Origin of the sequence: Synechococcus sp. MU1625 (genome assembly GCF_020514205.1) — a bacterium.
Classification (GTDB): domain Bacteria; phylum Cyanobacteriota; class Cyanobacteriia; order PCC-6307; family Cyanobiaceae; genus Parasynechococcus.
This window is the reverse complement of record NZ_VTLA01000001.1, coordinates 1-111,396: the sequence shown is the minus strand read 5'-3', so window position 1 is coordinate 111,396 and position 111,396 is coordinate 1. Positions and strand designations below refer to the sequence as shown.

129 protein-coding genes, 3 tRNA genes and 1 other RNA gene are annotated in these 111,396 nt (G+C 55.3%); 76 read left to right on the top strand and 57 right to left on the bottom strand.

Features of this window, described 5'->3' with window-relative positions; translation table 11 throughout:
* The first annotated feature begins 66 nt into the window (after positions 1–66).
* A tRNA-His gene (locus FZX13_RS00665) sits at positions 67–139 on the top strand.
* 5 nt (positions 140–144) lie between these two features.
* Here FZX13_RS00665 and FZX13_RS00660 read toward each other — a convergent pair.
* A complete protein-coding gene (locus tag FZX13_RS00660) occupies positions 145–1,227 on the bottom strand; it encodes a DUF1611 domain-containing protein (protein ID WP_226406397.1) in 1,083 nt (360 codons plus the stop codon).
* 40 nt (positions 1,228–1,267) lie between these two features.
* A complete protein-coding gene (locus tag FZX13_RS00655) occupies positions 1,268–2,353 on the bottom strand; it encodes a dipeptide epimerase (RefSeq protein ID WP_226408179.1) in 1,086 nt (361 codons plus the stop codon).
* A 74-nt stretch (positions 2,354–2,427) separates the two neighbouring features.
* Between FZX13_RS00655 and miaB the strand changes: the two genes are divergently transcribed.
* The 5 genes from miaB to ftsZ all read left to right on the top strand — a co-directional run bounded on the left by miaB (position 2,428) and on the right by ftsZ (position 7,420).
* Positions 2,428–3,822 (top strand): tRNA (N6-isopentenyl adenosine(37)-C2)-methylthiotransferase MiaB, encoded by a 1,395-nt coding sequence (gene miaB / locus FZX13_RS00650; RefSeq protein WP_226406395.1) that lies wholly within the window; start codon positions 2,428–2,430, stop codon positions 3,820–3,822.
* Between the two features lie 51 nt (positions 3,823–3,873).
* Complete coding sequence (locus FZX13_RS00645; protein ID WP_226406393.1) at positions 3,874–4,926, top strand: D-alanine--D-alanine ligase family protein; 1,053 nt, start codon at positions 3,874–3,876, stop codon at positions 4,924–4,926.
* Between the two features lie 23 nt (positions 4,927–4,949).
* Positions 4,950–5,360, top strand: a complete 411-nt coding sequence (locus FZX13_RS00640; RefSeq protein ID WP_226397868.1) for a hypothetical protein — start codon at positions 4,950–4,952, stop codon at positions 5,358–5,360.
* A gap of 50 nt (positions 5,361–5,410) precedes the next feature.
* Positions 5,411–6,193: a cell division protein FtsQ/DivIB gene (locus tag FZX13_RS00635; RefSeq protein WP_226406391.1), complete on the top strand. Its 783-nt coding sequence runs from the start codon at positions 5,411–5,413 to the stop codon at positions 6,191–6,193.
* Positions 6,194–6,310: 117 nt separating this feature from the next.
* Positions 6,311–7,420: a cell division protein FtsZ gene (gene ftsZ / locus FZX13_RS00630; protein WP_115023773.1), complete on the top strand. Its 1,110-nt coding sequence runs from the start codon at positions 6,311–6,313 to the stop codon at positions 7,418–7,420.
* A gap of 42 nt (positions 7,421–7,462) precedes the next feature.
* Here ftsZ and ffs read toward each other — a convergent pair.
* An RNA gene (ffs, locus tag FZX13_RS00625) (signal recognition particle sRNA small type) lies at positions 7,463–7,559 on the bottom strand.
* A gap of 43 nt (positions 7,560–7,602) precedes the next feature.
* Here ffs and panB point away from each other — a divergent pair.
* Together panB and FZX13_RS00615 are read left to right on the top strand one after the other, a co-directional pair.
* Positions 7,603–8,412, top strand: coding sequence for a 3-methyl-2-oxobutanoate hydroxymethyltransferase (gene panB / locus FZX13_RS00620; protein WP_226406389.1), 810 nt, complete (start codon positions 7,603–7,605; stop codon positions 8,410–8,412).
* 775 nt (positions 8,413–9,187) lie between these two features.
* Entirely contained in the window at positions 9,188–9,346 is a 159-nt protein-coding gene (locus FZX13_RS00615) for a hypothetical protein (protein WP_170951066.1), read from the top strand.
* A 469-nt stretch (positions 9,347–9,815) separates the two neighbouring features.
* Here FZX13_RS00615 and hemW read toward each other — a convergent pair whose 3' ends face one another.
* Entirely contained in the window at positions 9,816–11,027 is a 1,212-nt protein-coding gene (gene hemW / locus FZX13_RS00610; protein WP_226406387.1) for a radical SAM family heme chaperone HemW, read from the bottom strand.
* A gap of 39 nt (positions 11,028–11,066) precedes the next feature.
* Here hemW and FZX13_RS00605 point away from each other — a divergent pair, with 39 nt between their 5' ends.
* The 5 genes from FZX13_RS00605 (at position 11,067) to cbiB (ending at position 15,811) form a co-directional block, all read left to right on the top strand.
* Complete coding sequence (locus FZX13_RS00605) at positions 11,067–12,224, top strand: PIN/TRAM domain-containing protein (RefSeq protein WP_115023779.1); 1,158 nt, start codon at positions 11,067–11,069, stop codon at positions 12,222–12,224.
* Positions 12,225–12,248: 24 nt separating this feature from the next.
* Positions 12,249–12,917 (top strand): ATP-dependent Clp protease proteolytic subunit, encoded by a 669-nt coding sequence (locus FZX13_RS00600; RefSeq protein WP_115024307.1) that lies wholly within the window; start codon positions 12,249–12,251, stop codon positions 12,915–12,917.
* A 94-nt stretch (positions 12,918–13,011) separates the two neighbouring features.
* Entirely contained in the window at positions 13,012–13,614 is a 603-nt protein-coding gene (locus FZX13_RS00595; protein ID WP_115023781.1) for an ATP-dependent Clp protease proteolytic subunit, read from the top strand.
* Between the two features lie 62 nt (positions 13,615–13,676).
* On the top strand, positions 13,677–14,672 hold the full coding sequence (gene ilvC, locus FZX13_RS00590) for a ketol-acid reductoisomerase (protein ID WP_115023782.1): 996 nt from the start codon (positions 13,677–13,679) through the stop codon (positions 14,670–14,672).
* Between the two features lie 119 nt (positions 14,673–14,791).
* A complete protein-coding gene (cbiB, locus tag FZX13_RS00585) occupies positions 14,792–15,811 on the top strand; it encodes an adenosylcobinamide-phosphate synthase CbiB (RefSeq protein WP_226406385.1) in 1,020 nt (339 codons plus the stop codon).
* Between the two features lie 21 nt (positions 15,812–15,832).
* Here the strand turns inward: cbiB and FZX13_RS00580 are convergent, their stop codons facing one another.
* Positions 15,833–16,591: a sugar transferase gene (locus tag FZX13_RS00580; RefSeq protein ID WP_226406383.1), complete on the bottom strand. Its 759-nt coding sequence runs from the start codon at positions 16,589–16,591 to the stop codon at positions 15,833–15,835.
* A gap of 31 nt (positions 16,592–16,622) precedes the next feature.
* Positions 16,623–17,852, bottom strand: a complete 1,230-nt coding sequence (locus tag FZX13_RS00575) for a glycosyltransferase (protein ID WP_226406381.1) — start codon at positions 17,850–17,852, stop codon at positions 16,623–16,625.
* 83 nt (positions 17,853–17,935) lie between these two features.
* On the opposite strand from FZX13_RS00575, the gene FZX13_RS00570 reads away from it, so the two are divergent.
* On the top strand, positions 17,936–18,193 hold the full coding sequence (locus FZX13_RS00570) for a hypothetical protein (protein ID WP_226406380.1): 258 nt from the start codon (positions 17,936–17,938) through the stop codon (positions 18,191–18,193).
* A gap of 135 nt (positions 18,194–18,328) precedes the next feature.
* Positions 18,329–18,919: a CpaF/VirB11 family protein gene (locus tag FZX13_RS00565; protein WP_226406378.1), complete on the top strand. Its 591-nt coding sequence runs from the start codon at positions 18,329–18,331 to the stop codon at positions 18,917–18,919.
* A 66-nt stretch (positions 18,920–18,985) separates the two neighbouring features.
* On the opposite strand, the gene FZX13_RS00560 is transcribed toward FZX13_RS00565, so the two are convergent.
* The 3 genes from FZX13_RS00560 to glyQ all read right to left on the bottom strand — a co-directional run bounded on the left by FZX13_RS00560 (position 18,986) and on the right by glyQ (position 21,887).
* Positions 18,986–19,072: transfer RNA gene (locus FZX13_RS00560), tRNA-Ser, on the bottom strand.
* Between the two features lie 25 nt (positions 19,073–19,097).
* Positions 19,098–20,990, bottom strand: coding sequence for a ComEC/Rec2 family competence protein (locus tag FZX13_RS00555; RefSeq protein WP_255617949.1), 1,893 nt, complete (start codon positions 20,988–20,990; stop codon positions 19,098–19,100).
* Positions 20,991–20,996: 6 nt separating this feature from the next.
* Positions 20,997–21,887, bottom strand: a complete 891-nt coding sequence (gene glyQ, locus FZX13_RS00550; protein WP_226406377.1) for a glycine--tRNA ligase subunit alpha — start codon at positions 21,885–21,887, stop codon at positions 20,997–20,999.
* A 566-nt stretch (positions 21,888–22,453) separates the two neighbouring features.
* Between glyQ and FZX13_RS00545 the strand changes: the two genes are divergently transcribed.
* A complete protein-coding gene (locus tag FZX13_RS00545; protein ID WP_226406374.1) occupies positions 22,454–22,663 on the top strand; it encodes a hypothetical protein in 210 nt (69 codons plus the stop codon).
* Positions 22,664–22,807: 144 nt separating this feature from the next.
* On the opposite strand, the gene FZX13_RS00540 is transcribed toward FZX13_RS00545, so the two are convergent.
* Positions 22,808–23,143, bottom strand: a complete 336-nt coding sequence (locus FZX13_RS00540) for a DUF4177 domain-containing protein (protein WP_226406373.1) — start codon at positions 23,141–23,143, stop codon at positions 22,808–22,810.
* A 401-nt stretch (positions 23,144–23,544) separates the two neighbouring features.
* On the opposite strand from FZX13_RS00540, the gene FZX13_RS00535 reads away from it, so the two are divergent.
* Positions 23,545–24,204, top strand: a complete 660-nt coding sequence (locus FZX13_RS00535) for a hypothetical protein (RefSeq protein WP_226406371.1) — start codon at positions 23,545–23,547, stop codon at positions 24,202–24,204.
* A gap of 275 nt (positions 24,205–24,479) precedes the next feature.
* Here FZX13_RS00535 and FZX13_RS00530 read toward each other — a convergent pair whose 3' ends face one another.
* From FZX13_RS00530 to hisF, 3 genes are all read right to left on the bottom strand, one after another.
* A complete protein-coding gene (locus FZX13_RS00530; RefSeq protein ID WP_226406370.1) occupies positions 24,480–24,830 on the bottom strand; it encodes a hypothetical protein in 351 nt (116 codons plus the stop codon).
* A 79-nt stretch (positions 24,831–24,909) separates the two neighbouring features.
* Complete coding sequence (gene ubiE, locus FZX13_RS00525) at positions 24,910–25,611, bottom strand: bifunctional demethylmenaquinone methyltransferase/2-methoxy-6-polyprenyl-1,4-benzoquinol methylase UbiE (protein WP_226406367.1); 702 nt, start codon at positions 25,609–25,611, stop codon at positions 24,910–24,912.
* On the bottom strand, positions 25,608–26,378 hold the full coding sequence (gene hisF / locus FZX13_RS00520) for an imidazole glycerol phosphate synthase subunit HisF (RefSeq protein WP_226406365.1): 771 nt from the start codon (positions 26,376–26,378) through the stop codon (positions 25,608–25,610). Before hisF ends, ubiE begins: the two co-directional genes overlap by 4 nt.
* Before the next feature lie 56 nt (positions 26,379–26,434).
* On the opposite strand from hisF, the gene FZX13_RS00515 reads away from it, so the two are divergent.
* From FZX13_RS00515 to FZX13_RS00505, 3 genes are read left to right on the top strand one after another with little or no spacing between them, the layout of a single operon-like run.
* A complete protein-coding gene (locus FZX13_RS00515; RefSeq protein WP_115023814.1) occupies positions 26,435–26,650 on the top strand; it encodes a DUF2862 domain-containing protein in 216 nt (71 codons plus the stop codon).
* An 11-nt stretch (positions 26,651–26,661) separates the two neighbouring features.
* Entirely contained in the window at positions 26,662–27,615 is a 954-nt protein-coding gene (gene chlG / locus FZX13_RS00510) for a chlorophyll synthase ChlG (protein WP_226406363.1), read from the top strand.
* Complete coding sequence (locus FZX13_RS00505; protein WP_226406362.1) at positions 27,612–29,660, top strand: PBP1A family penicillin-binding protein; 2,049 nt, start codon at positions 27,612–27,614, stop codon at positions 29,658–29,660. Before chlG ends, FZX13_RS00505 begins: the two co-directional genes overlap by 4 nt.
* Positions 29,661–29,669: 9 nt before the next feature.
* Here FZX13_RS00505 and FZX13_RS00500 read toward each other — a convergent pair whose 3' ends face one another.
* From FZX13_RS00500 to FZX13_RS00490, 3 genes are read right to left on the bottom strand one after another with little or no spacing between them, the layout of a single operon-like run.
* Positions 29,670–31,007: a 16S rRNA (cytosine(967)-C(5))-methyltransferase gene (locus FZX13_RS00500; protein ID WP_226408175.1), complete on the bottom strand. Its 1,338-nt coding sequence runs from the start codon at positions 31,005–31,007 to the stop codon at positions 29,670–29,672.
* Between the two features lie 3 nt (positions 31,008–31,010).
* Positions 31,011–31,352, bottom strand: coding sequence for an MGMT family protein (locus FZX13_RS00495; RefSeq protein WP_226406360.1), 342 nt, complete (start codon positions 31,350–31,352; stop codon positions 31,011–31,013).
* 27 nt (positions 31,353–31,379) lie between these two features.
* On the bottom strand, positions 31,380–31,523 hold the full coding sequence (locus FZX13_RS00490) for a hypothetical protein (protein WP_226406358.1): 144 nt from the start codon (positions 31,521–31,523) through the stop codon (positions 31,380–31,382).
* 27 nt (positions 31,524–31,550) lie between these two features.
* Between FZX13_RS00490 and trmH the strand changes: the two genes are divergently transcribed.
* Both trmH and FZX13_RS00480 read left to right on the top strand, forming a co-directional pair.
* Complete coding sequence (gene trmH / locus FZX13_RS00485) at positions 31,551–32,240, top strand: tRNA (guanosine(18)-2'-O)-methyltransferase TrmH (RefSeq protein WP_226406356.1); 690 nt, start codon at positions 31,551–31,553, stop codon at positions 32,238–32,240.
* Positions 32,241–32,303: 63 nt separating this feature from the next.
* A complete protein-coding gene (locus FZX13_RS00480) occupies positions 32,304–32,477 on the top strand; it encodes a hypothetical protein (protein ID WP_166016831.1) in 174 nt (57 codons plus the stop codon).
* 2 nt (positions 32,478–32,479) lie between these two features.
* Here the strand turns inward: FZX13_RS00480 and FZX13_RS00475 are convergent, their stop codons facing one another.
* On the bottom strand, positions 32,480–32,695 hold the full coding sequence (locus FZX13_RS00475; RefSeq protein WP_226406355.1) for a hypothetical protein: 216 nt from the start codon (positions 32,693–32,695) through the stop codon (positions 32,480–32,482).
* A gap of 19 nt (positions 32,696–32,714) precedes the next feature.
* Entirely contained in the window at positions 32,715–33,587 is an 873-nt protein-coding gene (locus FZX13_RS00470; protein ID WP_226406353.1) for an ABC transporter permease, read from the bottom strand.
* 29 nt (positions 33,588–33,616) lie between these two features.
* Here FZX13_RS00470 and FZX13_RS00465 point away from each other — a divergent pair, with 29 nt between their 5' ends.
* Both FZX13_RS00465 and FZX13_RS00460 read left to right on the top strand, forming a co-directional pair.
* The gene (locus FZX13_RS00465; RefSeq protein ID WP_226406351.1) at positions 33,617–35,023 is read left to right on the top strand and encodes a HAMP domain-containing sensor histidine kinase; all 1,407 of its coding nucleotides are present in this window, start codon (positions 33,617–33,619) and stop codon (positions 35,021–35,023) included.
* A complete protein-coding gene (locus tag FZX13_RS00460) occupies positions 35,020–35,373 on the top strand; it encodes a hypothetical protein (RefSeq protein ID WP_226406350.1) in 354 nt (117 codons plus the stop codon). The genes FZX13_RS00465 and FZX13_RS00460 overlap by 4 nt, the downstream gene beginning before the upstream one ends.
* Here FZX13_RS00460 and FZX13_RS00455 read toward each other — a convergent pair.
* Genes FZX13_RS00455 through FZX13_RS00440 form a run of 4 tightly spaced genes read right to left on the bottom strand, consistent with a single transcriptional unit; the run spans position 35,370 to position 37,156 of the window.
* Positions 35,370–35,915 carry a prepilin-type N-terminal cleavage/methylation domain-containing protein gene (locus FZX13_RS00455; protein ID WP_226406348.1) on the bottom strand — a complete coding sequence of 182 codons (546 nt, stop codon included), beginning with the start codon at positions 35,913–35,915 and terminating at the stop codon, positions 35,370–35,372. The two genes, FZX13_RS00460 and FZX13_RS00455, sit on opposite strands and share 4 nt — an antisense overlap.
* Positions 35,908–36,360, bottom strand: a complete 453-nt coding sequence (locus FZX13_RS00450) for a hypothetical protein (RefSeq protein WP_226406346.1) — start codon at positions 36,358–36,360, stop codon at positions 35,908–35,910. The genes FZX13_RS00455 and FZX13_RS00450 overlap by 8 nt, the downstream gene beginning before the upstream one ends.
* An 11-nt stretch (positions 36,361–36,371) precedes the next feature.
* Entirely contained in the window at positions 36,372–36,779 is a 408-nt protein-coding gene (locus tag FZX13_RS00445; RefSeq protein WP_226406344.1) for a hypothetical protein, read from the bottom strand.
* Positions 36,776–37,156, bottom strand: a complete 381-nt coding sequence (locus tag FZX13_RS00440; RefSeq protein WP_226406342.1) for a hypothetical protein — start codon at positions 37,154–37,156, stop codon at positions 36,776–36,778. Before FZX13_RS00440 ends, FZX13_RS00445 begins: the two co-directional genes overlap by 4 nt.
* 361 nt (positions 37,157–37,517) lie before the next feature.
* Between FZX13_RS00440 and FZX13_RS00435 the strand changes: the two genes are divergently transcribed.
* The 6 genes from FZX13_RS00435 (at position 37,518) to FZX13_RS00410 (ending at position 43,714) form a co-directional block, all read left to right on the top strand.
* Entirely contained in the window at positions 37,518–37,979 is a 462-nt protein-coding gene (locus FZX13_RS00435; RefSeq protein WP_226406340.1) for a type IV pilin protein, read from the top strand.
* 313 nt (positions 37,980–38,292) lie between these two features.
* Complete coding sequence (locus FZX13_RS00430; RefSeq protein WP_226406338.1) at positions 38,293–38,832, top strand: type II secretion system protein; 540 nt, start codon at positions 38,293–38,295, stop codon at positions 38,830–38,832.
* Between the two features lie 3 nt (positions 38,833–38,835).
* Positions 38,836–40,620 carry a hypothetical protein gene (locus FZX13_RS00425; RefSeq protein WP_226406336.1) on the top strand — a complete coding sequence of 595 codons (1,785 nt, stop codon included), beginning with the start codon at positions 38,836–38,838 and terminating at the stop codon, positions 40,618–40,620.
* A 246-nt stretch (positions 40,621–40,866) separates the two neighbouring features.
* Positions 40,867–41,307: a hypothetical protein gene (locus FZX13_RS00420; protein ID WP_226406334.1), complete on the top strand. Its 441-nt coding sequence runs from the start codon at positions 40,867–40,869 to the stop codon at positions 41,305–41,307.
* Positions 41,289–41,990, top strand: coding sequence for a type II secretion system protein (locus tag FZX13_RS00415; protein ID WP_370630765.1), 702 nt, complete (start codon positions 41,289–41,291; stop codon positions 41,988–41,990). The genes FZX13_RS00420 and FZX13_RS00415 overlap by 19 nt, the downstream gene beginning before the upstream one ends.
* A gap of 104 nt (positions 41,991–42,094) precedes the next feature.
* Positions 42,095–43,714: a VWA domain-containing protein gene (locus tag FZX13_RS00410; protein WP_226406330.1), complete on the top strand. Its 1,620-nt coding sequence runs from the start codon at positions 42,095–42,097 to the stop codon at positions 43,712–43,714.
* A gap of 70 nt (positions 43,715–43,784) precedes the next feature.
* On the opposite strand, the gene lepA is transcribed toward FZX13_RS00410, so the two are convergent.
* Entirely contained in the window at positions 43,785–45,605 is a 1,821-nt protein-coding gene (lepA, locus tag FZX13_RS00405; RefSeq protein ID WP_226406328.1) for a translation elongation factor 4, read from the bottom strand.
* Positions 45,606–45,913: 308 nt separating this feature from the next.
* On the opposite strand from lepA, the gene FZX13_RS00400 reads away from it, so the two are divergent.
* From FZX13_RS00400 to FZX13_RS00370, 7 genes are all read left to right on the top strand, one after another.
* A complete protein-coding gene (locus tag FZX13_RS00400) occupies positions 45,914–46,384 on the top strand; it encodes a prepilin-type N-terminal cleavage/methylation domain-containing protein (protein WP_226406327.1) in 471 nt (156 codons plus the stop codon).
* A 23-nt stretch (positions 46,385–46,407) separates the two neighbouring features.
* Positions 46,408–46,929, top strand: a complete 522-nt coding sequence (locus FZX13_RS00395) for a type IV pilin protein (protein WP_226406326.1) — start codon at positions 46,408–46,410, stop codon at positions 46,927–46,929.
* A 74-nt stretch (positions 46,930–47,003) separates the two neighbouring features.
* A complete protein-coding gene (locus FZX13_RS00390) occupies positions 47,004–48,653 on the top strand; it encodes a hypothetical protein (protein WP_226406324.1) in 1,650 nt (549 codons plus the stop codon).
* Positions 48,653–49,177 (top strand): type II secretion system protein J, encoded by a 525-nt coding sequence (locus tag FZX13_RS00385; RefSeq protein WP_226406322.1) that lies wholly within the window; start codon positions 48,653–48,655, stop codon positions 49,175–49,177. Before FZX13_RS00390 ends, FZX13_RS00385 begins: the two co-directional genes overlap by 1 nt.
* Positions 49,122–49,793 carry a Tfp pilus assembly protein FimT/FimU gene (locus FZX13_RS00380; RefSeq protein ID WP_226406320.1) on the top strand — a complete coding sequence of 224 codons (672 nt, stop codon included), beginning with the start codon at positions 49,122–49,124 and terminating at the stop codon, positions 49,791–49,793. Before FZX13_RS00385 ends, FZX13_RS00380 begins: the two co-directional genes overlap by 56 nt.
* A gap of 56 nt (positions 49,794–49,849) precedes the next feature.
* Positions 49,850–51,421 (top strand): hypothetical protein, encoded by a 1,572-nt coding sequence (locus FZX13_RS00375; RefSeq protein WP_226406318.1) that lies wholly within the window; start codon positions 49,850–49,852, stop codon positions 51,419–51,421.
* Between the two features lie 7 nt (positions 51,422–51,428).
* The gene (locus FZX13_RS00370) at positions 51,429–51,755 is read left to right on the top strand and encodes a multidrug efflux SMR transporter (RefSeq protein ID WP_226406316.1); all 327 of its coding nucleotides are present in this window, start codon (positions 51,429–51,431) and stop codon (positions 51,753–51,755) included.
* A 601-nt stretch (positions 51,756–52,356) separates the two neighbouring features.
* Here the strand turns inward: FZX13_RS00370 and FZX13_RS00365 are convergent.
* On the bottom strand, positions 52,357–52,518 hold the full coding sequence (locus FZX13_RS00365; RefSeq protein WP_226406314.1) for a hypothetical protein: 162 nt from the start codon (positions 52,516–52,518) through the stop codon (positions 52,357–52,359).
* 161 nt (positions 52,519–52,679) lie between these two features.
* Between FZX13_RS00365 and FZX13_RS00360 the strand changes: the two genes are divergently transcribed.
* The 6 genes from FZX13_RS00360 to FZX13_RS00335 all read left to right on the top strand — a co-directional run bounded on the left by FZX13_RS00360 (position 52,680) and on the right by FZX13_RS00335 (position 58,881).
* Positions 52,680–52,904 carry a multidrug efflux SMR transporter gene (locus FZX13_RS00360; protein WP_370630783.1) on the top strand — a complete coding sequence of 75 codons (225 nt, stop codon included), beginning with the start codon at positions 52,680–52,682 and terminating at the stop codon, positions 52,902–52,904.
* A 363-nt stretch (positions 52,905–53,267) separates the two neighbouring features.
* Entirely contained in the window at positions 53,268–54,005 is a 738-nt protein-coding gene (locus FZX13_RS00355) for an aspartyl/asparaginyl beta-hydroxylase domain-containing protein (protein ID WP_226406312.1), read from the top strand.
* A 93-nt stretch (positions 54,006–54,098) separates the two neighbouring features.
* On the top strand, positions 54,099–55,115 hold the full coding sequence (locus FZX13_RS00350) for an alpha-hydroxy acid oxidase (RefSeq protein ID WP_226406310.1): 1,017 nt from the start codon (positions 54,099–54,101) through the stop codon (positions 55,113–55,115).
* 4 nt (positions 55,116–55,119) lie between these two features.
* The gene (locus FZX13_RS00345; protein WP_226406309.1) at positions 55,120–56,547 is read left to right on the top strand and encodes an L-tyrosine/L-tryptophan isonitrile synthase family protein; all 1,428 of its coding nucleotides are present in this window, start codon (positions 55,120–55,122) and stop codon (positions 56,545–56,547) included.
* Positions 56,540–57,883, top strand: a complete 1,344-nt coding sequence (locus FZX13_RS00340; protein ID WP_226406308.1) for a hypothetical protein — start codon at positions 56,540–56,542, stop codon at positions 57,881–57,883. Before FZX13_RS00345 ends, FZX13_RS00340 begins: the two co-directional genes overlap by 8 nt.
* On the top strand, positions 57,880–58,881 hold the full coding sequence (locus tag FZX13_RS00335) for a fatty acid desaturase (protein WP_226406307.1): 1,002 nt from the start codon (positions 57,880–57,882) through the stop codon (positions 58,879–58,881). Before FZX13_RS00340 ends, FZX13_RS00335 begins: the two co-directional genes overlap by 4 nt.
* Here the strand turns inward: FZX13_RS00335 and FZX13_RS00330 are convergent.
* A complete protein-coding gene (locus FZX13_RS00330) occupies positions 58,878–60,203 on the bottom strand; it encodes an FAD-dependent oxidoreductase (protein ID WP_226406306.1) in 1,326 nt (441 codons plus the stop codon). The genes FZX13_RS00335 and FZX13_RS00330 overlap by 4 nt on opposite strands.
* 20 nt (positions 60,204–60,223) lie before the next feature.
* Here FZX13_RS00330 and FZX13_RS00325 point away from each other — a divergent pair, with 20 nt between their 5' ends.
* Together FZX13_RS00325 and FZX13_RS00320 are read left to right on the top strand one after the other, a co-directional pair.
* A complete protein-coding gene (locus tag FZX13_RS00325) occupies positions 60,224–61,627 on the top strand; it encodes an O-acetylhomoserine aminocarboxypropyltransferase/cysteine synthase family protein (protein ID WP_226406305.1) in 1,404 nt (467 codons plus the stop codon).
* Positions 61,627–62,307, top strand: a complete 681-nt coding sequence (locus tag FZX13_RS00320) for a hypothetical protein (protein ID WP_226406304.1) — start codon at positions 61,627–61,629, stop codon at positions 62,305–62,307. The genes FZX13_RS00325 and FZX13_RS00320 overlap by 1 nt, the downstream gene beginning before the upstream one ends.
* A gap of 635 nt (positions 62,308–62,942) precedes the next feature.
* Here FZX13_RS00320 and FZX13_RS00315 read toward each other — a convergent pair.
* Positions 62,943–63,188 carry a hypothetical protein gene (locus FZX13_RS00315; protein ID WP_226406303.1) on the bottom strand — a complete coding sequence of 82 codons (246 nt, stop codon included), beginning with the start codon at positions 63,186–63,188 and terminating at the stop codon, positions 62,943–62,945.
* A 1,707-nt stretch (positions 63,189–64,895) separates the two neighbouring features.
* Complete coding sequence (locus tag FZX13_RS00310) at positions 64,896–65,060, bottom strand: hypothetical protein (RefSeq protein ID WP_226406295.1); 165 nt, start codon at positions 65,058–65,060, stop codon at positions 64,896–64,898.
* An 893-nt stretch (positions 65,061–65,953) separates the two neighbouring features.
* On the opposite strand from FZX13_RS00310, the gene FZX13_RS00305 reads away from it, so the two are divergent.
* From FZX13_RS00305 to FZX13_RS00285, 5 genes are all read left to right on the top strand, one after another.
* Positions 65,954–66,223, top strand: coding sequence for a hypothetical protein (locus FZX13_RS00305; RefSeq protein WP_226406293.1), 270 nt, complete (start codon positions 65,954–65,956; stop codon positions 66,221–66,223).
* A 131-nt stretch (positions 66,224–66,354) separates the two neighbouring features.
* Positions 66,355–66,612, top strand: coding sequence for a hypothetical protein (locus FZX13_RS00300; protein WP_226408342.1), 258 nt, complete (start codon positions 66,355–66,357; stop codon positions 66,610–66,612).
* 65 nt (positions 66,613–66,677) lie between these two features.
* Positions 66,678–66,902: a hypothetical protein gene (locus tag FZX13_RS00295; RefSeq protein ID WP_115025260.1), complete on the top strand. Its 225-nt coding sequence runs from the start codon at positions 66,678–66,680 to the stop codon at positions 66,900–66,902.
* 425 nt (positions 66,903–67,327) lie between these two features.
* Positions 67,328–67,483 (top strand): hypothetical protein, encoded by a 156-nt coding sequence (locus tag FZX13_RS00290; RefSeq protein ID WP_226406287.1) that lies wholly within the window; start codon positions 67,328–67,330, stop codon positions 67,481–67,483.
* Between the two features lie 838 nt (positions 67,484–68,321).
* Positions 68,322–68,498, top strand: coding sequence for a hypothetical protein (locus FZX13_RS00285; protein ID WP_226406286.1), 177 nt, complete (start codon positions 68,322–68,324; stop codon positions 68,496–68,498).
* A gap of 611 nt (positions 68,499–69,109) precedes the next feature.
* Here the strand turns inward: FZX13_RS00285 and FZX13_RS00280 are convergent.
* From FZX13_RS00280 to pdeM, 5 genes are read right to left on the bottom strand one after another with little or no spacing between them, the layout of a single operon-like run.
* Positions 69,110–69,352 (bottom strand): hypothetical protein, encoded by a 243-nt coding sequence (locus FZX13_RS00280; RefSeq protein WP_226406285.1) that lies wholly within the window; start codon positions 69,350–69,352, stop codon positions 69,110–69,112.
* A gap of 57 nt (positions 69,353–69,409) precedes the next feature.
* Positions 69,410–69,607, bottom strand: a complete 198-nt coding sequence (locus FZX13_RS00275; protein ID WP_226406284.1) for a hypothetical protein — start codon at positions 69,605–69,607, stop codon at positions 69,410–69,412.
* A 28-nt stretch (positions 69,608–69,635) separates the two neighbouring features.
* On the bottom strand, positions 69,636–70,205 hold the full coding sequence (locus FZX13_RS00270; RefSeq protein WP_226406283.1) for a 4'-phosphopantetheinyl transferase superfamily protein: 570 nt from the start codon (positions 70,203–70,205) through the stop codon (positions 69,636–69,638).
* A 3-nt stretch (positions 70,206–70,208) separates the two neighbouring features.
* Positions 70,209–71,657 (bottom strand): hypothetical protein, encoded by a 1,449-nt coding sequence (locus tag FZX13_RS00265; protein ID WP_370630764.1) that lies wholly within the window; start codon positions 71,655–71,657, stop codon positions 70,209–70,211.
* Positions 71,654–72,328, bottom strand: a complete 675-nt coding sequence (gene pdeM / locus FZX13_RS00260) for a ligase-associated DNA damage response endonuclease PdeM (protein ID WP_226406282.1) — start codon at positions 72,326–72,328, stop codon at positions 71,654–71,656. The genes FZX13_RS00265 and pdeM overlap by 4 nt, the downstream gene beginning before the upstream one ends.
* 356 nt (positions 72,329–72,684) lie before the next feature.
* Between pdeM and FZX13_RS00255 the strand changes: the two genes are divergently transcribed.
* A complete protein-coding gene (locus FZX13_RS00255; RefSeq protein ID WP_226406276.1) occupies positions 72,685–73,758 on the top strand; it encodes a transporter substrate-binding domain-containing protein in 1,074 nt (357 codons plus the stop codon).
* Between the two features lie 8 nt (positions 73,759–73,766).
* Here FZX13_RS00255 and FZX13_RS00250 read toward each other — a convergent pair whose 3' ends face one another.
* Positions 73,767–74,003: a CopG family transcriptional regulator gene (locus FZX13_RS00250; protein WP_186570334.1), complete on the bottom strand. Its 237-nt coding sequence runs from the start codon at positions 74,001–74,003 to the stop codon at positions 73,767–73,769.
* An 84-nt stretch (positions 74,004–74,087) separates the two neighbouring features.
* Here FZX13_RS00250 and FZX13_RS00245 point away from each other — a divergent pair, with 84 nt between their 5' ends.
* Both FZX13_RS00245 and FZX13_RS00240 read left to right on the top strand, forming a co-directional pair.
* A complete protein-coding gene (locus FZX13_RS00245; protein WP_226406274.1) occupies positions 74,088–74,690 on the top strand; it encodes a PCC domain-containing protein in 603 nt (200 codons plus the stop codon).
* The gene (locus tag FZX13_RS00240) at positions 74,668–74,922 is read left to right on the top strand and encodes a DUF6737 family protein (protein ID WP_226406273.1); all 255 of its coding nucleotides are present in this window, start codon (positions 74,668–74,670) and stop codon (positions 74,920–74,922) included. Before FZX13_RS00245 ends, FZX13_RS00240 begins: the two co-directional genes overlap by 23 nt.
* A 204-nt stretch (positions 74,923–75,126) precedes the next feature.
* Here the strand turns inward: FZX13_RS00240 and FZX13_RS00235 are convergent, their stop codons facing one another.
* On the bottom strand, positions 75,127–75,327 hold the full coding sequence (locus FZX13_RS00235) for a hypothetical protein (RefSeq protein ID WP_115025271.1): 201 nt from the start codon (positions 75,325–75,327) through the stop codon (positions 75,127–75,129).
* Positions 75,328–75,370: 43 nt separating this feature from the next.
* Positions 75,371–76,906: an NAD(P)/FAD-dependent oxidoreductase gene (locus FZX13_RS00230; protein WP_226406272.1), complete on the bottom strand. Its 1,536-nt coding sequence runs from the start codon at positions 76,904–76,906 to the stop codon at positions 75,371–75,373.
* Between the two features lie 44 nt (positions 76,907–76,950).
* Here FZX13_RS00230 and FZX13_RS00225 point away from each other — a divergent pair, with 44 nt between their 5' ends.
* Positions 76,951–77,490 (top strand): rhomboid family intramembrane serine protease, encoded by a 540-nt coding sequence (locus FZX13_RS00225; RefSeq protein WP_226406271.1) that lies wholly within the window; start codon positions 76,951–76,953, stop codon positions 77,488–77,490.
* A gap of 2 nt (positions 77,491–77,492) precedes the next feature.
* Here the strand turns inward: FZX13_RS00225 and FZX13_RS00220 are convergent, their stop codons facing one another.
* Entirely contained in the window at positions 77,493–78,224 is a 732-nt protein-coding gene (locus tag FZX13_RS00220) for an AhpC/TSA family protein (RefSeq protein WP_226406270.1), read from the bottom strand.
* Here FZX13_RS00220 and FZX13_RS00215 point away from each other — a divergent pair.
* Complete coding sequence (locus FZX13_RS00215) at positions 78,214–78,405, top strand: hypothetical protein (RefSeq protein ID WP_226406269.1); 192 nt, start codon at positions 78,214–78,216, stop codon at positions 78,403–78,405. The two genes, FZX13_RS00220 and FZX13_RS00215, sit on opposite strands and share 11 nt — an antisense overlap.
* Positions 78,406–78,959: 554 nt before the next feature.
* Here the strand turns inward: FZX13_RS00215 and FZX13_RS00210 are convergent.
* Complete coding sequence (locus FZX13_RS00210; RefSeq protein ID WP_226406268.1) at positions 78,960–79,439, bottom strand: hypothetical protein; 480 nt, start codon at positions 79,437–79,439, stop codon at positions 78,960–78,962.
* 256 nt (positions 79,440–79,695) lie between these two features.
* A complete protein-coding gene (locus tag FZX13_RS00205) occupies positions 79,696–79,992 on the bottom strand; it encodes a hypothetical protein (RefSeq protein ID WP_226406267.1) in 297 nt (98 codons plus the stop codon).
* A gap of 369 nt (positions 79,993–80,361) precedes the next feature.
* On the opposite strand from FZX13_RS00205, the gene FZX13_RS00200 reads away from it, so the two are divergent.
* From FZX13_RS00200 to FZX13_RS00185, 4 genes are all read left to right on the top strand, one after another.
* Positions 80,362–80,949 (top strand): phycobilisome rod-core linker polypeptide, encoded by a 588-nt coding sequence (locus FZX13_RS00200; RefSeq protein WP_370630763.1) that lies wholly within the window; start codon positions 80,362–80,364, stop codon positions 80,947–80,949.
* 24 nt (positions 80,950–80,973) lie between these two features.
* Positions 80,974–81,276 carry a ferredoxin gene (locus tag FZX13_RS00195; RefSeq protein WP_226408171.1) on the top strand — a complete coding sequence of 101 codons (303 nt, stop codon included), beginning with the start codon at positions 80,974–80,976 and terminating at the stop codon, positions 81,274–81,276.
* Positions 81,277–81,752: 476 nt separating this feature from the next.
* Positions 81,753–82,124, top strand: coding sequence for a hypothetical protein (locus tag FZX13_RS00190; protein ID WP_115025277.1), 372 nt, complete (start codon positions 81,753–81,755; stop codon positions 82,122–82,124).
* Positions 82,125–82,339: 215 nt separating this feature from the next.
* Complete coding sequence (locus FZX13_RS00185; RefSeq protein WP_226406260.1) at positions 82,340–82,507, top strand: DUF4278 domain-containing protein; 168 nt, start codon at positions 82,340–82,342, stop codon at positions 82,505–82,507.
* A gap of 114 nt (positions 82,508–82,621) precedes the next feature.
* On the opposite strand, the gene FZX13_RS00180 is transcribed toward FZX13_RS00185, so the two are convergent.
* The gene (locus FZX13_RS00180) at positions 82,622–82,915 is read right to left on the bottom strand and encodes a hypothetical protein (RefSeq protein ID WP_226406259.1); all 294 of its coding nucleotides are present in this window, start codon (positions 82,913–82,915) and stop codon (positions 82,622–82,624) included.
* A gap of 19 nt (positions 82,916–82,934) precedes the next feature.
* Here FZX13_RS00180 and FZX13_RS00175 point away from each other — a divergent pair, with 19 nt between their 5' ends.
* From FZX13_RS00175 to FZX13_RS00165, 3 genes are read left to right on the top strand one after another with little or no spacing between them, the layout of a single operon-like run.
* Entirely contained in the window at positions 82,935–83,132 is a 198-nt protein-coding gene (locus tag FZX13_RS00175) for a hypothetical protein (protein ID WP_226406258.1), read from the top strand.
* A gap of 8 nt (positions 83,133–83,140) precedes the next feature.
* Positions 83,141–83,410 carry a hypothetical protein gene (locus tag FZX13_RS00170; RefSeq protein ID WP_226406257.1) on the top strand — a complete coding sequence of 90 codons (270 nt, stop codon included), beginning with the start codon at positions 83,141–83,143 and terminating at the stop codon, positions 83,408–83,410.
* Positions 83,411–83,450: 40 nt separating this feature from the next.
* Positions 83,451–83,660 (top strand): TFIIB-type zinc finger domain-containing protein, encoded by a 210-nt coding sequence (locus tag FZX13_RS00165; RefSeq protein ID WP_226406256.1) that lies wholly within the window; start codon positions 83,451–83,453, stop codon positions 83,658–83,660.
* Here FZX13_RS00165 and pepN read toward each other — a convergent pair.
* From pepN to FZX13_RS00150, 3 genes are all read right to left on the bottom strand, one after another.
* Positions 83,650–86,253 (bottom strand): aminopeptidase N, encoded by a 2,604-nt coding sequence (gene pepN, locus FZX13_RS00160; RefSeq protein WP_226406255.1) that lies wholly within the window; start codon positions 86,251–86,253, stop codon positions 83,650–83,652. The genes FZX13_RS00165 and pepN overlap by 11 nt on opposite strands.
* A gap of 189 nt (positions 86,254–86,442) precedes the next feature.
* Positions 86,443–86,853, bottom strand: a complete 411-nt coding sequence (locus FZX13_RS00155) for a cAMP phosphodiesterase (protein ID WP_226406254.1) — start codon at positions 86,851–86,853, stop codon at positions 86,443–86,445.
* Between the two features lie 105 nt (positions 86,854–86,958).
* A complete protein-coding gene (locus FZX13_RS00150) occupies positions 86,959–87,546 on the bottom strand; it encodes a hypothetical protein (protein WP_226406253.1) in 588 nt (195 codons plus the stop codon).
* Positions 87,547–87,653: 107 nt separating this feature from the next.
* Between FZX13_RS00150 and FZX13_RS00145 the strand changes: the two genes are divergently transcribed.
* Both FZX13_RS00145 and FZX13_RS00140 read left to right on the top strand, forming a co-directional pair.
* Positions 87,654–88,805 carry a histidine kinase gene (locus tag FZX13_RS00145; protein ID WP_115025285.1) on the top strand — a complete coding sequence of 384 codons (1,152 nt, stop codon included), beginning with the start codon at positions 87,654–87,656 and terminating at the stop codon, positions 88,803–88,805.
* A gap of 47 nt (positions 88,806–88,852) precedes the next feature.
* A tRNA-Glu gene (locus FZX13_RS00140) sits at positions 88,853–88,925 on the top strand.
* A 45-nt stretch (positions 88,926–88,970) separates the two neighbouring features.
* On the opposite strand, the gene FZX13_RS00135 is transcribed toward FZX13_RS00140, so the two are convergent.
* Positions 88,971–89,492, bottom strand: coding sequence for an SRPBCC family protein (locus tag FZX13_RS00135; RefSeq protein ID WP_226406252.1), 522 nt, complete (start codon positions 89,490–89,492; stop codon positions 88,971–88,973).
* 161 nt (positions 89,493–89,653) lie between these two features.
* Between FZX13_RS00135 and FZX13_RS00130 the strand changes: the two genes are divergently transcribed.
* The 7 genes from FZX13_RS00130 (at position 89,654) to FZX13_RS00100 (ending at position 96,871) form a co-directional block, all read left to right on the top strand.
* A complete protein-coding gene (locus FZX13_RS00130) occupies positions 89,654–90,844 on the top strand; it encodes an FAD-binding oxidoreductase (RefSeq protein ID WP_226406251.1) in 1,191 nt (396 codons plus the stop codon).
* 154 nt (positions 90,845–90,998) lie between these two features.
* The gene (gene zwf / locus FZX13_RS00125) at positions 90,999–92,522 is read left to right on the top strand and encodes a glucose-6-phosphate dehydrogenase (protein WP_226406249.1); all 1,524 of its coding nucleotides are present in this window, start codon (positions 90,999–91,001) and stop codon (positions 92,520–92,522) included.
* Positions 92,523–92,577: 55 nt separating this feature from the next.
* Positions 92,578–93,864, top strand: coding sequence for a glucose-6-phosphate dehydrogenase assembly protein OpcA (locus FZX13_RS00120; RefSeq protein WP_226406247.1), 1,287 nt, complete (start codon positions 92,578–92,580; stop codon positions 93,862–93,864).
* 14 nt (positions 93,865–93,878) lie between these two features.
* Complete coding sequence (locus FZX13_RS00115) at positions 93,879–95,306, top strand: cobyrinate a,c-diamide synthase (RefSeq protein ID WP_226406245.1); 1,428 nt, start codon at positions 93,879–93,881, stop codon at positions 95,304–95,306.
* Positions 95,234–95,554, top strand: a complete 321-nt coding sequence (locus FZX13_RS00110; RefSeq protein WP_370630782.1) for an acylphosphatase — start codon at positions 95,234–95,236, stop codon at positions 95,552–95,554. Before FZX13_RS00115 ends, FZX13_RS00110 begins: the two co-directional genes overlap by 73 nt.
* An 85-nt stretch (positions 95,555–95,639) precedes the next feature.
* A complete protein-coding gene (locus FZX13_RS00105; RefSeq protein ID WP_226406242.1) occupies positions 95,640–96,014 on the top strand; it encodes a hypothetical protein in 375 nt (124 codons plus the stop codon).
* Between the two features lie 170 nt (positions 96,015–96,184).
* Complete coding sequence (locus FZX13_RS00100; RefSeq protein WP_226406240.1) at positions 96,185–96,871, top strand: GAP family protein; 687 nt, start codon at positions 96,185–96,187, stop codon at positions 96,869–96,871.
* A gap of 1 nt (position 96,872) precedes the next feature.
* Here FZX13_RS00100 and FZX13_RS00095 read toward each other — a convergent pair whose 3' ends face one another.
* From FZX13_RS00095 to folD, 5 genes are read right to left on the bottom strand one after another with little or no spacing between them, the layout of a single operon-like run.
* Positions 96,873–98,324 (bottom strand): AAA family ATPase, encoded by a 1,452-nt coding sequence (locus tag FZX13_RS00095; RefSeq protein ID WP_226406238.1) that lies wholly within the window; start codon positions 98,322–98,324, stop codon positions 96,873–96,875.
* Positions 98,321–98,833 (bottom strand): divergent PAP2 family protein, encoded by a 513-nt coding sequence (locus tag FZX13_RS00090; RefSeq protein WP_226406236.1) that lies wholly within the window; start codon positions 98,831–98,833, stop codon positions 98,321–98,323. The genes FZX13_RS00095 and FZX13_RS00090 overlap by 4 nt, the downstream gene beginning before the upstream one ends.
* Positions 98,830–99,720: a geranylgeranyl diphosphate synthase CrtE gene (crtE, locus tag FZX13_RS00085; protein WP_226406234.1), complete on the bottom strand. Its 891-nt coding sequence runs from the start codon at positions 99,718–99,720 to the stop codon at positions 98,830–98,832. The genes FZX13_RS00090 and crtE overlap by 4 nt, the downstream gene beginning before the upstream one ends.
* Before the next feature lie 27 nt (positions 99,721–99,747).
* The gene (locus FZX13_RS00080) at positions 99,748–100,437 is read right to left on the bottom strand and encodes a TIGR02466 family protein (RefSeq protein ID WP_115025297.1); all 690 of its coding nucleotides are present in this window, start codon (positions 100,435–100,437) and stop codon (positions 99,748–99,750) included.
* A gap of 8 nt (positions 100,438–100,445) precedes the next feature.
* Positions 100,446–101,327 (bottom strand): bifunctional methylenetetrahydrofolate dehydrogenase/methenyltetrahydrofolate cyclohydrolase FolD, encoded by an 882-nt coding sequence (folD, locus tag FZX13_RS00075; protein WP_226406233.1) that lies wholly within the window; start codon positions 101,325–101,327, stop codon positions 100,446–100,448.
* A gap of 70 nt (positions 101,328–101,397) precedes the next feature.
* On the opposite strand from folD, the gene FZX13_RS00070 reads away from it, so the two are divergent.
* On the top strand, positions 101,398–103,488 hold the full coding sequence (locus FZX13_RS00070) for an HDIG domain-containing metalloprotein (RefSeq protein ID WP_226406231.1): 2,091 nt from the start codon (positions 101,398–101,400) through the stop codon (positions 103,486–103,488).
* A gap of 12 nt (positions 103,489–103,500) precedes the next feature.
* On the opposite strand, the gene FZX13_RS00065 is transcribed toward FZX13_RS00070, so the two are convergent.
* The 5 genes from FZX13_RS00065 to FZX13_RS00045 form a co-directional block, all read right to left on the bottom strand.
* The gene (locus FZX13_RS00065) at positions 103,501–103,761 is read right to left on the bottom strand and encodes a SemiSWEET family sugar transporter (protein ID WP_370630761.1); all 261 of its coding nucleotides are present in this window, start codon (positions 103,759–103,761) and stop codon (positions 103,501–103,503) included.
* A complete protein-coding gene (locus tag FZX13_RS00060; RefSeq protein ID WP_226406224.1) occupies positions 103,745–104,350 on the bottom strand; it encodes an RluA family pseudouridine synthase in 606 nt (201 codons plus the stop codon). The genes FZX13_RS00065 and FZX13_RS00060 overlap by 17 nt, the downstream gene beginning before the upstream one ends.
* Before the next feature lie 8 nt (positions 104,351–104,358).
* Positions 104,359–104,847 carry a hypothetical protein gene (locus FZX13_RS00055; protein ID WP_226406223.1) on the bottom strand — a complete coding sequence of 163 codons (489 nt, stop codon included), beginning with the start codon at positions 104,845–104,847 and terminating at the stop codon, positions 104,359–104,361.
* Between the two features lie 82 nt (positions 104,848–104,929).
* Positions 104,930–105,232, bottom strand: a complete 303-nt coding sequence (locus tag FZX13_RS00050) for an MTH1187 family thiamine-binding protein (protein WP_226406222.1) — start codon at positions 105,230–105,232, stop codon at positions 104,930–104,932.
* Positions 105,232–105,480: a hypothetical protein gene (locus FZX13_RS00045; RefSeq protein WP_115025302.1), complete on the bottom strand. Its 249-nt coding sequence runs from the start codon at positions 105,478–105,480 to the stop codon at positions 105,232–105,234. Before FZX13_RS00045 ends, FZX13_RS00050 begins: the two co-directional genes overlap by 1 nt.
* A 90-nt stretch (positions 105,481–105,570) precedes the next feature.
* Between FZX13_RS00045 and FZX13_RS00040 the strand changes: the two genes are divergently transcribed.
* Together FZX13_RS00040 and FZX13_RS00035 are read left to right on the top strand one after the other, a co-directional pair.
* Complete coding sequence (locus FZX13_RS00040; protein WP_226406221.1) at positions 105,571–106,023, top strand: hypothetical protein; 453 nt, start codon at positions 105,571–105,573, stop codon at positions 106,021–106,023.
* 66 nt (positions 106,024–106,089) lie between these two features.
* Positions 106,090–106,299, top strand: a complete 210-nt coding sequence (locus tag FZX13_RS00035; protein ID WP_115025304.1) for a hypothetical protein — start codon at positions 106,090–106,092, stop codon at positions 106,297–106,299.
* 18 nt (positions 106,300–106,317) lie between these two features.
* Here FZX13_RS00035 and FZX13_RS00030 read toward each other — a convergent pair whose 3' ends face one another.
* A complete protein-coding gene (locus FZX13_RS00030; RefSeq protein ID WP_115025305.1) occupies positions 106,318–106,563 on the bottom strand; it encodes a Nif11-like leader peptide family natural product precursor in 246 nt (81 codons plus the stop codon).
* Positions 106,564–106,624: 61 nt separating this feature from the next.
* Between FZX13_RS00030 and FZX13_RS00025 the strand changes: the two genes are divergently transcribed.
* Complete coding sequence (locus FZX13_RS00025; RefSeq protein WP_226398850.1) at positions 106,625–106,918, top strand: hypothetical protein; 294 nt, start codon at positions 106,625–106,627, stop codon at positions 106,916–106,918.
* Here the strand turns inward: FZX13_RS00025 and FZX13_RS00020 are convergent.
* Positions 106,856–107,680: a carbohydrate ABC transporter permease gene (locus FZX13_RS00020; RefSeq protein WP_115025307.1), complete on the bottom strand. Its 825-nt coding sequence runs from the start codon at positions 107,678–107,680 to the stop codon at positions 106,856–106,858. The genes FZX13_RS00025 and FZX13_RS00020 overlap by 63 nt on opposite strands.
* Positions 107,681–107,690: 10 nt before the next feature.
* A complete protein-coding gene (locus FZX13_RS00015) occupies positions 107,691–109,313 on the bottom strand; it encodes a 2-isopropylmalate synthase (RefSeq protein WP_226406216.1) in 1,623 nt (540 codons plus the stop codon).
* Positions 109,314–109,422: 109 nt separating this feature from the next.
* Between FZX13_RS00015 and FZX13_RS00010 the strand changes: the two genes are divergently transcribed.
* A complete protein-coding gene (locus FZX13_RS00010) occupies positions 109,423–111,039 on the top strand; it encodes a 1,4-alpha-glucan branching protein domain-containing protein (protein WP_226406214.1) in 1,617 nt (538 codons plus the stop codon).
* A gap of 33 nt (positions 111,040–111,072) precedes the next feature.
* Here the strand turns inward: FZX13_RS00010 and FZX13_RS00005 are convergent.
* A partial coding sequence (locus tag FZX13_RS00005; RefSeq protein ID WP_226406212.1) for a hypothetical protein occupies positions 111,073–111,396 on the bottom strand: 324 nt, incomplete at its 5' end.

The following is a 111,396-nucleotide window of genomic DNA, read 5'->3' as shown; positions in this document are numbered from 1 at the left end:
TTGCGGACGCGATGAAGGGGACACCAGGCTGGCTGCGGCTCGTGTTGGTAGATTCTCACGGACGCGGCGGGCGTCGCCAAGTGGTTAAGGCAGCGGCTTGTGGCGCCGCTATTCGGGGGTTCGAATCCCCTCGCTCGCCCTTTTTCAACGATCGACCAAGGCTCTCAGCAGAGGTTCGGCACCCCAGCGAATGGGATCGGTGCAGGGCAAACCCAGAACTTGACTCACCCGATCAATCTCGACCGTTGCCTGATGCTCATCAAGGCGTGCCGTGTTGAGGGCGACGGCAGCCACCTTGGCTGAAGCGCCTGAATCATCAGGCCGTGCCCAACTGGCTAAGGCCTCTGTGGTGCTCACCAAGGTTGCGAGGTCGGGAAGAGGAATCTGAGGCAACCGATCGATGCTCTGCTGGCCGGCCCGATGCACCAACAAGAGGGCGGTTGGCTGAGTTCCCCGCAACAGGGGCAGGGTCGCGGTTGATGCGGGGTGACACAGCGAGCCCTGCCCCTCCACAAGCACGAGGCCCTGCTCTGGCAGAGCATCCGCCGCCCGAAGCACCGCCGCCTCCACCGCTCCCGCCGCGTAATCCACCCGAACAGCATCAAGGGCAACCCCTTCGCCACTGATCAGAATTCCCGCCTGCCCCGTCCCAACAAATCGCGCGGGAATCCCTGATCGCTGGGCCGCTTCCAGCAGAGCCAGGCATGCGCTCATCTTGCCCACCGCCATGTCGGTTCCTACTGCCAAAAGGCGTCGACAGGACAGCGCTGCAGCCCGTGCTTGGCCGATACCGAGAGCCTCCGGCTCCCGTCGGAGATCCCAGATCCAGCGGTTGGGCCAGCAGGCTTCTGCCAATGCCGGATCATTGGCCAGATAGGTATGAAGTCCACTGGCGAGGTGGAGTCCTGCGCGCAACGCCGCCAGGGCATCGTGGCGAACAGGATCCGGCAGCCGCCCACCAGAGGGAGCCAAGCCAACCACAGCTGCCTCCGGCTGATACGGAAGCGCCGCGGCCAAATCCGCCACCACCGGCACGTCTCGCTCGATGCCGGTGATCTGCTGCAGGGGCTGGCCGGCATGGTCTGGATCAATCACCGCGACGATCGGGCCGGCACGGTGGCGCAGCATGGCCAGCCCGGTCTTGCCGGTGAGACTGGCCAAACCGCCGTGCTGGAGCAGCACCAAGCGCATCTCTCGAAATCCTGGCGGCGCCTGAATCCCGCTCATAAAGCTGCTGTGCTTTCACGCACACCGATAGCAGTGCAGCTCAAGGCCTGACTGCCGCGGGGCGAATCCCCAATCCAGACATCGATGAAGGGTGCAAGCGATCGTCCTGCAGATCCAGACCAGCGAATGGATCGTCAACCAAGTTGAGATGGCTGTCGAGATCGGGCCAACGAATCAGGGGCAGCAACTGGGCCGCAGCACCGTTGAGCAGTGAGCTGTCGGAATAACAGCCCACCATCAGGTCCAACCCCTTCCGCTGCGCCACCTGGGCCATCAGCAGGGCCTGACTAAGCCCCCCGGTCTTCAGAAGCTTGAGATTCACGCCATCCACCACCGGTGCCAGGCGCAGCAGATCCTCCAGATCCCAGCAGCTTTCATCCGCCACAAGAGGCATTGGGCAGTGCGGATGCAGTGCCGCGAAGCCCGCCGTATCGCACGCCGGATCCAGATCGGGAGCCAGGGGTTGTTCCAGCAGAACCACCTGGTGTGTTGCCAGGGGCTCCAGCATCCGCTTGGCCTGATCCACGGTCCAACCGCCGTTGGCATCCACCTGCAGTTCCATCGCCAGCCCCTGCCGCTGGGACCGCTGCGTGATGGCCTGGGCGACCGCCTCGAGCAGGCTCCGGTCGTGGTCCAACCCATCGGGACTGCCCAACTTGAGCTTCACCCGCGTCGCCGGCAGCTGGGTCCACCAGCGGTCCAGACGCTCCAGCACAGCAGTCACAGAGGCCAGTCCCAGGGTGACGCTTGTCGCAACACCCTCGGCCGCATCCAATCCCCAGAGCCGCCACAACGGGTGGCCGAGCCGTTGCCCATACCAGTCCCACAAGGCCAGGTCGATGGCACAACGGGCCGGCGGACTCAAGGCCGCCAGCAGGGGCTCGAACTGTTGCGGACGGTCGGGATCCAAAGCATCCAATTGCGGCAGCAACGCAAGCAGCTCCTCTTCCACCGCCTCGAGCGCAAAGGCCCGATGACCGGTTTCGAATCCACCCGTCTCGCCGCGACCGATCAGACCATCCCGGTCAAGCCTGAGCTCCAAGCGCACTACAGATGCTGTGGTGCCCCGGCTGATCGTGAGGGGCACAGCCTTGGTGAGCGAAAACCGCCTGAGGGCCCAGCCCATCAACACCCGAGCACCAATCCCCAAACTGACACAACACCGCTGTGGCTCACACTGAGAAGGCTTGAGCTCGAGTCTTGGTCGCCTCCGCCCCCCTCGCCACTAACGCCACCGCCCAGCCCCAGCGGGGCAGCTACTGGATCACCACCTTTGGCTGCCAAATGAACAAGGCGGATTCCGAACGGATGGCGGGAATCCTGGAGGCCATGGGCTACCGGGAGGCGTCGGCCGAACTGGATGCCGATCTGGTGCTCTACAACACCTGCACCATCCGGGACAACGCCGAGCAGAAGGTGTACAGCTACCTCGGCAGACAGGCCCAGAGAAAACGCAGCAACCCCAATCTCACCCTGGTAGTGGCGGGCTGTGTTGCCCAGCAGGAGGGCGAATCACTGCTGCGGCGGGTGCCGGAGCTGGATCTGGTGATGGGACCGCAGCACGCGAATCGCCTCGAGACCCTGCTGCTTCAGGTGGACAGCGGCCAGCAGGTGGTCGCCACCGAAGACCATCACATCCTTGAAGACATCACCACCGCGCGACGGGACAGCAGCATCTGCGGCTGGGTGAACGTGATCTACGGCTGCAACGAACGTTGCACCTACTGCGTGGTGCCTTCGGTACGAGGCAAAGAACAATCGCGACTGCCCCAGGCGATCAAGCTGGAAATGGAGGGGCTCGCTGCCCAGGGCTACAAGGAGATCACGCTGCTGGGGCAAAACATCGATGCCTACGGCCGGGATCTGCCGGGCATCACCCCAGAAGGTCGCCGCCAGCACACCCTCACCGATCTGCTCCATCACGTCCACGACGTGGAGGGCCTTGAACGGATCCGCTTTGCCACCAGCCATCCGCGCTATTTCACCGAGCGGCTGATCGATGCCTGTGCCGACCTGACCAAGCTCTGTGAGCACTTTCATATTCCCTTCCAGAGCGGTGACAACGATGTTCTGCAGGCCATGGCCCGGGGCTACACCGTGGAGCGCTACCGGCGGATCATCGACCGCATCCGCGAACGCATGCCCGACGCCTCCCTCAGCGCTGATGTGATCGTCGCCTTCCCCGGCGAAACCGATGCGCAATACCGCCGTACCCTCGATCTGATCGAGGAGATCGGGTTCGACCAGGTGAACACGGCGGCCTATTCACCACGGCCCAACACCCCCGCCGCCAACTGGGACAACCAGCTGCCGGAGGAGGTGAAGGTGGAACGCCTGCGCGAGATCAATGCCCTGGTGGAACGCTGCGCCCGCCAGGCCAATGCCCGCTACGAGGGCCGAACCGAAGAAGTGCTGGCGGAAGGCATCAACCCCAAGGACCCATCGCAACTCATGGGGCGAACCCGCACCAATCGCCTGACCTTCTTCAGTGCCACCGGACCGGATGGTCACGTCTATGGAGCCGGCGATCTTGTGCAAGTACGCATTGATGCCGTTCGCTCCTTTTCACTCAGCGGTAGCCCCCTGCCCCGCTGAGCTCAACGCTGATACCTTTGGCGCTCCCACTGCTCAGGGGTCGCAGCAGCCATGCCGTCCAGTCCCATCACGGTCGGGCTCGTCTTTGGAGGCCGCTCTGGAGAACACGACGTGTCAATCCGATCTGCGGCGACCGTCGTTCGCGGCCTGCGCAGCGGACGGAACACAGATCGCTATGTCGTCCAGGCGATTTATATCGACCGTGATGGGCGCTGGTGGGGAACGGATCCCGCCGAGACGACCCTGGCCTCCGAAACCGCTCCGGAGCTCACACCGCCGCTGCCTCCCTCAGGATTCCAAGGATTCCCTGAGGGTTGCGATGCGGTCGACATCTGGTATCCGGTCCTGCATGGTCCCAATGGAGAGGACGGCACCATTCAGGGGTTGTTCCAGCTGACCGGCAAACCCTTCGTGGGTGCCGGAGTTCTTGGCTCAGCAGTGAGCATGGACAAACAAGCGATGAAGTCCGCTTTCGCCGGCGCCGGGCTGTCTCAAGTGCCCTACGTGTCGCTGCTGGCTTCCGAACTCGAGGAGCCCAACAGCCGATCCGCTCTCCTGGACCGGATTGAAACAGAACTGAATTACCCCTGCTTCGTGAAGCCGGCCAATCTTGGTTCCTCTGTGGGCATCAGCAAGGTCCGTTCGCGCCAGGAACTAGAGGCTGGCCTCGACCAGGCAGCAGCGCTCGACCCAAGGCTGGTGGTGGAGCAGGGCGTCAACGCCAGGGAAGTGGAATGCGCCGTGCTGGGGGGGCGCACGCTCGAGGCGTCGGTGGTCGGCGAGGTTCGTTTTGATGCGGACTGGTACGACTACGACACGAAATACACCGCTGGGCGCAGCACCACATTGATCCCAGCTCCCCTGCCCGATCAAGTGAGTGACCGCATCCGTGCTCAGGCCTTGCAGGCTTGCGCTGCCGTTGGCGTCAACGGGATGGGTCGGGTGGATTTCTTCTACGACGACAGCACCGATCAGCTCTGGATCAACGAAATCAACACCCTGCCCGGCTTCACGGCACAAAGCATGTTCCCCATGCTCTGGGCGGCCAGTGGCGTAACACTCGACCAGTTGGTTCACCAACTGATCCAAACAGCAGGAGAATGAACGCAGCGTCCTTCGCCTGACCCATGAGCCACGGACTGCTCTGGTTTCCTCTACTGCTGGCCTTTGTGCTGCTGGCCTCGCTTGGATGGCTGGAACGGCGGCGCCAAAACCTGTTTCGTGCCTGGGCCGAAGGCTCGGAACTGGCCAAGCTCGACGGATGCGGTGGTGCCCGACTGAAAGACGGGGAACTGCACTGGAGCAGCTTTGAGGCCGGCAAGTTTCAGGATCAGGGCTCGTTTGATGTCTGCCGGCTCGAGCTTGTGGAACTGATGTCACTTGCCTCCGGTGATGCCCCCCTGACGGATGAATCCCAGGGGCGCTGTCGACTGCGACTCATCGGCAAAGACCTGCAGATGGATGTTCCCTTCTCCGACGCCGACCGCGCTCGCAGCTGGGGTGAGCAATTAATGGCCCGGGCCCGGTGCGACCTTTGAGCCGGGTCATCAGCAAACACAAAGCATCTGAACGGCCCATCTCAGCCCAGATGGCCCGTCGCAGGGAATTGCGCCGTCAACGGCGCCTGACCCTGTTGGTTCAGTTTTGGCGCCTCGTGGCCATGCTTGTTCTCAGCGGAGGATTCGCTTGGATCCTGCTGCGCCATGGCTGGACCCTGCCTGGCCCTGAGGCGGTGATCCTGGAGGGTGGCGCTGCCCTTGAGACGGACCAAGTCGTCGAGGCGGCCAATCTGCGCTTTCCCCAACCCCTACTGGAGGTCAGTCCCAGGACGCTTGAACAACAGCTGATGCGTTCCCTGCCGGTGCGCAGCGCTCAGGTGGAGCGCCAGATGCTGCCCGCTAGCCTCATCGTCAACCTGAAGCCACAGATCCCAATCGCCCAGGCTGTGCGTCAGGGTCCCGCTGGGCGGGAACGAGGCTTGTTAGATGCCAAAGGGCAGTGGATGAGCCTGAATGACGCATCACCGCAGCCGCTCACAAAAATCTTGGTGCGCGGTTGGAACGAACAGCAACGCGGCTATGTCGCTGAGCTGTTGCAACAACGGGATCGCTTCGAGGGGATGCTGAAAACCATCGTGGTGCACCCCGACGGAGACATCAGCCTTGTCACAACGAGCCTGGGCAGGATTGATCTCGGAGGCGAACCAGCCCTGCTCAACACCCAGATCGAGACGATCATCCACCTCAACAACACGTTGCCGGAGCATCTACGCCAAGCCCGGAAAAGCAGTCTTGATCTCAGCGATCCCGACCGTCCGGAACTGCAATTAGCGAATCCACCCGTCCCCCAGAACGCCAATTCGCAACCCTGAGACCAGAGCGTTGAAAATCTGGAGACCACAACCTCAGCGCCTGGTTTGTGATCTGTTGAAGCCAGGACAGGGCTTCAGGGACATAATGCAACGCAACCAACTGGTTCAGCCTCGACGATGGAGATGGTGAGCGGCTCAGGGTCCTACACGGCAGCTGGAATCCAGCCCAGCCAATCCGCCCGCATCGAGGTCATTGGCGTTGGTGGGGGCGGCAGCAATGCTGTCAACCGCATGATCCTTAGCGATCTTGAGGGTGTTGGCTATCGCGTTCTGAACACGGATGCCCAGGCTCTGATCCAATCCCAGGCCCAGCAACGGCTACAGCTCGGGCAAACTCTGACCCGGGGACTCGGCGCCGGGGGCAACCCCACCATCGGTCAGAAAGCAGCCGAAGAATCCCGCACTGATCTGCACGACGCACTGCAGGGAGCTGACCTGGTGTTCATCGCCGCAGGTATGGGCGGTGGAACCGGAACTGGAGCCGCACCTGTGGTGGCTGAGGTTGCCCGGGAAGTCGGGGCTCTCACCGTTGGCATCGTGACCAAGCCATTCAGTTTCGAGGGCCGCCGTCGCATGCGTCAGGCCGACGAAGGAATCACTCGATTGGCAGAGCATGTGGACACCCTGATCGTGATTCCCAATGACCGGCTGCGGGAGGCCATCGGCGGAGCACCTCTTCAAGAGGCATTCCGCAGTGCAGATGATGTCCTACGGATGGGCGTCAAAGGCATCAGTGACATCATCACGTGCCCCGGCCTGGTGAATGTTGACTTCGCGGACGTTCGCTCCGTGATGACCGAGGCAGGTACAGCACTGTTGGGCATCGGCATCGGTTCTGGCCGGTCCAGAGCCGTGGAGGCAGCCCAGGCTGCGATCGCAAGTCCACTGCTGGAAACAGAGCGCATCGATGGGGCCAAAGGCTGTGTGATCAACATCAGCGGCGGCAAGGACATGACCCTGGAGGACATGACCACCGCTTCAGAAGTCATCTACGACGTCGTTGATCCGGAGGCGAACATCATCGTGGGCGCCGTGGTGGATGAAGCGCTCGAAGGAGAGATTCACGTCACGGTGATCGCCACAGGATTCGATAACAAGCAGCCCTACCGCAGTGAGCGCAGCCGCTCCATGCCAGCCATGGCGACTCAAGCGGAACCTGAAGAGAACGGCGCCAGAATCCCTGAATTCCTGCGTCGCCGTCAGCAGCAGAACAACAGCTCCGATTGAAAGTCCCTAGGAATCTGACTCTCAATCGAGCGGTCTGAAAGTGGTGACCCGGAATCCACGCCTGCCCTGAGCATCCCGTGTGGCTGCTCCCTTCCGGTTCTGACCAGATTTGGGCGTCGGAGCCGCATGGGTCCGAGTCGGCAGAATGCTAGCAATGAGCCCCCGAGGGGTTCTCAAGCTGCATGCGTCCTTCTGATCTGACCCGCTTCAAGCAGAAGGGCCACCCCATCGCCGTGCTCACTGCATGGGACAGCCTCTCTGCGTCTCTCGCAGAAGCAGCCGGTGCCGATGTGGTGCTGATTGGCGATTCACTGGCCATGGTGGCGCTGGGCCATGCCACAACACTCCCTGTGAGCCTGGATCAGATGCTCCATCACACGCAGGCGGTGGCGCGGGGATTGACAGCCATGCCGGCCGATCAACCCCTGCTGGTCTGCGACCTCCCCTTTCTCAGCTACCAGTGCGGCGAAGACCGTGCCGTAGCGGCTGCAGGCCGACTGCTGAAGGAGTCCAGTGCTGCCGCAGTGAAGCTGGAGGGAGCGGAGCCTGAGGTCGTGACCGTGATCGACCGACTGGTGCGGATGGGCATTCCCGTGATGGGGCACCTTGGCCTCACCCCACAGGCCGTGCATCGTCTGGGCTATCGCCGTCAGGCCACGGATGCCATCAGCCAAGAGCGCCTGCTGGATCAGGCGCGCACTCTGGAACAGAAGGGTTGCTTCTCTCTGGTGCTGGAACATGTCCCGTCGGAGCTGGCGAGCAAGGTGCAACAAGCCCTGAGCATTCCCGTGATCGGCATAGGAGCTGGTGAGAGCTGCGATGGCCAGGTGCGCGTCACGGCAGACCTGCTGGGCCTAACAACAAAACAACCTCCGTTCAGTCCGGCCCTTGTGGATGGGCGCCAACTGTTCATTGAGGCGTTGAAGGGGTGGGTCAACCAGACCCGGAACCAAACTCCACCCATCACAGGAAAGACCCATGACAATCAATAATTCCAATCAGAGCCTAAAAAGCCGCGCGCCACAAGGGCTTCGACTGATGCGAAACCTGGAGATGAGTGGCTGAGTGATTAGAAGAATCGATGCGGTTGCAAGTGAGTTGCAAACGAGACATTCGTTCAGCTTCGGTACCGCCAGCCGGCTGTGGTGGTGCCGCACCGATGGTGAAGTACAGGACCGACGCCGTTGTGGACTAATAAATGCCAGCAAGAACGTCAGGTGTTGTGAGCCCGGGAAGTATCAGTCAGTGGGCTGACACTTCAGATGATCTCTTTACGGCCAGCCTTGATTTTCTCCCTGGCTGTAAGCAGGCCATAGACGAGCAACCCGAGAAGAGCGATGTTCATGCCAATGAAAAACATCATGTCCATGATCTTGTGGCAACTTGTTCCTTGATAGGCAGGAGATGCAAGCCGGCCTATCCGTCAGAAAACTCATTTCAACCCCTGGATCGCCATTGAAGGTTGAGGCATCCACCAGTCCCCCTGCTCAACATGAGCGCCGCCAACGATCAAGAAGTGCCCGCGGCGGACGCGGAGGAAGAGGGCTGCAAGCTTGACGACGAGGTTGCTGGGATCCACGAACACCGAACCCCTTGGTACGCCCATACAAACAGCCACGACTCATGGGGCCGGTGGCAACGGTCATCCGTACCTCCGTTGCCTGCTCTCGATTTTTAAAATCCAAGGGTCTGACAGCTGAGCTGCAACCAGACAGTTGAACTATCTCTGGTTCTGAGGGGTTCCGGAGATTTTTTATTTGCTTCCCCATGGATCAAGCTGAAATCAACAATTGGATCTCCATCGCTGAGAGCATGGAAGCCAAGGGCGATACGGAGAGCTGGTTTTACCTTCGCGCTCGCGCAATTGCTGACGGCAAGGCGGATCCCATGCCTAATATTTCAGAGTTGATGGGTGATCCTGCTTGATCTGCCTGACCAGATGATGCACTGCAACGCCAGGCAAAAGATGTGCACTAGTCGAAATTTTCTCTAGTGGAACCAACTCTTGTTGATCCCTACCTGATTACCGATCAGTGATAGGAGACTTTTATCGAGACCTGATTCGGCTGATTTAAGCGTTTGGGGAGACGCGGGCGAGGGAACCCGCGAACATTCCGCCTCCCAAGCGCTTGCAGTGGTGCTGGCGCCCAGCTCATCTTCACAGCCAACTTGAGGAGATTTGGCTAGTGATTAATGCCTAATTTGGTGCATTTGATACCCAGCGAGGGTTCGCCTGTCAGCGAAGATTGTTTCGAAGGCAGTGGTGCCTTCAATACGTCGTTTGGGGGTGGGCTGAGGGGCCTACCTCTTTTTTTTGGCATGCTCCGCGAAGTTGTCATTCAGACGTGTCTCGCCCAAGTCGCTGATACCAGTCGCAACAGCAGCCTCTTGTTCATCAGCTCAATGGATATGACTGACTTTTGGCCTTAGCAGTCCTCTCCGAAACCTCTTCCCACCACAGAATCACCTCAATCAGCACCTGATTGCTGACAGCCATTCCTTCGGGGTCGGTGAGGCACCAACGACCTGCCCGCTGCTGCAGCCATCCACGCTCAACGAACGGCTGCCAGCGACGGACCAGTGCATCGGCATCAAAGCCATGCAGCGTCACCCCTTCCCGGCGCCGCAGCCCCACCAACAATTGGTCATCCAGTGGAAGACCAACCTCGGCGACGTTTTCCTCAGGACGGCTGTCGAGCCATGCCGCGTAGGCAGCCCGTGTGCGTGGTCGCGCCAAGCGCTCCCCCCAGGGCGCTGATGTCGCTCCCATTCCAAATCCCCACCAACCGGCACCGCTCCAATACACCCGGTTGTGACGTGAGGCATGGCCAGGCCGGGCATGGTTGGAAATCTCGTAACGGCTGAGGCCTGCAGCAGCCAGCCGATGCGTGGTTAGGTCCATCAGCGCAACGGCGAGGTCGTCATCCGGAAGTTTCAGCGCGCCAAGTGTGCGTTGACGATCAAACACGGTGCCCGGTTCCACCGAAAGGTCGTAGATCGAGAGATGGGGGGCCTGACTGGCAATGGCCTGATCCAACTGCTCCTCCCACGCGGCCACGGTCTGACCTGGCAGGTTCTGAATGAGGTCGAGACTCCAGGACTGGAGGACTCCGTCGCGCCGGGCCTGCACCAGCCAGTCGATCGACGCCTGAAGGTCGTGCTGCCGATGCCGCCGCCCCAGCTGTTCGAGCACCGAGTCGTCAAAGCTCTGCCCTCCCAAGCTGATGCGATTCACCCCAAGGGAGAGAACCGCAGACAGCTGCGCGCAGTCAAAGGTGGCCGGATCCATTTCCAGGGTGATTTCCGCACCGGGCTGAAGCCCGAACTTTTCCGCCAAGGCGTCGAGCAGTGCAGCGATCTGATCCGGACACAAGAGCGATGGCGTCCCGCCACCGATGTAGACCGTGGACAGGGGCGGACCGACTGGGGCAGCAGCGATTTCGCGATGCAGAAGGCTCAGGTACTCGCGGATGGAGCGACTGCCAGGCCCCTGGTCGGCACGGGCTTGATCCCCCAAGGGAACAACCGCGAAATCACAGTAGTAACAGCGCCGGTGGCAGAAGGGAATGTGGAGATAAGCGCTGCGGGGAGGGATGGGATAGGGCATGCTTCTGGCATCCGGATTGAGCTGCCACGACCTGAACCCATGGTGGATCCGCTCATCCTTCTTCTGTTCGTGGTCTCCGGTGCAGCCGCCGGATGGATGGGAGTTCATCTGCTTCCAGACGGACTGGTCACCGAAACCACTGATGCCGAACGGCTCCGGCTGATTCTCAGCGGGTCGGGAGGCGGCATCGGAGTCATTGCCGGCTTGGTGTTTCAAAGGCTCCGGGTGCGCTTGATGCAGCAAGTGCGCACCATGCCCACCGATCTTTTGGTGAGCCGGGCTGTCGGCCTGATCCTCGGGCTGCTGGTCGCCAATCTGCTGCTGTTGCCCGTTCTGCTGCTTCCGTTCTCCGGGGGAATTGCCCTGCTCAAACCGCTGCTGGCAGTGGTGAGCAATGTCTTTTTCGGGATTCTGGGAAGCAACCTGGCGGAGGTGCATGGCCGCACGCTGCTGCGCCTGTTCAATCCCGCCAGCACGGAAGCCCTGCTGGTGGCCGATGGGGTGCTCACCCCAGCCACGGCCAAGATCCTCGATACCAGCGTGATCATCGATGGTCGGATCCGCGGAATGCTTGCGTGCGGCTTGCTGGAAGGACAAGTGATCGTCGCTGAATCAGTCATCGATGAAATGCAGCAGCTGTCGGATTCCACCAATGTTGAGAAACGGGCCAAGGGCCGGCGCGGATTGAAGCTGCTGAAAGATCTACGGGAGACCTACGGGCGACGGCTTGTGATCAACAGCACCCGTTACGACGGGAAGGGAACAGACGACCGTCTGCTGCAGCTGGCCTCTGACACGGGCGGAACCCTGGTAACCGCAGACTTCAACCTGGCGCAGGTCGCCCAGGTGAAAGAACTGAAGGTGATGAATCTGAGTGAGCTGGTGATCGCGTTGCGGCCTGAGGTGCAACCCGGCGATGAACTCAAACTCAAGATCGTGCGTGAGGGCAAGGAGGAGAGCCAGGGCGTCGGCTATCTCGACGACGGAACGATGGTGGTGGTCAACGATGCAAAATCGCTGATCGGCCAACGCAAGCCTGTGGTGGTGACTGGTGCCCTGCAAACGCCAACGGGTCGGATGGTGTTCGCCCGTCTGGACTCCAAAGATGCAACAACCGACACCAAGACTTCAACCAAATCGAAAAGTCAGGGAAAACCGGCCAAAACCAGCCACCGCAAGCCCGCTGACCCCGGCTAGGCTCGCCTCACCGCGATGGTGGAGATGACAACTTCGGCCCCGTACTACGGCGACAGCGCCGTGATGCGCACACCACCTCCCGACCTTCCGTCCCTCCTACTCAAGGAGCGGATCGTTTACTTGGGCTTGCCCTTGTTCTCTGACGACGATGCCAAGCGTCAGATGGGAATCGATGTCACTGAGCTGATCATTGCTCAGCTGCTCTTTCTGGAATTCGACAACCCAGAAAAGCCGATTTACTTCTATATCAACTCCACGGGAACCAGCTGGTACTCAGGAGAAGCGATCGGCTTCGAGACCGAAGCCTTCGCCATCTGCGACACCCTCCGCTACGTCAAACCCCCGGTGCACACCATCTGCATCGGTCAAGCCATGGGTACGGCAGCGGTGATCCTTTCAGCAGGAACAAAAGGCCAACGGGCTGCTCTGCCCCACTCCTCCATCGTTCTGCACCAGCCCCGCAGCGGTGCCCGCGGCCAAGCCACGGACATCCAGATCCGGGCCAAGGAAGTGCTGCACAACAAGCAGGCCATGCTTGAAATCCTTTCCACCAACACCGGAAGATCCGTGGAGGAGCTGAGTAAGGACTCCGACCGGATGAGCTACCTGACACCCCAACAAGCCGTCGAGTACGGACTCATCGACCGCGTGCTCAGTAGCCGCAAAGAACTGCCCGGCAATACCTCCGTCTGACTAGCTCCGTCTGACTAGCTCCGTCTGACTAGCTCCGTCTGACTAGCGGCATCTGATCCGCCCCACTTGCACCCACTTTTCAGCGTCCTGAACCATGCCGATCGGTACTCCCAGCGTTCCTTACCGCCTCCCAGGCAGCCAGATGGAGCGCTGGGTCGACATCTACACCCGTCTTGGAGTGGAGCGGATCCTCTTCCTTGGCTCTGAAGTCAATGACGGCATCGCCAACAGCCTCGTGGCCCAGATGCTCTATCTCGACTCAGAAGACAGCAGCAAGCCGATTTACCTGTACATCAACTCCCCCGGCGGCTCCGTCACAGCTGGACTCGCGATCTACGACACCATTCAGTACGTCAAGAGCGAAGTCGTCACCATCTGCGTCGGCCTCGCCGCATCCATGGGTGCCTTCCTCCTGGCGGCCGGAACGAAAGGCAAACGTGTCGCTTTGCCCCACAGCAGGATCATGATTCACCAGCCCCTTGGCGGCACCAGCCGGCGCCAGGCCAGTGACATCGAAATCGAGGCACGAGAGATCCTGCGGATGAAGGAGATGCTCAACCAATCCTTGGCTGACATGAGTGGGCAGAGCTTCGAAAAGATTGAGAAGGACACTGACAGGGACTACTTCCTCAGCGCCGAGGAAGCCAAGGAATACGGGCTCATCGACCGCGTGATCTCACACCCCAACGAAGCCTGATCGGAACGGGGCAGGCCACTGCGTAAGCTCGTCCACTGCACTGTTGCGCAAGCCCGCCCCGGATGGCCCAGCTTTTCTACGACTCCGACGCCGATCTCGGTCTGCTGAATGGCAAGACCGTGGCCATCATTGGTTATGGCTCCCAGGGTCATGCCCACGCCCTGAACTTGAAGGACTCAGGGGTCGATGTGGTTGTGGGCCTCTATGACGGCAGCCGGTCGGCCGAGAAAGCCAAAGCCGATGGACTTGAGGTTCTGAGCGTGGCCGATGCCTCTGCCAAGGCCGACTGGATCATGGTCTTGCTGCCTGACGAGTTCCAGAAGGACGTCTACGAGAAAGAAATCGCACCCCACCTCAATGCAGGCAAGGTGCTCAGCTTCGCTCACGGCTTCAACATCCGCTTCGAGCTGATCAAACCCCCTGCCGATGTGGACGTGGTGATGATCGCCCCGAAGGGCCCAGGCCACACCGTGCGCTGGGAATATCAGAACGGTCAGGGTGTTCCTGCCCTGTTCGCGATCGAACAAGACGCGTCCGGTAACGCACGGGGCCTGGCCATGGCCTACGCCAAAGGCATCGGCGGCACCCGTGCCGGCATCCTGGAAACCAACTTCAAGGAAGAGACCGAAACAGATTTGTTCGGTGAGCAGGCTGTGCTCTGCGGCGGTCTGTCCGAACTGGTCAAGGCAGGCTTCGAAACCCTCGTGGAAGCTGGATACCAGCCCGAACTGGCTTACTTCGAGTGCATGCACGAGGTGAAGCTGATCGTGGATCTGATGGTGAAGGGAGGACTGACCTCCATGCGCGATTCGATCTCCAACACCGCGGAATACGGCGACTACGTCAGCGGCCCCCGGCTGATCACCGCCGACACCAAAGCCGAGATGAAACGCGTTCTGGCTGACATCCAGGACGGCACCTTCGCCAAGAACTTCGTAGCCGAGTGCGAAGCCGGCAAGCCCGAAATGAAAAAGGTGCGCGACCGTGATGCACAGCATCCGATTGAGAAGGTGGGCAAGGGACTCCGCTCGATGTTCAGCTGGTTAAAGGACGCCTGATTCAGCGCGAACACTGATCGCCCGGTGGGATCTCACTCCAGCACTCACCACACCCCCCGCTCTGCTGCCTTTTCGGTAGTGAGCGGGGCTTTTTGTTGGCTCCTGAGCGGTCCCCGCCAATGAACTCAGGAGCGATGGGAAGCCTGCTGATCCTCGGGGCAGCCCTCTTGGATCAGCTGATCGGTGACCCGAGCCGGATGCTCCATCCCGTGGTGGTGATGGGCTGGTGGATCCGGCAGCTGCGGTGCAGGGTCGAGCAATGGGCTGGGGAGCATCCCATCAAGCTGCGCTTTGGGGGTGGACTGATCACCTTGATCCTGGTGCCTGGCAGCGCCCTTGCGGGCTGGTGCGTGGAGCGCCTGCTCTGGCTTCCCTCCCCATGGCAGTGGCTTGGCATCGCAGTTGTGACCCTGAGCCTTGCCAGCGCCCTGGCGGCCCGCAGCCTGACGGACAGCGTGCTGGCGGTACTGAACGCCCTTCCGCCATCGGCAGATGGCAACCTCGAACCGGCACGCCAGAAGCTGGGCTGGATCGTTGGACGAGACGTGCAGAACTTGGATCAAGCTGGGCTGCTCCGAGCTGCAGCCGAAACAGCCTCAGAAAACGCTGTAGATGGCGTGTTCGCACCGTTGTTCTGGATGGGCATCGGTGCGTTGCTCTGGATGGGCATGCCCTCAGGCCCAGGACCACTTGCTCTGGCCTGGGCCTTCAAGGCCAGCAGCACGCTCGATTCCATGCTCGGCTATCGCACGGGTCGCCTGCGCTGGCTGGGAACGGCGGGTGCACGCCTGGATGATCTGCTCACCTGGCTGCCCTGCCGTCTGGTCATGCTGACGTTGCCCCTCGTCTGTCCTCCATGGACGCGCTGGGCGCAACGGGTGCTCTTAGCGGAACGGGATGGAGCGGCAGACCCATCACCGAATGCAGGTCGCTCAGAAGCTATTTACGCCCACTGCATCGGGATCCAACTTGGCGGGGAAAACCGTTATGGAGAGCGCCGGGTTCTGAAACCGGTGCTTGGGGCTGGCCAGCCAACGGCCAACGTGCACCTCGTCAGATGTGTGCTCAACGCATCAGGGCGTCTTGAGACCCTCTGGCTGAGTACTTTTGTGATCAGCCAGCTGGTGATCACTCTCTAAACACCTTTCAGCAGGAATCAATCAATAAGCGCCCCGATCCATCGGCAGAAGCAACACACCAAACGTGCGCAGGATGATGGCGAGATCCAGGCTGAACGAACGACCACGCGCGTAGGCCAGATCGAGCTTGACGCGTTTCTTGTAGCTCAGATTGTTACGACCGCTCACTTGCCAAAGCCCCGTCAAGCCTGGACGAACTGAAGCAACTTCATCCATGTATGGGCCATAACGGCTGAGTTCCTGATCAACGATGGGGCGAGGGCCGACCACACTCATCTCACCGCACAGGACATTCAAAAACTGCGGCAGCTCATCGAGACTCGATCGGCGAAGGAAACGACCCAAGGGAGTAATCCGGGGATCACGCTTCAGCTTGAAGTCACGCTCAAACTCAGCCCGCAGCGATGGATCCGCCTCCAGAACGCGGGCCAAAACAGCATCGGCATCGGCGCGCATGGTGCGGAACTTGATGCAGCCGAAACGTTGGTAACCCCGGCCCACCCGACGCTGGGTGTAGAACACCGGGCCGGGCGAACTGAACTTGACCAAGCCAGCCAGGAGCAGCAGCACTGGGGAGCCCAGGCCGAGAACGGCCAGAGAAAAAACGATGTCTCCAGTGCGCTTGAACACTCGGCCCCACCGGTTCTGATGGCGAATCAGAGCGACAGCCGGCAGAGCCGAGGGGGGAGCTGAGATCAGCGCAAGATGGGGCTTGTACTTGCCGCGGCGCGCAGGACGTCCTGCTGTCTGAAGCAAAGAGGGCCGAGAGGCCGAGGTCAAAGGCTCAACCTGGGACTCACCACACTCAACGTCACAGGCGGAGTCCTGGCATCTCCGCGGGGTCACTCGCTGCAACGTCACAGCCGCGGCGATGGGCCTGCCAGGCCGCTTGCAGAGCAGATTCAAAGCGTGCGGCGAATGCTTCGGGCCTAAAGCGCTCGGCCCACTGACGGATGGCTTCCGAATCGAAGGAACGCCAGATCCGGCCTTGCTCAAACCACTCCACAGCCTGAACAAGCGACTCGACGGTCTGCTCGGGGAAGAGCACCCCTGTGGGCTCCCTCACCCCGGCCGCTGCACAACGCACCGTGTCCAACAAACCACCACGCCCCAAGCCGATCACCGGAGCGCCAGCGGCCATCGCTTCAACAGGAGCAATGCCGAAATCCTCAAGCCCGGCATAAACAAACCCGCGACATCGGGACATGAGCTCCTCCACCTGTGGCCCGGACTGGCAGCCCAGCAAGGTGACGGTTGGCCCTGCCAGGGCCTCCAGCCGAGCACGCTCCGGCCCGTCCCCGACCACAAGGAGCGGCAGTCCCAACCGGTTAAAGGCTTCCACCACCAAATCCACCCGCTTGTAAGGGACCAAACGGCACAAGCAGAGGTAAACATCGTCCCGAGCTGCATCCCAGCGAAAACGATTCACCTCCACGGGTGGATGGATCACGCTGGCCTCCCGCCGCCAATACTTGCGAATTCGGCGTGCTGTGAAACGGGAATTGGCAATCAGGTGATCCACACGCTGAGCACTGAGTTGATCCCACTGGCGCAGGGCATGCAGCTGCCAGCGAATCAAGGGCCCGAGGCCGCGCCGCGCCAGCGCCGAGCGCTGCAGATAAGCGTGCATCTGATCCCAGGCGTAACGAACCGGTGTATGCACATAACTGATGTGCAACTGCTCCGGCCCGGTCAGCACACCTTTGGCCACCAGGTGGCTGCTGCTGATCACCAGCTCAGCTGCGCCGAGATCGATCTGTTCCACAGCAAAAGGCAACAGAGGCAGGTACTGCTGCACATGGCTACGCCCCCAAGGCAGGCCTTGAATCGGGCTAGTCAAGACGGATCGGCCCTGCAACCAACTGCCAGACCGGCAGGATTCGGCATCAATTAGGGCGGCCAGCTGTGGCTCGCAGCCGCGGCATTGCAGCAGGGAATCGATCGCCTCAACAACACGTTCAGCTCCGCCGACCGAGCGTGGTGAGAACCACTCGTGTACCAGAGCGATCCGCTGCGGGAATTGGTCTGAAGCCGAGGGCATCCAGCCGGAATGATACGAACGATACGAAGTCTCTCAGCTGATTGCAGGACCCTGCCGAGGTCACGATGCTGGTCCACATGTCCATGTCCAGCACGAACCTCACCATCAACATCCTCCTGGAGGAGGCGTTGAACGAACCGGACATCGGCACGACGAGCCGGTTCCGTTGGCATGCAACAGCAGTTGGGATCGCTGCGCTCTGCATTGACAGTGCTCCACCATCAACACCCCCCTTTGAGGATGCACTCAAAGAGGGGCTCAATGTGGGCCTCGATCTCAGCCGAGAGGAACGAGAGTTCCATCAAGTGGAACAGGGATTGGTGCTCTTGTTCCATTCCTAGAAAGATCAACTGGAGCCATCTCGAGGAGTGGCAGGGCAGCAACGCCAAAGACGCCGGAAGCCTTCAGAACGTTCAGAACGGAAAAGACAGCCTCCGACATGCAGAATTGCAGCCGGCGAGAGGGCATAGGACGCCATGAGACCGAAGACCAAGGGGCGGCGCGCTCGTCACGTGATCGTGATCGCAGGTGCATCGGGCTCCGGCAAAACGCAGTTGATCCGAAAGATGAGCCAGCCGCCACATGATCACTTCACTTTGAAGGTGCTGAAACACCTGGACTGCGATTCAAATCAACGCCTGAAACGCTCCACCGTTGAACGCATGCAGCGGCTGATGAATCCAGACAATTTCAAGAAACAAAAAACACGAAAGTTGAAATACTGCCTACTGCTTCACATCGACCTGACCAGCGTTAACCACCACAGCAACTTGAAGCTATTGCGGCAGATTTCAACGCGCGCCAAACGCCTCGACATCATCACTCTCTACACCTCACCCAAAGAATGGCGCCAACGCATCCTTGATCGCCTCCACACCGACAATGAACCATCCATGCGAGCAGCATTGATAGCCCTCTTAGGGAAACTAAGCAGCAATTTATCTGATTTCTTGTATCACAGGGAATACAAGAAGTGGCTCAAAACGATCCAAGACTACGACATTCAGACGAACTGCATTGCCAATACATTTGAACAATCCTTTTTAGAATCCATACCGCCTCATTGAAAAATATTTTTTAAGACATAGGGCGATTCACAAATTTCACAACTGCTCTACGACAACCAATAAAAACGGAGAGGGTGGGATTCGAACCCACGAGGGTGTTACCCCTACACGATTTCGAGTCGTGCGCGATCAACCGGACTCTGCCACCTCTCCACACGTCCGAGGACGTGCAGGAACTTTAAAGGCCAATGAACCGCGAGCCAGCCCAATGCTGCAGAAGCCAACGGCGCTGCGGTGCAGAAGGCTTGAAGCCAAGCCATATGCCGGTGAAAACGTGCTGGGGGCCTGAACGCTGTTGCCCCTGCTGAGCCCACAACGCCTGAGGCCTGGGCAGCAACTGCCAGCGCTGCCATCCCGCCCGCAACACCAGTGATCCAATGCGGTGCTGCGGGCGGTGCACCGACAAGCCATCACTCCGCAGCATCTTGCCTTTGGCAATTGGAGGGCGGCCCTGCTGAGGGGCCTCGACGCGGTGTGCCAGCTGTTGCCAACAGGGGAGTACATCCGTGGCCACGGGATCCAACAACATCACCCAATCCAGGCGGGAGTGACCATGCACCGTGGCCATCCGTTGCGCCATCCGGCAACTCCGATCATCGCCATGGGTGCTCACCAAAGCAGCACGCCCACGATGACGAGCCAGCAACCAGTGGCGACCAAAATGCTCGACCGCCACGAGGCCATCAGAGAGCTGAAACAAGCCGTGGGCCAGCAAGGCAGTCGCCATTGGGAGCAGGGACCACCGCCGGCTCCAAGCACTTGCCCTCAGCAGCCAGGGCAACAAGCCCACAACCAGCAGCGCAACAACCCACCCCTGGGGGCGCCCAGTGAGCAGTTGGGCTCCAGGCCATTGACTGATCCAGATCGAGATGGCCATCACCAGCCCCTGCTGCTGCACCGGCCACAGCAGCAGGGGCAGAACGGACGGAGGCAACACCAACGCCAACAGCGCCGACAACATGGCCAGCAATGTCAGAGGTGCCAGCAGCGGAGTAACCAGAAGATTGGCGAGCAAGGCGTAAAGCGGCATCGCACCGAAGTGCAGCAACTGCAGGGGCAGTGTCCAGAGAAGAGCCGCGATGGGGATGGAGAGCACCGCGGCCACGCCGCGACAGCGATCAGGCAGGCAACCTTGAACAGGCTGCTCCAGGCGTGGAGCCGTAAGGATCAATCCAGCGGTTGCTGCTGCACTGAGTTGAAAGCCGATCGACAAGGCCCAGCCAGGTCGAAACAGCAGCATGCCGCTGAGTGTCAGCAGAAGCACGCCGAGCGGACGGCTGTGATGGCCTGACTCACGAATCAACAATGCGATCGCAGCCATCAGCACCGCCCGCACCACTGATGGCTGGGCCCCGGCAAGACAGACAAACAGCAGCAGCGAAAGGCCAGCCAGAGGAAGCCTCAGGCAAGGGGCCCAATGGCGGGCCAGCATCAGGACACTCCCCAGCAGCACTGACAAGTGAAAACCCCATGCAGCAAGCGCATGGGACAAGCCGGCAACGCGGAACGCTTGTCGCACGTCTTCGGGGAGCTGCACCTGGGCGCTGCCTAGAACCAGGGCGGACAGGAAGCCGCCCCGCCGCGGCCCTACGGCCTGCTGAAGCCGCTGGGCAACCTCACGCCGCAGATCAACCAATGGTGTCGATGGACGCCGCAGAACCTCGATGTTGTCGAGCCTGAGTCGACTCCAACTGCCTTGGCGGGCCAGACGCTCCGCCGATCCCGGCAACAATGGATGCGCACCAGGCATCGGACGCCGCAGAACCCCAGTTGCACGGACGTGCCACCCCTGGAGCAACGGAGAAGCGCAGTTAGGGAGCTGCAACTCAGTGCGACCCCTGGCACGGTGGCCCTCAACCCGATCCACCTCCAGCAGGACAGAACACCCCCAGCTGAAATGCCGCACGTCGGCGACCAATCGACCAGTCATCACCACCGCAGCCGACGGTGTCTGAATCAAGCGAGATGGATCGGATGAGCTCGGCGTCGGTGCCCCCCACAGCACTCCTCGAAGCACGAGGAGGAACAGAAGGCAGAGGGCAATGCCATCAACGGAAAGACGTCGACTCAGAAACCATTACGCCGCTGTCTCGAGAGTTCCCCCCTCCAGCAGCGGGAATCCCAGGGCCTCCCGTTCCGCCAACCAACCTTCGGCCACCTTGCGGGCCAGGTTGCGGATACGACCGATGGTGGCCGTGCGTTCGGTCACGGAAATCACGCCACGGGCCTCCAGCAAGTTGAAGGTGTGGCTGCACTTCAGAACGAAATCCAGGGCCGGCGCCGGCAGTTGTTTCTCGATCAAATCAGAGGCTTCAGCCTCATAGATGGCAAACAACTGCTTAAGCCGCTCCGGGTTGGAAGCCTCAAAGTTGAAATGGCACTGGCCCTTTTCAAACGGCAACCAGATCTCGCCATAGCTGCGCTTGCCGTTCCAGCTCAGATCCCAGATGCTTTCAACGTCCTGGAGGTACATGGCCAGCCGTTCCAGGCCATAGGTGATCTCAATCGAAACCGGCTTGCAGTCAATGCCGCCGCATTGCTGGAAATAGGTGAACTGGGTGACCTCCATGCCATCGAGCCAGACTTCCCAGCCCACGCCCCAGGCCCCGAGGGTGGGGGATTCCCAGTTGTCTTCGACGAATCGGATGTCGTGATCAGCAGCCTTGATTCCCAACGACTCGAGTGAAGCCAGATAGGTCTCCTGAATGCCATCGGGAGACGGCTTGATCAGCACCTGGTACTGGAAGTAGTGCTGAGCCCGGTTGGGGTTGTCGCCATAGCGGCCGTCGGTAGGGCGGCGACAGGGTTCGGGATAGGCCACGGCCCAGGGTTCGGGGCCGATGGCACGAAGCACCGTGTGGGGGCTCATGGTGCCGGCACCCTTTTCCGTGTCGTAAGGCTGCAGCAGCAAACACCCCTGGTTCGCCCAGAACCGGTTAAGCGTGCTGATGATGTCCTGGAAGTGCAAAACGCAGTCCTAGCCTTGAGTTTGGGTGTCCATGGAGTTGGACATCGGTTGGACAGGAAACACAAAGGTGTTGCGCTGTCTCGCTCACCAACGTCGCTGTCTAGGCGAGTTGGACATGAGTTTGACAATTCTCCCAAATACAGCGTTTGTCCAACCGTTGAGCGCGTTCTGAGCGCAGAACAACTCACTCGACAAACAGATGGCAACGCAATGAACCCAAAAGGTTCGCTGCGATACAAAGCGAGCTCCGATGAACTTGCGGAAAGCTCACACCGTCACAAAAGTGCACGCTCGCGACTGCCCAGCATCGTTCAGACGTGACTGCATCAAGAGTTCCCCGCTCGTCAGACTCAGCCATGTAGAAAACAAAAAAGGATATTCACAAATCCAACTCAGCCTGTGGCAAAAGAAGATGGCGGGTTGTGTGCAGACAGCCGACATCACACTGGTGCATCTGAGTATTCGCTGAGGCTGCTTCGATACTCTCAGCCAATTCTTATTGGAGGTGGATTTAAGAGAAATTAGGATTTTGCTTGAAAGAATCAAGGCTTCCACTTCCGATGGACATGCGCATGCCACATAAATCGCCGAACAGAAGGTATCAACAGCCTTCAAGAATCCGAAGGTCGGCAATTACTTTCTTTGTAAGTGCGGATGCAAAACCCAAGATTCGAGCAGCGCTTGCCGATGCCGGATACGGCTGTAGCTATCAAGAAGGAATTGTCGAGATGTTGAAAGATTTACTCATCAAGCAGGGGCGTGATCCACACATCTAACGACCAACCCAGGGGGCTCGAGCGGCAAGTTCTCGAGCACCAACACTCCAGAGATGTACATATACATACCCTCACCCGCAAGGAATAATTAAATCTAATAAGTACGCAAGACTTGAGGAGGAACTATTCAAAGAAATTAAAAATTTATTTAGTCTCTTCTGAGCCCTCAGAGACGATCGCAGGATCAATACGCAGGGGCCTTTTGAAAAAGAATAATAATATTTCACCAACAGGAGATATACTAATCAGCTCCCAACCTTGTGCGCCGAGCTGCTCAAGCAAAACTTGGATTTGTTTTTCAAGACTGGGACCCTGTTTGACCTCTTTATACTCTTGAGGAAACTGATCCTTGATAAACGTGGGGCTTAACGATCCCTTGAGTTTTTTACTTGCCTCTTCTGGATTTGGAGCTGGAGCTGGCTTGGTTATATTTAATTTTAAAACAAAGTAATTCCACTGTTGAAAATCAGTTGAATTCATTTTACCCCAAACAGAAAATCTTGCATCGGGATTCTAGGTAGCAAGCAGAATCGCTTCACATCCAGCACAACTGAAAGGTATTCAGCTTCAAAAGACGCCACAAGGCCAGAAATCTCGGTTGAATTCAGGGTAGCAAACGAAACCTGCACAGACGCCCCCTTCTCGCTCCAACTGCTGCAACCGAAGCGAGAAGCAGCAGAAGGTACAAAAAAACAAAGCAAAACTGCCAATATCAAATTCGTAGATACCCGGCACGGGGTAAACAATAAGGATGAGTATGTATTTAAGGCGCCTCAGAAATTTCCGTCATTTTTCTGGGTGGACATTACTTACTGCATCCACTACTCCCTTCGGTAAGATGAACCCAAGTCCGTGGTTGCAGCGTTAAGCGCCTTCAGCACATGAACAAACATCTCGCTATCTCTATCGCTACTGCCTCTATCGCTATTGGAGCGATTCCAACGTTAGCCGAGGTTGATCCGAAGATTCATAAGCTCTGTGTTGAAGCCAAGGACTATGCAGGATGTGTGAGAGCTATGAGGGGAGATACCACAACGACAACAATTAGAGAAATTCGATCTCAAGGTGCAGATATAGCTGAAGGCAATCAGTGCCCTGCAGGCTTTGCTTACGTTGGTGGAGGTAACTGTATGGAAGTTAAATGTGTCTACAACACGGCAACGGGCCTTGGATTTGATACTGGACATGACCCACGCGTAGCTGGAAAATCAGATTGGAAATGCAAATACTCTTTATGGTATGGGGCTGGTGTTATGCAGTTGCAAGGCAATGCAAGGGCATCAATCAATGCTGAATGTCCTTCTGGAGAGCCAGAGGTTGGCTACAACAGTACGTGTCAGAAAGCACCTGCAGGATGGGAAAGTCCATCTGCCAAGGCTGCACGAGAAAAAAGAGAAGGACCTAAGTGTGACTTCAAACTACAAAAATATGGCTGCAGCTTTGACACATATTTAGAAGCCAACCCTGGCATGAAGAAATGGGCTGAGCTCAATCCAGATATGGCAGCCAAAGAACGCATCAAACTTCAGTCAATCGACTAAGAGCTAATCAATACAAGTGAGGAAAATTATTCCTGCGTTGTTCTAATCCATACGCCATAACGGCTCTCATCTCCTCTTGAGTCGGATTATCTCCAAAAGCAGCACGACGGATTCGATACTCACGATTCAGTTCGTCGTTTTCAGGAGATGGAGATGGTGAATGTGATTCATCTACTTCTTCCACAATCGCCTCTAGCGGCGTTAAATCATCGATTGGTACATAGAAAATGCACTGGGCCGGGGCTAGCTGAGTTCCGATTCTGCCCAGTGACCGGTCAGCCCTCCAAGGCCAAGCAACGCTGCAGGTGCGCAATGGCGTGATGGCGATGCGGATTGCTGCCGCTGGGGCCAATCATTCCGAGCCAGAAACTGCCATCCCCTTGAAAGACCAGAACGGGCTTCGCGCCTCCCTTGCCGTGGCAATCGAGCAGGGACATGCAGAGTTTTTCGGCCACTTCCGGGCCCTTGGGTCGCTGACGCAGGCGGCGCAACAGCGGATCCACCTGAGAGAAGGAGACGAAACAGGCGCGATCGGAATCGGTGATCAGGATCAGACCATCCAGCCACTCCACCTCTTGAAGCAGCTCTTCGATGCGGGGCAGCAGCTTCGGCAGCGGAAACGCCAAACCGGACCCTCCCCTTAACTTTCTCTTTAGCTTTTCTAGGTCAGCAATGGGGTGCGTCGCAAGCGACACAACCAAAGATTCACGCCCTGAGAGTCAAAACTCCCATCTGTCTTCCCACAACAGAGCGATGGATCGCTTCAGCAAATCCCGCCTCCTGTGCCAAGCGCTCCTGCTCAGACCCATCAGGGAAGCGCTCCAGGCTTCTCTCCAGGTAGGCGTACTCCTCGCGCAACCCCACTGAAGCGGCGGCGGGCACCACCAGGCGACGCAGATAGAAGCGCTGAAACGCAGCCGCCGCTCCGCTCTGCGGCAATCGATTGAAATCCAGCACCCCTGCGCGTCCCCCTGGCTTCAGCAGCCGCCGCAGTTCCTTCAGCCCCTGCAACGGGTCCGCCAAATTCCGCAGCCCGTAGGCCATCACCGCACCGTCAGCACAGGCGCTAGGCAATCCGGTTTGCAGGGCATCCACTTGCTGGAAGGACACCGGCAACCAAGGCTGCTGCCGTTGGCGCTGGCGGGCCCGCTCCAGTGGAGCTGCGGCCGCATCCAGACCGGTCACCGTGCCGCCAGGGCGAACACAGCGCCCCAGTTCCAAGGCCAGATCTCCCGTCCCACAGCACAGATCCAGCCACTGTTCACCAGCCGCCGGCTTGAGAGCACGCACCAGCTGACGTTTCCACTGACGATGCAGCCCGAAACTGAGCACATCGTTCAAGCGGTCGTAGCGCGGAGCCACAGCATCAAACAGCTGTTCCACCGCCGCGGGATCACCAGGCTTCATGGACGAATCGTCAGGCCACGAGAGAGCAGATCCTGCTTGATCTGTTCCACCGTGAGAACGCCATCGTGCAGCAGCGAAGCCAGCAAAGCTGCAGAGGCATGCCCTCCCTCGGAGCCCACGTCCAGAGCTTCGGCGATGTGATCCATGCAACCAGCTCCTCCGGAGGCGATCACAGGGATGGGAACGGCATCCGCCACGGCCCGGGTCAAGGAGAGGTCATATCCAGCCTGGGTGCCATCGCCGTCCATCGACGTCAGCAGGATCTCGCCGGCCCCGAGGCCCGCCACCCTCTTCGCCCACTCCACAACATCAAGACCGGTGTTCTCACGCCCTCCTTTCACGTACACGTCCCACCCACCTGCATCGCGCCGACGGGCATCAATGGCCACAACAATGCACTGACAGCCGAACTGATCAGCCCCCTCCCGCACCAACTCAGGCCGACGCACCGCCGAAGAGTTAAGGCTCACCTTGTCAGCACCGGCCCGCAACAGCTCGGTGATCCCCTCAACGGTGCTGATCCCACCGCCCACTGTGAAAGGAATCGTGACCGATTCAGCGGTGCGGCGCACCATGTCGATCAGGGTGCCGCGCCCCTCATGGCTGGCCGCGATATCGAGGAAAACCAGCTCATCAGCCCCTGCACGGCTGTAACGGCAGGCGAGTTCCACCGGATCACCGGCATCGCGCAGGCCAACAAAATTGACACCTTTCACCACCCGTCCACGGGCGACATCCAGGCAGGGAATCAAACGCAGAGCAACCATCGATTCGGCGCAAAAGCGACTGTTAAGGTTGCGCCACTATCCAAGCCTCGCAGGCCATGTCCCAGGGTGACGTCATCTCGATCGGCTCCAAGGTTCGCGTGACCCGCGTGCGGGATCGCATTCCACAGGCGATGGTGGACCTTCTCAAGAAAGACGCCAACGGCACAGTGAAGGATTTCCGCACCGTCGACGGCAAGGGAATCGGTGTGGTGGTCGAGCTCAGTGATGGATCCACCAGCTGGTTCTTCGAAGACGAAATCGCCGCCTCCTGAGGACAGTCTCCGTGAGCGACGCGCGTCAGCTGCTTGGGATGAAAGGTGCCTCCGGCACCACCAACATCTGGAAGCTGCGGCTGCAGCTGATGAAACCGGTCACCTGGATCCCTCTGATTTGGGGCGTGATCTGTGGCGCGGCCGCCAGCGGTAACTACCAATGGCGCTTGGATCACGTGCTGGCAGCTTTCGCCTGCATGTTGATGAGTGGTCCCCTGCTGGCGGGCTTCACCCAGACCATCAACGATTACTACGACCGAGAGATCGACGCGATCAACGAGCCGTACCGGCCGATTCCATCGGGGGCGATCCCCCTGGGCCAGGTCAAGCTGCAGATCTGGGTGTTGCTGCTGGCAGGCCTGGCGGTCTCTTACGGACTCGACCGCTGGGCTGGGCACAGCACCCCAGTGGTGTTTCTCCTTGCCTTGGGTGGCTCCTTTGTGAGCTACATCTACTCAGCTCCGCCGCTGAAGCTGAAGCAGAACGGCTGGCTGGGGAACTACGCCCTTGGGGCCAGCTACATCGCCCTTCCCTGGTGGGCCGGTCAGGCCCTGTTCGGGCAACTCACCTGGGGCACAGCGCTTCTCACCCTCGCCTACAGCCTCGCTGGTCTCGGCATTGCTGTCGTCAACGACTTCAAGAGCGTTGAAGGCGATCGCGAGCTCGGCCTTCAATCCTTGCCTGTGGTCTTCGGGATCGAACGTGCCAGTTGGATCAGCGCCGGAATGATTGATGTTTTTCAGCTGGCGATGGTTGCCGTCTTGATTGGGATCGGCCAGCATTTCGCAGCGGTTCTGTTGGTTCTCTTGATTGTTCCTCAGATCACCTTCCAAGACATCTGGTTGTTGAGAGACCCCGTGGCCTTTGACGTCAAATATCAAGCCAGCGCCCAGCCGTTCCTGGTGCTCGGAATGCTGGTGACCGCCTTGGCTGTGGGCCACAGCCCCCTGACCCAGGTGATGTGAACCGTTCCCGCCTGCAATGGGCTCTGATCGCTGGCACTGCAGCTGCGGTGGGCGTGGGCGCTGCACTGGGCACGAGAGCTCTCACTGAGCTTGTGGATGCAACTCTTCCAGATGCCCGGGGAATTGCCAGCTTCAACCGACCGGGAACGATCACCCTGCTTTCCACCAACGGCAAGGTGATCCAGAAGCTTGGGCCAGCGACCCGCGAGAAGGTCAAGCCCGGCACGATGCCGCAAACGGTGGCGGAAGCCTTCATCGCCGCGGAAGATCGGCGTTTCTATCAGCATGACGGCGTGGATGGCTGGGGCATCGCCCGCGCCATTGTCACCAATGTCCGCCAGGGCGCTGTCCGTGAAGGGGCGAGCACCATCACGCAGCAGCTGGCCCGAACTGTCTTCCTGAGCCAAGACCGCACCATCACACGCAAACTCAAGGAAGCGGCTCTGGCGATGAAGCTGGAACGTCAGCTGAGCAAGCAGGAGATCCTCGAGCAATACCTCAATTACGTCTACCTGGGATCCGGCGCCTATGGCGTCGCCGATGCGGCCTGGATCTATTTCTCTAAAACCCCAGATCAGCTCACAGTTCCAGAAGCGGCGATGATCGCTGGGCTGCCCCCGGCACCTTCGATCTATTCCCCCCTGGTTAACCCTGATCTAGCGAGGGAACAGCGTTCGATCGTTCTGGATCGGATGGCGCAGGCCGGATTCATCTCCACCAGCGAAGCGGAGCGCGGTCGCAATAGCCCCCTGGGGCTTAAGCCTGCAACACCAAAATATTTCAACAGTGCAGCGCCCTACTTCACCACTTGGATCGCCCAAGAACTGCCCAAACTTTTAACTCCCGAACAACTTGAAGTTGGTGGTGTCCAAGTTCACACCAGCCTCAATCTCGACTGGCAAAAGAAAGCTCAGCAGGTTGTTCGAGCCAATGCACCATTCGACACTGAAGGGGCGATGGTTTCGATCGATCCCGGCAACGGACTGGTGAGAGTGATGGTGGGCGGGAAGGATTTCTCCAGGAGTCAGTTCAACCGCACCATCCTGGCGCTGCGCTCTCCAGGTTCAACCTTCAAGCTTTTTCCGTATGCAGCAGCCATTGATCGGGGAATGAAACCCGAAACCAAGGTGTTTGACGCAAAGCGTTGCTGGAATGGCTACTGCCCCAAAAACTTTGGCAACAAGTACTACGGCAACATTTCTCTTGCCGATGCTCTGAAGAATTCACTCAACACGGTGGCTGTTCAACTTCAAGACATCGTTGGGTTTGATGCCGTCATTGACATTGCCAACAACTTCAACATCGGCACCGAGCGTCCTCTCGGCAAGTACTACCCCATGGCTATTGGGGCCTACGAGCAAACCATCCTCGACATGACTGCGGCCTATGCAGGCATGGCCAATCGCGGTGTGTATTTCACACCCAGCCCCTTTGAGGAAATCCGTGGCCCCAAGAATGAGCTTCTTTGGAGTCGGCGATTGAGTGGAAACAGAGGACGACGAGCGGTTGATAGTGATGTCGCGGACACCATGAACTGGATGCTGCAACGGGTCGTGACCGGCGGCACAGGCATCGCCGCGAAACTCGATGATCGGCAGGTTGCCGGAAAGACAGGAACGTCAGAGAACACCCGCGATCTCTGGTTCATCGGTTCAATTCCTCAGCTCACGACTGGCGTCTGGTTCGGATACGACGACGACCGAGCCACTAAAAGTACGAGCGGCGAGGCGGCATGGGCTTGGAAACAATTCATGCTTCAGATCAAGGACGAGATTCCCGTCCGCGCCTTCCCAGACAAACCCAAGCTGAAACGAAAAATGCGTCTGGCGGTCGATCCGAAAACGATCGCCAAACCCCCCAAGACAAAACCCAAACAAGATCCGAAGGCCACCTCCGAGCCTGAAGCGCCTCAACCGACTGCAGAGACGGAACTGACCAATCCCACTCCCGTGGCACCTCCACGTCGGAAGACGCCTTACCTATGGAGAAACCGCTCGCAAGACGACAACGTTGATCGCCAAGGACGCCGCTGGACCCGGGATTAATCCAACGGCCTAAACCCGCTGAAGCACAGCGGAATAGAACCCATCCCCCCCGCTGGCTTGATCCGGCCAGAGCTGGCTTTCCTCCTCCAATCGCAGCGAGGGGTGACGCTTCAACAAGGCCTGCACCTGAGCCTGATTTTCATCTGGATGAATGGTGCAGGTGGCATAAACCAATGATCCAGCGGGAGCCAGCAAAGGCACAAGTCCATCCAGAAGAGCCTGTTGTTGAGGCAGAAGGCCGCGGATGGATTGCGGCGTCACCCGCCAACGGGCATCGGGGTGACGGGCCAGGGTTCCAAGCCCAGAGCAGGGGGCATCGATCAGGATCCGCTGGAAGGATTCCCGCCATTGAGGATGCTCTTCCAACAGGTTGGTGGCATCCGCTGCAAGCGCATGAATGGAAGCAAGGCCTAGCCGAGCTGCATTGGCCGCGACGCGCTTGAGCCGTCCAGGAGACCGATCCACAGCCCAAATCTCAGCCTGATCTCCCACCAATTCCGCCAAATGGGTGGCTTTCCCCCCCGGCGCAGCGCAGGCATCGAGGATCCGGTCCCCAGGCTGGGGTTGCAGCAGAGGCGCAATCCATTGCGCCGAACAATCCTGAACACACCAATGGCCCTCCGCATAACCGGGCCAGTGGCGCAGGTCGCCACTGTGACCGGAAATGCGCAAGCCATCAGGACAATCAACGATGGGCTCACTGCTGATTCCTGCCGCAGCAAGCGCCTGCTGCACCTGCTGCGGGCTCGAGCGCAGCCGATTCACCCGCAAATCCAGATCCGGCACCCGGTTGCAGGCGCTCGCCACCGCCGCGGCCCCCTCCGAACCGCGCCAGTCGAGCAACAACTGGGTGAACCAATCCGGAAGGGAATGGGTCTGGGCCAGCTGAGCCGCCTCATCATTCGGCAGCTCAAGGGTTTCGCCAGCATCCCGCGCCCGCAGCGCCGCCCGCAGAACCCCATTCACCACAGGAGCCAGCCGTGCCAGCCCCTTGCTGGTTTTGGCCAATTCAACGGCGGTGTTCACCGCTGCTGAATCTGGAATCCGCTCCATCAGCAGCAGTTGATAGAGACCCACGTGCAACAGCCAGCGCAGCTTGGGCGGCTGCTTCGACGCGGGAACTTTGCCCAGCCGATCCAGCCAGGCATCGAGGTAGCGGCGTTGACGGATGGCGCCATAGGCCAGCTCGGTCACCAAGCCTCGATCCGAGGGTTTGAGGTCCCTCTCCCGCAGCAACCGCTCCAGCGCCACATCGGCATAGGCCCCAGCCGCAACTGCCTGCAACACATCCCAGGCGAGGCGGCGCGGCAGCAGTCCAATCGGAGCCGAATCAGACAAGAACACCAGGCATCAAGCTCCAGCATGGGTGTCCGGGTGCCAGAGGAACTGGCGTAGGGGCAAGCGTCCTTCCACATCCACCGGAATGCCTTCTGCCATCAGCAACTCCCGCTGCATCCAGTCACTTCCCTTACGGCTGAGGCTCATCGCGATCCGACCTTGAGCATTCACCACGCGGTGCCAGGGAACGGTGGATGGGAGCTTGAGGCGACGCAGCGCCCAGCCAACCTGTCGCGCGCAGCCGTAGGCACCGATCAAATCAGCGATCTGGCCATACGTCGCCAAGCGACCATGGGGGATCCGAGCCACCTCGCTCCAGATACGCTGATCAAATGTGGATGAGGACGACTCCATCAATCTGCGTGGCTTTGATGGGAGCTTTCATGCATCAGAACCCAGACGTCCTCCGGTGCCGCCGGAGACGTACGGTTCAACAGAGGGATCCTTGAGCAGGATCTGGATGGCGACAGAAGCACAGACTTCTTGATTGTCTTGCCAGGCCCCCAAGCATGGAAGGATCCCCATCTGTTGCTCTAACCCGATTCATCGCCCATGCCCCTGCTGCCGCGACGGTTTGAGCGGCTGAAATCCGTGCTGAACCACCGCATGGCGGACCTCACGGTGCTGCTCGAACACGTGGAGAAACCCCACAACCTCTCCGCCATCCTGCGCAGCTGCGATGCCGTCGGGGCGCTGGAAGCCCACGCGGTGAGTTTCGACGGGCGTCCGCGCACCTTTAACAGCACGGCCCAGGGCAGCCAGAAATGGGTCCCCCTGCATGACCATCCCGATACCGAAACAGCCATCCGCTGCTTAAGAGAGCGGGGGTTCCGCCTCTACGGAACCCATCTCGGAATCAATGCCAAGGACTACCGAGAATGCGACTTCACCGGACCCACCGCCTTCGTGCTCGGGGCGGAGAAATGGGGGCTGACCGATCAGGCCAGGGATCTGATGGATGAAGCGCTGTTCATCCCCATGCGCGGCATGGTGCAGTCACTGAACGTTTCGGTCGCCACGGCAACCCTGCTGTTTGAGGCGCTGCGCCAACGCCAGGTGGCAGGCCTGGCGCCGACCCAAGGCGAAGGACTCAAGCCAGAGCAGTACCAACAGTTGCTGTTCGAATGGTCCTACCCAGAGGTTGCTCGCTGGTGCCAAGAGCAGCAACGGCCCTATCCCGCCCTGAGTGAGGAGGGCGAACTGATGGAAGAGCTGCCTCGGACTGTGAAGCTGCGCTGCTGATCCGACAAAACACTTGTATCTCCGCGAACCCTGGGCCATAACCAAAGCAGCGGATTGTCAGCAATGGACAACAAACAGCTGCACCAGTACGCGGTCACGTATCACTGCGGCCACGAGTGGGGCGAAGAAATGCTCCAGTCCGATGATCTCAGCCATGCCGTGGAAGCAGCCCACGCCATCTTCCCGAGCTCCTGCCGGATTTCGATTCGAGAGGTGAAGGCCCCGAAACAGGCCTGAGTTCAACGCGGTCGCCGCGGCACCCCAGGCAACTGAATCGCAGCGATTAACACCGCTGCCTCCAGCAGCAAATTGCGGCTCACCAGGACCACCACCATCACCAAGGTGGTGGCCAGGATCCGCTCGAGCAAAGCGATCACATCGTCCATGCTGTCGCAGCTCTCCTTCCAGAGCAGCGCTGCCATGCTCAGCAAAATCAGGCTGATCCACCAGGCCATCAAACCCGAGCTGATGGGGTCAGTCTGACGCGGGGCGGGCTTCGCCGCCGCTCACCCAAGCCTCAATGCCTTCCCCAAGGAAGGACAGGCCCAGCACAAGAACAAACATCGCCAGACCTGGGAACAGCGCGGTCCACCACACCCCAGTGGGCACCGCAGCCAGCGCCAGATTGAGATCACCGCCCCATTCGGGCACGGTCTCCGGCAGGCCCAGGCCGAGAAATCCCAGCCCCCCCAGCACAAGCACCGCATCGGCGGCATTGAGGGTGAGCAGCACAGGCACAGAGGTGATCACGTTGCGGAACAGATAACGCCGCAGGATCCAAAGCGGCCCCGCCCCCAGGCTCTGGGCGGCTTCCACAAACAGTTCGCTCTTCACCTGGGCAGTTTGGTTGCGAACCACCCGGAAGTACTGCGGCACGTACACCACACAGAGTGCGGCGGCGGCATTGGGAATTCCCTTGCCCAACAGAAACGCCAACACCACCGACAACAACAGCACCGGCAGGGTGTAGAGCGTGTCCATCAACAAGACCATCACACGATCGACAGCGCCACCGAAGTAACCACTCACCATCCCGAGGGGTACACCGACCACCAAGGCCAAGCCCACCGCCAGCAGCACCACTTGAAGGGCCACCCCACTGCCGGCCATGGTGCGCACACACACATCCCGGCCCAAGCGGTCCGTGCCGCACCAATGGGTCCAGCTGGGACCGGAATAGATCGGGTTCTCCAGGCCAGCATTGGCATCCGGAAGGATCCCAACACTCACCAGCAACGGCGTGATCAACGCCACCAACAGGTAGATCCCCACGATCACCAGCCCCCAGCGGGCCATGCGGGTCGAGAGGCTGCGGGTCACGGGCAAGTTGGCCTCGGGCAAATGCATTGTCTCCCGAACCGCGGAAGAATGAAGCCATGCCTTCCCGCTACCGCTGGCGACAACGACTCCTCGGCAGACTCCAAGGTCAGCTGCAACTGGCCACCTATCTCGTTGTTTTTCTGGGGTTCACCGGAGCCTCGTCGGTGGGCTTGTTCATCGGCCAGCGGAATCTGCTGGCCAACGACCGGCAATTGGTCCGCCAAAGCATCGAGCTTTGCGAAGACGCCATCACGGATCTGCAGAGCGATCCAGCTCGTCTTGAACAGGAGCTTCTGTTCCACTCCAATCTGAACACGAACCTTTGGATCGAAGGCAACAACGGCGTCCTGGTGCGGCCCCGCATTCACCAGTCCCTGTCGGCCGCCACGATCCAAACCGCTATGGCCACCAACCCAGGAAGGGAGCCGGGGCTTCAACACACGATCGACGTCGATGATCAACGGCTGGTCACCGAGTTGATCAAGCAGCTCCCCGATGGCTCACGCCTCTGGATGGCACAACGGGCCAGCTCCAACCTTCAAGCCCTGAACAACTATCTGGTGTTGATGATCATGGTCTGGGGCAGCTGCCTGGCGATCACCTTGCTCAGTGTGAGCTGGGTGGTGCGGCGCGTGGTTCAGCCGTTGGATCAGCTCAATGCCGCCACCTCCCAATTAACGGCCGACACCCTGGCCAACGCCAAATTGCAGCTGGGTCAGGGCCCTGACGAAGTGATGCAGCTGAGCCGCACCTACAACGACCTGTTGGAACGTTTGGCCCAGTCCTGGAGTCAGCAACGCCAGTTCGTGAGCGCTGTGAGCCACGAACTGCGCACCCCCCTCACCATCGTTCAGGGCTATCTGCACCGCACGATCAAACGGGGCAACAACCTCAGCCCCGACCAGGTGAAAGGACTAGAGACTGCAGAGGATGAAAGCATCCGCATGCGCCGGCTGCTCGACGATCTCCTCGACCTGTCCCGCAGTGACTCCGGCAAGTTGGCCATCGCCAATGAACCGGTGCGCCTCACCGACCAACTGGAACAGGTGGCGGATCTGGCCCGCAACACCTTGAACCGCCCTCTGCTGCTGGAACTTCCTGACGATCCAAGGGCACGCGATGCGATGGCCCATGCCGACCCGCCACGGTTGCGGCAGGTGCTGCTGGATCTGATCGAGAACGCCGACAAGTATTCGCCTGAGAACACCCCCATCCGCCTGGTGCTGCGGCATTCAACCGATGCGTCCTTGGTCGATGTGATCGATCAAGGCATCGGCATCCCTGAACAAGAACTGGATCAGGTCTTCCAACGCTTTCAACGGGCCAGCAACGCACCGGCAAAAACAGGCTCCGGCTTAGGACTTTCGGTGGTGAAGCTGCTGGTGGAGGGAATGGGCGGCAGCATTGAGGTGCACAGCCGCCTCGGCGAGGGCAGCTGCTTCACCGTGATCCTGCCGTCATGATTCCGTTCCTGGTGTTCTGCTCGCTGCTGATCCCCGTGAATCTCTGGGCAGCGATCACACCACACATGCACAGCGACGTGTCGATGCGCATCCTGCACGGTGTTTGCACAGTTGTTTTGATTCCTCTGCTGTGGATGCTCTGGGATCAACGACGTTTGTTGCGGACTCTGCCTGCGCTGGTGTTGGCGATCTTTGCGACGGTGATGGTGGTGGTGAACAGCTGGATCACTGCCATGGGCATGGGCGTGGAATTCGGCTGGTTGGATCACCTGTTCCTGGCGCTGTCTGAAGTGGCGTTAACAGTGTTTTTCTTGATGGCTCCGGAGCAAGAGCCGATCACGGAGACCTAACCAACACCCTGGGAACGGACCCGGCCTCCAAAGCGAGTGCGTTGTTCGAGCTGCATCTGCAGCACCGGCAGTCCAGACGGCTGATAGAGCTGGAAACGGTCCACGCCATCCAAGACCACACGGTTCTGATAGCGGCTGCCGCTGCGAACTCCGCCCTGGAGATCAAAGGCAGGCCCGCAGCGCATCAAGACTGAACCGCGCCAAATCGCTGATGGCGCCGGTCCCAAGCTGTACAGCACTGGATCAGAGCCGTCGCTTGGCGTGATAGCGAGCTTGGGTTGCCGACCGGCCAAAGCACAAGGCCAGCTCCTGGACGGATCAGGGGCGATCTGCCAGGTGGAGGCTCGCTCCAGATCGCCCTTCACCAGCTCCAGCGTGCGGCGCTGCATTTGCTTCAGCTGAAAGCTCTCAGCCAGAGAGCCGCCCTGGCGGGTTTCTGCGAGCAACAGCTGAAACGCCACACCACAGAGCAGACATCCCACAAGCGCCGCCAGCATCAACTCCACCAGCGTGAAACCTTGTGGAGCGCGAGTGTTACGCATCGCTGGGTTGGCAAAGGGCACTGCTGAGGGAGCCACTCACATCGCCGCGGTAAGTACCGCTGCGACTGATGCCCAGGGGCAGGCCGATCACCAGGCACAAAGCCTGCGGATGACTGGGATGCGACAACACCACCAGGTCGCCATCGAGCACCAGGCCGTTAACGGTGAAGCGAACAGCGTCCGGCAGGTTGCTGCGCAACTCCAATACACCTGCACCGGACTCAGCCAAAGACGACACACCTCCCCGACAAGCCGGCAGGTCTCCAGCCAGTGGTGGCTGCCAACCGTTCGCGCTGAGTTGCAGGGCACAGGGCCGGCGGTCCCGTTGCGCCGCCATCCGGCCCCGGTCGAGCCCCACCCGCAACAGGCGCATGCCGCTATCCAGTTCCAATCGCCGTTGCACTGCACTGGAGCTGGGTCGTCCGGTCAGAGAGCATCTGATCACAGCGCAGTTGATTACTGGGCATCGGTCACCTCCCGTCTGCAATGCCCCAGACCTGCTGGAGTGACCAACTGGCCACGCCTGAAGGGGATCACAGCAGCTGGGTTCGTCAGCTCGACGACGAGCCAGAGGCCATCCGCTGAAGGTTCAAAACGCAATGTCGTTTCAAGGTCGACGTCTTTGGGCAAGCCCTCCAGAACCGCAACGACCGCCTTACGGTCCCAACGGCAATCAGCATCAACGACGGGAGCGCTGGCCAAGGCACGACGACTGGCCAGGAGCCGTTGCTCCAGCAACCGCACCTGCTGATCGGTTCCAGCTGATGTCACTACGGCCTGGCTGGTGCGCGACCACCCCTGAAGCGACACCTGGCTGCTGATCCCCAGGATCACAGCGGACACAACAACTTCCGTGAGCGTCATGGCAGCAGCTCCAGATCCAGACGGCTCTGGCGGCCATCACTCCAACGCAGCTGGAGCGTCCCAGCCATCACGCCATTGGGTAGCCACTGCAGCAGTTGCCAATCGCGCTCGGCGACGCGGCCGGATTGAAGTGCTGCAGGATTCGCACCAGGGCAGCGCTTTGATCCCTCCCACTCCGAGGAAGGCAACGCCAACAGGCAGGCATGGACACCGGTGGCGTGCTGTTGAAAGGCCATTGCCACCGAATGCTCAGCATCGCGGGTCTGGGCGGTAGCCAGCGCCTGATGGCTGCGCTGCCGCGCGTGCAAAGCCAGGGTCTGCAACGACAGACTGCTCAGCAGCAGAACACTGGAAGCGGTAAGAGCAAAAAGCAACATCAAATAAGTGGTGCTGCTGCAAAGCATTCCCCTGTGAAGGGACCATCAATCTGAACGCCTCCAAGAGCTCAGTACGTCAACACTCAAGATCTGCGGCTGACTTGATGGATGCACGGGCCAAACAAGAAGAGAACTCCAGCTGAAGGATCGGGAAAGGCAAGGTTGGGAAGAAAACAACACCTACTTCAGAACTGCCAGGCCACCTGGATCCAAACAATGAGTCAACAAAGGGGTCAAAAACCCTCTAAGACGACTCTCAGCAAGCTTTAGCCGTTCTTACCCACATAAGCCAACGCTATGGGTGATGGTTGATCTGTGAGCACCTCCCGTGCCGAAACCAACCACCAAATAGAAATCAATCATGACCAAACTCAACAGCCGGCTCCAGCTGGAACTACTCAACCGCAAAAAAACCAAGAGTGCTCTTCAGAAAGGTTTCACTCTGATCGAACTATTAATCACAGTTGTTATTCTTGGAACTCTCTCTGCGATTGCCCTGCCGAATTTCCTGGGAGTCAAAGAGGCTGCTAATCAGAAATCTGCAATTGCATCAGCAACGGCACTCGCTAAAGACTGTTCAGGGGCAATTCTCGCAGATGTCACTGTGCCGACTCAACTAGCAGCAGATGCACCACAAGGGGTCACTCTTGTAGACACCGAGATATGTGGATCAAGCACAAAAACCTATAAGGCAGCGGGCCTGACGCCGAAGGCAGACGATAGATGCCTATCAGACAAAGCAGTTACTAGCCCAACAGCAGATACCACCTGTACGATCAGTACAACAACTACAGGCCAAGTGAGCGGCCAGTGGGGGGTCTAATTTACAATTAACTAAAGGCCCTAAAGCACTTCAAAAAAGCACTAGGGCCAAATTTTAGCAAGCAAAAGGGCTACCAGATCAACAATCAGAACTCAGATGTGAGCAGAAGCATCCTATCAAATCAAGAACCAACTCAGAACAGCCATCACAAGAAGATTCAATCGCAATAAAGCATCTGAACCAACCCAGCAGAGAAAAAAACACACCCTCAGGGGAGCAAGCCAACAAGAACTAAATAAGATTCTAAAACCATAAATAGCAGAAAGTTGAAAACCAATGCACCGATCTTTTCCATTCAAAATCGCTCCAACACATGATCAAAATCCCCAAACACACAGCCCAAAAAAATAGAAAAAACGGCTTCAGCATTACAGAAGCAGCAGTGACTACAGCAATTATTGCAACCCTAGGATCAGTCGCTTACCCCAACTACATAGCAAGCCAAGAAAGAGCAAGATGCTCCGAGACCAAAGCGACATTAACGTCCATCCCACCAATCATCAGTGCTTACATTGATGCAACAGGGGAAGCACCAACAACCTGGAACGACTTATCGAGTATTGCCGCTGTCATGACGAACAACGGTCCTGCAACTGGTGATCTTGACGCACCTATAACACTACCGAGAACCAACTATGAACTCTCTGTAGAGGGTCCAAGTGAATCAACCTACTTACTAACAGCAAATTGTTTCGTCAAAACACCCGTCAGTGATCCAGCCGATCGCGAGGAACAGGAACTCAAGGAAGCAGCTTTCCACAAAATCCGCAGCTGCTTCAACGTCAGCAACGGTGCGAGCGATCTAACCAGCGGCAGTGGCACAGACCCCGCCAATACCCCCAACTGCGGCTAAGCCATGACCAACCAAACCTTTCCCAACAAAGCCAACACATCAAAGCAACGAACAGTCTCGAAAGACGAGGAAGGAATGGCCATGGTCATTGCCTTGTTGATGGGAACGGTGCTGGTGGCGGGAAGCACAAGCTTGATGGTGCGCCAGATCATGACACGCAAGCTTGGTGCATCCGAGAGCTATCAACAGATGGCTGAATCTGCAGCACTGAATGGCCTGAACCGAATCATCAGCGACATCAACCGAGATGACCGCAACAACTACACAGGCTTTCTGCTGTCGCTCAACAACAGTGAAGGAGAATGGGGTTGGGCATCACCCAATTCAGCGGATTTTGAACTGGTTGAGCTCTGCACACCAGTCAACAACTACAGCAAAGCATACCCAGCGCAAACAGAAGCAGAAGCTCCAAACATAACCATTAGCAGCGGCAATGTTCGCAACGATGGAGGGAACAAGGATGTACAAGTGGACTACAGACTGCGGAGCTACAACACAACAGCTGCAGCAGGCAATGGAGAAGGAACGTTTTACATCGAAGGGATAGTCAGCCGCGGAGACACGGTCATGGCAAGAGCATTGTTACGACGATCGCTTTATGTGAGCTCCAAAGTTGCTGGCGCTGGAGACTGGAGTGTGATGAGCGGCCACAATCTCCGCTTGAACGATACGGAGATCAATGGCCCAGGCAATATCTTCTATCTCACGAACACTCCAGGCAATTACCTGGCATCCCAATATGCAAGTGGCTGCAGCGATTCATCACTCCTGGCAGATGTGGGATCCAGCAACGACGCCTTAGCAGGGAAAGGCCTGGACAACCAGGTATGGCCGATCAATATCGACACCCAAAGACGTGGCGTGAGCGGTATGCCGCCGGCCAACCTCTTCGAAAAAGACCCCGTCAACGACACCACCAATGGAAGCGGAGGAGAAACGATTCGCATGTGGAGCTTTGACGACAGTGCACCAGCAGCAGGTGATCGAGATGCAGACGGTGCTATTGACCTCAATGCCGATGGCACACCCATTCTTTATCCAGCACTTCCCTGTGGCGAGGCAGTGTGCGTACGTGATGCTGATCAAACCGATACTGGGGACTATGGCCTCACGAATTCAGGAGATTTTCGAACAGCAACAAACGAAGGAATCGAAATTAATCCCGATTCATCAATAATCACACTAACAACAGACATACTCTGCAAGGAATCAAATCAATTTGACTGTCATGTCTATCTTGACCATATCAACCTGAACAACACCGAACTGCATATTGAGACAACACAAGCGAGGGCAGTTGTCTTACATCTGGAACAACCAGTCGCTTACCCCGATGATCGAAAGATCACACGCGCAATCAACCTCACAGGATCAGCAAAAATTTGCAGCGTTAATCCCGGAGGTTCAACCTGCAATGAGAATCCTGAACAACTGGTGATTATGGCAACCACAGGAACTGCACCAGAAGACTCCTGCAACACAAAGGTTCGATCACTAAGTTTCACCGATGACAACCTCCCCTACGCCCTGCTGTATCTTCCAACTGGCACGATTCGGCCCAGCAATGCAACACTCAATGGCCTCGCATGGGCAAGCAGCATCTGCGTTCTAGACGAGAACGACAATCCCGCATCATTCACATTAAACACCAATCAAAGTGGGGCACCCATCGTTCAACGAGCGAACAACAATTGGGGGTGGCTGAGCCGATTTAATTATGCAGGATATGGGCGAATGGTCACCAGAGCCATTCGAGGCACAAGCCTTGATACCTTTGAGCGATGGTAGACGCCTAGAGATGCAACACAGATCCTCAGAGAACATTCAGCCATCCCTTCAAAACATTTAAAGCCGTTCCATAAAAAGACTCAGATTAAGCAAGTCGATCGCCCTTAAACTATTTTTAGTGAACGACGGAGGAATGAAGAAGCATTCAATGCACTGCATCAGTGAAGCGAAGTCATCTCAATGAAACATCCATTCATTCAACTTCGATCCAGAGCCAAAAGATCTTCCGATGCTTCTGGTTTCACCATGATCGAAACCTTGATAGCCGGTCTCATCGTTGCCGCAGTGATGACAGCCGTCGGCCGCTTTGGGGTTAGCGCAATGGCGGCAAGTCACAACCAATCCTCGCGCAACAGGATTGAAGCTGCAATCAATGATCATATCCAGTTGGTTCAAATGCAGGATTCCTACTTAACAGTGGATGCCATCAAATCTGAGACGGGGCTCGACACAAGCCTGGAGACGGCTTGCCAAGACCCCAGCACATTTCTGATGAATCACCTTCAAAGAGCCGATGTAGCAGGCAAAACCCCAAACCCTGAAGTAGCAATGGAATGGAATAATAGTGATCCATATCTCTTGGTATTGACCTACAACTTCGAAGCACCTGAGACCGCAGTTGGTGGTGAACAACGAAGAATCGAAGTCAATCCAAACTTTTCATCCCAATGCTATTCCCTCCAATGAAAAGACAAACAAACGGATTCACTTTGGTTGAGATGGTCGTTGCACTGTCACTTCTGTCGATCGCCACAGCCGCGACCGTACCAACGATTACTAGAAATCGCTGGCAAAAAGATGTTAACGGCTATGCGATGAAACTTGAGTCTGGATTGCTGGATTTGAAGGCAAAACTTGGCAAGCAAAAAACAAGCTGTGAAATCAAATTCCCAGTGGCATATTCATTTAAAACACCAGACAATATCGTTGAATTCAGTCAACAGAACAGTAAAAACACAACAACCATGCAGTGCTGTAACTCTGAGATCAGCAAGCTCACCAATGACCCTGACTGCAACACGGGTGCACCTGGCTATTCACTCAGCACGCTGACAGGTAAAGATCAAGACAATCTCCGGATGGTTCAATTCGAATCAACGCCAGAGTCAAAGGCTGTGCGTGTCGCCGTTAGCTCAACAAATTTCGGATTCACACCGCCAGGCACAACATTGAATGCAGAACAAATCACATTTCTCATTTGCCACAAGCAATCATTGTCTGCAGAAGATGCCACAGATTGCGTAGCCAACAAGAACAAACTCGATATCCGCTGTGTGCAAATTGATGGAACAGGTGAAGTCTCTAACGGAATCTGGAAACTCGAGGATCCAACATCACCAATCAGCAGCGGCTCTTGTACAACAACATAACAGCATGATTAAGAATATTCTCAGGAATAACTCACTGCCCATTTCTCTGACAAAGCCATGAAAATAGCAGAATCATTGTACGCACAATCATCAGGTTACAGAAGATGATTAGACTCTCTCAGAAACAAGGTATTGCTCAAGCAAGAAAAGAAACTGGCTTCACAGTTCCTGAACTATTGGTTGGCGTCATCGCTGGAACACTCATTATTGGAGCCGCATCGACTGGGCTGCGCACAAGCCAAACGCTGATCTCTGAATCCCATGGCAAGGCAACACTAAGACAAAACACAACAAACGGCTTACGCCTAATGCGCTCTGAGATTGAACGGAGCATGAATATCTTGGTTGCACGCACTGAGGAGGTACAAGAAGGTGAAGAAGATACCGATCTCACTCAATACAACGACATTATCAACAACTGCAAAGCGTTGCCTCGAGCCGCAGGATTCAACCCTGTCTTTGGAATCAACATGGTCGAACTGGATGATCCAGTTATTTATGGAGTTGGCCTAAGCAGAGATGGACGCGGATATGCACTGCTACGTTGCGGTTCACCACTCAATATGGATGGTACATATCTCTCATCAGAGGACAACAAAACCGATACTTCAATGGCCAATGAACAGGTCAAATCTGAGATATTCATCAGCAGAATCCTGGACGATATTGGCACAATTCCATGCAAAGAAGATGATTTAGCTGAGGACGAACAATGCCCAGAAAGAAAAACGCTGAGCAATATTTTAAGCCAGACAAGCTTTGCATTCACTGGAAGCAAGTCTCCCGCACGAGTATCACAAGAGCCAGCACTCAGAATCCAAACAGACATCAACACAAAACTTGTGAAGTTTATCGATCCATATGAACTTGACGACAACAAAAGCGATGCCTACAAAATCTCTGCGAGCTTTCTTGAAAACACCAACGGCGTGAAATCTCAGACCAAGCAGGATCTCTACTTTTCTGCTTTTGCACGGGCTGATAAACGCGTTCGGTTTGGCTACAACGCGACCGATAGTGGCGAAGGAAGCGGATACCCCGGTGGTGCTTTCTTCCAGAACATTACAAGCAGAAATTTACGTTTTATCCTCGATGGCTCAGGCTCGATGAGCGCTTGCGTCGCCTGGAGCGGTGAATACGGGAACACGCGCCGACGCTTCTATGATCCAGAACGCGGTTACTTCCGTACGACCAGAATTTGCAGCTTCACCCGTATGGAAGCACTGCAACATGAAATGATTGACATCATTAGCAATCTCCCTGATTACACGAAAATTGGCCTTGCATCATTCAGTACAAGTGGCTATCGCAATAACAAAGTCTGGGAAGACAGTCGCAATGAACTTGTCGAGCTGGGTCCTAGCAATTCAGAAACACGACAATCAGCCATCAGATTTGTAAATAGCCTCAGCAGCAGTGATCCCAAATACTGGGGGGGAACAATGCCCTGGAGCACCCTGGATGCTGCCTTTAGCGACAGGGTTACAGACACAATCTATTTCTTGTCTGATGGACAACCCAACAAAGACCGTAATGGGACCACATGGAGCAGCAATGATTACGTTTCAGTCGCTGATCACTACGCGGCGCTGAACGTATCGCGGGTAGGCGATGGCGACAAACCAATCAAGCTCAACACAACAAGCGTAGGCCTTAATTCAGAGTGGATGCAGCTTCTATCGAGCAAAACCTCTGGCGAATACATACGAGTTGACGATATTTAAGATGGAAGTCTCCTCTAAACAACCACAATTCAACTAACACAATCTATTTTCGACTTCGAAGGGTCAAGCTCTAATTCCCAGGGCCATCATTCAGCTTCAGCACAGCCATGAAGGCTTCCTGGGGCACATCCACCTTGCCCATGGCCTTCATCCGCTTCTTGCCTTTTGCCTGCTTCTTCAGCAGTTTCTTCTTCCGTGAGATATCACCGCCGTAGCACTTGGCGAGCACATCCTTGCGGATAGCACTGATGCTGGTTGAAGCAATGATTCGGCTACCAATCGAAGCCTGAATCGGAATCTTGAACTGCTGGCGAGGAATCAGTTCCTTCAATTTCTCCACTAGGGCCTTGCCCACGTTGTAGGCCTTGTCTTGATGAACAATCGTGGTGAGGGCATCGGCCCGCTCACCGTTGATCAACACATCCAGGCGCACCAGCTGATTCTTGCGGTAACCGATCAGGCTGTATTCCATCGAGGCATAGCCCTGGGTGCGCGTCTTCATTTGATCAAAGAAATCGGTCACCACTTCGGCCAGCGGCAACTCGTAGATCAACGTCACCCGATCAGTGGTGATGTATTTCATATCGATGTACTCGCCACGTCGTTCCTGGCAGAGGCCCATCAACGCGCCGTTGTATTCATTCGGTGCATAGATCTCCATCTTCACGTAGGGCTCTTCGATCGACTCACGCTTCTGCGGATCCGGAAGTGTGGCGGGGTTGTCCACCATCACCTCTGAGCCATCGATCATGTTCACCTTATAAATCACCGATGGCGCGGTGACGATCAGATCAAGGTCGTATTCGCGCTCCAACCGCTCCTGCACAATCTCCATGTGCAGCAGACCAAGGAAGCCGCAACGGAAACCGAAGCCCATGGCACTGCTGGTTTCCGGCTCGTACTTCAGCGCCGCATCAGACAGCTGCAGTTTGTCGAGAGCATCACGCAAGTCCGGGTACTGATCGGCCTCGGTGGGGAACAAGCCGCAAAACACCATCGGCTTGGCCTCGATGTATCCGGGTAAGGCCTCATCCGCCGGCGCATTCACGAGAGTGATCGTGTCGCCAACCCGGGCATCGGCCACCGCCTTGATCGAGGCCGCCAGATAACCCACCTCACCGGCGTGGAGCTCATCCACCTTCTTCTGATCGGGCGCCATGATCCCGATCTCATCGAGCTCATAGGTCTTCTTGCTGGCCATCAACAGCACTTTGTCTTTGCAGTTGATCCGGCCACTCATCACCCGGAAATAAACGATCACGCCCCGATAGGGGTCGTAATAGGAATCGAAGATCAGCGCCTTGGTGGACTCCTCCACCGCATCCTGCGGCGGCGGCACCCGGTCGACCACAGCCTGCAGGATCTCGGGCACACCCAGGCCGGTCTTGGCCGAGCAGGAAATGGCGTTGCTGCAATCGAGACCGATGATCGCCTCCACCTCTTCCTTGATCCGATCGGGATCGGCCCCGGGAAGATCGATCTTGTTGAGCACCGGGATGATCTCGAGATCGTTGTCCAGCGCCAGATACACGTTGGCCAAGGTCTGGGCCTCCACGCCCTGGCTGGCATCCACAACCAACAACGCGCCTTCACAGGCCTGCAGGCTGCGGCTCACCTCATAAGAGAAGTCGACGTGGCCAGGGGTGTCGATCAAGTTGAGGACGTACTCCTCGCCATCGGCCGCCGTGTAATTCATCCGGGCGGCCTGCAGCTTGATCGTGATCCCCCGCTCCCGTTCCAGATCCATGTTGTCCAGGAACTGCTCCTGCATATCCCTGTTGGCAACGGTGCCCGTGTCTTGCAGCAACCGGTCAGCCAGGGTCGACTTGCCGTGGTCGATGTGAGCAATGATGCAAAAGTTGCGGATCCGTGAGACGGGGGCGTCGGTCATGCAGCGGCGGAATCCTGCCTCAGGATTGGTAATTCTCGTTTCCGAATTCTAGAAGGCACTCCACTGCTGGGGGCTGAAGGGCTTTTTGCCGAGCTCATTGAAGACGATTAGAGCGATAGGGCTTAAAGGGATAGGCAAGGAAGCCGAAAGCACTTGATCCACGGGGAAAAGCCGATAAGGTTGCGATGACTATTAGGAAAACAACCAAGGGTGAGTGGCAGAGGCTCGTCCAGGCTCACTTCAAGAGCTCTTTCCATGAATTCAGCCTTTGCATTTGTTTGTACAAAGCACATCCAACTCAAATTCCGATGACATCAATCACTTCCCTTCAGGCAAAATCAATTCAAGAGTTCTCATCTCGTCTTGATAAAAAGTCAAGCTTAATTGACGAAGGGTTCACTTTAGTTGAACTCCTTGTTGTAATCATCATCGTGGGTATTTTAAGTGCAGTTGCTCTCCCACAATTTTTTAACCAGACTAAAAAAGCTACAGCAACTGAAGGGACTCAGCAAGCCTCTGCAATAGCGAAACAAGCTGCTGCTTACTACCTGGAAAATGGATCCATTGCCAGTGGAGATGCCCACACAAAATGCACCGCTTATGCAGGCGATATAAAAGAGGATAATACGAATTTTACTTATGCATGTAGCGGAGACAAAGCAGCATTTGTTGTGACCGCAACAGGCATAGATACAAATGACAACACGAAAGGGGTTGTAGTCACATTTACCGGAAACCTCACCGACGGAACCTTCTCCAAGCCAAGCATTAAATACTAAAGGCTAAATTTCTCGCCAAGCCAATGAAATATAAAACACAACTTTGGATAGCAAGAAACGGCTTCACTTTAACGGAGCTTTTGATTTCAGTCTCAATCATAGGGATACTGGGATCAGTATCGATCCCACAATACTTTCATCAACTACAGAAAACCAGGCAAAACGAAGCAACTGCAGCACTCTCACACATTCAAACCACGATCGCGGCTTTCGTGGAGGAGGTTGGACTTTTACCAAAAAGCTGGAAAGACCTCAACACGATCTCACCGCTAATGACTCCAACAGGTGCTGCAAACAAACCCAATTTTTCTGCCATTACCTTAGCCAGCACTGGCTGCAACCCTAATAATCCATTAAATTGCTATGAAGTTGAAGCAACAGAGAAGGATTATATCTTTACTCTACATGCCAAACCCCTAAACGCAGACGCCAAAACCTACAACGTTTTAGCATGTCTAGATTTAAAGACTGGAGCATCGGATATTAAAAAAGGCAGTCACAAAAGCGAAGTGACAGCGGAACAACTTAATTGCCAAAATATTTAGACATGGACAAGCACAATAGATTAATTGGATTATATATTTCAACCTCGAAGAATTCATATTGTGATGAGAGAGGAATGACCCTTGTGCTTATGCTGATGCTGGGTATTGTCATGTTGACAGGCATCAGCGGTCTTTTAGTGCGTCAATTGATGACTCAACGATTAAGCTCAAAAGAGAGCTATCGACAGATGGCAGAGGCAGCTGCAAATAACGGATTAAATCGCATCCTTGGAGAATTGAACAATGCTGAGCCTGGCAAGAGTAGAGGTTTTTTATTTAACATTGATAATCAGGGAGATATTGAAGAGCCAAAAAAAGGGTATAAATGGCAGCTCCTAAATACTGAAAATGCTCCGTCATTCTCTGAGTTATGCTTAGACACATCCATTGGGCTACCGCCACACCCACTTCAACAAAAAGAAGCAAAATGGCCGACAACTGAAATTCTTCTGAATTCAGGGAATGAAGGATTGCGAGAAGATGGATTTTCAAATATCAATATGTTCTACCGATTAAGGGGGTACAGCAGTCCTGGCACCTCTGGCGGAACAGAAAGTGGTGAAGCCAAATTAATCATTGAAGGGATTCTTCGTCGCGATGGCTCTGGCGCCAAGTCGTACCTTGCAAGAAGCACGCTAGAACGCTCTATTTACATCCAGAATTGGGTTGATACCACTCGTCCGGAAGATTGGGCAGTACTAGGAGCAACGTATTACGAACTAGGACCAATAAAGCTAAAAAATCCGGGTCTAATTCTTTGGCATACCAACCCAAAAGACGGAAAAGACATAAGAAAAGACTGTGGCAGCAAAGACATACTAAGTCGAGTAAAGGGCAAAGGAATTAAAGAATCCGACCTAAAACACCGGATATGGCCAGTCAGTAATCAGAAACAACCGCCGACCAGCATTTTCTCAGTTAAAAATGCCAAAGATTACATCCCAAAGCAACAGCTTGATCTACGTGTATGGAGATTTGACGACAAAAATCTTCTCCAAGAAGGCAGCTGCAAGCGAAGAATTGCCTGCCAAAGAAGCATTCACGCCGACAATTACACAGCACCCCAAAAAATTCAAAACAACCCAGCTTGGCCCAAAAACAAAAAGTGGCCAAAGACCTCAATCTATTTAAGAGAAGAAGATATATGTATCGGGAGCAAAGGTGATTGTCATATATACGTAGATCATATTAACCTAAGGAGATCAAAATTACTCATCGAGAATAGCTCTCGTCCTGTTATTGTCCATCTTCTTAATCCAACAAAAAATACATCGATTGACATTTCGAACAATGGAGGATTAATCACAATAGGCCCAAAGGGTCTCATGTGTGGTGTTGATAAAAACTCAGAAGCCTGCAACAATCTCCCAGAAAGACTAATAATTATTGGTGATTCAACTCAATTGCCTAACAAATGTAAGAGTACTACTCATCAATTGGTCTTGAACGGCAACAGCCTCCCGTCTGCTTTTCTTTTTATGCGAAATGGAACAGTTTCACTAGCCAACGATGCCATCTTCAATGGAATCATTTGGACTCATAGTTTTTGTTCGAATAACCATCGTTTAACACTTAACGATAATAATCAAAACAACATTTTGGGAATTAATTGGAATTCTGTGCAAGAACTCTGGAACTGGAATGACAAAGGATTTTCAGGATATGGTCGAAAAACAACACGAGGAGTACGTGGTACCGGATTAGATAAATTCCAGAGATTCTAATGAAACGATATCGCTACTTAACCACAAAAGTTTCAAACCCAAAATCATCTCATATGTCGATAACTTCAGGCTTTACTCTGGTTGAAACTCTTGTGGCAGGGTGCATACTTCTTGTAGTTTTAGTTGCTGTTTCAAGGATCTCAATTCTTTCGATAACAAGTGGACGCAATAGAGTTGAGAGAGATCGTATCGAAGCAGCTATCCAAAACGATATTCAGATGCTTCAACAAGCTGACACCAAGCTAACTTTTGATTCTATACCGACCAACAAGAAAAAATATGCATGTCTGAATCCAGCCAATTACCTCAAAGAGCAATTGAGCCAAAACAATGGAGTCGGTTCAGTCCAAAAGCCATTAATGAATGAAAATAACGCAAATTTTTTGATCAACAAACATATGGAAGTAAATAATCCAAGAATTTTAGTTGTGGTTTATTCATTCTCAGCACCTGAAAACTCAATCAAAAATGAAAAGCGCATTCTTGAACTCAATCCACACTTTTACAATGAATGTATTTTATAAACAAGGAATAGACCCACCCAATCGCCTGGGATTTAGAGGATTTACTCTTCTAGAACTGCTTGTGGTCCTTTCAATAATATTAATAGGTAGTAGTTGGGTGATTCCACAATATCGGCGACAACTGATCTTAAGTCATCTGGACCAGTACAGTCAGCAAATTGAATCTGGTCTGTTCAGCCTTCGTTCCAGACAATCCGCGGAGGGTGCCAGCTGCGAAATCAGCATCAATCCTAGTTTTGTTGGTACTGGCGATACAAACAGCGGTTTTGCGAAACCTAGTGATGTTCTTGAATTAAATCACCTAGATTCCGAGGAACGTAAAAAACGACTGAACTGTTGTGATGCAACATCATGTTCATGGGACCCACCCTACCGTCTCATCAGCCAGGAAGCTTCGAGGAGCTCAAAAGATGTAGAAGTAAAATTTTCTCAAGAAAAATACTTAATTTCTCCACCAGGCATGAGTACTGATACTGATCCTCTGGTTATCTTAGTGAGAGCCAACACCAAATACGACGACCCTCTACGTCCTCTGCCAATTCGCTGTATCAAGCTTTCAACGGCAGGACATCTTCACCGAGGCACATGGGAGAAATCACAATGTCGCAGGCGATGATCTGCATCTGATTTCAAACCAATCTTTAATCACATTGTCAAGGCATACACAACATCATGATCAACATCAACAACACGAACACCTCGGTTAAGTTCTCACCATTCAACCGAATGCAAGGTTTCACATTACCTGAAGTGCTTGTAGCAGCGAGTGCCGGGGTCGTCTTGATCGGAGCATCAGCACTCGCATTACGCTCAACAGGAAGTTTGATAAGCAAGATGGATAGAAAAGCATCATTGCAACAAAACACCATTAGTGGGAAAAAACTTATGCGTGCAGAAATAGAGAGAAGTCTTCATCTGATAGTCCATTCAAGCGCTAAGCCAGAAAAAAAACTTTCTCACACCGATATTTTCAATCCAGATTATTTAATATCAACAAAAGAGTGTAATGACATCACAGAAAGCTCAAACACACTTTTCAAGCCTATTTTTGGCCTAAAGATAGCAGAGCTTAATAAGCCTGTTTTTTATGGCCTCTCAATCAGCAATACTGGCCGAGGCTATTCAATCATGCGTTGTGGAGCCAGGATGAATCTAGATGGACGGTACAACGAAACCGAGAAGCAAAATATTTCAGTTGTTATAGACGATATTGGAGTCATTCGATGCAATTCAGATCAGCCTGAGTGCTCAATTAATGCAAAATACACTCCAACTTCACTAAAACAAATAAGCGAGACAATTAAATTTACTTTTAAGCAAGACAAAACACCCGAGAGAAACTACGGTGAACCTGCTATCCGCCTAATGACTGATGAGCATAGAAAGTTGATCCGATTTATTGATCCAACCAACAACTCAGATGACATCAAAACCAGCTTTTTAAAGATTGAAGCAATTAACAAAGAAATAACAACATATCCATTTTACTTTGTTGCCTATGCGAGGGCAGACAAACGCATCAACAGCGAGAAAAAAGCTGGCAACGTAATGGATGGATTATATTTTCAGAATATAACCAATAACAAGATACGTTTTCTGGTAGATGGTTCCGGATCAATGAGTGCCTGCATTTTGTGGGGGAGCGGTTACGGTGCTAAAAAGTGGTATTGGGATCCATGGAAGGAGAAGCATTTTTGGAGCAAAAGAACATGCGCTTTGACAAGAATGGAATCTTTGCAGCATGAACTGATTTCACTATTGACCGATCTTCCTGATGATACAGCCATTAGTATCAGATCTTTTAGTTCTCCGGGAAAGAAAAACCATCAAATATGGGAGATGTCAGCTAAGGGATTGGTCGAGCTCGGTTCAAATGGAGCGAGAAAGTCGGCAATTGCTTTCGTCAATACTTTTGATGATGGCCACGTGTTCAGCTGGGGAAGCACTCAACCCTGGGGTGGATTGGAAGAGGCATTTAATGACCTCGAAACTGAAACGCTCTATTTTTTATCCGATGGTAAACCTAACCACAATCGTATCGGTGGAATATGGAAATCTTCAGACCACTCGAGCTCAGCCAACTACTATCTGAACCTTAATTACAAACGAAGCAAACCTCTAAAGGTCAATACAATTGCAATCGGCATAAAGTCAAGCTGGATGGAAAGCCTGGCCACAAATACAGGAGGTGATTATATTTATATAGATAAAAAATATCTGAAAGATTCAGCAAAACTGCAATGAAATCCTAGTGCCACAAAGCAATCCCTGGACGCTTCTGCTGCTGGCAATCAGCGCCGAAGTCATCGGCACCTCTTGCCTGCGCTTGTCGGAAGGCATGACCCGACCGCTGCCCACCATGCTGGTGTTCAGCGCCTATGCCATCGCCATGGCCCTTCTCTCCAAGGTGGTGCTTAGCATTCCCCTCGGCATCACCTACGCCCTCTGGAGCGGTATCGGCACCGTGGTGATCGTGCTTGTGGGGCGCATCGCCTACAGCCAGATGCTGCAGCCCACCCAGTTGATCGGCATCGGCCTGATCACCGCTGGCGTGGTCTTGGTGAATTTGGGGGAATAAGCATCAGGGACCCACCTCATAGAAGGAGTTAATGGGGCCGGGGTATCGGTCGGGTTGAGGACGTGCTCCTCGCCATCAGCCGCCGTGTCGTTCATCCGGGTGGCCTAGAGCTTGATCGTGATCCCCCGCTCCAGGTCAATGTTGTCCAGAAACTGGTCTGCATGTTCCGGTTGGCCAGGCTCGACTTGCCGTGGTCGATGTGTGAAATGACGCAGACATTACGGGTGCTTGAGACGAGCGCCTCTCATGCAACGGCGGAATCCCGTCTTTGGTCCTTAAAGCGTTGATTTCACAAGCTAAGGAGGAGTACCACCATTCCGCTCGTTCAGCGTCAGCATCAACTGTTGCAGTCGCGTCGTCGCCTGTCCCTACCCCATCTCAACCTCAGCGTGATCACTGTGGTCACGCTTAGCGCTTGCGGACAGGATCAGGAAAAGCTGTCGGGCTCTTTGTGTGAACGGCCCAAAATCTGCAATCCCTCAGCGGCTCTTACACCGCCGACAACATCGGTATCAATAAGCCCGGCAAACACATCGGCACCACAACGCTCACCATCACCGTGGACTCGGATGGCATCATCGAAGGATCGCGAAGCTGGAGATCAGCCAGCCATCGGGAACACACCAAAGATGGCATCACTACCAGCGTGAACAACATAACCGTGATTGGGGTGATCCACCCCCAAACCTGCGAGATAGGCCTGGCGGAAGTTGGCGAAACAGGCTCCTATCACGGCCGCTATCTGGACAATGGAACGATCCAACTACTGCTAGTCGAATCCGGTAATACCCCACTTGCCATTCGCAACACCTATCGGAGCCAGTACGCCCATCGCTTGAATCGATAAACACTCCGTGAAGCCTGCTACTACTGGCACTCAGCGCTGAAGTGATCGGCACCTCCTGCCTACGCTTGTAGGAGGGAATAACCCGACCGCTGTCGACCCTGCTGGTGTTCAGTGCCTATGGCATCGCCATGGCAATGCTGTATAAGGTGGTGCTTAGCATTCCTCTAGACATCAACTATTCCCTCTGTAGCGGTCTCGGCACCATGGTGATCGTGCTGGTAGCTCGATTTGCCTACGGTCAGATGCTGCAACCCAGCCAGTTGATCGGCATCGGGGAGATCACGCAGGCGAGACTTAAGTGAATCTAATGGACTGATTAAAACAAATAGAACAGATCAACAGCTAACAACAAGAACAAAGCAGAAACTCACGGCATGATGACAGTTGAGACACATATAGGCTAAACCAAAGAAAACCTAAATTGAAGGTGGAAAAATGAAATCAGCGTAAACGTCAACGAAACTGGGGCATCAAAGCCAAGAGAAAAACAGATAAAGAAAAAGAAAACAGAAATCAACTCGAACATGATATCAGAAAGCCAAGACAGATATAAAAAAAGGGACTTCGTATCAAGAGGAAAACCAGAGAATCAAAATCAACAAAAAAATCAATGACAAGGCGTGCCAGCACGACTAGGATGAGCAAACCTCGCGCAAAGAAAGTAAGTGGGAGCCTACAAAACAACGAATCTCTACCCCTTTCTGGAAGAGTTAAAGCCCGAGCACGCAAAAATAAAAAAAGAGATCTTAGAAGTAGAAGAACAGATCAATGGCAATACAAGAAACATTAATATGATAGAGAACTTCAACAGTGCGTCGTCATTCTATAAAAATAAAACCTGGAACCCACTCTTCGCAATTACACAGCAGGGTCAATCATGGCACGAGTTCATGAGACATCATCAATTCATTCCCGGGCGAGAAACCCTAAAGGGGTTGGACCTAATAATGGGATTAGAAGCAGTCAAGGAATACTATAAGACCCATATTCCGTATACCGAAAAAGTACTAAGCGAATTGTTCAGAAAAAATAAAAATGAAATCACGAACATTTATATATGGAGACTTGATGGCAACAAAGGAAAACTTCCACTACACACAAATTATGATCCTCATATGTATCGATGTCACTTTGGGGTCTTAGTACCTGAAGGAGATATAGGCATTGAGGTGGACGGAATCAAGAAATCTTGGAACGAGGGAGATTCATTGATCTTTGATTCAATGCGACCTCACCGAGTATGGAACAACACAGGTAAAGCTCGCTATATCGTAAGCATTGACTGCTACAGGCCAGAGCCAAACCAGGAAGAAACCAGGGCAGTCCATAAGTTGTTAGTGGAAATGCGCATGAAAAGGGACAAAAACTCAAACGGACTCAGCGGGGGTACGACATGTGTGTGAATCACAAAAGAAATACAAAACAAAAGTTAAAACTAAATAACAAACGTAGAATCTTGAATAGAATTAATATAGTGAATAGATAAAGTTGAGACGATGAATTTTAAAAAAAAGTTCAACACCAAAGAAATCGATTGTTACATCAATAATGCTGCAGGTGAAGGTCGAACGATGGCTGAGAATAAAGCGGCGCTAACACATATAAAAATCATACCGAGAGTACTAAGTGATACCTCTCACCCAGACACAAGGACTAGAGATTGCAGCGGAGTGGCAAGACACCCATTTGTCATTGGCCCAACAGCATTTCATGAGCTTGCCTGCCAAGGTGGGGAGGTAGAAACAGCACAAGCAGCTAGCCGGACAGGAACACCGTATGTAGTCAGTTCCTATGCAAGTGCTGAATATAAAGCCATTATCAACGAACTAGATACAAAACTCTACTGGCAACAAACCTATTTATTTAATGATAGAGATGTAACCGAAGCCATCATCAGGAGAGCAGAGGAAAATCATGCAAAAGGAATTGTTGTGACGGTTGGTGCAGGAAAAAGACCAGCCACAAGAATTGAGCACGGGTGGGAACATCCGAAGAGCTTGATCACTATTCTAAAAAGTGTGTATGGCACTCAATACAATGAGAAAGACATGCAGCTACCAAAGGATGCTGCCACTTGGGACGAGCTTAAGTGGTTAATCAAGAATTGCAATCTACCAGTAGTGTTGAAAGGTATTTTAGATGTAAGTGATGCAAAAAAAGCAAAAAGAGCACGAGTAAGTGGAGTTGTTGTAACGAACCATGGGGGAAGACAACTTGAGGATACAGTTAACAGTCTTGAAATGCTGAATGAAATAAAAAAAAGAATGGGAAATAAAATAGATCTTTATTACGGTGACGGAATTGAATGTGGTCTTGATGCAATTAAGGCAATAGCTCTTGGAGCAAAAAAAATCTATTTGGGAAAGCCTGTTCTTTGGAAGTTGAATGAAGGAGGCGCAATGGCACTGGAACAATATTTAAACGAACTCATTGAAGATACAAAAGAAAAAATGATACTAGCTGGATGCGGAACACTAGAAGAATTAAAAAAATTGAAAGTCAAGGGAGTATAGAAGGATGTCAAAATATGAAAAAGGCTTAGATCATTTTGAAGAAGCAATATTTAGTGATCACTACATCACTCGTCATTCGGACAGACTAAGAATGGATGGAAGAACAAATCAAATGGAAACAATCCATTTAAACAGAAAGGGGTTGGAATTAATTGCTGATATCAACAGGGAAGCATCGCAAAAACATATCAATTGGCTTAAACAGAAAATTAGTACTCGCATAGAGAATAAAGAGCTAACGAAGATGGAGGATATAATCAAAGAAATAATATGCGAACGACAATTCACAAGAGGAGCGAGATCTACATGCAACTGGAACAAATGCACATCAGTCATAAGATATGGAATAGCCAAAAACGAAAATATTGAATGTATAATCGTTGGCCTACCATTTAAAATGCCATCAATCTTAAAGTGTAGTTCGACAGAAGCAGATATGGGAGAAGCATCTTTTTTATTGCAATTGTATGAATTCTGTAAAGTAAGTGAATTCATAATAAGGAGATTCATAGAATCAGAATGGAAGGGTAAGGTTACATTTAGAGTCATAAGTGATGCGATAAGGTTTATGGATATAGTCAATATAAGCAAGGTTGCTATTGACGATTATAGAAATTCGCTAGGGGAATGGATAAAGCTTCTAAAAATCCAGGACTATATAGAAATAAAGGACTACACGGAAACGATTGAGGAAAAATTAACACAGGAAAGGAGAAGGTTAAAGACTTTAATTAGCAGCCAGGTAGAGGAGGAATACAAAGCAAAAATAGGGGCTTCGATTAAATCATATGAGTTGCATAATAAGTTGCAAGCAACGTTGATTAAAGAACCGGATCCAGAAAAAAGTAAAAAGCTTGGACGATTTGTGTCACTCTACCTATCACTATTATTTACAATGAACTACAAAACTCTTTCGAGACAGAGCAATGGACAAGAAGAAACAAATGATGAAAAATATATTCAATCAATGAAAGAGATTATTGGAATCCTAAAAGGAGGGGGTGCTAATACTGATAAGATAGGTAGAGAAAGTGAAAAGATGTTAAACGAAGCATGGACTGCAACTATAAAATACATAGCAGAGATCAGAAGCGATAGAGATATGAATGAAGACATTATAGAAGAGTGTTTTCCTGACTGTATACGATGGACGATTCACAAGAAGAATGGGCAAATATGTATAGCCTCAAGAACGGTATTTGGAATCAATTTAATGCCATGGCATGGGGTTGCCATGCTGAAGGAATCAGGGGAATCAGTAAAGCAATATGTAATACCCTATAAAATGCTAGAAGAGGAAAAGACAATAAAAATAAATGCAGAATTCCAAGAAAAGATAATTCCTGTTTTGTATTTAGACAAAGACATGGCTTCTACTAATGATTTATACGAAAAATTGCAGAACAAATTAACGAGGAAGACAAATGGATAAAAAAAACAAAAATATAGAACGGGAGGTACTTGAGCAATTAACAAGGGAGTCACGAGCAAGTCTCCGAATGAATAAAATCATGCTAAATATATACCAGACAGAACGGCTAAGAGAAATACTATTTTTTGCAAAATCAAAATCGAGATGGTACGGAGAGAAACTGAAGAACGTTGAAATAGATAAGATAACAACTGAAAATATGAGTCAGTATGTACCAATTACAAATAAAAAAGAGTTTACAGAAAATTGGGACGCATTCTGCACAGACGCAAAATTATCCAAAAATCAAATAGATGTTTTCCTTAAAGAAATCAACAAATCCGGAAACAGGGAGGAATGGAATTTATACAAGGGTAAATATCATGTGATATCAAGCAGTGGTAGTAGTGGAAGACCAGGGATATATGTATATACCAAAGAGGAATGGTTAAGACAATGTGCACAGTATTCAAGATTTGTAAGTAGCAATTTCGACAAACTTAGAATAGCAAATTTAACAGTCAAATCATTGTTATTCGCAAGCCCAAGATGTAGCAAAACAATTATGCAAGGAAGGAGAGATTACGATTTGGACGAGGAATATTTTAGAGATCCAGATACAATAAATCAAAGATTAACAGAATTAAATCCCGAAGTATTGATTACATTGCCGTCAATATTGGAAAGATTAATCAAAGAAAAAGAACAAGGTAATCTCGATATTAATCCATCCTTCATTAAGGTGAGTGCCGAACCACTAAACAAACATTTAAAAGAAAATACTATAAGAATATTTGACAACCCAGTCATTAACAACTATTTTGCAGGTTCAGAGGGTTTTTCTGCATTCACATGCAAAGCGGATAACCAACGCATGCACCTGTCAGAAGATTACTGTACATATGAAACGATAGGGAGCAAGTTGACAATAACAAATTTGTGGCTCAAAACAACACCGCTTATTAGATATCAACTTGACGATAAAGTTGAGATTAAGGATGAAGGAAGATGTGAATCATGTGGGTGTAGTTTTAGAACGATTATGGAGCCACAGGGCAGAGCAAGTGAAAAATTTATATATGAAAACAATAAAATTGTTACTGCGTTGGAGATGGTAGATAAAATGAATTACTATCCATGCATAAGTGAATACCAAATTCAGCAGACCAAGAAGGGAATAATAATCAATCTTGCAGGAGATAATTCGACGGATGACAACAGAATTAAACAATCAATGATGCAGATCCTGAAACAAAAGAAGATAAGTGAGGCAACAGTAGAAATTTTTCATGTTGACCATATTGAAAGAAGTGGCTCAGGAAAACTTAAACAATTTATCAAATTGGATGAATTGTGACACATAGTATAAAACAAAGAGTTGAGATCAGAAGCCATTTAGAAATCAGCCTCACGATTCTGATTTTTGTTGCTGGTGTGGCTCTCCTCTGCTGGACACAGAATGTATGGATGCGTCTACTGGCCGCTGGTGTGATGCTTGTTAGTCAAACAAGAATGATGTTTATCTCGCATGATATTGGACATAAAATCTTGTTCGTTAATGATAAATACAATCGTTTATGGAGTATTGTTATTGGTGGGATAAGTGGAAGTCCGATCGAGTGCAAGAGTAGAGGCCATCATTTTCATCATCTATATAATGGAAATCTAGTTGCATACAACGGACCGCTAATGATAATCAGTAAACAGGAATATAATCTCCTCAGTGATAGGCAAAAATCAGTTTATAAAGCAACTCGACATTGGTCGGTTCTTTGGTTGACTAGTTTCATTCGCTATGCACTAATACCACAATTAAGATTACTAAGGGGATGGATAGTGAAAAAAGATCGAGAAGGGTATAATATATTAAACCTTGAGCTTCTCAACCAATCGAGAATTTTAAAGCAAAATAAAAGGGAAATAATCGACACTCTAGGAGCTACTGCTATATGGATAAGTGTATTATTGATGTCTTATCACTTCAATTTTCTGCAGTGGTATATCGCAAATCTTTTGATTTCGTTTTGGCTAACTGATATCTTATTTCATGCACAGCACAACTTTAATGATTCATATGCATCCATGGGGATAACGTGGGAATATGAAAAAGCAATGATGTATGGCACATGCAACTTTAAATTTAATAAAGTCGAGCACTGGATAACGGCCAATATAGGGATGCATCAGGCCCACCATAAAAACCCAAGCGTCCCATTCTTCAAACTCAATTCAATCGATAAAAAGCTGAAAAATGAGAAGTACTATCAAGCCATAACAACAAATCAAATCTTAGATTCAAGGCACTATGTGTTATGGGATGCAGCAAAGATGAAGCATTGCAGGTGTATTAATTAAGCTGGAAATAGTTGATCTAGAAGCTGCTGAGATGAAAAGAGCGCCGAATTGATCCAACCATGATCAGTACAATACGCCTCCCCAACAAAATAAATACTATTATTTAATGAGCGTAACTTATTACATGCTTTGTCTGGTTCTGAGCCAGTCATCCAGAAATGAGCGGAAAGTTTAGCAAACGATTCTTTCCAATCAAAAGCACAAACCGATGCTGGTGATGAGAGATTAAAAGGCAATTTTTTATTAAGACAAGTTAGGTAATCTATATTTGATGACGAACATGAATTATAGGCAGCTAAGACAGTGTGATGCTTTGCAGAGGTAGAGCAGGGATTCCAATGACCAATTCGAATTGGATCATCGGTTCGAAAAAAACCGTGAAAATGTCGAAGAGATAAAAGTTCCTCCTCATGATTGAATGTGAAATAGGTCTTCTGGGAAGAATAGTGCCCAATCGAACGTAAGCTCGTTAATATATCAGGGGTTAAAAAAGAAAGGACTCCATTGATATCAAGGATACATGAGGGAGGAATTGCAAATATGACTTGGTAGGCAGAAAAAATGTCCCCATGGTTTGTAGAAATATTAATCAACTTGTTATTTCGTTTGATATGATTGACTTGGCAGTTTAGACGCGAAAAACCTCCATTCTGGTGGTACAAGTTAGAAAGAGCTGATGTGATGGAAGTGAAGCCATTTAAAGGCTTTAAGCTCCTATGAGTAGTTGTTTTATCTATAGCACCTAAACATTGAAACAAAGAAACTGGTTTAGTTTTAACGTGGTCATAAGGAAACAGTGCCCAAAGAATGTCTTGTTGCTCTGATGAGAAGAAAAGACTTACAAAAGTAGAGAAAGAGCAAGACTTAAGAGTCAACCCAGAATTCATGAGTTCTCTAAGAATCAGCTCATTGATAGTTGGAATAAATTGAGAATCAAAAAAGGGGAATCCAAAAAAGCTGCAAAGATGTTTATAAATAAAATCATACAGTGACAGGCAATCCTTTGTATTGAGTGAGCATGAAGAGGCATTGGCCGAAAAATAAACAGGTGAATGATCAAAGTCTGATGAATAGTTAACAAGAGGTATATCTAGTTGATTACATAATGCAAGAGTGTAACTATGGTTGTCTAATATCCGCATCGGTCCGAGTTCAATCAAATCCCCGTATTCATTCGTGACGGTATGTACACGTCCGCCTAAACGTTGCTCTGCATCAAGAAGAAGAACCTTTTGCTTCGGGTTTCTACGAATAATCTCGGACCCACAAAATAACCCAGCAATGCCTCCCCCAACAATGATGAAATCAAAATGTGAATGCAAAGTGGAACAAGTAAAGAAGAATGCTAGGAGAGCAGGGAAACATTATAAGATTTGAAACATTTCGTGAAACAAAGAGAACGCTGAATAAAATAGCAATAACAGAAAAAACTAATGTGCATTTCAATACAAAAGCATTGCATTCAGGATATAACTCCCAAGACCATCAAAAGTGTCTATCGCCTCCAATATATCAAACAACATCATACGAATTTGAAAGTATTGAAGCTGGGAGGCAATTGAATTCAGGAGAAAAACAAGGTCATATCTACTCCAGAGTAAGTAACCCAACAATTGATATTCTTGAAAAAAAGGTAGCAAGTTTAGAGGGAGGATTAGCTGCTGTTGCATGTGCTTCTGGCCATGCAGCACAATTTCTCGTATTGAATAATCTGCTCTCAACCGGTGATCATATGATTAGCTCACCATATTTATATGGTGGTACATATCATCAGTTTCATGAACAGTTACCCAGGCTTGGGATAGAAGTCACATTTTGTGATCCGAGTAACTTCAACTTAATCAGAAATTCAGTTCAAAAAAATACAAAGTTAATCTATGCGGAGTCGATGGGAAACCCAGAACTCAATCCTATAGATATTAAAATTTTATCAGAAATTGCCCATGCAAATGATATTCCTCTCGTGATAGATAACACACTGGGTTGTTGCGGTTATCTGATCAAGCCATTGGTGAATGGTGCAGATATAGTCTTAGAAAGCTTAACCAAGTGGGCTGGAGGGCACGGAAACTCAGTGGGTGGAATTATTGTAGATTCAGGAAGGTTTGATTGGTCGAGTGGTAAATTCACACATTTTACAGAAAAAAATGATCATACGAAAAGATCCATTTGGGATGATTGGGGCTATGGTGCTGAAAAGTGTCAGCAATTAAATATCCCATTTTATCTCAATCCAGCTTTTATAAATCGGGTAAAGACAGAGACTCTAAGGGATTGGGGACCGTGTATTTCACCCTTCAATGCGTATCAAATTCTTCAAGGTATCGAAACATTGGCACTAAGAACCGAAAGAAGTTGCACTAACGCCTTGGAAATCGCCAAGATACTTGAAAAAAATGTATTGGTAGAAACGATTAGATATCCTGGCTTAGAAAATGATAAGTATCACGCAGAAGCGCAAAAAATTTTGAAGAATGGTTATGGTTCAATTATTACATTTGAACCAAAGGGCGGATATGAGGCTGCCGAAAAGATTATTGAAAACGTAAATATATTCAAACATGCGGCAAATATAGGTGATTCAAAGTCGCTAATTCTGCATCCTGCCTCAACAACTCATTATCAATTAACAGAGCGAGAAAAGCACGAGGCAGGAGTAACAGAGAGCATGATCAGGCTTTCAATAGGAATAGAGTATGTGAATGATTTAATTGAAGATTTAACTGATGCAATTCAATCTACATAATGTGCAAAGAAATGGAGAAAAAAAGGCATGAAGATCTCGCCGAAATCCACTTAGGAAATTTAAGGAAAGAAAGTCACACTATAATAAGCAATCAGCTGAGCAAAACAGTGCTCATTGATTCTGAAAAAGAGATTCTCGCTAAAGAACAATGTATTATCAAAAAAACATTAAACGGAGCTTATAGACTAGATAAAATCCCCAACAAAAAAATTATTTATCATGCATACAGTGGCTGTTACAGCGAAACACTGACTAAAGCTATTAAAGACAATCGTCTGATGTCAACTATTTTAGCTCAATATTTTGACGGATCAATCTATTATCTATCAGCTGAAGTGTTTTGGATTAACCAAGGAGGCATGGCAATTCCACCTCATCAAGACAGATCTTACAGCAGTGAAAAGCAGTTGAGCATCATTGTACCACTGAGTTTAAATATAAATAGTAAGTATGCAATGAGTTACTCTGGCGTGGAAGAAGGTACAACGCTTGACCATAATTTATCAATCTCAAATATGGTCTATTATGCAAAGTCTATTCAGCAATATGTATTTTCAGTCAACTACAAGCCAACTGATATTATCTTGCACACACAATATAGCATGCATAAATCAAGAAGCATGCCAAGAGATGGGAAAAGAATAACATACGCAAGGTACTTGGCGAAAAGGAATAACTAAAATTGGCCAGCCTAAAATATATGGGTAATGTTCTATCTATCAAATCGGAGCGACTTGACCAGATCGAGAAAAAAAAGGACGATGATGCGAATACTGACAATCTTCAGTGAGTTGGATGCGATGAACCACGGTACCCCATGAATAACGACCATCTTCAGCGCAGGGCTTTGCTTGCGGCACCATTGAAGCCACTGAACAAAAACGTGAAATTCATCATTGAGAAGGAGTGGTCATTGTTTCGGATGCAGTGTCAGCCTTTATGCGGTTATCCACACGCAACAGCAAGAAGAAAATAAGGGTGGAAGCCACCAATCCAGCTGTAAAAACAAAAGACACAACAACCTCCAAACATTCTGAGATTTTTTGGGATGCATACGTCGAGCATGAGTCGTCGCATGACCAATGACAACTCGTTACTGGCATTCCCACTCATTTGACAAAAGAGTCTGTTAATACGACATCCCTGCAACAAAGATGGTTACAACGTAAATGTTTAAGCAGTCGCTCCACTCAAACCCATCTACTCCGATACGGCTTAGACAACAGATGAGTTGAATGACTGATTCAGCCTGGTCAGAAGGACTCACGGACCTTCAAGGGGGGCGAGCGAAACGCCCCCTTTCTTGCTGAGACGTTCAGTCCGTCTCGACAATCGCTGCTGAAGCAACACCCTCGCCTGCCATCTCTTTCAGAGAGTCAGCCGCGCAGAAGGAGGACAATGCAATGACGACCAATGCAGCACTGTTGATCACTTTGAGCACAACTGGCAGATGGAGGTTGACCATCTCGCGGACGTTTGTCATGGAAAAGTTCACAGCGAACACATTGATGATGCCCCCTTTGTCAACCCAATAAGGGTTACTGCACGTGTCGCAGGTCATGGCCTGAACATGAATGCCTGAAGTGTTCCGCTTGGATTTGTTGTCGGAATATTCCTGCTTCAGAGGCCTCTCACTTAACCGCCCTTGCAGTATCTGACCCTCTCTGGAGACAGCGGTGGATCCCATCCATTTCTTGGGGTCAATACGCAGATCGCCGATGGAATGGTCTGCATCAGCAAGCAGAACGCGATGACCAACAGCGCAAAGCCTGTGCCGGGAGCATGGATGTTGGCCTGGAACCAGGGTTTATTTGCCATGTCGCCAGTGTGGCTTTGCTCAGAGTTTTTTGTCGGATCGAATCGAGGATCGCCACAACGACAGCTGCCTCCCCCTTGCACACCTCGTAGCGACCTCAGCATCACCCCCGCCGAGCGCTGCCAGCTTGATCGCCCACTTCAATGCCCGCCTTCGCTTCTTCAGTGAAGGCTTTTTACTGGAAGGCCGCATTAACCGTACGCATAAATACTTACGCAGCCTGCTAGACCTGAGTCACGTCATGAGAGGCGGTAGCCCCGGCATCGAACACCGGGGCTTTTTTCTGCACAAAAGCCACGGTGCATAGGGCAAAGCCTTGAACATGAGTGCGGGGCGTAGGGATACCGCCCCACCATCTTCAGGCCACCGGCCAGTGCTTCCACCCAGCCGCTTCGGGGATCTCGTGTGCAGCCCGTCAATCCCTGCAGCTCTTCCCAAGCGATAGGCCATGAAAGCAGGTGGCAGGGAACGACATCGAAGCGCTCGCATCTCCTGCCAACAGACTCAAGTGGATCACCCCTAAGCCAGACCCGGCCCCTTTGAGGCCAGGCTGACTGGCATCAAAGGGGCTCAATGGAGAGCGGTTGAAATTCGCAAGGCCATTGGGTGCAGCTCAACAGCTGACCAAACGGCGGCTGCCTCGCCTTGATCCAAAATTCAGGGTCGGTATAAAACGCTTGGTGCAGACAAAAAAACCACCCCAGATATGGAGTGGTTCTCAAAGCCGTAGCAATCCCCATCACCCGGCCATCTGCACCAAATCTTGATGCGTTGGAAGAATAGTACTCATAGATGCCCTAGATGTGGTGTTCTACAAAGTCACTTAATGCTGTGGTGTAGTTGCATAACGATTGTCTTTCCAAAGACTGCGACCCTGCATGTAGCGGCTATTGGGGGTAGTCTGAATGCCCCCATCACCCGGCCCGCTCCAGCAGCGGGCTTTTTTGTGGCCTGGCCACTACATGTGGTGGTGTGTGGGGGGGGGTCTCGGTTAACGCGGATCGCCGTTGTACACGACCTCCAAGACAGAAGCTCCGTCATCAGAGATCAGGATTTCAGTTTCAAGCGTTGGTGGCTCAGCTGCCTCTTGCCAGCCTGGGGCGCCACCATCAAAGACGAACAAGAAGCCGTCGCTGGCATTCTTCAAGCAGTCGCCACCTCCCTTGCCTGTGGCGTACATACATTTCGCTGCTCAGTAGTTGCTTAGTCCACCGTTAATGGATTCAGCGCGCATCCTGGCGGTGTTGATTGCACTTACGTTTTCCTTCGAAACTTTTTGGGCAAGCGCGGGAGACACAATTAATGCACTCGCCAGAAGTCCCATTGGCAGGCTGACGCCTCTTTTCAAGGTAAATCAATTAAAAGCGCTAACACTGCCTAGCAACAACTGCAACGCCACACAGGGTCGAGATTTGAATTCGTTCTTTTAGGACCAACAAGGGGATCGTCCTTTCAAGCTGCGAACGCTTCCTCTCCAGCACCATCGGCTGCTTGCTCAGCACCAAACTCCCCTCGCAGAACACCTTCTGCCTTTCGCATCATCTTGTGGCAAGTCTCTTTATCAGCAGCGGCATAGGCAGCATCCATACATTTCACGTACTGCTCCTCAGGGGTCACAAGCCGTTTGCCGTTGGACGGAGTATCGGCCTGATTCCCCGGACTCGCTGTAGTTGGAATTACTCATCTCAAGCTGGGCAGTGGTCAGCTGCATCAAACAAAACCCCGCCACCGCCATTGTTATTCCGATAGATCCCGCCAGCTTCTGCTTTTGGGGGAGTGGAGATAGCGAAACTGAGAGCAACAAAGGCGCCAGCTGCGCCGGCCAGAAAAGGCAGTGTGAAATTTTTCATGATGGTTCTTATTGGCTTTTTGGATAGGTTTTCCCCTGTATTCGCAGCATTGCTGCATCAATAGGGAATGACTTCCCCCATCTGAGGGATTGATTCATTTGGACCGCTCCCCTATTTCAGGGATGTCATCTCTCGAAGCTCTGGAAACACTGGTGGTAGGTCACCAGAGGGACATGATTCAACTACCCAACCTGGAACTAAAGCCAGAACGACACGAACTTGTGAAGCTGATGTGTGCTCCTTTCAGACAACACCCCGTTATCAGAAGACCAAGGTTGACTTCCATCAGTTTGTGAATCGGATGGAAAATCGGAACGTCCTGAACTGTCTTGCCGCCATGAGAGGGAGCCAGTCACCTGCCCCATGCTGGTCAAACCAGTGAGATTGGCTGATGTACTGGTGAACGATCCAACCAAGGCTGAAGTCACCGCGGTGTGGATTCAATCTTTTGGACTGCTGAGGAAGGTTGTATACGGTTATCAACGCGCAACGGCGAGAACAAAACGAGGTTGCCTGCCACCAAGCCAGCAGTGACAACCACAGCCACGAGGACCTCTAAACCTTCTGACGTCTTGGCTTGCATGCCTTCAGCATGCCTCCTTGTTTTGCAGAGGGCGAAGCAATGTCTGCTTTTCAACTTGACGAAGGGAACGGGGTCCGTTGATACGTCATCTGCAAATCGAGGAGGGTTACGACGGAGATGTAGCAGCCTCCTACCGCGTGGCGTTGACCACACAGTTCCACGACGACACAGGCGATGTCCCGCCCATCAAGTTCGAGACCGGGCACCAGGGGAGAGAGGCAGAACACCTGACTCGTTTTATTTGGGACAGAATTGTGCGCCTCCTTGTGATGGGCAAAGAGTTGGAAGCCAACTCCCTTTTGGAGGAGTTTGACGAGCCACCTCTATGGGACGACCCACTCAACTGAGCCATGGGAACTCCACTAACACAGTGGCTCCAGTTGGTTGCCTGGGTGCTGCTAGCAACAACATTGATTTGCTTGAGCGCAACAGGGGTCTTCTGAATTGAGAAGCTGGATCCGTATTTGCTAGCAGTCACTTGCCGTCACTGTGGTTCGGCCTGCAGGCGGCTATCCACCTCACAGTTGAATGGAGTTCTTGCGACATTTATGCAGTCAATATTTTTCAAAAGATGTCAACTGAAATCCGTAACTGGGCAGTCGTTGCTGCAGCAATGGAAGCCCGAGGTGCAACCAACAGCGACATGTATCGTCGTGCCAAAGCTCTTGCTGCGGGCGAATCCGATCCAATGCCAACAAGCTATCCGGCGGCACCTTTTAGCATTTCTGCAGCCTGATTAGTCGTTAACACCCAAGCGGCCCTGGCTTCAATCCAGGGCTGTATCTAGCCTCACTTTTTCTGATGACCAACCACCATCTATCAGTTGAACAAAGGTTCCATCTAGAAGCCGCATTCAGGGAGATTGACAGTTGTAAGGACATTGAAAAGCTACGTGCTCTCACGAAGCAGATCATTACCGCACAGGAGAATGAGAAGGCCTTTGCCCGCGAGGCAATGCAACAAATCCGGAAAGAGATGGAGACTGCCGCTCAAAAGCGATTCGGCTTCGACTGGGGGCAGCATTGAGCGCTTGGATTGGCTTGATCGAGTGAGTGTGTATCGCCAGCTTCCGTGGTGGACTTTGTAGACAAATAGACCAAGCCTGAGTTCTCAAACACCTGTCGGCACAGTACATGGCGCTTCTGACGAAGGCATCATCGTGGGCTCCCGATTGATGAAATGACGATGACCACAAAGCAATGCCAACGCTACGCAGAGAGAGGGTTCAGTTCCTTGGTATGCGTCAAGAGATGACAAGCTGGGCGAGGATCCTGCAACAACAAGACCTCAGCCCTTCAAGTGTTCAGGAAGATACCAAAGCTAGGTATCACCACGAACCTACTTAAACAAGTATGTAAACAATCGATTCGAGAAGAAATAGATCCTTAATCTCCATCGTCCAAGCGATTCGAATGAATCCAGCTAAGTACCTGCCGCCCAGGGGCTCGATCATGATTGTCAATCAGAAGCCGAAGAGGAGGTGGCAAACCGCTATCAAAGCAAGAGAGCAACAGCTGATTCGGTTAGCAGAAGAAGCACTGGCCTCAAGACAGGAGAGGAAAGTGGTGAATTTCTTGGGCTACGAGGATGTCGATGTGGCGGCTTGAGAGCATCGATATGTCAGCCCACAGAATCAAAGCGGAAGCGAGTCGAGCATCCTGCTCTCCTGCGTTCGTTCCCGTCAGGTGCATCAACCGCGCGGAGACGTGACTTTCTTGGCTCAACCCGGGGTATTGAGTGAAGGCATTGCATTGGCCTATGGAGCACATGCAAAGGGTCTTTCCCCCCTAAAACCAACCTTGCTGTTCAAAACTCAGCCCCACGAACGGCGAGCTTTCCAGGCAAGGACATGGCGCAGACTCAAAACTCTGCCAGATCGGGCGCCAACGTTCATCAGTATTTCCACTCAAAAGTGTCGCGACCGATACAAAATGGCCTACGCTTCCTTGCAACGGAAGATCTTCATTGAACGAATCCCAATTCGACTTGGCCGCTGAAGAGAAGAACCGTCAGCTAGCTATGGGAATTTCGTTCAGCACAGCAGCCATCGGGGTCTTCATCCTCCTGGCCTACCGCGTTGGAACGTGCTGCTCCTGGTTTACTGCGGCCTAGAAGCCAAAGACGACTGGAATGACCAGACATCGCGAACGATGTAGCTCTCCAATCAGGTATGTAAACCCAGTGAAGCGCAGGAGAAACCAGAGGCGATACGAGCGTTCTGTTCCTTGGTTGCTACCAAAAAAACAAGAAGAAAGCACATCAACAACCACCCCGCAGCGACCCGAGAGAGCGCACTGGCTGACGACCCTTTGGCAATGAGCTGTTGAACCGATTTCTTTTGCATCAAATCGGTCGACAGTGGAGCTGAGGTAGCTCATAGGTCTTCCTCATGCGTCGTGAGAAGGAGAGGCAGGGGTGGGACCTTGCCTTTTTACTGTCCACCTCTTGGCTTTTGACCAGATGACATTTCAGTGGCTCAAGGAAGCTCGCAGGATCGGCAAACGCCTTGCACCTGTTGACAAACCAACCGACATCCAACGCAGCGACGAGACGCACGAAGTAATTTGCGGCATTGCCGGCTGTGTCATCAAGAGGAAAAAATTCAACCGCTTCTCCTCGTGAACTTCTAGACCACACATCAACCGACACCGGCTGACAAAGCTTGTCCACGCGTACGAGATGACACCTGCATGCCATCAACAATCGCGCTGGGATCAAAATCTGCCCACAATCTGCCCACAAATTGAATCACCGGTTCAAAAGCCCCGATGCAGTTCAGAGGCGTGCCCTCAAGAAGGGCGAAGTTTGTTTGAGCTCATTCCTGATGCACGCAGCTCATTAAGACGACTTTCAGACGCCTGGGTGTTCGTGCAAAACGACTGCCAACTCTGACTCAGACAGGGCAGCAGGCTCATGGTCCTGAGTTTCCCCAGAGGAAGGGGCGTCTGGGAGGCGAAAAGCTTTCTCGAGGTCTGTCTTCGTGGCACCAAAGGGGTAGGTCATAAAAAAGAGGACCGCCCACGGCCCCCTAGGAACGACGAGATGACGCATCCCTGCGCCTCCGTTACATTAGTCAACACAGTTTTGTAACGAGAGCCATGGCTGTCAGCACCCAAGACCTGCTCGTCCTGTTCGGCAGCTTTGGAATGGCCCTCTTTGCCTTGAACATCTACAAGCTCACGAAGCCAGCCAACGGCTGATGAGCCGCAGGGGTTGCAACTCCAACAGAGACTTCACCTGCGCGGAAGGCTGACCTGATACATCGAATCCTCGGCAGGCTTCCATTGAACGAGATGGAGGCGATCAATTTGATTGCTCTCCAAACAATCCCAGATTGTGGCTCCAGAAAGTGTTGCCATCGACCAGACATCTCCCTGACTTTTCATCTGCTTGCGATTGCGATCTTTCCACTCAGTCCAAATAATTTGTGGATATGAGCCGACCTGCTCACTCAGAATCACTACCGTGAATTCCACCGAACCCGAACCAAAAATCGTCCAGAATTATAAGTTGTTGATCCTCATTTCTTAGGTTCAGCAGGCTGGTTTGCGCCAGATCCGCCAAACGAGCCAGCCGGTCACCCCGAGCCAAAGAAATGCCACGGCCGACAGGATGGGGACGACGATGAGATAGCTCCAAACTCCCAGGGCCAACCAAGCGAGAAGGGACGTGATCAACGCTTTCTGAAAATTGTTGGCCTCGGCGAGACGTTGCTGAAGTCGAGTTACCACGCTGCTTTCCGATGCTCCATCCCTTCCTCTAGCCACGGATGCACTCTGCGACAGCAACGCTGAAGCCCTCCTGCGTCAACAGGCTGAGCGAATAGCGCAAGCCATGGAGCCGTGCCGCGGCCCCGTCCGGCGCAATCCTCACGTTGGCGAGGCCTCCAGCGAGCCCCAGCCCCGCTGCCTTCAACACGGCTTCCTTGGCCGTCCAGGCCTGAATCAGCGTCCAATGCTCTAAACAGTCCGTTGCTTCAGCGGCAGAGGCAAACAGACGTTGCGTCAGGAGATCGGGCGCCACGCGCAAAGGCCGGTCCAGCACCTCCACATCAATGCCAATCGGACCGGGCCCCAACACCCCGATGGTGAGTGACCTGGTGTTGGAAATGCTGTGGTGCAAGGGGTGATCACGCACCTGGGGCTTTCCGTAGATCGTGCGGCCGATGTCATCCACAGCAACGACGTGTCCTGCATCGGCGAACAGCCGGCAGGTGAGTGTGTCACTCAACGCCCGCTGCACGGCTCGCGTCGAGGGCTGGGGCAGACGCGCCACCAAGACCCGCCGTTGCGTGCCGGGAATGGGCCACCAGGACCACTCGGTTTCCAAAACTCAATCCTGCTCAACCGATAGGGGCACCGGCGGGAGGGGCGGTAGATCAGGTGGCGGCGGCGCCTCCTGAAGGAGATCAGAGGTCAGTGCATCCGCAGGCTCCGCCAGGAGAACCTCTGCGGGATTGGCCGTGGGCTCATCGAGGACGATCGGCGGCGGCAGATCGGGGGGTAACGGCGCGAAAGGCTGCGGCTCGATCCAACTGTCATCCGGATCGGGCTCGGCAGGTTCCAGCTCCCGAATCAAGGCAGGCTGCTCCCGCAAGACCAACGGATCCGCCGTAATGGGGGGTTCCCGCAAAGGAGCGCGATCCACATCAACCCCAGCGTCGCCGGCATCGGCAGGGGCACCAGGCTTGATGGGGGTTGATGGTCCCCAAATCATCCTGGCCAAGGGTTCGACACCCTGTTCCATCACCCTGTTCAACCCCGCCAGGGCGCGATCAGCGAGATGGTTACCGAAGGACGACACACATTCGACCGGGCCATTGCAGGCCTCATCCATCACCAGTTTTGGCGTCAGACCAGCGATTAGGCTGCCCTGCAGAGGGATCTGGCGCGGGCTCAACCGCAGCATGTAGGGCACATGCACAAAACTGGTCGCCCCACCACTGATCCAGTTGGCGTCCTCTTCGGTGAATCCTTTGACCCCAGGAATGATGAACCGACTCTTCGACGCATGATCCGGCATGTAAGCCGCGAGGTAGCCCCTGCGATGGGCCAGCTCCTTGCTCTGTTCGAGGGTCAGACCGTCACGGCTCATCAACACTTCCATGCGACCGTCCTGCCGCAGTCCCATCACCATGCGGATCCGCGGGAGGTAGTAACGGATTCGCTGGCCCATGCTGATGCTGTAAGCCCCCTTGTAGCTCTCGGGCGGCGCCTCGAGGTCGTTGTAGAGACTGTGGAGGCCACCGATGAAGGTGTCGTAGGTCTGGCTGCGGGTATCAGTCAGCTCCCCATAGCCGAAATCAATGCTGCCGTCATGGCGGATGCCGACATAGGCACGCTGCCGTGAGGCCGTGCGGTTCCGCCCACGCCAGACCTTTTTCCCGAATTTGAGATCGCCTAGAGGCACAGTGATCTCACGGCCAGCATTGTCCACATGGCGCTCATACATGGGGCCTGAGACATAGGCCAGAGCAGCGCTGTCCTCGTAAGCGTCCTGTTCACGATCCCAGCCCTCCAGCAACCCGAACCGCACCCGTCTTGGATCGAGATCTAGGGCGTAGACCTCGTCGTCTGGGATGTAGCGGAAAGGCTCAGCATCCAGCCGTTTTTGTTGAGCAGGGCTGACATCCCGGGCTCCGCGATCGGAGCGCTGGGGAGCGACAGGCGCCAGAGCGATCAAGCCGCCGAAAACCACAAACGGCATCGCCAGCAGCAGCCATCTCTTGCGGAGCTGCCTGCTCCGCTTGGGTCCGGTCAGCAACTCAGCAGGCTGAGTCACGCGATCCTTCGCTCTCGGTGGTGGGGGAGTTGTTCGAACCAAGGAATGATGGAGCCGTCAGCAACCAGCCATTGCCGGTAACGGTCGCCGCAGTCATGGCCTCCCGTCAACTGTCCGAACGCGGGAATCACAAGACGCGGACCATCCGGATCAAAGGCGAAGCAGGGCAAACGCAACTGATCAGAACGGCTGCGAAGCCGGGTCATGGGATGCAAATGGCCACACACATTCAACAAACCTGGCTCCGGAACCCGTTCAGGGGCATGACTTAACCAGAGATTGCCAAGCCGCTGTGATGGCTGCTGGGGCATGCCTTCAATCCAGCTGCCGCAATCATGGTTCCCACCGATCAGCACAACCGGACAACCACAGAGATCAGGCAGTGCCAACAACGTGTCCCGTAGCGGAGCTGTGATGCCAATCCGGGCGTGCACCAAATCACCCAGAACAAACAATCGCTCAGGCGACCAGGCGTGACACAGGGCCAGCAGTGGATTCAGGGTTCCTTGATCACCGTCACTGGGGATGGGGACCCCATGGGCCTGGAACACCTCGGCTTTGCCGAGATGCAGATCGGCCACGAACAGCTCACGACCCTCAGCCCGCCATAACGCCCGTTGGGGCAAAAACGTCAGGGAGCTCTTGCCCCAGGACCACTCCAATGGGGTCATGAATGGTTCAGATGTCGGATCTGTAGCGCTGGCTGCATCTGATTCCCGACGTCGTGCCTCAAGCTTTGGAGACCTCCAGGAGACTCATTGTGGCGCGAAGCGAGGGTCCACACCAGCTCGCGATTTCAACTCTTCGAACACTCGAACAACGGCTAAGGGTTCTGGAAGAGGCGGGCCGTTACGAATGTGCTTATGCCCTGAGGATGGAAGTCGCCGACTGGATACTCGGAGCCAGAGATGCCAATCTGACTGCACCACTCCACCGTTAAGCCTTCGATGACCATTGCCCTGCTGATCGCGCTAGCGGGTTCCCTGGCTGCAATGGCCGTGATCGTGCGTCGATTGGAACAGCGCTGATGCCAACCCTTCGACGCTGGTCCTTTGTACTAGCGCTCGCCTGCATCAGCAGCGCAGTTCCTGCGCAGGCCGAGCAGCTGAAGGTTGGGATCAGTGGCTCACCTCCTTTCGTGATCAAGGACGGAAGTCACTTCAGCGGCATCAGCCTCGAAATCTGGAGGCGCGTCGCCGAAGACAACAACATCAGCTACAAGCTGATTCAGCAACCGACGCCCAAAGCCGGCATTGAAGCGGTGGACGACGGAAGCATCGACGTGCTCGTCGGCCCGATCAGCATCACCTCCCGCCGACTTGCCATCCCAGGGATTGACTTCACCCAGCCCTACTTCCTGAGCAAGGAGGGCATCCTTCTTCCCCTCAAAACACCCTCCATATTCAGTCGCGTTCAGGTGTTCTTCGGCTGGGCCGTGATCTCCTCGGTTTTGGTGCTGATCAGCGTGCTGTTGGTGGTTGGCAGCCTGATCTGGATGGCCGAGCGGCAGAAGAACAGTGAACAGTTTCCCCGCGACTGGCTTCCCGGCATCAGCAGCGGCATGTGGTTTGCCCTGGTGACCTTGACGACGGTGGGCTATGGCGACAAAGCGCCCGTAACGCGCACCGGCCGTGGCATCACGGGAGCCTGGATGGTGATCTCGCTGATTGCGGTGTCCTCCCTGACCGCCAGCCTCGCGTCGGCGTTCACGTTGTTTCTCTCAGGCGCAACAGAAACAGCGATCGACAGTCCTCAACAGCTCAGCAACCGACGGGTCGCCGTCGTTGAAGGCACCGATGGAATGGAAATAGCGGAAAACCGGGAGATGCGCGTTGTCCCAGCTCCCAACCTCGACAGCGCCGTTCAGTTGGTGGTGTCACGCAAGGCCGATGCCTTGATCTTCGATCGACACTCCATCCGCTATCACCTCAAAAACAACCCGGATCTTGCGGTGCGTTTGGCACCATTCAACGTGTCGGACGAAACCTACGGATTCGTGCTCAAGCCAACGAGCCCGCTGCGGACGCCCATGGGGGTGTCGATTTTGAAGCTTCAACAAAGTGGCGAGGCGGAGAACATCGCCAACAAGTTTCTTGATTGATCCTTTGCTTATCCCAGCGGACGATGACGACGCAGGGCCTCTTCCAGCAGATAGGCGGCCAAATTTCCACAACTGCGTCCCTCGGCGAGTGCATGCCGCTTGAGATCATCCATCACCCCACGAGGCAGGGTGACATTGATGCGCTCCGAACCAGCCGCATCCGCCACCGCAGCCGTGCTTGGGGCCATGGCCTGACCCTCGATCCGCTGCTGCAACTCCTGAACCAGGTCTTGAAGGAGGGGCACGATAACGTGAACATATCAACCCAATACAAGCACAATATCGTGCGAAACAGGATTGCGTAATCTTGAGCACCGTTTTGAGGCGCCATGCGTTCCCTGCCGCTGAAGCTTGCTCCCGGCAGTGATCTGCGCCTCAGCCTTGAAGAGCTAGCCCAGCGGGACGGCATCAGCGGCTTTGTTCTCGGCGTGGTCGGCAACCTCACAAAGGCGTCGTTTCAATGCCCCGGCCAGGCCGACCCCACAGTGCTGGAGGGCGACCTCGAAGTCATCACCCTCAATGGAACCTTCTCCCCGGAGGGCGTTCATCTGCACCTGAGCCTGTCGGATGGGGCCTGCCAGGTCTGGGGAGGCCACCTGGAGCCAGGGACCATCGTGCAGAAAGGCGTCGACCTGCTCATTGGTGTGCTTGAGCAACGCGAAGGCAGCCCTGCGCCGCAATCCTCGACACCACGGCTGGAGATCGCCGTTCTTCCCGGATGCCCCTGGTGCAGCCGTGCCCTACGCATCCTGAGAACCCTGGACCTGCCGCACACCGTCACCACCGTCAACGACGACGCAGCCTTCCAGGCCGTGCAACAACGCAGTGGAATGACCACCTTCCCCCAGGTGTTCATCGACGGATCCGTGATTGGTGGCTACGACAACCTCGCCGCCATGCAAGCCGCCGGTGAACTCGACGCCCTCCGCTGAACCGCCGGGACAGCCACCCCCGGAGCAGCGGCCGTTCTGGTCTCTGAAACCCTGGTGGTGCCAGCCTTGGTCCATCGTCTCCACAGGGGTGCTGGTGGTTGGCGGGTCCTGGGGACTCCTGCATCGCCTGTGGATCAGCCTTCCCCTGGCCCTGGGCGTGTTGGCCTGGTGGCTGCTGTTTCTGGTGCTCGTCCCCGCCGCCTACCGATCCGCTGCGGAACCGCACGGATGACGTCTTCAGCCTTTCGCTGCACCGACCAGCAGCTGTTCGCACGGGTTGCCGCAGAGGCTTTGAGGACGCAGAAGATCAGTTCCACACCCTGGTGGCCCTAGACGCAGAAAGCGTGATTTTTGAACTGAAACAGGGGTCCTATTAGCCCTCGCAGGACAAGGACGTCCTCAGCCGCTTCCCCCTAAGAGGGCACACCGGAGGCCGTCACGCCTGGCGTGACGCTGCGCGGGAACGCTGCTTCTCCTCGAGCAGTTCTCCCTCCAGCTGTTCAATTAAACGGCTGACCAACGCCTGGAATTCCGGTTGGCAGCCACGAAACGCCGCCTTGTGACGGATCGGCTCGTTGCGCATGCGCAGATCGGTCAGCATCAGCTGAAGCGAATCAATCCGAGCGTTGGAATTCATGGACTGAGAGGACGTTCCGAAGGGAGGTTATGACGCAGCTGTTTCAAAGCTCCAGCTCTCGCAGCAGACGGTTCTGCGTCTCCCGACCGAGAACGGCATGGGCCGCCATGGCACCACTCGCCGCGACGGGAGGGATTCCTATGCCGGGGAAGGTGCTGGCCCCACAAAGCCAGAAATTGGCAAGGGGCGTCGACACCCCAGGGAACAACCCTTCAGCGGCTGAAAGCGCAGGGCCATAACTGCCTTGATGCACATTGAGGAAATGGCTGTGGGTCAGCGGCGTTCCCTCCATGATCAACTCGCAGCGGTCGCGAATGTCGGGGATACGTCGTTCCAGCACGCGCCAGAACACAGCGCATCGCTCCTGTTTCATCCGCTGATACGCCGCACTGTCGCGCTCCAGATCAGCCCAGAGCTCCCACGGCTCGCTGGCCGGGGTGTAGGCATGCAGCACATGGCGACCCGGCGGAGCCATGGAAGGATCCAACACCGACGGGATGGACAACACCACGGCATTGCGTTCGGCGTCGATCCCACGCTCCCAGTCATCAACCCAGACGGTGTGGATCGGCAGATCCTCCAGCCCCGTGGCATCAAAGCCCAAATGCAGATGTAGAAAGCCATTGCAGGCCGGCGTCGCCTGGCGTTGACGCTGCCACTTCGGCGCGACGGAGTCCGGCAGCAGCGCAAGGGTGGACCAGATATCGGCATTGCAGATCATCTGCCGCGCCGCGATCGACGTTCCATCCGCCAGCGTCGCACCCACGACGCGATCCCCCTCCACCTGCAGCTGTTGCACAGCCACACCCGTGTGCAAGTTGCCCCCATGGGCCTTCAATCCACGCACCAAGGCCTCAACCACCGCAGCACTTCCACCAACGGGGTAGTCGAGATGGGCCTCCGGTTCGAACCACTCGCCGAACAGCGTGGCCATGGCAGCCGCATTGGTGTCTCCCATCGGCATGCCACTGATCAGGAAGGAGAGGAGATCCACCCAATGGCGCAGGAAGGGATCGCTGAGGTGACGATCCACCAGGGGGCCGAAGGAACCGGAGAGATGGCGCATCGCCGTGAGGTGCGGCAACAAGCGCCCGCCGCGCTTCAGCAATTGCGCCATGCCATCCACCCCGGGGCGCAGGGCCAGCAGGGGCAGGGCATCGGCGGCGGCAGCAATCGGCCGAAGGGCTTCGACAAAACGCCGCCATTCAGCGGCCACCTCGGGACCCCGCAAGCCGCGAACCACGCCTTCAAAGTCGTCATGCCCTACAGCGATGCGCAGATCACCTTCCGGCAAGAGCACATCCCAAGTTCGGTAAGGGATCACCTCCAAGGTTTGCCCTAACGCACGCAGGACCTGAGCCAATGGATTGCTGCTGGGCCAGCGACCCAAACCACTCCAGAGGGAAGGACCGGATTCAAAGTGATAGCCCTGGCGCTGAAATCCATGGGCGGCCCCACCGGGTTGGTGGTGTGCTTCCAGCACCAGCACCTCGCGGCCAGCGCGGGCAATCAAGCCTGCGGCACAAAGTCCGCCAATGCCGCTGCCGATCACCAGAACGTCGACGTCGCTTCTGATCATCTGCCCAGCTTTCGCGTCATCATTGTGGTCATTGGCGCAAGACGATGCGCGGTCGACTGCTGCTTCCCTTGCTAATCCTGGCGGTGGCCTGGGGGCAGGAGCTGATCGACCAGCTGATTTTTTCGGGGCAGTGGAATCTGCCGATGGGACCGGATCAACCCTGGTGGGGGGTCCTGACCTCCCCCATCAGTCACGCTGGTTTTGGACATCTCATCTCTAACAGCCTGGCCTTTCTGCCCCTGAGCTGGCTGGTCCTCAGCAGGGGAATGCGCGATTACCTGAGCGTCTGGCTGTCCGTGCTGGTGATCAACATTCCGGTCGCCCTGTTCTGGCCTACACGGAGTCATGGACTCTCCGGTGTGGTCTATGGGCTCCTGGGCTACCTGCTGCTGATCGGCTGGCTTGAACGTCGCATCCTGTCCATCGTCCTGGGGCTTGTGGCGTTTTGGCTCTACGGCTCAGCCCTGATCGCCTTGATCCCCGGCGTTTCACCCGCCGGCGTGAGCTGGATCGGCCACAGTGCAGGCTTCATCGGTGGATTGGTGGCGGCCCTAGCGGTGTATTGCGAGCCCTCCGCCGATTGAGGTCAGGGGTGAGACAAGACAGCATCGAGAAACGCCAGGGGGCGGTGCATGGTGGCGGAATAACCCAGCAGACTTTGATCGCGATGGCTGTAAATCACGCTGTCGTCAGCATCAAGCAGCACCGTGGCACCGCGCTGGGTGATGTAGTCATCGCAAGGCACATAGGTGCGCCAGTGCCGGAGCACTTCGTTCATGTTGCGCAGACGCTTGGTCGCAAGCTCAAAAGGTCGCTGAAAGCCATCACCACCGGCCCGGCGGAACAGACCTCCACGAAAGCGTGGCAGAGGAAACGCCTCGATCCACTCCTCGTCATCGAAGATCTGGGCAGCTGAGCGATCACCGGTGTAACCACGCAGCACCTCACGCAGAGTGCCTGGAGAACCCACACCGGCACACATCAGCAGAAAACCAGGCCATGGCCCACCAGGCAGATGCAGCCCGGACTCCAAGCCAAGGGAGTGATGCAACACCGGTGAAGAATCCACGATCAGCTGCTGCAGGGGAAACCCCGTGAAGGCAGAGAAGCGCTCAGCGCCAGCAGCGTTGCCAATGCCGAACAACTGAACCTTGATCCCGACCGCCGCCAACTGGGGAAGCCGCGGTACCAACGCCTGGGCATATTCGATCGAGTCGAAGTCACCCAGCTGGCCGAGCACAACAACAAGACGCTTGCTGCCGCGCTCCATGCCTGGGATTTCAGCGAGACGATCAAGGAGTGGCTGAATGGGGATCATTGCCGTGGTGACAGCCCGGTTGACAAAAAGGGCTGTTGTCAACGGCAGCGTGGCAAACATCGGCGAGCATTGTGTTCAGCACCATTCCCTCCCGCAGCAGGCGGGGGTGTTCAAGAGACAGCAAACCATTCCAGATCCGCCAAGCATTGAAGGCATGGCAATTCAACGAAAAGAGCTGTGATTTGTGCTGAATGAATGCATCAATTAGGTGAAACGGGTTGAACCAGTCTGTTCGCAATCGATTCGTCTCATTCGCGCATCAGAGACACGAGAATCAACCAAGGTCATCACTCCAGATCACACTGGTCCGATTCGAACGCGTTTTCAACGCCAGATGACTCGTCTTCGAAACAGCGTGATTAAATCGAACTCATCAACTTGAATTTATAAATGTCAAAGCAGTGGGATGTGGTCGTCATTGCACAACCACAGCGAGGTGAGGCCAAACCACTACTCCCCTAAAATAAAACAATCAACTTTTGCTCCATTCAATGATGAATAAACAAACTATTGAATAGAGATTCCCTGCAGCGGAAACCTGCGCGCACACAATACCTTTAAACAAAGTTGCTACAAAGTTACAATCACTCAAAGGCATTGACCATATGAGACACAGCAATATCGCTGCACTGGCAAGTATCAGCGCAGCGATTCAATTCAAGGAGAGCCAATTGCACTATGGGTACAAAAGAAAATCTACAAGGAGTAAAGATCTATGCCAAAGGCAATAAGCCATCAAATAAGTCCAAGACTAGCGAACAGGCCTTTGCTCAGAATCATTAACAGACAAATTGAGGTTCCAGCCACCAAACTAAAATTAACTAATTGGAAAATTGCCGGGCTTTGCAGCGATTCCAACTGTGCCGTCGGCTTTTGATCTTGACGAGATCCCTCCCAATAGGCGAAGACCAAACCCTTCTTGGCCACAAGCTTGTCACGACTATTTAGCGAGCCGTAGCCAAACTCACTAATCATTTGCGATTGCTGCTTAATTTTTTTACTCTCGGCCACAAAAACAGACTGTATCCAATTACTATGCGCGCGAATACCAATCGCGATCCAAAAGATTACTGGAATGCATACAAGGAGGTTTAGATAGTCCATTGAAGTAAAAACCATATTCTGACCATTGATTTTTTGAGCGGTTATTATTTTGATCGCAGTCGCGCTGATATATCTTTCATTCCTGTGATGATTTTTGGCGAAGACGGCCAAGAATGGATGCAATATGCACATAAATTTGCTACTCAGAAAGGGCAGCTTGGTTAACCCTATACGAATCATTCGGGGAAATGCCCCTAAAGCACCACATAAAAAAAACTAAACTCGACTGGATTTGATTGATTATTACTTAATGCTTACTCACGGGCCATTTAATTACCGGGAAGCAATTTCATTGCCAACCACGGCATTTGGCCTGGTATTGAAGTTTCTATAGTAATTTCAGGCTTCTTTTACTTGAAATGAAAGCCTATTTCTTTGTTGCAGCTGACTGATCGGCCGAAGCAGACTGTTCTTTCACAGTTGCGGACGGCTTCTTTTGGCCCTCTGAAGTCTCACTCTTTGTTGCAGATGATTTTTTATCAGATACAGATTTTTCTTGTTTGACCGCTTTTTCCTGTTTAACTGGTGGCTTCTTTTTGGGTTTCAGCTTGCTTGTATCCAGAGCGCTTTCACCAAATGATTTATAACCCAGCAAGACCAGTCCGCCGACCACAGGGATCGAAGCAATACCACCCATGGCAATTTCAAATCCACTTAGAGCCACGTTTCATTCAAGCAAATACAATTGCAATACTGCACGATAAAAGCGTTTTAGGATTTCAAAACGCACTATGGGCAAGTATCAAATGGTCAAAGTTTAGACTCTTTTTTGCAGGGCAAATGTTTTGATCCTTCATTTTGCTGTCACTTATTGTCTTGCCTCTTATTCTTTGGATGCAATTCTTACATTAAAGAATTTCCAGGTTAATTGGCCTCCCTTTCTTCCAGGGCTCGTTTACGATTCAATCTATCAAGCCAAAACTCCCGGGTTGACGCTATATCAGGTCGCTTACCTAAGCGTCGATCAGATCTATCGGCAGAATTAGCATCTGAAATAATCGGGAAGTGCTACCGCCAGATTTTTTTTCATGCGATGTCTTTTGATCGCGATCCTTTTCTGGAATCGCAATTTAAGTCTGGAAGCATCACAGTAAGGGATTTCGTAAGGGGCTTGCTCCTCTCAGAGCGTTTTTACAATGGATATGTTGCATGCAACAATAATGAGCGAATTGTCGAGCAGGTTGTAGGGCGAGTTTTGGGCCGTCCTGTTTATGGCTCAGACGAAAAGAGGTCTTGGTCTATTGTTATTGCTGAGCAGGGATTTTCAGGATTTGTTGATGCTGTTCTTGCCTCTCCTGAGTATTTTGAGAGATTTGGCAATGATGAGATACCTGAACAAGTTAATCGAAGCTTGCCAGGCCGTCCTCAGGGTGAGATGCCCATCTATCAGCGCCTTCCCCGCTATGGAGAGAGTTGGCGCGAGCGCTTGATTCGTGATGGGTTGATGTTGTCTATAGATGCTTTCAATAAAATTAGTCGTCCAATGACGGTATCCCGTCTGATTTACGAAAAGCCAAAGGGTCGTCTTCTCAAGCTTTGGCTTCTTTTCTTAATTGTTGGTGGCGCTGGAAGCCTTTACTTGGTGCTTTTAATCTTCAGCCAGATGTTTACGATTCGCTGAAATTTTTATGGAAGCTTGATACAGATGTACATAGAAAGGAATCCGGTTGATGCAGCTTTTTCATCACATCCTGGGCAGCTTCGTACGGGATCCGAACCATCTTTAGGCGGAGGACTTCGCGACAAAGCAGTTTGGGTTGAGGAAGTTGACTGCATTGGCTGCCGTTATTGCGCACATGTAGCGTCCAATACTTTTGTGATGGTTCCAGAAACAGGTCGCTGTCGTGCGATTCGCCAAGACGGTGATTCAATTGATCGAATCCAGGAAGCGATTGACACCTGTCCTGTCGATTGCATTCATTGGGTCGATTTTGAAGACCTCAACTGAAGAGCTGATGTTTATTTCAACGCTTAATGCTTCCGGTTACGACTGCCCGTAGCTGGTCGGTAAAGGTTGGCTAGTGAGCCCAAATGCTTTAAACAGGCTGGCGGAGTTGCTCAGCACCAGTGAGAAACGCTGATCTGACTCCTCCCCTTCAAAAGAGGAGCCAGGCTGTGCATGCGGTGTCGGCGTGGGAAAGATCGCTGACACTCAGCGCCCAATGACCATGCAGGGGCCAATGGATGGAGGTGTGGACCCTCCAACAACACCATCACCCGGCTATCGGTTCAATGCTGTTCCGATGAGGCGAAAGCAGCGACCATATGAGCCGCAGCCATGTTGTGGCTTAACTCGCCTTCAGTGAATCCTGCTGGTCTGACTCCCAGACCTCTCATTGGCAAGGCGTCAGATTGAGCGGAAGGGTTCCATCAGACCTTGCCTTGCACACGCCCTGAGAGAATCAAAATAAAGGGAGAAAGCAGGTGGGCAAAAAGTCTGGCTTCACCAGTGCAGAGATCGAGGAGATCAAGCGTCTGTATCTGAAGGAAGGTCGATCGATTCTCCAGATCCCCAAGATCCTTGGCAAAGGCAGCGAAAACTCAGTGCGCAACGCACTGCATAAGGCACGAATCAAAAATGCACCCGAAGAACGTATCAAGCTTGATCGGTTCAAGCCAGAGCAAATCTATGGAGAGATCACCCTCTTAAAACGACTCACAAAATCAAAAAAGCTGAGATTTCACGCAAGATGCACATGTGGTTATGAATTTGATGTTGACCCTTTTCGGTTAACATTGCCAGAGCATCACAAAGACAGAATTTCTGCATGCCAACGGTGCAGCAAAGAGAAATAATCGCCAATACCTCGCGCTTTTCACGACAACTGAGACGACAGTCGATAACAAGCAATAACCCCTTTCCCCTGTCAGGCCAAGGCCAGACGACGGCGCCTGTATCAAGCCGAGGCCATTTTAACAATGGCTAAAGAACGAAGTATCCAGTGGAACCTTGCGGGCCTACAGCAACGATGTAGAACTTGAAAACATTTTTATTCACTCCCTATCAAGCCATGGAACTCACCTTCTTGGGCAACAAATATGCAAAGTCAGAGAAAGCAACTACCAGGCCAACAATCCAACTCAAATACATGGGTAAATCCTATCGAGCCGATCAAGGCAATTTGGTTCGCAATTCCGTTGTTCTGACTTATCGCGGCGTCTCCTATTCCAAGGCCTGAACAGGCTCAGGTTCCACCCCTGCCCTGTCGCCGCCGGCCTCAGCCCTGATGGGGCAGCAGAAACTACGGCAAGAAGATCAAGCATCAGCAAAAATGGCGGGATGAGATTTCTGATCACAGCCCTTGTCGCGTCATGGGCATTGGTCTTGCCGGTGCGGAGTGCGGAACCGATTCCCCTCGTGGTGGTTCCCTTTGACGCGGCATGGGGATCGCGACGTCTTCCCATCCAGCCAGCAGCGCTTCTGCCCCCACCGCCAGTCCCCGAAGCGAATCAAGACACGGAATCCAAAACTGAACCGAGACATCAGGGTCAGCGCTGGTGCCGTGGCCGTTGCTAATGCCACCACAGCTGTCGCACAAACGCGTTTTGTCTAAACCGAAGACATCACTACTTCTGACTCCCGTCATGCGACATACGGCTCTGTTGATGGCCACAATCCTTTGGGGCTCCACGGCTCTCGCAGGCGGGAATCGGGCCACAGCCCAGGGCCCCTCAGAGCAGTTCGCCACCGCAGAGGCCATGCGCGTGGTCCCAAAAGGGGCAACGATCACCGACACAACCTGCAAAAGCATTGATGTGGGATTCAGCAGCCGCTATCAGTGCACCATCACTTACAGCCCCTGAGCTGATCAATGAAAGGCTTGCTTGCTCCGTGTTTGGCCTTGCTGCTGCTTGGAGTACCGGCCGCGGGACGCGCCGCATTCGATGAGTGCCAGCTGATGGATCAGGTGCTGAATCGCCTGGGCAACGCCATGGCAATCAATCGAGCGATCATCGCTGAAAGCAGTGACAGCAAAGCTGTTGCTGTTGCGAGCGAAGCTCTTGCCCAACAGAACGAGAGCTATCGACGCACGAAGCGCCAGCGCTCCAAAGCAGGCTGCGAAGGCTGGGAACGGGACTAACTGATGCCAGGCAAGCTGGTGGAACGATGATTGAGAGACCTTGGCCGTCACCATCTGCCAAAACTGCGGAAGCCGTCGGTTTCGTGCCGATCGATCCATGGCCGGACGGCTGGTCTGTCAGAACTGCGGTCTTGCGGCAGGGAGCCGACCCACGCGCCCAACGCCGCTGAGCAGTCGGCGCAGCAACAGAAAGTTCTGGCTGGTCATCCTGCTGCTGGCGATCATCGTGCTTGTGGTGATCACGTCATGAGCAACTGAACAACCTCGGCCGTGTTTGCAGATAGGGGCTCTGACGCCAGCTGTTCGATGGCCTGACGCATCACCTTCTGGCGGTCGGATCCGTAACTGTTGCAGCGGCTGAACACCTTGGCCATCCGTGAAGCTGTGATCGGATTCCGGGAATCAACCGCTGCGATTTGCTCAGCCATGAACCGATAGCCACTGCCATCGGCGGCATGAAATGCCTGCACATTGGCCGTGAATCCGCCCAGGACGGCGCGCAAGGAATTGGGAGCGAGCGGATCGAAGCGTGGGTGCTCCAAAAGCTGCTGAACCCGCTCCAGAGCATTCGACCTGGGGGCCGACGCTTCCATCGCAAACCAAGCGTCAAGGATCACGGGTTTGTCCTTCCAACGGTCGTAAAACAAGGCCATCGCCTGCTCACGCTCAGCACTGTCGAGCGGAAGCAACGCGCGCAGTGCTCCCCGCGCGAGGGTCATCGAAGGCCCGGAGACCGCCGCCAGTGCCTCAGCCTGAACCATTGCGTCCCCAGCAGCTGCAAGCCAGCGCCAAGCCAAAGCCGTCAGTGCACGGCCGCCCTGACCGGCTGGCCAAGCCATGGCCCAGTCAGCCCGCGCCAAGTCCAGGAGTCGTCGCAGGGACGACTGCAATCGAACACCCATCTCCTGGGTCCACTCCCGGAACGCCTGATCCAGCGAAAGAGGATCCACTGGCGATTGCAATGCCTCCAGTTCTGCCATTCCTGGAAGTGCAAGCAGCGCCGCCAGGTCCATGCCATCACCACCGTCGTAAGCGGAGATCCTCTGATCCAGAGCCTGAATCAGAGCCTCCTCCACGGCACGTTTCGGCTGGTTTTCAGCCCGTGCCAGAAGCACCTGACGTGCCAAACGCTGAGCCGCATCCCAACGGCAGAAGGGGTCATCATCGGAAGACAACAGCTGCAGGCACTCCTCCAGCGACTGATCCAACCGCACATGGACCGGCGCCGAGAACCGCCGCAGCACGGATAGGGCAGGGGCGTTGTCACCGGGCTGGCCCTGCAGGGTGATGCTGGCTCGCTCAGCCTCCATCACGAGCAGCTGCTCTTCACCAACACGACCTCGCTCACCCACCAGGGCCATGGCAACCGGCAGCACCAGGGGCTGCTTGTCCACTTGCCCCGGCGTCGGAGCCGTCGCCTGGTGCAAGACCACCGTCAACTGACCCGATTCAGGGTTCCACTGCCGATCAATGCTGAGTTCCGGAGTTCCTGCCTGGTGGTACCAGCGCTTGAAGCGTTCCAGATCAAAACCAAGCGGCTCGCCCTGGCTGGTGGCGCCATCGGCGATTGCCTGAACAAAGTCCTCAGTTGTGGCGGCCGTGCCATCAAAACGTTGGATGTAAACCTCCATTCCCTTCATGAAACGCTCTGGCCCAAGCAAGGTGCGCAGCATGCGGATCAACTCCGCGCCCTTTTCGTAAATGGTTGTTGTGTAGAAGTTATCGATCGCCTGGTATTCCGATGGCTTCACGGGATGCGCTGTGGGGCCTGCATCTTCTCGAAATTGGGTATTACGCAACATGGCAACATCCTCAATGCGCTTAACCGCTTCAGAATGCAGATCTGCAGTAAAACATTGATCACGAAAAACCGTTAGACCTTCTTTAAGTGAGAGCTGAAACCAATCCCTGCATGTAATGCGATTTCCGCTCCAATTATGAAAATATTCGTGCGCAATGACGCTTTCGATTCGTTCGAGCTCGGCATCGGTTGCAGTCACCGCATCGGCGAGAACAAGCTTTGAATTGAAGATATTCAGACTCTTATTTTCCATCGCTCCCATGTTGAAGTGACGCACCGCAACGATGTTGTATTCATCCAGGTCGTATTCGAGGTTATAAACAGATTCATCCCATGCCATGGATCGCTTCAGCGACGCCATCGCATGGGCCGTAAAGGGTTCATCCCCCTCCTCAACATGCAATCGCAGGGTGACCTGCCGGCCCGACGTCGTTGTGTACTGATCACGAATCTCCCTCAAGTCTCCGGCCACCAGGGCGAACAGGTAAGAGGGCTTGGGGAAAGGATCGTCCCAGGTCACAGCATGACGGTCAGCGCCAATGCGCTCGTTCTCTATTGCATTGCCATTACTGAGAAGCACCGGACAACTGCTGCAGCTGGCCTCAATCCGCACCCTCCAACGACTAAGCACATCCGGACGATCCGGATGCAGGCTGATGCGTCGAAATCCTTCGGCCTCGCACTGAGTGCTTAGGAGACCACCGCTGGCATACAACCCCTCAAGAGAGCTGTTGGAGTAAGGATCCAGACGGCAGCAGGTCTCCAGTACAAACGGCTGGGTCGGAACATCTGGGATGGTCAGAAGGCCGTCAGCGAAGCTGTAATCCTCAGGCTTCAAAGGCGTCTGGTCGATCGCGAGAGATTCGATGGCCAGATCGACGCCACACAACACGAGGGGCTCACTGGAACGACGCGGTTGAAGGCTGAGCCTGGAGTTAACAACGACATGGTCGCTCTGGATATCCACATCAAGAGCGATGTCGGGAAGATCAAAGGCCCATGGCGTGTAGTCCGCTAAACGAATCGAAGCAGCTGCAGTCATGGGCTAACGACGCAAGGACTCAACAATCCTGACTGACAGAACCCAAGACTGAGGCTCGTCAGCCAAAAGTTGAACCCTTAGACCACCAGTGGTAGGGCTAAATATTATCGATCAATCCAAAGATCGGAATCTTTCATAGCCTAGAAAATCGAGATATTTGTCACTACAAGAGCGGGAGAGGAGCTCTTCCTATTTCTTGGCGGGCTTCAAGGACGCGGCTGCTTTCTCAAAGCGTGCTTTCTCTGCGGCAGGAACTGATTTAGGACAGAACTTCAAAGCGCCGCCTACGACCATAAAGCCAGCATTGTTAAGGAACTGCTTCTCAGGCAAAGGAGTCTTGGAGCCAGGGAGCAGACCGCCATGCTTGCCGTAGATCACATGCAACTGAGCGGCAAGAGCAACCGCAAGAGACTTGCTGAAATCGATCTTCTGGGCCCTCGCCTCACAGAAGGTGGCGATCGACATCACCCCATACGTATTGACTTCCATGGCCGTAGCGGGGGTGGGCTTGGCCTTTGACGCCTGAGCCTGAGCCGTGGCGGGAAACAGCAACGGAGCTGCAATCAACAGGGCAGCGGTGGCTAACGAACGACGAATCACCTTGGTTCTCGGACAGCTCACTTTTTTGCAACTTACCGCCCAAGCAAAGGCTTCACGAGGGTTGGGCGCGGTTGTTGAACTGGGACAACAGCAGAACGGAACCCCCTATTCGTCCTCGATCAGCGGCAGGGAATCGGAAAGTCGAATCTCGTGATGATGCTCAACGATGGAGAGATCACCGTTCTCCCAGCTGTAAATGGCGCGATAGCGGTAGCGGTCCTGATCCACAAGCCGAATGTGCTCAAGGATGTCCCATTGCTGATAGTGGGATTCGAGAATGGTTTCGTGCTCATCCACTTGCCGGATCCTGGTTCTCACAGGGTCGCCAGTGAGATAACCACGACTTCGTTGGAGCTGATGGCCCCACAGCGTGGCCTCCATCACCCCAGTGCGCTCAAACCAAGGCTTCCGTGCAAAAAATTCGTCGGAATGCTGGTCCTCCTGGTCGGACCACCAGCTAAATCGGTACCGACTCTCGCCGGCCTCGGGGTGGGCGAAGGCCTCCATCTTGAGGTTCATATCCAAATGCAGCACCTGGTCGTCACTGAAGGTGTACTGCCGTCTGGAACGCCAGACCCCCAAATTGCGGTTGAACCAGCGACGCAGGCTGCTGTCGACCTGAATCGTCGGCTGGACAGCCACTCCAGCGGGAGCGGTCAGAGGAACACGGTTTTGCGCGGAAAAAAGCGACATGGACCGCGTCGATGACGCCATGGAGTGTTCTCCATCGTCTTAGCTCTGATGGCGGTTCAGTCAAAAACCCATAAGGTAAGCATCGGTTTTTGTGGTCTTGAGTCCGCGTGGTGAAGGACGGTCCCAAGACCCATCAGCCGTTGAAGCTATTGCTGGTGGCAGCGCGACACCACCTGTCTGGCCAGGATCTTCGTTCCGTGGTGCAGTTTCTGGAACGGGAAGACCTGGGCTTCGAAGTCACCCTGCAGGTCGCTGATCCCTCGCACCAACCCGAACTTCTGGAACTGCATCGCCTTGTGGTGACGCCAGCCCTCATCAAACTTGCTCCAAACCCGAAACAGGTTTTTGCAGGAAGCAACATCCTTCAGCAACTCAAAGGGTGGGTGCCGCGCTGGAAACAGGATGGGGTGGTGAGCGGTCTCGGCCTCAGCCTCAGACCCACGGAACTTGATGGCAGTCGGACCCAAAAGGAACTCCAACTCGAGGATCAACTCTTGGTGCTGCGTCAAGAGAACGAGACGCTGATCGATCGCGTTCATGCCCAGGAACGCTTGTTGCGCATGGTGGCCCATGAACTGCGTACACCGCTCACGGCAGCGGCGTTAGCCCTGCAAAGCCAGCGCTTGGGACAGATCGACATGGATCGCTTTCAGGATGTGATCACCCGCCGCCTGCAGGAGATGGAGGCGCTGTCAAAGGATTTGCTCGAAGTGGGAACCACCCGTTGGGAAACGCTGTTCAACCCGCAACGGCTCGACCTTGCCAGCGTTTCTGCCGAGGTCATTCTCGAGCTCGAAAAATTGTGGTTGGGCCGAAACGTCGAAATACAAACTGATATCCCCGCTGATCTTCCCAAGGTCTTTGCCGACCAGCGCCGCATGCGTCAGGTGCTGCTGAATCTCCTGGAAAATGCCCTGAAGTACACCGGGGATGGGGGGCACATCTCGCTCACCATGCTGCACCGCACCAGCCAGCGCGTGGAGGTCAGTGTTTGTGACAGTGGTCCCGGTATTCCGGAAGCGGAACAACAGCGGATTTTTCTGGATCGGGTTCGTCTACCGCAAACCTCCGACCAAACCACCGGGTACGGCGTGGGTCTGGCGGTCTGCCGCCGCATCGTCGAAGTGCACGGCGGCAAGATCTGGGTTGTCTCAGACCCTGGAGAAGGAGCCTGCTTCACCTTCACGGTGCCGATCTGGCAAGGACAAGGTGTCGAATGGGGACAGGCTGTCTTGACGGAGGGTCCGACCAAGCCCTAGTGTTCACAAGTGATCAGGAGCACTGACTGCTCGCTCATCACGGCCTCGCCCCCATCGTCTAGAGGCCTAGGACACCTCCCTTTCACGGAGGCGACAGGGGTTCGAATCCCCTTGGGGGTATAGACAACATCGCGAATTCAATTCGCGATGAGTTCAGCAGCGACTTCAGCGGCTTCTTCGTTGCGCTTCCTGCACCACAGCGCTCAGATTGCTGGAAAGATCATCTCGCAGTCGCTCTTCAATCAAACCAATCGGCATGCCAAGGCAGCCTTGAACCGTCAGCTCGTAGAGCAGTGAGCTTCCGTCGGGACGTTGACGGATCTGCCACGAACCTTCGAACCGCCTGAAATCACCTTTCACCATGCTGAACTGCAGCAGTCCGTCGTGGCGATACTCCGTCAACTCCAACTGAACCTGGGCTGAAAACCGAAGCCCCAGGAGCTGCTGACTGCCCACCTGCTGAAGCCGTACCGTCTGGCCTTGGCGCTGGATCAGCTCGCTGGAGCTGAGGTTGGGGATAAACCGGGACAAATTCTCGTAATCCGTCAGCACATCCCAGAGGAGCTGAACAGGCATCGAAGATTTCAGTTCCGCAGCGAGACGACGCGCACCCTGGGGCAGCCGCTCCATGGTCTGCTCAATCGCAGTCGCTGAATCGCTGGAGGTTTGAAGCCCACGTCCAAACATTGTCTGGGGGAGAACCAAAAGAGGCGCCGAAGCGAGAGACCGAACCTGGGGATCTTAAGGAGGTCGCCTGAATCACATCGAATTCTGTTCCAAAGAGCAACCTTTTTGTGTGAAATCGAAGGCCACGCCTATAGTCGCGCCACAAAAAGCAGGTGATTTCAATGCGGGTGTCCAATGCAGCGACAGAACATTGCAATGAGGTTCTGTTCACTGTTGTGGCAAGTGGTCCCCAGGTCGGCTCACAAGCGTCCGTGGTTCAGACCTACACCGTTGCTATGAACCAGTTTTCCGCACTTTTCAAGCGATTGGGGGCCAGTGGCGCCAAAATCGTTTCGGTGAATGGTGTGGAAGTAGAGCATTCAGCCGCTCCCGTTGCCGCCACCCCGGCACCTGCCCAAAAAACCGCCAAAAAACCCGCTAAGAAAGCCGTGACGTCAAGCGCCCCGAAGAAAAAGCCCCACGCCGACGTACCGGTCAACACCTACAAGCCCAAAACACCGTTCATGGGAACGGTGACCGAGAACTACTCCCTGCTGAAGGACGGTGCGATCGGTCGTGTTCAGCACATCACCTTTGATCTCGCAGGTGGTGATCCTCAGCTGAAGTACATCGAAGGCCAGAGCATCGGCATCATCCCCGAGGGTGAAGACGCCAAAGGCAAACCTCACAAGCTGCGGCTGTACTCCATCGCAAGCACACGCCACGGCGACAACCTCGAGGGCAACACCGTCTCCCTGTGCGTCCGCCAGCTCGAGTACAAGAACGATGCCGGCGAACAGATCTATGGGGTCTGCTCCACTTATCTCTGCGACATCGAGCCCGGCACCAAGGTGAAAATCACTGGACCGGTTGGCAAGGAGATGCTCCTGCCTGACGATGAAGAGGCCAACGTGATCATGCTGGCGACGGGCACAGGCATCGCCCCGATGCGCACCTATCTCCGCCGCATGTTCGAGCCCCGCGAACAAGACACCAACGGGTGGAAGTTCCGCGGCAAAGCCTGGCTGTTCATGGGCGCGCCCAAAACAGCCAACCTTCTCTATGACGAGGATTTCCTCCACTACGAGAAGGAGTACCCCGACAACTTCCGCTACACCAAGGCGATCAGTCGGGAAGAGCAGAACGCCAAGGGCGGCCGGATGTACATCCAGGACCGTGTTCTGGAGCACGCTGAAGAGATCTTCGCCATGATCGAAGATCCCAAAACCCACGTTTATATGTGTGGTCTTCGCGGCATGGAGCCGGGCATCGACGAAGCCATGACAGCCGCTGCTGCTGCCAAGGGGCTCGACTGGTCTGAACTGCGCCCGCAGCTGAAGAAAGCCGATCGCTGGCACGTTGAAACCTATTGATCGATCGCCTTCAGATCGTTTCCGGTCCACCCCTCGGGGTGGACTTTTTTTTTCGGTTGAAAACAAAAGCTGAGATCAACACGGAAACAAAGCAGCAAGTCCATGTCTGTTGCCAATTCCGTGCCTAAACCAGCGTCAGAAGCCTGGATGCTCCATGGTCGCCACGATGACAAACCCCCTACGGGTTGGACTGCGACAGGAGCGCGTGATCGCGCCGCAGTGTCTGGTGATTTTCGGCGCGAGCGGGGATCTGACCCACCGCAAACTGGTTCCAGCCCTTTTCGAGCTGTTCAAGCAACGGCGACTGCCCAGTGAGTTTGCCCTTCTGGGCTGTGCAAGGCGGCCGTGGAGTGATGAGGAGTTCCGCGGAAAGATGGCGGAAGCGCTCTCCAGCACCATCAAGGACGCCCCCCAGGCCTGGGAGCAATTCGTCGGCAAACTCTTCTACGAGCCCGTCGACCTTCAGCAACCTGAGGATGTTGTTCGGCTCGGCGGACGGCTCGAGCAGATCGATCAACAGTGCGCCACCCGCGGTAATCGCACGTTTTACCTCTCTGTGTCGCCCAAGTTCTACGGCAGTGGCTGCCGCTCACTCGCCGACGCAGGCCTGTTGAAAGATCCCAAACGCAGCCGGGTGGTGATCGAGAAGCCATTCGGTCGCGACTACGGCAGTGCCCAGGCCCTCAATCGTGTGGTCCAGACCTGTGGGCAGGAGAACCAGATCTTTCGCATCGACCATTACCTGGGCAAGGAAACCGTCCAGAACATCATGGTTCTGCGCTTTGCCAACACGATCTTCGAGCCGATCTGGAACCGCAATTACATCTCCAGTGTTCAGATCACCGCAGCTGAAACCGTCGGGGTGGAGGAGCGAGCCGGGTACTACGAATCGGCAGGTGCCCTGAGAGACATGGTGCAGAACCACCTGACACAGATGCTGGCGATCACCGCCATGGAACCTCCAGGTCGCTTTGATCCGGAAGCCATCCGCAACGAAAAAGCCAAGGTGCTCCAGTCCGCCCGGCTCGCTGACGAGCTCGAGCCCTGGAACTGCTGCATCCGCGGCCAGTACGGTCCCGGTGGTTCAGCGGAATCACCCCTGGCTGGTTATCGCCATGAACCCGGTGTGGATCCCAACAGCACCACCGAGACCTACGTGGCGATGAAACTGTTCATCGACAATTGGCGCTGGCAGGGCGTTCCGTTCTATGTGCGCACCGGCAAACGCCTGGCCAAGCGCATGAGTGAAGTGGTGCTCACCTTCCGCGAGGCGCCGGTGCATCTCTTTGATGCGGCCACCGGAGGTCCCACCGCCAATCAGCTCATTCTGCGCATCCAGCCGGATGAAGGAGCTGAATTCCGCTTTGAGGTGAAATCACCAGGGTCTGGGATGCGGAGTCGCCCCATCGACATGGAATTCTCCTATGACAAATCGTTCGGAGAACCCTCCGATGAAGGCTATGTGCGGCTCCTCGCTGACGCCATGCTCAGCGATCCCACCCTGTTCACCCGCAGCGATGAAGTGGAAGCCGCTTGGCGTCTGTACACCCCTCTGCTGGAGCTGATTGAAGACAGCCCCTGGCAGCTGCCGGTCCATCCCTACGAATCACGCACCTGGGGGCCTGCCGCAGCGGATGCCCTACTGGCGAAAGACGGACTGCTCTGGCGACGCCCATAACTGCCCTGTTTCTCAGCTCTACACGTCCCGCTCCACTCCTTGCTGCTCCGTCACGATGTCCCCTCAGCTCACCCTGCAAACCCCGCTTGAACTGGCACCTGCGGAGGTGCCCCACTACCTCGAGCAACTCTGGTCCCCCGAGCAGCAGGGCAGCACGGGCACCGGTGCGAACACCTTCTGCCTGCTGATCTGGCAACCCGCCTGGGCCGAGCAGCAATTGATCCGCAGTGGCCGCCTGCCTGGCCCCATCACCGGACAGCAGTCCGCCCCCTTGATCGCTGCGGGTCGCCAAGCGGTGATGGATGCCGACCTCCCCCTCAGCACACCTCCCCTCGATGGGGCCGTGGTGAAGGCGATCGCTGATTTTGGGGGACAGGCCAGCGCAGAAGACCTGCGTGGGCAGTACATCGATCCGGCCCTGAGTGCACTGATGCCACGTCGCCTGATCACCCTGGCACCAACGATTGATGCGGAGCAGTCGTTGGAAACACTCGTGGCCGCGTACTGCCCGCTGCCTGAAGAAGGGGGTGGTACCACCGCGTGTGGGGACGTTGTGGTTCTGCGGGGCGGCCATGGCGCCCTCAACGAGGGACTCTCAATTCTCGAACCGCTGCTGCCGTCATCGATGCCGGCCTGGGTCTGGTGGAACGGATGCATGGATGAAGCGCCGGACCTGATGCAGCGGCTGACCAGCGCGCCCCGTCGTCTGATCATCGATACAGCGATGGGTGATCCGCATCAGTGCCTTGACCTGCTGCGCTCCCGCGTGGAGAACGGCCAGGCAGTGAACGATCTCAACTGGCTGCGATTGCGCAGCTGGCGCGAGACCCTCGCCATGGTGTTTGACCCGCCGCAACAGCGTGATGCCTTAAGCCACGTCACACGCCTGGACATCGATGTGGAGGGGCATCATCCCGCCCAAGGGCTGCTACTTGCCGCCTGGATCGCCGATCGGCTCGGCTGGACGTTGGTCTCTTCCGCCGCGACCGACGACGGCACATCAGCCCTGTTCAAGCGTTCCGATGACACGGAGGTGCGCTTTCAACTGATGGCTGTACCGACGGGCCAGCCCAACGTGCATGCGGGACAGATGGTGGGGCTTCGACTGATTGCTGAGCCGGAGAGCGGCCAAGGCGTTTGTGTGATTCTCTGCGCTGAATCCGGGGGGTGCATGCGTTTGGAAGGTGGCGGCATGGCCAACCTCGAGCTGCATGAAGAAGTTGTTCCCGTTCAGCACGACACCCCGGAAATGGATGTCGCCCGACTGCTCGGCGGCGGTCACGACAGCACCAACCCACTCCTGGCCGCTGCTGCACCACTGGCTGCCAGGCTGCTGGGCTGAGCCGCGTCTAAGCCATGGCCGCCGTCATCGCTGCACCAGCCAGTGGCAGCGGCAAGACCCTGCTGAGCCTGGCGCTGTTGAGCTGGGCGCATCAGAACGGACGACGGATCCAACCCTTCAAGGTTGGACCGGACTATCTCGATGCCCAGCTGCTGAGCCAAGCCTCCGGTCAGGCCTGTCGCAACCTCGATCTCAATTTGTGCGGGGAAGACTGGGTTCGGCGGGCATTTCACGGTTACGGCGGAGTCGCTGACCTAACCCTCGTGGAGGGAGTGATGGGCCTGTTCGACGGCATCGGCAGCAGTGAAACGGGAAGCACCGCCGACGTGGCCCGCCTGCTGGGCTTGCCGGTGGTGCTGGTGCTGGATGCCGGGGGTCAGGCCGCCTCCCTCGGCGCCCTCGTTCGCGGATTCCGCGATCACGATCCCAACCTGGCAATCGCCGGAGTGGTACTGAATAAGGTCAGCAGCCCCAGGCACCGGGAGCTCCTCGGAGAGGTACTTGACCGCATGCAGATGCCCTTGCTGGGCTGTCTACCGCGCACCGAGGCCCTTGCACTGCCGGGCCGTCATCTCGGTTTAGCCCCTGCCCATGAACTGGCAGCTCCCGAACAACGACGCCAAGCCTGGGCCGCTCTGGCCAGCGAGCATCTGAACATGGAACGCCTGGAGCCCTTGCTTCTGGCACCCCGCCAAGGGCCGCACCCTCTGGCCGACATCCCAGCGGTGAAGGGGCCACCCCTTCCTGTGGCTCTTGCCAGTGATGCTGCCTTTCACTTCCGCTACCAGGAAACCTGTGAACTGCTGGAGCAAATGGGCATGCCCGTGCTGCGTTGGAGTCCCCTTGCCGATGCGCCCATCCCTGCCGAAGCCAAGGGGCTGATCTTGCCGGGCGGCTTCCCAGAGCAGCATGCAGCCCAACTCAGCGGCTGTGAACAAAGCCTGAGGTCTCTTCGACAGTTCGTGCAGCATCGGCCGGTCTACGCCGAATGCGGTGGGATGCTCGTGCTCGGACAGAGGCTTCAGGACCTCGATGGCAACGGGCACAACATGACGGGCATTCTTCCGTTCAAGGCCCAGCGTGGCCGGCTGCACGTGGGCTACCGCCGCCTGCAGGCTCGGCGGGACAGCCCTGTCGTTCAGAGCGGTCAAAAGCTCGTTGGTCACGAATTTCACCGTTGGGAGCTGCACACCAATCGGCAGCCCTCCGACCGATCAGTGCTGTGGGACATTGAGGGATGGAAAGTCCATCGACATTCGGAAGGATGGGTCGATCAGACGGTTCACGCGAGCTGGGTACACCTGCACTGGGCCAGCTCTACGACGATTTGCTCCCGATGGCGCGCCGCGCTCGAAGCCGGGGAGAAGCGATCGCCAAACGGTTTGTCAGCCGCCAGCAACACCAACGGATCCAACCGTTCGTCGAACGCTGGCGCTGGGTGATCGAGGGACGCGTCCAACGGGTGGGATTCCGCGCCAGCTGCAGTCGGCGCGCCCTGGATCTCGGGATCAGCGGATGGGTTCGCAACCAAAGCGATGGCAGTGTCGAAGTGCAAGCCGAAGGCCCACCACTCGCCTTGTCTGAACTTCGGGCCTGGTGTGAGGTCGGACCTCCGGGCGCGCGAGTGCTTCGGGTGAAACCAAACCAGCTCCCTGTCACAGGCGATGACTGGTTCGAAGTGCGGTACTGAAACGTACAAGCGAAAACATTGGGAAGGACGCTGCCACGCTCAGCCCACCTAGCTACGGCTGAAGCAGGACCTTCGCGCCTGACGCATGCTCCGCTTCGGATTTGTCCTCTTGATCACAGCACTGCCCCTGCTCGGCATGGAGGCGATGAGCACGCGACGGGAGACGACGAAGCAGGTGTTCGATTCAGCGACAGAGGCCCTCGAGGCCTGTCAGAGCTGGAGGCACAGGGAAGGACAGTTTTCGGCGTTGATTCCTGCTGCTGAACCGGTGTCAGATCAGGCACGCCTGGTACACACAGACATCCGCAGCTGTGAAGCCGATTTAGACCGTGCACTGATTCTGGGGCGCCGCTACAGCGTTGTGGCCAACGTTCACTACAACAAAACACTGCGGTCGCTGCACCGCCCGATCAATCGCACCTTTCCTTACCTGCTAACAGGTGGCAAAACTGACGACTAAGAACCTGGCGTTCCTTGAGCAACTTCCTTGACACCAAAGACAAAGCCTTCTGGAGAGCCATTCTCGGCGTTGTGAGCCTAGGGATAAGTATTGGCCTGGCCGCCTTGATCCTGCGACTCTGAGCAAGGCCCTTGTCGAACATCCACGATCGAGGTTCTTAACCTGAATGAATGGCGGAACCAAGGATCTGGACTGAGCTGCTGACCTACGGGATTGGCGTAGCACTCTCGCCCATTCATATCGTTCTGATGTTGCTACTGCTGCTGGGGGAGTCTCCCCTGCGGCGTGGTGGCTTGTTTCTGGGTGGATGGCTGCTGACCAGCGCCCTGGCAGTTATCGGGCTGCTGACTCTTGGACATGGACTACTCCTGGACATGACCCAGGGATCCGACCACCGAACAGGCCTGGATCTGATTGGCGGAGGAGCCTTAATCGCCCTGGGCGGGCGTGAACTGGTTCGAGGCGTGCTGGAAAACGGAGAAGCCCCGTCCTGGAGCGGTGCCGTGGATCGCTTTGCAGCAATGCCACTTCCGTTGCTGTTACTGATCAGCAGCGTCACAGAAGTCATCAGTCCCGACGACCTGCTGCTGTTCGCCAAGAGCGCAGCCGTGATTCTTGCCGCACAGTTGCCTTTGCGTGAAGAAATTGCCTGCAGCGCAGGGTTCAGCGCCGCGGCCAGTGCCCTGCTTTTGATTCCATTTTTGGCTGTGTTAGCCGGACGTCAGCGGGTCCTGCCGCTTCTGCAAAACGGAAAAGCAGCCCTTCTCCGACGCGGGGAACTGGTAGTTGGAAGCCTGAGTTTCGGGCTAGGGGCCTATCTGGGCTGGCAGGGCATCAGTGGGCTGATGATGAGCTGATTCATTTGGGTTCTCTCGCGTTGTCGAATTCGCGCTGCCACGAGGCGCGCAGGTCAGACGACGTCTCCCCCCCGAGCAACCAGACCCCCGTGCGAGCACGGGACACAGCGACGTAACAGAGCTGCTGACGAATCGAGGGATCCGCCCGGAACACATCTGGTGCCACAAACACATCCCCGAAGCTGCTGCCTTGGCTGCGGTGCACCGTGAGCACAGCGGCAGGACCAAGCGAAGCGAAAGCATCGCGAATCAAAAAGTACTGACGCCAGATTGCTCGCCCGTTTTTTTTACCGGCATCACGGGCCTGCTTGCGCAGGCGGTGCATCACAGCATCAAGCTCCTGACGACCGGAACTCCCGATCGGAGGCTGCAGGCGCAGGGTGAGTTCCAGATCCCCGGCATTCACTGTCGCAGACAGCGTCTCGATCACAGGCACGGAACCGTCGGCTGACGACAGGCCGAAATCCGCCAGATCACAGGCTTCCGGCTTGATGTCACGCACAGTCACTTCGCGGTTGGAGCCCAACACCATGTCGGGTTCTTCACCGGCCTCTTCACCATCCCTTGAGGCCGGTGCCATTACCGCAGTACGACTGATCAGCACCTCACCCGGCAGTACCGGCATCTGATCCGCCATCTCCCCGTGGATGGCACGGCGCGCATGGGGCACCAAACGATCCAAGGTGCGGTTTGTGTAGCAGAGGATGCGTGCGGCGTCGGGGTTGTCTTGCACCGAAGCCTCCCGCAAGGCACGCCGGGCCTGATCCAGCCACTCCCGTTGGATCAAGCTGCACACCTGACCCTGCGGTGATCGAATCGGCGACATCAGCGGCGGCATCTGGCAGGGCAAGCGACCCTCCCGGAGACCAGAGGCCAGCTGGAGCACAGGTCCTTGATGACGAACCACCTCGGTCAACGTGGCGGAACAAGACCGTTGCATCGCAAAAACGGGACTGTTCTCCTCTCCCACTGGTGGCAACTGGGCGGGGTCGCCAACGAACACCAAACGGGTCTTGAACGGATGGGCGCACTGGAGGGCAATGCCCAGCAGGGTGCTGTCGACCATGGAAGCTTCGTCAATCAGCACCAAACCAAGGTTCTCCAGGGCCATGGCCGTCTGCTCTGTGGGTTCGCAGAGTTCAGAGTCAGCGGATCGCTTGAGCTTCAGCCGCAACAAACGATGGATGGTGGAGGGATACCAGGTGGGTTGGAGACCCTCCAACTCGAGCGCCTGGCGTAAAACGCCAACCGCTTTGTGGGTCGGCGCCACAACGGTCCAACACAATCCGCTGGCTTCCACCTGCCTTAACAGCCGCATTGAGAGGAAGGTCTTGCCGCTGCCGGCAAAACCACTGAGCACAAACGGCGTGCCATCAACGGGCTGATTGAGCCAGGCCGCAAAGGCATCTGCCGCCGCCTGCTGATCAGCGGTGAGCTCCGCGGCTGCAGTCACCCCAGCCCCGCTCCAAGACGGGCCACCAGATGCAGCGGTGATCCCAGATACACCAAGCCAGGCAAGGCGATGGCGGGGCCCATCAAGCTGCCCACCAGCACCTGCAGCCGACTGTGGCCCAGGCTTTCCTTAAGCGGCTTCGCATGGGGCTCCGGCCAAAGCGAATCAGGCAGGCCGTTGACCCGTTCCGCCGTCAGCCCGGCAGCGCGACGAATGCCGCTGGCGTCGTACATCACGACAAACGCCACCATCGCCGCGAGGGCGAACAGGGGGTGATCAAAGCCAAGGGTCCATCCAACACACGCCGCCGTCCCTGTGACCAGGGCGGAGTGGCTGGAGGGCATGCCACCGGTTTCAATCAGCACCGCCGGACGCCAACGGCGGTGCAGCAGCAACTCGAGGAACAGTTTGGACAACTGAGCCACACCGCAGGCCATCAAACCCCAGGTCAGCGAGCTGTTGTCGAACATCTCCCGCACAACAGCGTGGGAGGGAATGGCTTCGATCATCGGTCGCGGCTGGTGATGAAGTCGGCCAATGCGAGCAGGGGAATCGCCTTCTCGGCCCAAGGCTGGAGGGCTTCTTTCGCTTCATTGACCAACGCGTCAGCCCTGTGGCGAGATTCTTCTAACCCCAGAAGCTTGGGATAGGTGGTCTTATCGGCGATGAGATCTTTGCCGGCGGTTTTGCCCAACACCTCGCTGCTGGCGGTGATGTCGAGAATGTCGTCAATGATCTGGAACGCCAAGCCGATCCCCCTCGCGTAAATGCGTAGGGCCTTGATCAGCGCATCATCGGCGCCGCCAATCATGGCCCCAGTAATGACACAAGCGCTCAACAGGGCGCCCGTTTTGTGGAGGTGGATGTATTCGAGGGTTTCAAGATCCACCTCCTTTCCCTCGCTTTCCAGATCCACCACCTGGCCGCCCACCAGACCTGGCGCACCGGCCACCAACGACAGTTCTCCCACCACCTTGAGCAGACGCTCAGCAGGAACATCCGGACTGCGCAGAGCCACCATTTCAAAGGCTCGGGTCAGCAGTGCATCACCCGCAAGGATGGCAACGGCTTCGCCATACACCTTGTGATTGGTGGGACGACCACGCCGCAAGTCATCGTCATCCATGGCCGGCAGGTCGTCATGGATCAGCGACATGGTGTGGATCATTTCAAGCGCCACCGCAGTCGGCAGAGCCTGCGATGCGTCCCCCCCGGCCAACTCGCAGGCAGCTAGGCAAAGAATTGGACGCAACCGCTTTCCACCGGCAAGCAGCGAATACCGCATCGCTTCCCTTAAGGACTCCGGCCTCTCAGGACCTAGGGATCCATCAAGTGCAGTTTCCACCCGCTCTTTGGCCTTGCCGAGGTAGGCCTTGAAATCAAACTCGGCGCTCATGGGTGGACCCTGGCTGGCGGGATTCTCTCAGGCCGAGTCCTTGATGCCGAGTGGGACCCAATCCATGGGGTGGGGTGTTCGCATCTCGCGTCCCTTCCCTGGCGCCGTGGTGATGGCCAGGTCATAGGAGACCGAATAGCGGGGTCCTCCCCCTTCATAGGGGAGCACCCGATGCCGAAGATCCGAAGGGAACAACAACAGCCGGTGGGGCGTCGGCGCGAAAACACCACCGGAGACGGCGGCATCGCGATAGGGAATCGCCATCACATGGCTGAAGTAATCGTCGGGGGCCTCAAATTCAAGCTCCCCACTCTCGTTCGCCGGATCTGCCAACACATAAAACACCGCACTTAACTGAGCATTGCGATGGCTGTGCAAATCAATTGTTCCGCCATCTCTGGCACAAACCACGGGCCAGGCTTTTTGGATGTGCGCCACAAGGCCGTGATCGTTCCCCAGGAGCGCACGGAGATAGTCCGACACGTGAACAGACAACTGAGCGTTCAGCCACTGGAACGCATCCATACGATGCAACTGATCCAGGCCGGCGTGGCCCAACAAATCTCCCGTGAGGTTGTTGCGATCGCTGAACTCAGGGTGCTGATACACCTGCGCGTCGAACTGCTCAAGCTGTTGCTGCATGGCTGCGGCCGTCGCGACATCCGGTTCAAGATCCGCCTGCAGAACGGGTGTTGGGAACAGCCAGTGCAGCGCCATTGAATCGATCAGGGCACGAGATCGTCCAAATCATGGTCAATGTTGTGGCGTCTGCACCACGCCACCACGGTGTTGACCAGGAGCATCGTGACCGTCATCGGTCCGACACCTCCTGGAACAGGTGAGAGGGCACCGGCGATCGACTCGATTTCATCAGCGCGAACATCACCGCATAGACCACCTTCAGGCTTGCGGTGAATACCGACATCCACCACAGCCGCACCCGGCCGCACGTGGTCTGCCCCGATGAACTGGGGACGCCCTGCCGCCACAACCAGAATCTCAGCCTCCTGGGAGTGCGCCGCCAGATCTGCCGTGCGGGAATGGGCAATGGTGACGGTCGCGTTGGCCGCCTGAAGCATCAAGGCCATCGGTTGTCCCACAAGAATGCTTCGACCGATCACCACAGCGCGCTTGCCCGCCGGGTCGATTCCATTGCTGCGCAGCAACGCCATCACTCCTGCGGGGGTGCAGCTGCGCGGGCCCGGTTCCCCCTTGAGCAGCCGGCCGAGATTGAGCGTGTGCAGACCATCTGCATCCTTCTCGGGATCAATGGCCATCAGCAGTGGCCCCTCATCAAGGCCTCCAGGAAGCGGAAGCTGGAGGAGGATCCCATCCACCTCCGGGTTGGCATTCAGCCGTTCAATGGTCTGAAGCACGACCGCAGCAGGAGTGTCGCCGGGGAGGTGATCGCCAAAGCTGGCCACCCCGATCCGAGCACAGGCCTTTTCCTTATTGGCGACGTAGACGGCGCTGGCCGGATCATCACCAACCCGCAGCACCGCCAAGCCCGGCGGTCGCCCCGCCTCGGCCAGACGCCGTTCGATCAGGGTTTGAAGACGATGCTCCACATCCCTTGCCAGCACCTTGCCGTCCAAACGCAGGGCCATGGCATCCCCGTGCACTGCTTCCAGCATGCCCTCTAGAGAGAGCTAGCGTTAGGCCGATACAGGGTCCTTTTTGGTTCGCGTTCCTCGGCTGAGCAGCCTTTGGCGGAACTGGGTGCGGCTCGAAGGCCCAGGGGGTCGCCTGCTGCGCTGGACGCGACTGCAGACCCTCGTTGTTCTGCTGCTGTGCCTTTCCGTGGCCGCAGCCTCCAGCCTGCCCTGGCTGATCAAGCCGAAAGTCCAACCCGGATCGCTGGCCCCGTTTGAAGCCATCGCTCCGAAAGATGCCCTGGTGCAGGACAGCACCGCCCTCGAGCAGCAGCGAGCCTCTCTGGTGGCGCGATCGGTGGTGCAGGTCATCGATCAAGAGCAGAATCAAGCACTTAAACAACGGCTCGAGCAACAACTGCTGCAGCTGCAGGAGGTCACCAACACCGGATCTGGGGCCAGGATCGGGCCGGTGAACCTGTCTGAGCCGGAGAAAAAATGGCTAGAACAACGCAGCGAACGGGAACATCTGGCCTGGGATGAGGCGGTGCGCAGCACCGCTGATCGCATGCTTAGCCAAGGGCTGGTGAGCAATCTGGCCGTTGATCAATTACGCCAGGCGGCCAACCTGCAACTCAAGGCGGTTGCGCTGCAACCACCGGCAGCGAGCTCCCTGGCCGCCAAGGTACTCACCAGCACCCTGCGCGGGAGCAGCAACCTGCGCACCGACCCGAACCTGAGCAAACAGCTGATCGAAGAGCAGCTGACCAAACAGGCCATCCCGACGATCCAAGTGCGCAAGGGAGATCTGATCACCCGCAAAGGCGAACCGATCAGTCCCCAGGCCTACGACGTGCTCGATTATTTCGGCCGCGTGCGCCGCGAACCCCAACCTTTGATTTGGTTTCAGCGGTTCGTGGAAGCTGCTGCTGGCTGCGCAGCAATGCTGTTGGTGATGCGGCGCGAACGGCCTGGCCTGGAGGTACGCCACGCCCTGCTGGCGGTGGGACTTCTTCTCCTGGTGCAGGTCGCCAAACTCTGGTTCAAGGGAACCGTGAGCCCGCTCGCCGTGCTGGTGCCACCCACCCTGGTGCTGGCTGAAGGTCTCGGTACAGGCTGCGGTTTGGTCTGGATGGGTGTAGCCGCTCTGCTCTGGCCGGAACCCGTGCAGGGTCTGGGAGATGGTCGCCTTCTTGTGGCAGCAACGGTCGCTGCAGCTGGCGCCTTGATCGCGGGCCGACAACGCAGCCGCGGACAGCTCCTTCAACTAACGGTGCTGCTGCCGATCGGTGCCCTCGTGGGCCAATGGCTGCTGCTGCAACTACAGCCCCTCACGGGCCTGCGTCTCTGGGGAAGCCTGAATCCCAGCCTGGATGAGCTGGCCACCGACACCCTGCTGCTCGGGGTGCTGCTGATGCTCAGCCTGCTGCTGATCCCCATTCTCGAGGGGTCCTTCGGATTACTGACCCGGGCGCGGCTGCTGGAACTGGCGGATCAGGAACGCCCCCTGCTGCGGCGCCTCTCCTGCGAAGCCCCTGGAACGTTTGAACACACCCTGATGATCTGCGGCCTGGCGGAGGAGGGGGCGCGGGCTATCGGTGCGGACGTGGATCTGATCCGGACCGGCTCGCTGTATCACGACGTCGGCAAACTGCATGCGCCGGACTGGTTCATCGAGAACCAGAAAGATGGCCCCAATCCCCACGACGCACTGGACGATCCCCAGGCGAGTGCAGCGGTGCTCCAGGCCCACGTGGATGAGGGGCTGAAGCTGGCGCGGCGCCACCGCCTACCAAGGCCCATCGCCGATTTCATACCTGAACATCAGGGCACCTTGAAGATGGGCTACTTCTTCCACAAGGCCCAGGAGCGCGGCGGGACGGTTGAGGAACGCCGCTTTCGGTACAAAGGCCCCGAACCTCGCTCCAAAGAAACAGCAATTTTGATGCTGGCTGACGGATGTGAGGCAGCCCTGCGATCCCTTCCTCCCGACACCTCTGATGCGCAGGCGGTGGACACGGTGCGACGAATCGTGGAGTCACGACAGCGGGATGGACAACTGCGCAAAAGCAGCCTCAACCGCAGCGAAGTGGAATTGGTGATCCGTGCCTTCGTACAGGTGTGGCGAAGGATGCGCCACCGCCGCATTCCCTATCCGATTCCAGCGCGACGTTGATCGGCTGCTCCTTCATCGGCATCCAACAATCTTGCGCTGCTGCACAACGGCAGCCGGAACCAGGGTGATCAGGTTGGCGACCAGCACAGGGCCATCCTTCACCAGCAAGCCGTACAGCGACCAAAGCGCAACGCCACTGGTGAAGAGGCCATACATGCCCAACGAGATGGACTTGGTGTCACCACTGCGCAGCGTCTTGATGGCCTGCGGAAAGAAGCTGACCGTCGTCAAGCCTGCGGCCAGGTAGCCAACGAGTTCAGAACTCAGTTGCAAAGGGAACCTCCTGCGAGATCAAACGAACGCGTCGGTGGGTGAAGGGATGCCGAAAGCTCAAGGCCTGGGAATGCAGATGCAAGCGGAGCGAACGAGCGGCATCCCCATAGATGGGATCACCAACGATGGGGTGTCCGAGCTCGGCCAGATGGGCCCGCAGCTGATGGGAGCGCCCCGTCAGCGGGCGCAGCCAGATCCGCGTGCCGTGGGCACAAGCAGCGCAGACTTTCCAAAGGGTTAGCGCCAGACGTCCCTCGGGATGGCGGCCGTAGCGCGGGGGTTGGCGTGACAGTCGTGCCAAGGGGCTAGCAATGCAGCCGCGGCCAAGGAGCTCCCCCTCAACATCCGCCTGGTACAACTTGTTGATCCGACGTTCGGCAAATAGGGCACTGAGCCGCCGTAGGGCATCGGCACTCCTGGCCAGCAGCAGCACACCCGAGGTGTCGCGATCCAAGCGGTGGACCAATCGCAGACCTTGCTCCTTGCGCTGCAAGCGGGTGATCACGGAGTCCTGTTGATCAGGCCCGAGGCCCGGTTGCGTCAGCAGGCCGGCGGGCTTATCGACCACCATCAGCCAAGGGTCGAGCATCAGCAGCTTCAAGGGGAGAGTCGAGTGGCGCAGTGTTTTTCAAACAAGGCCACCACCTGGGTGGGCGGCAGAGCCTGAACCAGCCGGGCTTCCGCCTCAACGTGATGCTGACTCGTGTGATACAGCTGCAACTCGTGAAAAGTATCCGGCTCAAGACGGCGGGCCTCCGCCATGTTTTTGGCCAACAACGGCGCGGGCATCAAGTTCCCGCCGTTGCACGACTGCATCACATGGGCTGATTCGTGGGCCAGAACGACCCAAACAACCGATGGATCGTCGGGAAGGTTGTTGCCACACATCAAGAGGGCCTGCTTGCCCTCATGAAAGGCCCCCAGCAAGCCGGCAGGACAGTCAGGCGCCACCAGCGCATTGACGCCCGCCCGCTGCAGCAGCCGCAGGTAACTGGCGATGCGATCCCACGTTGACGCCTGAACGGCACCTCCCGTCAGGCTCATGACCAGCAGAGCCAACAACACCCCCCCGAAACCTCGACGCATGGGGCAGAGCAGCGCTGAACAATCTCATTGATCCCAAAAGCGACTCAAGCTGAGCCGAAACCCACTAAAGATCTATAGATTTTCAATCACTGAGGAGGTTCTCAACGGAAGCGACCTTCTCGGAGAACGACTGCTCCCGATCGGTTCGAGTGTTGAGCTTGAGCGTTGTGTAGAGCCGTGGGGCTCCCATGCCGTGCAACTCAAAGTGACAAGCGCGCACACAAGCCATGACCTCCTCCCAGGGGCCTTCGATCGCGGTGCCATTGGGACCCAGCTGATGCTGAAGGCCCGTGGCAGCAATCACGCGTTCACAGGCGGCGATGTAGGGGGAAAGACTGACGCCAACGCCGATCGGCACAACGCAGAGGTCAACACTGACCCACATCAGTCCACCATCACGCTGGATTGGCTCAAGCAGCTGACCGGATAGTCGATGGTGCGCCAACTACCGCTGTCGGTTCGCACTTCAACTGCAATTCCCTGCTGTCCCATCGAACATCGAGCCCCTTGTCCAGTGCACCAATCACTGGCCTCGGCGAGGGCCAGTTCCAACGTGTCGTAAGGGGCATCGAGCACCGGATGAGGCTGACCGTCAAGGCCAACCAACCGGTAGCGGGAGCGATGTTTGGCCATCGCGATCCAATCCCGGAAGTGTCACCATTCTCCCATGTTCATGGCCCCGAATCATCCACACACTGGAGCCAGCAACATGGCGGCAACGACATGAGTGAGCAGCTGCAGCAGGCCTACAACAGCTTGATGGCCAAGGCCCCGGGGGCAGCGTTTCAGAAAGCTCGTGCCCTGTATCTCAACAAATATCCACTTCCCCAACCTGACAGCCCTGTCCCGCTGCGTCTTTACGTCTGCGAGGAGCAGCTTCAGGAATCCGTGCAGCCCGCCAACGACGGCCACCCGAACCACCGTCTGGCCATTCTCCAGTCACGACCGGGGCAATTGGCTGTGGTGCACTGGCAACAGCCCGATCCCCCTGAGACGGAACAACTCCGCAGCTACCTCCAAAACACCTGGGATCTCAACACGGACGAACTGAAGATCACGGCCCTCAGCGCTCCCTGGTTCCGTGACGGCGGTCATCAGAGCCGGTTTGCAGCACCGGACGGGCTGGCCTGGCAACAACAAACCCTATTAACTCTCCAGGAGGGAAAAGAAAAGTAATTCCGCAGATCGCAGCAGGCTGCAAGAACGCACCGCTAGCGATCAATTAGAGCCCCCTCTCAGCTAATGCTCACCAAGTACGCCGAACGCTACGTGCTGCGGTCCTCCTCAGCCGGCGGTTACCTCGGCGTCAATGCCGTTGATCAACACATCGAGCGGCAGCCATCCCTGGACAAGGCCTGGATTTTCCACACCCACGATGGTGCCGTCACCCACGCCCGCTGGATTGGAGAAGTGCACGGCGAAACACCGGACGTCGTGAAACTGGATCAATGAAAAGTGAAGCGTTGGTGGTCAGCCGTTGATGAAATTGCGGAGGCGACGCGATTCCGAGGCCTGATCCTGCTGAAGCTCCGCTGCTGTTCTGACGCGATGTTCACGCTGCTGTGCCGCAAAGACATCCGCCTCGGTCAAGACGTATCCGCGCTCGGCAGCGAGTGCAAGAAACTGCTCAAGATCCATGGGCTGTGCCAAGGCCTGGGCCAGTCCAGGATCGCTGTCCCGAAGGTTCAGAAATTGATCCAGATCGTCGAGAGACATCACAGCAGCTCTTGTTGGAACATCCCATTCAAGTCAGCATCAGCCTGATTCGGGAGGTCGCATGCTGTTGAAACTGATCAGCTGCGGCAGCCTCGCTCTTGTGAGTGTTCTTGTCGTAACGCTGCTGAAGGGATTGCAACAGCAGGATCAACGCATCCATGCGCTGCAAGAACGGATCCATCAGCTGGAGCAACAAACACCAGACCATGCCCACAGCGACCTGCTCAGCCAACAGATGGGCTTGATGCAGGAACGCATGGATGCCTTTGCGGCCATGCGCACGTCCATCAACTCATCCCTTCACAGCATCCCCGCTGGCATTGGGCAGGATGAAGCGCTGCAACAGCACGAATAGCAATAGAACCGGAAGGATTGACACCACCGATCCGGCCGCAACGATCCGCCAATCCAGTGAAAAGCTGCTGGACAGCTGCTGCAGCCCCAAAGGGAGTGTGTAAAGCGATGGGTCGTCAAGAATCACCAGAGGCCAGAGAAAATCACTCCAAGTGCCAATGAAGACAAACATCGCCAGGGTGATGAGATCAGCTTTGGCAGCCGGGATCATCACGTTCCACCATTCCCCCAAGCGACTGCAACCGTCGATCCGTGCCGCCTCCTCGAGTTCCTTGGGAACGCCAAGAAAGCTTTGGCGCAGGAGATAAAGACCAAAAGCGGTGGCCGCCTGGGGGATCACCAAGGCCAGCAGGGTGTTGCGCAACCCCAACTGAACCATCAGCAGATACAGCGGAATCATCACCACCTGAAAAGGAATCAGGATCGTGGCCACCACCAAGCCCAGCACCAGGCCTCGGCCGGCGAAGCGCAACCTGGCCAAGGGGTAGGCGGCAAGGGAGCAGAACAGCAGGTTGGCCAGCACCGCCAGGCCACTCACCACGGTGCTGTTGAACAGATAGGTGGTGAGGGGATTGTCTTGAAAAAGCCTGACGTAGGCATCGAAGCTCGGCTGGGCGGGCAACAACGCCGGCGGACTGCTGAAGATGTCTTCCGCCGGACCCTTGAGCGAGGTGCTCACCAGCCAGAGCAACGGCGTGAGCACCAGAAGAGCCAGAAGAATCAGCAGCACCAGCTGAACAGCCCGGGCGGTGGAGGTGCGCATAGCGTCGGCTCTAGAGCGTCGGTCGGGTCTCCAGGACAACAGGATCCTTCTGCGGATGCAATGACTGGCGCTCCTCCCCGGCCACCAGGCGATTAAGGGCATTCACAAAAGCCATCGCTGCTGCCACCACCACATCGGTGTCGGCAGCGTGGCCGGAATAGAGCGCACCGTTGCGTCGCAGGCGGATGGTCACATCGCCCATGGCATCGATGCCCTCGGTAACCGACTTAACCGAAAACTCGATCAACTCATTGGGTACACCCGCCAGATCATTCAAGGCACGACAGACGGCATCCACAGGACCGGTGCCCACCGCCGAGCCTGTGGTCTCACTGCCCTCTTCATCCAACAGCGTGACGGTGGCAGTGGGGCGCAGGCTGCTTCCGCAGCTGACCTGAACCAGCTTCAACTGGAAGCGGGCTTCAGGCTGCTGCACCTGTTCGCTGACAATCGCCTCCAGATCTCGGTCTGTGATCTCCCGCTTGCGATCGGCCAGTTCCTTGAAGCGAGCAAACGCCTCATCGAGATCGTCGCGGGTGAGGTCATAGCCCAGTTCCTCCAGACGGGCGCGAACGGCACTACGACCGCTGAGCTTGCCGAGGGAGATGCGGTTGTCAGACAACCCCACGGTCTTGGCATCGATGATTTCGTAGGTCAGCCGGTTCTTGAGCACGCCGTCCTGGTGAATGCCGGATTCATGGGCGAAGGCGTTCGCACCGACGATTGCCTTGTTGGGCTGAACAACCATCCCGGTGAGATTCGAGACCAGCCTGGAGGTCTTGGTGATCTCTTCGGTGCGTACGGCCGTCAGCGGCGTGGGGCTGTCTTCATCCCGACCAAAGAACGGGTTGTAGTAGCGACGCCGCACATGCAACGCCATCACCAACTCCTCGAGGGATGCATTGCCGGCGCGTTCGCCAATGCCATTGATCGTGCATTCGAGCTGACGGGCGCCGTTCTTAACCGCTTCGAGGAAATTCGCCACCGCCAGACCGAGATCGTTGTGGCCATGCACCGAGATCACGGCATCGGCGATGTTGGGCACGTGCTGATTGATGCCCGCGATCAGAGCACCGAACTCCGACGGCGTGGTGTAGCCAACGGTGTCGGGAATGTTGATCGTGGTGGCACCCGCAGCAATCGCCGCCTCAATCACCTCGTAGAGGAACTCCGGATCACTTCGCCCTGCGTCTTCACAGGAGAATTCAACGTCTTCCACCAGCGAGCGGGCATAGCTCACCATCTCGGGAACGATGCCCAGCACATCGGCACGGCTTTTGCGCAGCTTGTGCTCGAGGTGAATGTCGCTGGTGGCAATAAAGGTATGAATGCGGCGACGCGGCGCCGGTGCAACCGCATCGGCGCAGGCCTTGATGTCTGCCCTCGATGCACGGGCCAGGCCGCAAATGATCGGACCGTTGTCCCCACCGACCTGCTGGGCGATCCGCTGCACAGCGGCAAAATCACCGGGACTGGCGAAAGGGAATCCAGCCTCGATCACATCCACGCCGAGCCGAGCCAGCTGCTGGGCGATGGCCAGCTTCTCCTCAAGGTTGAGGCTCGCCCCCGGAGACTGCTCACCATCCCGCAGGGTGGTGTCAAAAATCAGGACGCGACCGGGGTCCTTGGCCATGGAAGAGGCTCCAGCGGAGGTCTTAGTCGGAATGACTATGAGTTAACTCATCTTAGTTCAGGCATGGAGATGGAATCGGATTAAATTCAGCCACCGTTTGGGCTTGTTCGTGACCAAAGGCGCTGTCGCCCTGGTGTTGCATGCCCATCTGCCCTACGTGCGATCGGCAAAACCGGGCTCTCTGGAAGAGGACTGGTTTTTCCAGGCACTGATTGAGTGCTATCTGCCCCTGCTCGAAGCGCTGGAACAGGCCAGCGCAGACCCAGAGCAACACCCCAAACTCACCATCGGCTTATCGCCGACACTGCTGTCGCTGCTGAGTGATCAAGACCTCAAGCAGCGCTTTCCCCAGTGGCTGAACGAGAGGCTCGCGCTGCTGCCAAAGGCGGATCCTGCGCTCCGCGATGGCGCTGAGCATCTGGCGGCGGCCATCAAGCGACACAAAGGGGGATGGCAGGACTGCGATGGTGACTTGATCCAGCGTTTCGCAGCCCTGCAGCGCCAGGAGGTGGTCGATCTACTCACCTGCGGCGCAACCCATGGCTACCTCCCCCTGCTGCGCCATCACCCGGAAGCGGTGCGCGGTCAACTGCGCACCGCGGTGCGGGAACACCAGCGCCTAGTCGGGGAATCGCCTCTGGGGATCTGGTTGCCTGAATGCGCCTATTACGAAGGGCTGGATCGCTGGATGCGCGATGCAGGGCTCCGCTATGCCGTGCTGGACGGCCATGGGCTGCTGCATGGCCGGCCCCGGCCCCGCTACGGGGTGTACGCCCCGATCTGCAGCCGTAATGGGGTGGCGTTCTTTGGGCGTGACAGTGAAGCCACGTTGCCGGTGTGGTCAGCGAAGGACGGCTACCCCGGCGATCCCCACTACCGGGAGTTCCATCGCGATCTGGGCTGGGACCTGCCCATCGAAGAGCTCAAGCCCTTGGGGCTCGATCAACCGCGCCCGCTTGGCCTGAAGCTGCATCGGGTGACCGATCACAGCGCACCCTTAGACCAGAAACGCCCCTACGAACCGGGGTTGGCTGCTGAACGGGTGAAAGAGCATGCCGCCGATTACCTGCAGGGCCGCCGGCGGCAGCTGGATCAGCTCGGCGGTGCCATGGATGTGTCCCCACTATTGGTGGCCCCCTTCGATGCCGAACTCTTCGGCCACTGGTGGTTTGAAGGGCCGGCCTTTCTCAGCCAGTTGTTCCAGCAGGCTCCTCAACAGGGGGTGAACTTCACCCGGCTGCGCGATGTGCTGAACAGCGTTGGCCAGCTCCAGCTCTGTGACCCCTCCCCCTCCAGCTGGGGGCAAGGGGGCTATCACGACTACTGGCTGAACGACAGCAACGCCTGGATCATCCCGGAGTGGGAACGGGCCAGTGCAGCAATGGTGCAGCGGTGCAGCCGCGGGGTGGGCAGCGAGAAGGCCATGCAGTGGCTGCAGCAGGCCGCGCGAGAACTGTTGCTGGCGCAGTCGTCGGACTGGAGCTTCATCCTCCGGGCCGGCACCACCACCGAACTGGCCAGAGAACGGGTGCAGCGACACCTGGGTCGCTTCTGGCAGCTGATGCAGGCGATCAACGGAACCACCGAGCTTCCGGAGGGCTGGCTCGAGGAGGTGCAGACGGACGACCGCCTGTTCCCTCTGATTCAGCCGCTGGACTGGGCTCCGGTGAATCCTTCTGCCCCCCCCATATACAAAGAGCCCCAGCAATCTGGGGCTCCTCACTAATCACATCTCCGATAGGAGATCGACCTCAAATAATCAGAACTGGAAGGTGACACCGCCGCTCGCACGCCATGTCGTGCCGCGGTCGCTGGCCCACAGCTCCATGCCGCCCCGGCCATACAGCTTCACCGAGACGCCGTTGAAGTTCTGCACCGTGTAATCCAGACCCGCCTCAATCAACGCGCCGTTCTCGGTGCCCAGCTGTGACTCGAAATTCACTGTCTTCTTCATGAACTTGTAGCCAATCTCCTGGCCCTCATTCGCCTGGTTCCAATCCGCCAGCCATGCCGCCCTCAGACTCGGCACCAACAGCGCACGCTCGCCGGTGCGGATCGGCACCGACAGCTTCATCCCCAACTC

Coding starts and splice junctions, on each gene's coding strand:
- FZX13_RS00135 (WP_226406252.1), bottom strand. CDS start 89,492: ATGTTTGGACGTGGGCTTCAAACCTCCAGCGATTCAGCGACTGCGATT.
- FZX13_RS00480 (WP_166016831.1), top strand. CDS start 32,304: ATGGACAACAAACAGCTGCACCAGTACGCGGTCACGTATCACTGCGGC.
- ftsZ (WP_115023773.1), top strand. CDS start 6,311: ATGGAGATGGTGAGCGGCTCAGGGTCCTACACGGCAGCTGGAATCCAG.
- FZX13_RS00540 (WP_226406373.1), bottom strand. CDS start 23,143: ATGAATTCAACTGATTTTCAACAGTGGAATTACTTTGTTTTAAAATTA.
- FZX13_RS00615 (WP_170951066.1), top strand. CDS start 9,188: ATGGATCAAGCTGAAATCAACAATTGGATCTCCATCGCTGAGAGCATG.
- FZX13_RS00645 (WP_226406393.1), top strand. CDS start 3,874: ATGCCGTCCAGTCCCATCACGGTCGGGCTCGTCTTTGGAGGCCGCTCT.
- FZX13_RS00595 (WP_115023781.1), top strand. CDS start 13,012: ATGCCGATCGGTACTCCCAGCGTTCCTTACCGCCTCCCAGGCAGCCAG.
- FZX13_RS00440 (WP_226406342.1), bottom strand. CDS start 37,156: ATGTTGCTTTTTGCTCTTACCGCTTCCAGTGTTCTGCTGCTGAGCAGT.
- FZX13_RS00600 (WP_115024307.1), top strand. CDS start 12,249: ATGACAACTTCGGCCCCGTACTACGGCGACAGCGCCGTGATGCGCACA.
- FZX13_RS00660 (WP_226406397.1), bottom strand. CDS start 1,227: ATGAGCGGGATTCAGGCGCCGCCAGGATTTCGAGAGATGCGCTTGGTG.
- FZX13_RS00410 (WP_226406330.1), top strand. CDS start 42,095: ATGATTAGACTCTCTCAGAAACAAGGTATTGCTCAAGCAAGAAAAGAA.
- FZX13_RS00100 (WP_226406240.1), top strand. CDS start 96,185: ATGGCGGAACCAAGGATCTGGACTGAGCTGCTGACCTACGGGATTGGC.
- FZX13_RS00395 (WP_226406326.1), top strand. CDS start 46,408: ATGAAATATAAAACACAACTTTGGATAGCAAGAAACGGCTTCACTTTA.
- FZX13_RS00635 (WP_226406391.1), top strand. CDS start 5,411: ATGGCCCGTCGCAGGGAATTGCGCCGTCAACGGCGCCTGACCCTGTTG.
- FZX13_RS00200 (WP_370630763.1), top strand. CDS start 80,362: ATGTCTTTTGATCGCGATCCTTTTCTGGAATCGCAATTTAAGTCTGGA.
- FZX13_RS00295 (WP_115025260.1), top strand. CDS start 66,678: ATGACCAACCACCATCTATCAGTTGAACAAAGGTTCCATCTAGAAGCC.
- FZX13_RS00380 (WP_226406320.1), top strand. CDS start 49,122: ATGAAAAGCGCATTCTTGAACTCAATCCACACTTTTACAATGAATGTA.
- FZX13_RS00340 (WP_226406308.1), top strand. CDS start 56,540: ATGGATAAAAAAAACAAAAATATAGAACGGGAGGTACTTGAGCAATTA.
- FZX13_RS00060 (WP_226406224.1), bottom strand. CDS start 104,350: ATGCTCGACCCTTGGCTGATGGTGGTCGATAAGCCCGCCGGCCTGCTG.
- FZX13_RS00220 (WP_226406270.1), bottom strand. CDS start 78,224: ATGATCCCCATTCAGCCACTCCTTGATCGTCTCGCTGAAATCCCAGGC.
- FZX13_RS00230 (WP_226406272.1), bottom strand. CDS start 76,906: ATGATCAGAAGCGACGTCGACGTTCTGGTGATCGGCAGCGGCATTGGC.
- FZX13_RS00290 (WP_226406287.1), top strand. CDS start 67,328: ATGATTGTCAATCAGAAGCCGAAGAGGAGGTGGCAAACCGCTATCAAA.
- FZX13_RS00150 (WP_226406253.1), bottom strand. CDS start 87,546: ATGTCGCTTTTTTCCGCGCAAAACCGTGTTCCTCTGACCGCTCCCGCT.
- FZX13_RS00345 (WP_226406309.1), top strand. CDS start 55,120: ATGTCAAAATATGAAAAAGGCTTAGATCATTTTGAAGAAGCAATATTT.
- FZX13_RS00535 (WP_226406371.1), top strand. CDS start 23,545: ATGAACAAACATCTCGCTATCTCTATCGCTACTGCCTCTATCGCTATT.
- FZX13_RS00640 (WP_226397868.1), top strand. CDS start 4,950: ATGAGCCACGGACTGCTCTGGTTTCCTCTACTGCTGGCCTTTGTGCTG.
- FZX13_RS00215 (WP_226406269.1), top strand. CDS start 78,214: ATGGGGATCATTGCCGTGGTGACAGCCCGGTTGACAAAAAGGGCTGTT.
- trmH (WP_226406356.1), top strand. CDS start 31,551: ATGCCCCTGCTGCCGCGACGGTTTGAGCGGCTGAAATCCGTGCTGAAC.
- FZX13_RS00435 (WP_226406340.1), top strand. CDS start 37,518: ATGACCAAACTCAACAGCCGGCTCCAGCTGGAACTACTCAACCGCAAA.
- FZX13_RS00420 (WP_226406334.1), top strand. CDS start 40,867: ATGATCGAAACCTTGATAGCCGGTCTCATCGTTGCCGCAGTGATGACA.
- FZX13_RS00180 (WP_226406259.1), bottom strand. CDS start 82,915: ATGACGGGAGTCAGAAGTAGTGATGTCTTCGGTTTAGACAAAACGCGT.
- FZX13_RS00490 (WP_226406358.1), bottom strand. CDS start 31,523: ATGGGGATCCTTCCATGCTTGGGGGCCTGGCAAGACAATCAAGAAGTC.
- FZX13_RS00045 (WP_115025302.1), bottom strand. CDS start 105,480: ATGGCCAAACATCGCTCCCGCTACCGGTTGGTTGGCCTTGACGGTCAG.
- FZX13_RS00605 (WP_115023779.1), top strand. CDS start 11,067: ATGGTGGATCCGCTCATCCTTCTTCTGTTCGTGGTCTCCGGTGCAGCC.
- FZX13_RS00040 (WP_226406221.1), top strand. CDS start 105,571: ATGAGTGAGCAGCTGCAGCAGGCCTACAACAGCTTGATGGCCAAGGCC.
- FZX13_RS00655 (WP_226408179.1), bottom strand. CDS start 2,353: ATGGGCTGGGCCCTCAGGCGGTTTTCGCTCACCAAGGCTGTGCCCCTC.
- FZX13_RS00425 (WP_226406336.1), top strand. CDS start 38,836: ATGACCAACCAAACCTTTCCCAACAAAGCCAACACATCAAAGCAACGA.
- folD (WP_226406233.1), bottom strand. CDS start 101,327: ATGGCCCTGCGTTTGGACGGCAAGGTGCTGGCAAGGGATGTGGAGCAT.
- cbiB (WP_226406385.1), top strand. CDS start 14,792: ATGAACTCAGGAGCGATGGGAAGCCTGCTGATCCTCGGGGCAGCCCTC.
- FZX13_RS00090 (WP_226406236.1), bottom strand. CDS start 98,833: ATGATCGAAGCCATTCCCTCCCACGCTGTTGTGCGGGAGATGTTCGAC.
- FZX13_RS00385 (WP_226406322.1), top strand. CDS start 48,653: ATGAAACGATATCGCTACTTAACCACAAAAGTTTCAAACCCAAAATCA.
- FZX13_RS00235 (WP_115025271.1), bottom strand. CDS start 75,327: ATGAATTCCAACGCTCGGATTGATTCGCTTCAGCTGATGCTGACCGAT.
- zwf (WP_226406249.1), top strand. CDS start 90,999: ATGGTCGCCACGATGACAAACCCCCTACGGGTTGGACTGCGACAGGAG.
- FZX13_RS00415 (WP_370630765.1), top strand. CDS start 41,289: ATGCTATTCCCTCCAATGAAAAGACAAACAAACGGATTCACTTTGGTT.
- FZX13_RS00020 (WP_115025307.1), bottom strand. CDS start 107,680: ATGCGCACCTCCACCGCCCGGGCTGTTCAGCTGGTGCTGCTGATTCTT.
- FZX13_RS00565 (WP_226406378.1), top strand. CDS start 18,329: ATGAGACCGAAGACCAAGGGGCGGCGCGCTCGTCACGTGATCGTGATC.
- FZX13_RS00025 (WP_226398850.1), top strand. CDS start 106,625: ATGCTGTTGAAACTGATCAGCTGCGGCAGCCTCGCTCTTGTGAGTGTT.
- FZX13_RS00255 (WP_226406276.1), top strand. CDS start 72,685: ATGCCAACCCTTCGACGCTGGTCCTTTGTACTAGCGCTCGCCTGCATC.
- FZX13_RS00460 (WP_226406350.1), top strand. CDS start 35,020: ATGATTCCGTTCCTGGTGTTCTGCTCGCTGCTGATCCCCGTGAATCTC.
- FZX13_RS00470 (WP_226406353.1), bottom strand. CDS start 33,587: ATGCATTTGCCCGAGGCCAACTTGCCCGTGACCCGCAGCCTCTCGACC.
- FZX13_RS00175 (WP_226406258.1), top strand. CDS start 82,935: ATGGCCACAATCCTTTGGGGCTCCACGGCTCTCGCAGGCGGGAATCGG.
- FZX13_RS00055 (WP_226406223.1), bottom strand. CDS start 104,847: ATGCGTCGAGGTTTCGGGGGGGTGTTGTTGGCTCTGCTGGTCATGAGC.
- FZX13_RS00375 (WP_226406318.1), top strand. CDS start 49,850: ATGATCAACATCAACAACACGAACACCTCGGTTAAGTTCTCACCATTC.
- FZX13_RS00515 (WP_115023814.1), top strand. CDS start 26,435: ATGTCCCAGGGTGACGTCATCTCGATCGGCTCCAAGGTTCGCGTGACC.
- FZX13_RS00225 (WP_226406271.1), top strand. CDS start 76,951: ATGCGCGGTCGACTGCTGCTTCCCTTGCTAATCCTGGCGGTGGCCTGG.
- pepN (WP_226406255.1), bottom strand. CDS start 86,253: ATGACTGCAGCTGCTTCGATTCGTTTAGCGGACTACACGCCATGGGCC.
- crtE (WP_226406234.1), bottom strand. CDS start 99,720: ATGAGCGCCGAGTTTGATTTCAAGGCCTACCTCGGCAAGGCCAAAGAG.
- FZX13_RS00115 (WP_226406245.1), top strand. CDS start 93,879: ATGGCCGCCGTCATCGCTGCACCAGCCAGTGGCAGCGGCAAGACCCTG.
- FZX13_RS00315 (WP_226406303.1), bottom strand. CDS start 63,188: ATGACCTGCGACACGTGCAGTAACCCTTATTGGGTTGACAAAGGGGGC.
- ubiE (WP_226406367.1), bottom strand. CDS start 25,611: ATGAAGCCTGGTGATCCCGCGGCGGTGGAACAGCTGTTTGATGCTGTG.
- hemW (WP_226406387.1), bottom strand. CDS start 11,027: ATGCCCTATCCCATCCCTCCCCGCAGCGCTTATCTCCACATTCCCTTC.
- FZX13_RS00320 (WP_226406304.1), top strand. CDS start 61,627: ATGTGCAAAGAAATGGAGAAAAAAAGGCATGAAGATCTCGCCGAAATC.
- FZX13_RS00445 (WP_226406344.1), bottom strand. CDS start 36,779: ATGACGCTCACGGAAGTTGTTGTGTCCGCTGTGATCCTGGGGATCAGC.
- FZX13_RS00545 (WP_226406374.1), top strand. CDS start 22,454: ATGCGCATGCCACATAAATCGCCGAACAGAAGGTATCAACAGCCTTCA.
- FZX13_RS00455 (WP_226406348.1), bottom strand. CDS start 35,915: ATGCGTAACACTCGCGCTCCACAAGGTTTCACGCTGGTGGAGTTGATG.
- FZX13_RS00430 (WP_226406338.1), top strand. CDS start 38,293: ATGATCAAAATCCCCAAACACACAGCCCAAAAAAATAGAAAAAACGGC.
- FZX13_RS00080 (WP_115025297.1), bottom strand. CDS start 100,437: ATGGCGCTGCACTGGCTGTTCCCAACACCCGTTCTGCAGGCGGATCTT.
- FZX13_RS00030 (WP_115025305.1), bottom strand. CDS start 106,563: ATGTCTCTCGACGATCTGGATCAATTTCTGAACCTTCGGGACAGCGAT.
- FZX13_RS00245 (WP_226406274.1), top strand. CDS start 74,088: ATGCGTTCCCTGCCGCTGAAGCTTGCTCCCGGCAGTGATCTGCGCCTC.
- panB (WP_226406389.1), top strand. CDS start 7,603: ATGCGTCCTTCTGATCTGACCCGCTTCAAGCAGAAGGGCCACCCCATC.
- FZX13_RS00170 (WP_226406257.1), top strand. CDS start 83,141: ATGAAAGGCTTGCTTGCTCCGTGTTTGGCCTTGCTGCTGCTTGGAGTA.
- FZX13_RS00325 (WP_226406305.1), top strand. CDS start 60,224: ATGCTAGGAGAGCAGGGAAACATTATAAGATTTGAAACATTTCGTGAA.
- FZX13_RS00015 (WP_226406216.1), bottom strand. CDS start 109,313: ATGGCCAAGGACCCCGGTCGCGTCCTGATTTTTGACACCACCCTGCGG.
- FZX13_RS00130 (WP_226406251.1), top strand. CDS start 89,654: ATGCGGGTGTCCAATGCAGCGACAGAACATTGCAATGAGGTTCTGTTC.
- FZX13_RS00195 (WP_226408171.1), top strand. CDS start 80,974: ATGTACATAGAAAGGAATCCGGTTGATGCAGCTTTTTCATCACATCCT.
- FZX13_RS00185 (WP_226406260.1), top strand. CDS start 82,340: ATGGAACTCACCTTCTTGGGCAACAAATATGCAAAGTCAGAGAAAGCA.
- FZX13_RS00495 (WP_226406360.1), bottom strand. CDS start 31,352: ATGGAGTCGTCCTCATCCACATTTGATCAGCGTATCTGGAGCGAGGTG.
- pdeM (WP_226406282.1), bottom strand. CDS start 72,328: ATGACCCCATTGGAGTGGTCCTGGGGCAAGAGCTCCCTGACGTTTTTG.
- lepA (WP_226406328.1), bottom strand. CDS start 45,605: ATGACCGACGCCCCCGTCTCACGGATCCGCAACTTTTGCATCATTGCT.
- FZX13_RS00575 (WP_226406381.1), bottom strand. CDS start 17,852: ATGCCCTCGGCTTCAGACCAATTCCCGCAGCGGATCGCTCTGGTACAC.
- FZX13_RS00390 (WP_226406324.1), top strand. CDS start 47,004: ATGACCCTTGTGCTTATGCTGATGCTGGGTATTGTCATGTTGACAGGC.
- FZX13_RS00400 (WP_226406327.1), top strand. CDS start 45,914: ATGACATCAATCACTTCCCTTCAGGCAAAATCAATTCAAGAGTTCTCA.
- FZX13_RS00465 (WP_226406351.1), top strand. CDS start 33,617: ATGCCTTCCCGCTACCGCTGGCGACAACGACTCCTCGGCAGACTCCAA.
- FZX13_RS00475 (WP_226406355.1), bottom strand. CDS start 32,695: ATGGCCTGGTGGATCAGCCTGATTTTGCTGAGCATGGCAGCGCTGCTC.
- FZX13_RS00570 (WP_226406380.1), top strand. CDS start 17,936: ATGTCCAGCACGAACCTCACCATCAACATCCTCCTGGAGGAGGCGTTG.
- FZX13_RS00350 (WP_226406310.1), top strand. CDS start 54,099: ATGAATTTTAAAAAAAAGTTCAACACCAAAGAAATCGATTGTTACATC.
- FZX13_RS00120 (WP_226406247.1), top strand. CDS start 92,578: ATGTCCCCTCAGCTCACCCTGCAAACCCCGCTTGAACTGGCACCTGCG.
- ilvC (WP_115023782.1), top strand. CDS start 13,677: ATGGCCCAGCTTTTCTACGACTCCGACGCCGATCTCGGTCTGCTGAAT.
- FZX13_RS00035 (WP_115025304.1), top strand. CDS start 106,090: ATGCTCACCAAGTACGCCGAACGCTACGTGCTGCGGTCCTCCTCAGCC.
- hisF (WP_226406365.1), bottom strand. CDS start 26,378: ATGGTTGCTCTGCGTTTGATTCCCTGCCTGGATGTCGCCCGTGGACGG.
- FZX13_RS00105 (WP_226406242.1), top strand. CDS start 95,640: ATGCTCCGCTTCGGATTTGTCCTCTTGATCACAGCACTGCCCCTGCTC.
- FZX13_RS00050 (WP_226406222.1), bottom strand. CDS start 105,232: ATGTGGGTCAGTGTTGACCTCTGCGTTGTGCCGATCGGCGTTGGCGTC.